We start from the raw sequence: 115,343 nt of genomic DNA, 5'->3' as shown, positions 1-115,343 counted from the left end.
CCTGACTACGTGCTGGCCTGCATCGGCGGCGGCTCGAACGCCATGGGCATCTTTTACCCGTATATCGACCAGAAAGACGTAAAACTGATCGGCGTGGAAGCGGCCGGCGAAGGCCTCGATACGGGCAAGCATTCGGCTTCGCTGACGGCAGGTTTCCCGGGCGTGCTGCACGGCAACCGCACCTATCTGCTGCAGGATGAAAACGGCCAGATCATCGAGACGCACTCCGTCTCGGCCGGCCTCGACTACCCGGGCGTGGGACCGGAACATGCGTGGCTGAAAGACTCGGGCCGCGCGCAATACGTGTCGATCACCGATGACGAAGCGCTGCAGGCTTTCCACGACTGCTGTCATATCGAAGGCATCATCCCGGCCCTGGAATCGTCGCACGCACTGGCCTACGCGGCCAAGCTGGCGGCCACCTTGCCGAAAGACCAGATTGTGCTGGCCAACCTGTCGGGCCGTGGCGACAAGGACATGCATACCGTGGCGGAACGCATGGGACTCAACTTTAGCTGATCGTTAGCTGTTGACTACCGGGGTCAGACCCGCCGGGTCTGACCCCAGCCTTCAATTTCCCTCAGAAAAGAGATATCCATGTCCCGTATCGCCACCACCTTCGCCACTTTAAAATCGAACAACAAGACCGGCCTGGTCACCTTCATCACCGCCGGCGACCCCGGCCCCGACGCCACCGTGCCGCTGATGCACGCGCTCGTCGAGGGCGGCGCCGATGTGCTGGAACTGGGCGTGCCGTTTTCCGACCCCATGGCCGAAGGCCCCGTCATCCAGCGCGCCTGCGAACGCGCCTTGAAATTCAACGTCGGCATCCACGACGTGTTCGGCTATGTGCGCCAGTTCCGCGAGACGAACCAGACGACGCCCGTGGTGCTGATGGGCTACGCGAATCCCATCGAGCGTATCGGTAGCGCAGCGTTCATTGCAGCGGCGCAAGCGGCCGGCGCCGACGGCGCCATCGTCGTCGATTATCCGCCGGAAGAGTGCGAGGAATTTGCCGGCGCCATGCGCGAAGCTGGCCTCGACCTGATTTTCCTGCTGGCGCCCACTTCGACCGAAGAGCGCATCGCGCAAGTGGCCAAGGTCGGCGGCGGCTTCAGCTATTATGTGTCGCTCAAGGGCGTCACGGGCGCCGGCAACATTGATACGGAACAGGTGGCCGAGCGCCTCGCGGCCATCCGCCAGCATGTAAAATTACCTATCGGCGTGGGCTTCGGCATCCGCGATGGTGCCACGGCCAAGGCCGTTGCTAAGGTGGCCGATGCCGTCGTCATCGGCAGCCGCATCATCCAGGAAATTGAAAATGCCCCGGAGGGCGGCGCCGTCGACGCCGTGCGCAACTTCACGGCAGGCATCCGCGCCGCACTGGACGCCTGAGCAAGCTTGCTGTTTACGCAAGATGCGTTGACGGCAAAGTTCGACAGCCCGGCGATAAACGGCTACACTTCGGCCACTGATTTGCCTGTAATTGTGCAATAGATAAAATTTCTGGTGGCGCCCTATGGGGGCGTCGCCGTTTACCGTCTGCCGGGGGCGTCCACCGACGCTACCCCTACAAGGGCCCAAGGAGAAAATATGAGTTGGTTGGAAAAACTGCTGCCACCGCGCATCCAGCGTTCTGATGCTGCCGCGCGCAAGACCATGCCGGAAGGCCTGTGGGTCAAGTGCCCGTCGTGCGAAGCCGTGCTGTATCGTACGGACCTGGAATCGAATTTGCACGTATGCCCGAAATGCGACCACCACATGCGCATCCGCGCGCGTGAACGCCTCGACAGCCTGCTCGACGCGGGCGGCCGCTATGAAATCGGCCAGGAAATCCTGCCCGTCGATACCTTGAAATTCAAGGACAGCAAGAAATACCCTGACCGCCTGAAGTCCGCCATGGAAGCGACGGGCGAGACGGATGCGATGGTCGTCATGGGCGGCGCCATCATGAGCCTGCCGGTGGTCGTGGCGTGCTTCGAATTCGAATTCATGGGCGGCTCCATGGGCTCCGTCGTGGGCGAGCGCTTCGTGCGCGGCGCGCAAATCGCGCTGGAACAGAAAGTGCCGTTCATTTGCATCACCGCCACCGGTGGCGCGCGCATGCAGGAAGGCTTGTTGTCCCTGATGCAGATGGCGAAAACCACGGCCATGCTGACCAAGCTGTCCGAAAAGAAATTGCCATTCATCAGCGTGCTGACCGACCCGACCATGGGCGGCGTGTCCGCCTCGTTCGCCTTCATGGGCGACGTCGTCATCGCTGAACCGAAAGCGCTGATCGGCTTTGCCGGTCCGCGCGTGATTGAAAACACCGTGCGCGAAAAACTGCCGGAAGGCTTCCAGCGCGCCGAGTTCCTCGTCACCAAGGGCGCCGTCGACATGATCGTCGACCGCCGCAAGATGCGCGAAGAAATCGCCCGTCTGCTGGCCTTGTTGCAAAACCAGGCTGTGGAAGTCCTGGCGTAACGCCAAAGTATCAGGCCGGGCGGTGTCCTGCGGACCCGCCCGGTTGCCACGCAACACCGTCTCCGCGCCTCGCGCACTGTCTCCTCATCAAGAAGTCTCCCATGCAAAACCTCCCCACCACCTTGCCGGACTGGCTCGCCATGCTGGAAACCCGCCATTCGGAAACCCAGATCAACATGGGCCTGGACCGCGTGCAAGCCGTCAAGGCGCGCATGCAGCTGGCGTTTACTTGCCCCGTGATCATGGTGGCGGGCACGAATGGCAAGGGTTCCACCTGTGCCATGCTGGAATCGGTACTGTTGCGTGCCGGCTACAAAGTGGGGTTGTACATCAAGCCGCATTTTCTCGATTTTAACGAGCGCGCCCGCGTGCTGGGCGAGATGGCCAGCGATGAGCAGATCGTCGCCAGCTTCAATGCCGTTGAAGCCGTGCGCGGCGATACGCCGCTCACGTATTTCGAATTCACCACCCTGGCGATTCTGCATTTGCTGTCGCAAGCGAAGCTGGACGTGGCCATCTTGGAAGTGGGCCTGGGCGGGCGCCTCGACGCCGTCAACGTGATCGACGCGGATGTCGCCATCGTCACCAGCGTCGATATCGATCACACGGATTACCTGGGTGACACGCGCGAAGCGATCGGCTTTGAAAAGGCCGGCATCTTCCGTCCGGGCAAGGCGGCCATCTGCAGCGACCCCGTGCCGCCGCAATCGTTGATCGACCATGCCGAAGCCATCGGCGCCGACCTGTGGCTGATGGGCCGCGATTTCAATTATTCGGGCGACAAGCAGCAGTGGAACTACGGCGGACGCGAGCAGCGCCGCAATTCGCTCGCGTATCCAAGCTTGCGTGGCGCCAACCAGATCCTCAATGCGACGGCCGTGCTGGCCGCGCTGGAAGTGCTGAAGCTGAAGCTGCCCGTGGGCGCGCAGGAAGTGCGCACGGGCCTCGTGACGGTGGAGCTGCCGGGCCGCTTCCAGGTCTTGCCTGGCCGCCCCAGCGTGATCCTCGATGTGGCGCACAATCCCCATGCCGCGTCGGCACTGAACCAGAACCTCGGCAACATGGGTTTCCACCCGTACACCTATGCCGTGTTCGGTTCCATGCAGGACAAGGATATCGATGGCGTACTGGCCGCGATGAGCGAACACGTCGACCATTGGTGTCTGACGGGCCTGCCGTCGCCGCGCGCGGCCACGGCTTCGGAGCTGGCCGCCAAGGTGCAGATCATGCTCGAAGATAAGCCCGACAGCAGCGAACATACTGTGTCTATTTTCGATGATCCGGCACAAGCTTTTGCAAATGCAATGAGCCGGGCCGGTGAGAATGATAGAATTGTGGTCTTTGGTTCTTTCCTCACCGTTGCCGGCGTGATGAAGGCCCGAAAATCCTCACTTCACTGAAACGCACTCGACTGAAAATCACGCATGGGCTTGTTCTCGAAACTGTTTAAAAACAAGCAAGAATCCTCTGGCGAAGACAGCGGCTTTTATGTCCCTGGCGAAGCACAGTCGCCGACCCGCAAGCGCGCAGCCAACACCGCCGGTGGCGGCGGATCGCGCCGTGGCGGCAAGGAAGCGCCGGACCCGGTCTTGCCTGAAAAAAAGCGCGCACGCCGCCGCCTGGTCGGGGCCATTGCCCTGGCCCTGGGCGTGGCTGTCGGCTTGCCGATGCTGCTCGACTCCGAGCCGAAGGCGCCGTTCAACGATATTGCCATCGACATTCCGTCGAAGGAAAAGGCCGTCGCGCCTGCGCCTGCGCCCGTGCCGGCCGTCCCGGCCCAGGCCGCATCGAATGGCCTGGACCAGTCCGAGGAAATCGTCGACGCGCCGTTGCCGCCTGCGGCCAAGCCGACCCCTGCACCGACACCGGCACCCGTGCTGGCGGCCGCCCAGCCTGCACCGGTCAAGCCGACCTATGTGGAACCGAAACCGGAACCCAAGCCTGAACCCAAGCCGGTCAAGGTGGAGCCGAAACCGGAACCGAAACACGAAACCAAGCCCGAGCCGAAACATGAGTCCAAGCCCGAATCCAAGCCTGAGCCCAAGCATGAAGTAAAGCCGGAAGCCAAGCCCGAGCCGAAGCCTGCCAAGCCGGCGCAATCGGCTGACGATGCCGCGCGCGCGCTGGCGATTCTGGAAGGCAAGCCGCAAGAGAAAGCACAGGACAAGGCGCACGATGCCGGCAGCGGCAAGTTCGTGGTGCAGGTGGCGGCCCTGGCGACGCAGGACAAGGTCGACGAATTGCAGGACAAGCTGCGCGATGCGGGCATCAAGTCGTACACGCAGAAAGTCTCGAGCCCGGCGGGCGAGCGCATCCGCGTGCGCGTGGGGCCGTTCGGCAGCCGCGAAGACGCTGAAAAGACCCGTGCCAAGCTGCAAAAGCTGGGCCTGGGCGGCAGCCTGGTACCGGCGTGATGTTGCAAGGCTGAGCGCGCGTGACGATCTTCGATTACCTGGTGCTGTTCGTGCTGGTGACGTCCGTGCTGATCAGCATGATGCGTGGCCTGGTCAAGGAAATACTGTCATTGGTCAGCTGGATCGTGGCGTTCGTCATTGCCAATGCGTATGGCGCTACCCTGGCGAAATTTCTGCCGGAAGCCGTGCCCGGCGAAGCCATCCGTTTGTTGCTGGCTTTCGTCGTGCTGTTCATCGGCGTGCGCATTTTGATGGGATTGCTGTCCATGACGGTCGACGCGCTCGTCAAGGTGACGGGCCTGAGCCTGGCCGACCGCACCCTGGGCACCCTGTTCGGTGTGGCGCGGGGCCTTGTGATCGTGCTGACCGCCGTCATCTTGTGTGGCATGACTTCCATACCGCAGCAGCCATTCTGGAAAAATGCGCAGCTCAGCCCGCTCGCGGAGCAGGGCGCGCGCGCCATCAAGCCTTATCTGCCTGCCGCTTACGCGCAGCATGTGAAATTTTGAATTTTTTTAAAATCAGTAGCACAGTTTAGGAGCACACCATGTGTGGCATCGTCGGCGTCGTTTCCCATCAACCTGTCAATCAATTGCTCTATGATGCATTGTTGCTCTTGCAACATCGCGGTCAGGACGCGGCAGGGATTGCGACCAATCACAGCAGTATGTTTTCCATGCACAAAGCCAACGGCCTCGTGCGAGACGTCTTCCGTACGCGCAACATGCGTTCGCTGCAAGGTACGACGGGCATCGGCCATTGCCGCTACCCGACGGCCGGTTCGTCGAGCGAAGAGGAAGCACAACCGTTCTATGTGAATGCGCCGTTCGGCATCACCCTGGCGCACAATGGCAACCTGACCAACTGGGAACAGTTGAAGCTGGAAATGTTCAAGAACGACCGCCGCCACATCAATACCGATTCCGATTCGGAAGTGCTGCTCAACGTGCTGGCGCATGAAATCCAGGAAGCGACGACGGGCCTGAACCTGGACCCGGAAGCCATCTTCAAGGCCGTTACCGTGCTGAACCGCCGCGTCAAGGGCGGTTACGCCGCCGTTGCGCAAATCGCCGGCGTGGGCTTGCTGGCCTTCCGCGACCCGCACGGCATCCGTCCGCTGTGCCTGGGCATCAATGAAACGGAGCAGGGTCCCGAATACCTGATCGCTTCCGAATCCGTAGCCCTGGAAGGCATGGGCTTCCGCTTCGTGCGTGACATCGGTCCCGGCGAAGCCGTCTTCATCGATGCCGACAAGAAATTGCACAGCGCCCAGTGCGCCGATAATGCCAGCCTGAACCCGTGCGTGTTCGAATTCGTCTATCTGGCCCGTCCCGACTCCGTCATCGACGGCGCTTCCGTGTACGCCACGCGCCTGAAAATGGGCGAATACCTGGCCGAGAAGATCCGCGCCGAATTGCCAGGCGTGCATATCGACGTGGTCATGCCGATTCCCGATTCCTCGCGTCCGGCCGCCATCCAGCTGGCCATGGCGTTGAACATCGAGTACCGCGAAGGCTTCATCAAGAACCGCTACATCGGCCGTACCTTCATCATGCCGGGCCAGGCGGCACGCAAGAAATCCGTGCGCCAGAAGCTCAACGCGATCCCGTCCGAATTCAAGGATAAAGTGGTGCTGCTGGTCGACGATTCCATCGTGCGCGGCACCACCAGCCGTGAAATCGTGCAGATGGCGCGTGAAGCGGGCGCGACGAAGGTCATCTTCGCCTCGGCCGCGCCACCGGTGATCTACCCGAACGTGTACGGCATCGACATGCCGACGCGCGACGAGCTGATCGCCTACGGCCGCACGACGGAAGAAGTGTGCCGCGAAATCACGGCCGACTACCTCGTGTACCAGGATATCGGCGCGCTGAAGCAGGCGATCGCCGACGTCAACCCGGCCCTGACGAACTTCGAGGCATCGTGCTTCGATGGCGTGTACGTGACGGGCGACGTGTCGCAGGAGTACCTGGACCGCCTGGAATATGCACGCCACCATCCGAAGGCGGCAGCGCCCGAAGATACGCCGCGTTCCCAGCTGAACCTGAACCTGGCGACAACGGAAGCATAAGTACCTGCCCGGCCGATGCCGGGCTTTTTTTGGGGTCGGACCCTCAGGTCGGACCCCGGCACTTGCCTTGGGTTAAGCGGCAAGACGAGTATTTGGAACTTCCACCATGACCAACAAAAAAACCTACGGCTTCACCACCACCATCCTGCACAACGACCGCCGCAAGGGCATCGAGCACGGCTCGCTGCACAAGCCCGTGCATACTTCCGTTGCCTTCGGTTACGCCGATGCGCGCCAGCTCGCGTCCGTGTTCCAGGGCAAGGAGCCGGGCTTCCGTTATGGCCGCCAGGGCAATCCGACCGTCTCCTCACTGGAAGACAAGGTCAACAAGATGGAAGACGGCGTGGCGACCCTGTGCTTCGCCACCGGCATGGGCGCCATCGGCGCCGTGGTGCAATCGTTGCTGCGCGCGGGTGACCATGTCGTGTCGTCGGCCTTTTTGTTTGGCAACACCAACAGCTTGTGGCAAACGGTGACGGGGCAGGGCATCGGCGTGTCGTTCGTCGACGCCACCGAGGTGGCCAATGTGGCCGCGGCCATTACGCCGGCCACGCGCATCGTGTTTGTGGAAACCATCGCCAATCCGCGCACGCAAATCGCCGACCTGAAGAAAATCGGCGACCTGTGCCGCGAGAAGGGCATCTTGTACATCGTCGACAACACGATGACGACGCCATACCTGTTCCGCCCGAAAGCTGTGGGCGCGGGTCTGGTGGTCAATGCCTTGACGAAATCCATCGGCGGCCACGGCAATGCGCTGGGCGGCAGCTTGACGGACACGGGCGTGTTCGACTGGACGCAGTATCCGAACATTTTCGAGAACTACAAGAAGGCGGCGCCCGCGCAGTGGGGCATCGCGCAAATCCGTGCCAAGGCCTTGCGCGACTTCGGCGCATCCTTGGGGCCGGAAGCGGCGCATCATATCGCTGTTGGCGCGGAAACCATGGCCTTGCGCATGGATCGCACCTGCTCGAACGCTTTGGCGCTGGCCACCATGTTGCAGGCGGATCCAAGAGTGGCGGCCGTGCATTATCCTGGCCTGGTGTCGCACCCGCAGCACGCACTGGCGACGGACATGTTCCGCAGCTATGGTTCGCTGTTCAGCTTTGAGCTGAAAGATGGCATCGACTGCTTCGATTTCCTCAATCGTCTCAATCTTGCGATTCCCGCCAGCAACCTCGGCGACACGCGCACCTTGGTCATTCCCGTCGCCCACACGATTTTCTACGAGATGGGTGCCGAGCGCCGCGCCAGCATGGGCATCGCCGAATCGCTGATCCGCGTGTCCGTCGGTATCGAGGATGAAGCAGACTTATTGGAAGATTTCAGCAGCGCACTGGACGCATAAGCAGCCGCGCACCATGTAAAAAGGGCCGCGACAGGGATGCTGTCGCGGCCCTTTTTTTCGTGCGGCAGTTTAATGCCAGCTGCGCATCAAGCCTACCGCCAAACCTTCCAGGGCGAATTCATCTTCCGGCGACACGGTAATGACCTTGAAGTCCGGATTTTCCGGCAGCAGTTCGATGACGGAGCCCGTCTTCTTGTAGCGCTTGACGGTGACTTCGTCGCCGATGCGGGCGACGACGATCTGGCCATTCTTGGCGCTGTCGACTTTTTTCACGGCCAATAAATCGCCATCCATGATGCCGGCGTCGCGCATGGACCAGCCGCGCACCTTCAGCAGGAAGTCGGGCTTGGCCGAGAACAGGGCCGGATCGACGTTGTAGCTCGCTTCCAGGTTTTCCTGCGCCAGGATGGGCGAACCTGCCGCCACCCGGCCGATCAGGGGAAGCGACATCAGCAGGGCTGCCGGCACTTTCGATGGCGGCGCTTCGGCGGCCGCACCGATCAGGCGGATGCCGCGCGAGGTGCCGGGCGAAATCTCGATCGCGCCCTTGCGGGCCAGGGCCTGCAAATGCTCTTCGGCCGCATTGGCCGATTTGAAACCCAGTTCATTGGCGATTTCGGCACGGGTGGGAGGAAAGCCCGTGTTTTCAATCGCGTCCTTGATCAGGTTCAGGATTTGTTCTTGTCGTGCTGTCAGCTTGATCATGAGCGGTGGGTGCATACTAAAATGCTGTCTATATGAACAGTCTGTATTTTTGTACAGTATCGCCCACTATGCAAGGGGATTTCCGTGTTTTGGGCGAATTTCGCAAGAAATACTTGTCCACGGTCGGAAAGCACGGTGGCGCACGGGCTTTTCGGGCGCTTGTGGAAGGAATGATTGAAACGTTTGCAAAAGACGGTTATAATCTTCGGCTGACCTTCCCACACCCGTCTTGACGCCGGGGTGGGCGATTATCAATCCGACCTGAAGGAGTTTGCATGCGTCATTATGAAATAGTCTTTATCGTCCATCCGGACCAAAGCGAGCAAGTGCCCGCGATGATCGAACGCTACAAAGCCAGCGTAACCACCCGCGGCGGTTCGGTTCACCGCGTGGAAGATTGGGGCCGCCGTCAAATGGCTTACTCGATCCAAAAGCTGCCTAAAGCACACTACATCTGCCTGAACATCGAATGCGACAACGAGACCCTGGTCGAGTTGGAAACAGCATTCAAATTCAATGATGCCGTGTTGCGTCACCTGACCGTTAAAATGAAGAAAGCTGAAACAGCTCCTTCGCCGATGATGAAATCGGTACAACGCGAAGACGCGGCCAAAAGCCACCGCACCGAAGCACCAGCAGCCGCTCCAGCCGCAGCAGCAGCTTAATTCTTGACCAGGATCGTGCGCTGAACCAGCTACAAGTAACCGCCATCATTGCCGAGCGCGAAATATTGCGCTATACCCCGGCAGGGCTGCCGATTGTGAATGCAGTATTGCAACACAGTTCGCAGCAGATGGAAGCAGGGATTGCCCGTTTGACCGAGTTTGATGTTGCCGCGCTAGCCGCTGGCGAAATCTCAGGCAGGTTCAGTCAGGCAAGCTTGGGCGGGGTGTATCAGTTCACGGGTTTCCTGGCCAGGAAGAGCCGCAACAGCAAGAGTTTGGTGTTTCACATCATTGATTTTAGTGCAGTCAATTCTGACTAGCGCATTTTAGATACAGGAGCCTGACATGGCATTCGGTAAAAAGTTCGACAAAAATAAGCTCAAGCTTAAAGAAAAACGCAAACAGCAAAACCCGTTGTTCAAACGCAAGAAGTTCTGCCGCTTCACCGCAGCTCACGTTGAGCAAGTCGACTACAAAGACGTCGACACGCTGAAAGACTTCGTCCAAGAAAACGGCAAGATCATGCCAGCACGCCTGACCGGTACCAAAGCGCACTACCAGCGCCAAGTTGACACCGCAATCAAGCGCGCTCGCTTCCTCGCGCTGCTGCCATACACCGATCTGCACCACGCTTAATCGGTCAGATATTCCTGGAGAAGAACTATGCAAATCATTCTGTTAGAAAAAGTTGTTAACGTCGGTAACCTCGGCGAAGTCGTCAAAGTCAAAGACGGTTACGCACGTAACTTCCTGATCCCGCAACGCCTGGCACGTCGTGCTACGGCAACCGCTGTGGCTGAATTCGAAGTCAAGCGCGCCGAACTGGAAAAAGCTGCTGCCGCCAAACTGGCCGCATCGCAAGCCCAGGGCGAAAAACTGAGCGGTCTGACCGTTCAAGTTGCTCAAAAAGCTGGTGTTGATGGCCGTCTGTTCGGTTCCGTCACCAACTTCGACATCGCTGAAGCGCTGACCAAGCAAGGTTTTGCTGTTGAAAAAGCACAAATCCGCATGCCTACCGGCCCGCTGAAGATCGTTGGCGAGCACAACGTTTCGGTTGCTCTGCACACCGACGTGGTCGTGGAAGTTGTTATCGCTGTCGTTCCAGACGCGAACGCGTAATTGTCTGCGGGCCTGGCCCGCAAGCATTGCCGCACTATGAAAAGCCGGGTTCGCCCGGCTTTTTTGTGGCCTTTTTTTCGCTCAATTTCAGCCCTTTATTTTTGCCAGCACGCCGAAGCGGGTATAATTCGCGCCATGAACGCCCCCTCTGATCCGCAACTGGATTCCCTCCGTATTCCGCCGCATTCGATCGAAGCAGAACAATCCGTCATCGGTGGTCTGCTGCGCGACAATGCCGCCTATGACCGCATCGCCGACTTCATGCATGCGGAGGATTTCTATCGCTATGACCATCGCATCATCTTCGAGCAAATCGTTAAGATGGTTAACGCTTCCAAGCCAGCCGATGTCATTACTGTTTTTGAAACCCTGACCCAGCTCGGCAAGGCCGATGACGTGGGCGGACTCGCTTACCTGAACGCCATGGCGCAAAACACGCCATCGGCCGCGAACATCCGGCGTTACGCCGAGATCGTGCGCGACCGCGGCGTGCTGCGTAAACTCATCACCGTCGCCGACGATATCTCCGGTACGGCCTTCAGCCCGCAAGGCAAGGAAGTCAAGCAGATGCTTGACGAGGCCGAATCGAAGATTTTCGCCATCGCCGAAGAAGGCGCGCGCGGCGCCCAGGGCTGGACCGCCATCCAGCCCCTGCTGACGCAGGTGGTCGAGCGTATCGACGAACTGTACAGCCGTGACAACCAGAGTGAAATCACGGGCGTGCCCACCGGTTTCATCGACCTCGACCGCATGACCTCGGGTCTGCAGCCGGGCGACCTGGTGATCGTGGCGGGCCGTCCTTCGATGGGCAAGACGGCGTTTTCCGTCAACATCGGTGAAAACGTGGCCATCGACAGCGGCTTGCCCGTGGCCGTGTTCTCGATGGAGATGGGCGGCGCCCAGCTGGCCATGCGTATGCTCGGCTCCGTCGGACAGCTCGACCAGCACCGTTTGCGTACCGGCCGCCTGAACGACGAAGACTGGCCGCGCCTGACGAATGCCATTCAGAAGATGAACGACGCGCAGTTGTACATCGATGAAACGCCGGCGCTCAATTCCATCGAATTGCGTGCCCGCTCGCGCCGCTTGTCGCGTCAATGCGGCAAGCTGGGCCTGATCATCGTCGATTACTTGCAACTGATGTCGGCCAATACGCCGGGCGACAACCGTGCCACGGAGATTTCCGAGATTTCGCGGGGCTTGAAAGGCCTGGCGAAAGAACTCGGTTGCCCCGTGATCGCGCTGTCCCAGCTGAACCGCTCGCTGGAACAACGCCCGAATAAACGTCCTGTCATGTCCGACTTGCGCGAATCGGGCGCTATTGAACAGGATGCCGACGTGATCCTGTTCATTTACCGCGACGAGGTGTATAACCCCGACTCGCCAGACAAGGGAACGGCCGAGATCATCATCGGTAAACAACGTAACGGTCCAATCGGCAGCATCCGCCTCACTTTCATGGGGCAATACACCAAATTTGGCAATTACAGTGGTGGCCTGGCGCTTTACCAAGGCGACTAAGACTCAGCAGCACTGGCATTCCATCGGCCGCCCCCGACAACGGGGCGGCTTTCTGTAGTAAATAACACGACTCAATGCTTAACGGAGAATGACATGTTTGGACGCTTGATGCCCACAGAGGGCAAGTTTTTTGAATTGTTTAACCAGCACGCGGAACTGTGCGTCAAGGGCGCCAAAGAGATGCTCGGCCTGATGACCAATTTCGACGACCTGGAAAACCGCGTGCATGCGATCGAAAGCATCGAGAAACAGGCGGACAAAGTCACCTACGCCACCGTGGAAATGCTGCACAAGACCTTCATCACGCCGATCGACCGCGATGACATCCATCAGCTGATCACGCGCCAGGACGACATCCTCGACCTGCTGGAAGATGCGGCGCAAACCGTCTCGCTGTACGACCTGAAGGCCGTCACGCCGGAAGCCAAGCGCCTGGCCGAACTGGTGCTGGCCTGTACCGAAAAAGTGCGCGACGCCGTCGCCATGCTGCACAACATGGACAACTCGCGCAAGATCGTCGCCATCTGCGAAGAGATCGATCGCCTGGAATCGGACGCCGATCACGTAATGCGCGCCGCCATGTCCAAGCTGTTCCGCGACGAACCGGACGTGCGCAATCTGATCAAGCTGAAAGCGATCTACGAAATTCTGGAAACCGTGACCGACCGTTGCGAAGATGTGTCCAATATTATCGAAGGCATCATCGTCGAAAACGCGTAAGCGTTGGGCCTGTCCTGAACCAGAATCAGAAAAGAAACTATAATGACCATACAAATCAGCATCTACGTGCTAGGCCTGTTGATCGTCCTGGCGCTGCTGTTTGACTTCATGAACGGCTTCCACGATGCCGCCAACGCGATTGCCACGGTGGTCTCGACGGGCGTATTGAAACCGCAGACCGCGGTTGCCATGGCTGCCACGTTCAACTTTGTCGCCATCTTCGTGTTCCACCAGCTGACCGTGGCCGCCACGGTGGGCAAGGGCACCATCGATCCGGCAGTGATCGACCAGTACGTGATCTTCGGCGCGCTGATGGGCGCCATCTTCTGGAATTTGTTTACCTGGTACTACGGCATTCCATCGTCGTCCTCGCACGCCCTGATCGGCGGCCTGGTGGGCGCCGCTGTCGCCAAGTCCGGCACGGGCGCGCTGGTCGCGGCCGGCCTGTGGAAAACCGTCGCCTTCATCGTCATCGCACCGGTACTGGGCTTCGTGTTCGGCTCCATCATGATGCTGCTCGTGTCGTGGATCTTCGTGCGCTCGACGCCGCGCAAGGTCGACAAGTGGTTCCGCCGGCTGCAGCTGGTCTCGGCGGCAGCCTACAGCCTGGGCCACGGCGGCAACGATGCACAAAAAACCATCGGCATCATCTGGATGCTGCTGATCGCCGCCGGCTACTCGAGCGCGGCCGATGCCATGCCGCCGATGTGGGTCATCATCTCGTGCTATACGGCCATCAGCTTCGGCACCTTGTTTGGTGGCTGGCGCATCGTCAAGACCATGGGCCAGAAGATCACCAAGCTCAAACCCGTCGGCGGCTTCTGCGCCGAAACGGGTGGCGCGATCACCCTGTTCGTCTCGACGGCGCTGGGCATTCCCGTGTCGACCACGCACACCATCACGGGCGCCATCGTCGGCGTCGGCTCGTCGCAGAAGATGTCGGCCGTGCGCTGGGGTGTGGCGGGCAATATCGTCTGGGCCTGGATCTTCACGATTCCCGCTTCGGCCTTCGTCGCAGCAGTCGCCTGGTGGATAGGCCACCACATCATGTAATGGATAGTCAACGCCAGTAAAAAGGGAGCCTTGCGGCTCCCTTTTTTTATGCGCCGGCCAGTTCCACCGTCAGTCCCTCGCAGGCGAGGAATACTTGCAAGTCGTCGAGCCGGCTGCTGTAACGGCCCATCACGTCGGCAAACACGGCTTCGAGCTGCTCGTCGCTGCGGGTCGGTTCGTGGTGGGTGCAGTACAGGCGCCGCGCGCCGCAGCGCAGGGCCAGGTCGAAGGCGGCGTCGAAGGTGCCGTGGCCCCAGCCCTGCTTGCCCGGGTATTCTTCACGCGTGTACGAGCAGTCCATGATCAGCGCGTCGACGTCGGCGACGAGCGCGTCGATGCCGGCCTGGCGCTGCGCATTGCGCGCCGCGCAGGCCGCATGTTCGGCGTGACCGGGCGGGTGCAGGTTGTAGAACGGTTCATGGTCGCCGCTGAAAAACAGCGAGGCGCCGCCGCAGTCGATGCGGTAGCCGAGGTTGACGACGGGATGGTTCATTTCCGCGCCGCGCACGTGCGCGCCGCCCACCTCGACGGCTTCGCCTGGCGCCAGAGTGCGGTACTCGATGCAGGCCGCCATGGCCGCTTCGCTGACGGGGAAATAACTGCCTTGCAGCTGCACCGCCATCACGTGCTCGATGCCGCGCCCGCTGATGCCGTCAAAGGCGCCATGCAGGCGCATGCGGTTGCCGGCCACGAACAGGGGCGAGAACATGGGCAAGCCGTGGATGTGGTCCCAGTGGCTGTGCGTGATGAAGACGTGCGCATCGACGGGCTGGCCCGGCGGCAGTTGCTGTGCCAGCGAAAAGATGCCGCTGCCCGCATCGAGAATGATCAGGCTATCGTTGTCGGTGCGCACTTCGATGCACGTGGTGTTGCCGCCATAGCGCGCCGTGCGCGGGCCGGGGGAGGGGATGGAGCCGCGCACGCCCCTGAACGTGAATTTCATTCAGTACCTTGTTACGGTGTAATTATTGTTGATTCTATTCTAATTAATGAGATTGGCGGCAACATTTATGCGTGTTGTGATACGGAAAGTAATTTCATTTTGTTGTGACTAAGTAATGTACAGTGCGCGGGACGGCCGTTACACTGGCGCTTGCCGACTTCCCCTTTTTTGCTTGCCCATTACCTGATTGCCACCAATATGCCTCAGTTGCACCCTGAGAAAATCGCCTACAGACTGGAGCAATTGACCGAACTCAGTGTCGCGCTCGGCCACGGCCTGGGCGGCGAGGGGCACGACATCGGCGCGCTGTTGCATCGCATCGTGCTGCTGGCAAAAAGCATGAGCGGCGCCGATGGCGCGACCCTGTACCGGCCCGCGCGCGAGGGCCGCCAGCTGGCGTTCGACATCAGCGTCAACGACAGCCTGGGCATCGCGCAAGGCGCCGACATGGGCTTGCCGGGCGTGCCCCTGTTCGATGGCGCGGGCCAGCCCAACCTGGCGTCCGTGGCGGCGTACGCGGCGAACATGCGCCGCAGCGTGAATATCGCCGACGTCTACCGCGACGAGGCCTTCAATTTTTCCGGCATGCGCGAGTTCGACCGCCACCACGGCTACCACACGCAATCGATCCTGACGGTGCCCATGAGCGACCATGAGGGCGACCTGATCGGCGTGCTGCAACTGGTCAATGCCAAGGATGGCGAGACGGGCCAGGTGCGCGCCTTTTCCTCCACCGACCAGCGCTTCATCGAGGCGCTGGCCGCGCAGGCGGGCGTGGCGCTGACGAATCAGCTGCTGATCTCGCAGCTGGAAGAGCTGCTCGAATCGCTCGTTACCCTGATCAATATCGGCATCGATGAAAAGTCGCCGTACACGGGACGGCACTGCCAGTTCGTGCCCGAACTGACGATGCTGCTGGCCGACGCCGCGCACGCCACGCAAACGGGGCCGCTGGCCGATTTCCGGCTCAGCGACAACGAGCGCAAGCAGTTGTGGCTGGCCGGCCTGCTGCACGACTGCGGCAAGATCACCACGCCCGTGCACGTGGTCGACAAGGCCACCAAGCTGGAGACCATTTTCGACCGCATCGCCCTGATTGACACGCGCTACGAAGTGCTGCTGCGCGACGCCGAGATCGCGGCCCTGCGCCAGCAGGCGGCGCAGCCGCTGCAAAAGGAGGCCATCGCCCGCGCACTGGAGCAGGAGCAGGCGGCGCTGCGCGAGGAACGCGACTTCATCCGCACGGTCAATATCGGCGGTGAAAGCATGGCGCAGGCCGACCAGGAGCGCGTGCGGCAGATCGCCAGGCGCCGCTGGCGATCTGCCGACGGCGAACTGCGCGATTTTCTCGACGCCGACGAGACGGAAAATCTGACCATTCGCGCCGGCACGCTGACGGCGGCGGAGCGGGCCATCGTCAACAACCATATCAGCGTGTCGATCCGCATGCTCGAAGCGCTGCCGTGGCCCAAGCACCTGCAAAAGGTGCCCGAATACGCGGGCGGCCACCACGAGCGCATGGATGGCAAGGGCTATCCACGGGGGCTGACGAAAGAGCAGATGTCGGTGCCTGCGAGGCTGATGGCCATCGCCGATATTTTCGAGGCGCTGACGGCGCGCGACCGGCCCTACAAGAAGGGCAAGTCGCTGTCCGAATCGCTGCGCATCCTCGGCAATTTCAGCTTGAACGGGCATATCGACCCTGAGCTGTTCGACGTTTTCATTCGCAGCAAGGTCTATCTGACCTTCGCTGAAAAGCACATGCATCCGAGCCAGATCGATGCCGTAGACGAGGCGGCCATTCCGGGCTATATCCCTTGAAGCTGTCGCAGGCCTGGCGCAAGCATGGGGCGCGGTCGCTGCTGGGAATACTGCTGACTCTGGCGGCGGCCGTGCTGTGCCTGGCCGGCAACGACACAGTCGCGCGGCTGGACGCCATGCTGGGCGACTGGCGCATGCGCGCGGAAACGCCGCAGCTGGACCGCCGCATCGTCATCGTCGACATCGATGAGCGAAGCCTGGCCAAGGTGGGCCGTTTTCCCTGGAGCCGCGACATCCAGGCGCGCCTGGTGCGCCAGCTCGCCGGCCATTACGGCGTGGCCGCGCTGGGCTTCGATATTGCGTTTCCCGAAGCGGACACCAGTTCCGGCTACGCCGTGCTGCAAGGACTGGCGCAGGGCGAACTGGCGGGCGTGGCCGGCTTGCCGGCGCAGCTGGAAAAACTGCGTCCGGCCATGGATTACGACGGCTTGTTCGCCGAGGCCATGCGCGGCCAGCCCGTGGTGCTCGGCTACAGCGTCTCGGAGCAGCAAAGAAAGGGCGTGCTGCCCAAGCCCGCCTTTACCGTCGCCGACCTGAATGGCCGCACGGTGACGGCCTATGTGGCGCGCGGCTACGAAGCCAATATCGCGCCCCTGCAGGCGGCCGCGCAAGGCGCTGGCATCTTCACGGCGCTGACCGATGCCGATGGCGTCGTGCGTTCCTCGACCCTGCTGCAGCGCATCGGCGACGGCTATTACCCGTCGCTGTCGCTGGCTACCGTCGCCGTCTACCTGCAGGCGCGCGCCATCGCCCCCCGTTTCACGGGCACGGCCGATACCCTGTCGGCGCGCGAGCTGGCCAGCGGCGGCCTCGAACACATCATGCTGTTCACGCCGCGCGGCGCGCTGGCGATCCCCGTGGGCGAAGCCTTGACGACGACGGTGCAGTACCGCGGCGCGGGTGGTCCCGATGGCGGCGGCTTCCGTTACGTGTCGGCGTCCGACGTGCTGGCCGGCACGGTGCCGCCGGCGCTGCTCAAGGGCGCCATTGTGCTGGTGGGCACGACGGCGCCCGGCTTGAACGATATCCGCGCCACGCCCGTGAATGCCGAATATCCGGGGGTGGAAGTGCACGCCAACCTGATCAAGTCCATGCTCGACGGGCGCTTCAAGGCGCGGCCCGACTATGCGCTGGCGCTCGAACTGGTGCAGATACTGCTGTTTGGCCTGCTGCTGGCGGGCGCCCTGGCCGTGCTGCCGCCGGCCGGCGTGATGCTGGCTACCCTCGGCGCGCTGGCGGCGGCCATCGGCATCAACCTGTATCTGTATGCCACGCACGACCTGGTGCTGGGCGGCGCCGTGCTGCTGTTGCTGATCGTTGCGCTGTTCATCGCCAACCTGGCGTGGGGTTACTTTTTCGAGGTGCGCAAGGGACGCGCGCTGGTGGCGCGCTTCGGCGAATACGTGGCGCCCGAGCTGGTGGCCGAGATGGCCGACGATCCGCGCCGCTACACGATGGAGGGCGAGAACCGCGAACTGACGGTGCTGTTTGCTGACGTGCGCGGTTTCACGGCCATTTCCGAGCAGCTGGCGCCGGCCGCGCTGCGCGAATATATCAACGAATACCTGACGGCCATGTCGGAAGATATACGCGACAGCCATGGCGGCACCCTGGACAAATACATCGGCGACGCCGTGATGGCATTCTGGGGCGCGCCCGTCGCCTTTGGTGATCACGCCAGCCGGGCCGTGGCCAGCGCCCTGCTGATGCAGGGCAGCGCGGCGCGGCTGAACCAGCAGTTTTGCGCGCGCGGCTGGCCGGCGCTGCGCATCGGCATCGGCATCAATACGGGACCCATGCATGTGGGCGACATGGGTTCGCGCATCCGCCGCGCCTATACCGTGATGGGCGACAGCGTCAACCTGGCCGCCCGCCTGGAAGGGGCCAGCAAGCTGTATGGCGTGGGCATCGTCGTGGGCGAGGCTACGCGCGCCGCCGCCCCGGACTTTCTATACCGCGAGCTCGACCGCGTCAGAGTGGTCGGCAAGCAGGAAGCGGTGGCCATCTTCGAGCCGCGCTGCCCGCTGGCCGGCGCCCCTGCCGCCGAGCTGGCGCAGCTCGAGCGCTGGCATGCTGTGCTGGCCAGTCTGCGCGCGAGCGACTGGGCGGCGGCCGGCGCGCAGCTGGCCCGCTTGCAGGCGGACTTTCCCGGCGATGGCTTGTACCGGCTGTATGCGGCGCGCCTGGAGCAGTACCAGAGCGCGCCGCCGCCCGCCGGCTGGGATGGCGTGACGGAATTGCATAGCAAATAGGCCGGCCATTGCGGCATTTTTCATCATTCTCGGCGCACGGTTTGTTGCGTTGCGATAAAAATCAGGGAGAAATGTTAGAAATTTCTGACTGGAAACTAAAAGCCGTCTAAAATTTGTCTTCAATCCATTGTCGGACATGCAGGCGCCTGCGGGCCGCGCGCTTGTCCGGTTACACAAGAAATCCTTCACATGACATATCGTTTGGTGCACCTGCTTGCGGGTTCCGCGCTGCTGTTCGCCGTCGGCGCCGCCGGCGCTGCTGTTTCCATGGATGACGCTACCCCTGCCGCGCAGGAAGACGGCGTGCCGCGCTTCGAAATCCGCCGCTTCGACGTCCAGGGCAATACCCTGCTCACGTCCGCGCAGGTGCAAGCCTTGCTGGCGCCCTTTACGGGCGTGCAGCGCGATTTTTCCGACATCGCCCGCGCCGTCGAGGCGCTGGAAGCGGCCTACCGCGAGCGCGGTTACAGCGCCGTGCAGGTGCAATTGCCCGAGCAGGAACTGGAACGCGGCGTGGTGCGCCTGAGCGTGCTGCAAACGCCGCTGGGCAAGGTCGCCATCAGCGGCAACACCTACGCCGATGAGGCCAACGTGCGGCGCGCCTTGCCGTCTCTGCGCGAAGGCGAGACGCCGAACCTGCCGGCCCTGTCGCAAAGCCTGAAGCTGGCCAATGAAAACCCGGCGCGCAAGATCGAAGTGCGGCTGCAGGCCGACGAGCCGGCGGGCGCCATCGACGCCATCGTCACGGTGGCCGATGAAAAGCCGTGGAAAGCCATGCTCAACGTGGACAATACGGGCAATGCGCAAACGGGCAAGACACACGTGGGCGTCGTGCTCCAGCATGCCAACCTGTTCGGGCTCGACCATGTGGCCAGCCTGCAGTACACGAGCAGCCTGGAAAAGCCCGACAAGGTGGGCGTGTATGGCGCCGGCTACCATTTGCCGCTGTATGCGCTGGGCGATTCGATGGACTTTTTCGCCAGCTATTCGAACGTCGATTCGGGCAGCGTCTCGGCCGGCATCTTCGACCTGGCCGTCAGCGGCCAGGGCAGCATGGCCGGCATCCGCTACAACCAGAACTTTGCCCGCAGCGGCGACTTCGAACCCAAGCTCGTGTACGGCATCGATTACAAGGCTTACCGCAACAGCGTGCAGCTGTTCGGCATGGAACTGGGCGCCGACGTCACCGTGCATCCGCTCAGCATCAGCTACATCGGCAACTGGACCTTGCCCACGGGCGAGACGAGCGTGGCGGTCACCTTCGCGCACAATATCCCTGGCGGCAAGCATGGTGCGCAAGCCGATTTCGACCGGGTGCGCGCGCATGCGAAGGCCGCCTACAGCACCTTGCGACTGAGCGCCAGCACGGGACGCGTGCTGGCCGGCGACTGGCAGTGGCGCGCGCTCGTCAATGCGCAAGTCACGCCGGACGCGCTGGTGCCGGGCGAGCAGTTCGGCGCCGGCGGCGCCGCGTCCGTGCGCGGCTTTGCCGAGCGCGAGGTATCGAACGATTCGGGTGTCAACCTGAACCTGGAGTGGTACACGCCGAACTGGTGCGGCCAGGCGCTCGGCTACCAATGCCGCGCGCTGGCGTTCTATGACACGGCCTGGCTGCGCCGCAACCATGGCTTGCCCGGCGAAAGCGCGTCGCAAGGCATCAGCAGCGGCGGCCTCGGCCTGCGTTTGCTGCTGAGCCGCTACGCCAATCTGCAACTCGATTACGCCCATGTCGTCAATGGCGGCGACACGGGACAGCGGGGCGCCAACCGCCTGCATTTCCGCCTCGCCTTGGCCTACTAGTATCAGGATGAACACCATGCACAACCACGTCCCGCACGCCTCCGCTTTCATCCTGACGCCGCCCTTTGCGCCGCCTTTGCGCCGCACGGCGCTGGCGTTGCTGCTGGCCGGCTGCTTCGGCGCCGCGCAGGCCAACCCCGCCTTGCCGCAGGTGGTCAACGGACAGGCCACGTTCAACCAGCAGGGCAATATCTTCTCGATCACGAACACGCCCAACACCATCATCAACTGGCAGAGCTTTTCCATCCATGCGGGCGAAATCACGCGCTTCATCCAGCAAAACGGCAATAGCGCCGTATTGAACCGCATCACGGGACAAGACCCCAGCAAGATCCTGGGCAGCCTGGAATCGAACGGCAAGGTCTTCCTGATCAACCCGAACGGCATCGTCTTCGGCCAGGGCGCGAAAGTGGACGTGAACGGGCTGGTCGCGTCCAGCCTGGGCATGACGAACGAGGATTTCCTGGCCGGCAAGCGCCAGTTCACGGCCGGCGGCGTGGCCGGCGGCGTCGGCAATGCGGGTACCATCAATGCGGGCAAGGGCGGGCAAGTGCTCCTGATCGCACCGAACGTGGAAAACACGGGCATCATCACGGCGCCAAATGGCGAAGTGATCCTGGCTGCCGGGCGCAGCGTGCAGCTGGCCGACCCCGGTAATCCGCAGCTGCGCGTGCTCGTCTCGGCACCAGGCGACCAGGCGCTGAACCTGGGCCAGATCATCGCCCAGGGCGGCAGCATCGGCATGGCCGGCGCGCTGGTCAGCCAGCGCGGCGTGCTCAACGCCAACAGCGCCGTCGTCGGCGAGAACGGCAGGATCGTGCTCAAGGCCAGCGGCAAGGCGCTGCTCGAGGCGGGCAGCGTCACCAGCGCCAGGGGCGCGGCGGGTAAAGGTGGCGACATCCAGGTGCTGGGCGAGCAGGTGGGTTTGCTGGGCAATGCGAAGGTCGATGCCAGCGGCACTGCGGGCGGCGGCACGGTCTTGCTGGGTGGCGACTACCAGGGCAAGAACGCGGCCGTGCAAAATGCGCGGCAAGTACTCGTCGGCAAGGACGCCAACATCAACGCCGATGCGATTGACAGCGGCAACGGCGGCAAGGTCATCGCCTGGGGCAATGAATCGGCGCAGGTGCACGGCAGCATTTCCGCACGCGGCGGCGCACAAGGCGGCGACGGCGGCTTCGTGGAAACGTCCGGCCATTACCTGGCCGTCGACGGCGTCCGCGTCAATACGGACGCGGCGCGCGGCAAGCGCGGCAACTGGCTGCTTGACCCGTACGACATCACCGTGGTCGCCGGCGCGGGCGGCCAGCTGACTGACGTCGACCAGTTCGCCGACTCTCCGTCCACCGGCAACACCAGCATTGGCGCCGACCTCATTTCTGACGCCAGCAGCAACGTCACCTTGCAGGCCCTGCACCGCATCAATTTCAACAGTGCCATCCACATCACGCAGCAAGGCGTGGGTTTGACGGCGCAGGCGGGCGAAATCATCAATGTCAATGCGCCCATCACCACCAGTGGCGGGCATATCACGCTGTCGGCCAACGATGCGGCCGCAGGCATGGCTTATGGCGTCGGCTCGAACGTCAACCTGAATGCGGCGCTTGACAGCGGCAATGGCAACGTACGGCTGTCCGGCGCCGGCGTCACTTTCGGCGTCGGCTCGGTCAATGTCGGCAATGGCAACCTGGTCTTGCGCGCGAATGTCGCCGGTGGTGCCATCGATTTGACGGGCAGCGGCGATCAGCTGCTGGGCAGTGGTGTCACCGGCCAGACGGTGCTGTTGGAGGCGGACAACATCAGCATCAACGGCGCCATCAATGTTGGCGGCGCTGCGGGCAATGCCGGGGTGACCATGCAGGCGTTCACGGCGGGACGGGAGATCGTGCTGGGCGACAAGCCCGGTAACGGCCTGCGCCTGACAAATGCCGAACTGAACCGCATCGCCGCCGGCAGCGTGCATATCGGCAGCGCCACTGGCGGCGACCTGACGGTGGAGCAGGCGGTCGATCTGGCGACGGTCGCGCCGGGCGGCGGCGTGAAAAACCTGGTGCTCGAAAGCGGCGGCAATGTGCTCGTATCGAACACGCTGGCGTTGCGCCAGGATGGCAGCGGCATTGCCGCCACGGCCGGTGGCTTGCTGTCGGTCGCCAGCGGCGGCGGCCTGTCCGCCGGGGCGGTCAATCTGGTTGCCGACAATATGAGCCTGGGCGGCGGCGCGCAATCGGTAGCGGCCACGGCGGGCGGCACCGTCAGCCTGAGCCGCCGGTCCAGCGTGGGCACCATCACGCTGGGTACGGGGGCGGCGGACAATGCCAGCAGCCTGGGCCTGAGCGAGGCGGAATTGAAAACCATCAGCGCCGGCACGGTGCAGGTGGGCAGCGACAGTTTTGCCGGAGTCGTGAATCTCATCGGCGGGCTGGACCTGGCGTCGCAAGGCGAATTGAACCAGCTTGTGCTGCGCACGGGCGGCAATATCAATCTGAACGCCCCCCTTAGCGTGGCCAGGGGCTTGACCCTTGCTTCCGGCGGCAACATCAGTGCGAGCGGCGCCGTCAGCGTAGGCGGCGACTTCCTGCTCGATGGCGGACGCTGGGTGCAGAACAGCGCCAGCCTGCCCATGTTTTCCGCGCGCGGCTTCGGCATTGCGCAGGGCAGCTTCCTGCGCGCGTCCGGCGGCGACGGCGGCGCGTCCTCGCCCTACCTGATCGCCGATATCTACGGCTTGCAAGGCATCGCCAGCCTGGGTCTGGGCAACAGCTATCGGCTGGCTGGCAATATCGACGCCAGCGGCACGGTCAACTGGAACGATGGCCAGGGCTTTGTGCCGATCGCTGGCGGCGGCAGCGGTTTTTCCGGCGTGTTCGATGGCGGCGGATTTACTCTCAGCAATTTGAAAATCGACCGCAGCCTGGCGTCCGGTTCGGCGGCAGGCCTGTTTGGCACCGTGCAGGGCGGCACCTTGCGCAACCTGACTCTGAGCGGCGGCAGCGTCACCGGCACGGCCAACGTGGGCGCGCTGGCGGGCAATGTCGTCAGCGGCACCGTCGATGGCGTGAACAGCAGCATGGCCGTCAGCGGCCAGCGCAATGTCGGCGGTCTGGTGGGCAGCAACGGCGGCGCCATCACCATGTCCAGCAGCAGCGGCGCCGTCACCGGCGTCAATGCCGACAATGGCGGCGCCATCGGCGGCCTGGCGGGATTGAATGCGTCCGGCGCTACCATCGCGACTTCGTACGCCAGCGGCGTGGTGACGGGCGCGCGCGAGATGATTGGCGGCCTGGTCGGCAACAACCAGGGTGCGCTGAGCCAGTCGTATGCCACCGGCAATGTCACTGGCGCGCGCAGCATCGGCGGCCTGGTGGGCCTGAACGGCGGCACTATCGACGATGCGTACGCCAGCGGCGCCGTGGGCCGGGCCGGCAGTGCCGACCCCATCCTGGTCAGGGAAAACATGGGCGGGCTCGTTGGTGAAAGCACGGGCAGCGTCAGCCATGTCTTCAGCAGCGGCGCCGTGACCGGTGACGGCTATGCGGCCGTGGGCGCGGTGGCCGGCCGCGTCTCCGCCGGTTCCCCGTTCAGCTATGGTTTTTTCAATTATGAAACGTCGCTGGTGCAGATCGATGGCGGCGGCTCCAGCGGCCGCAGCACGGCGCAGATGCAGCAGCAGGGCAGCTTCAACGACTACAATTTCAGCAGCGTGTGGCGCATCTACGAAGGCTATACGACGCCGATGCTGAAGGCTTTCCTGAAGCCGCTGCAAGTGAATCTCTCGGGCAATGCGGCAGGCAAGGTCTACGATGGCCAGCTGGCCGCCTTCCTCGGTTCGATCGGCTATGTGGGATTGCTTGACGGCGACACGGGCGTGAATGGCAACCTTGGCTACGGCAACGCGCGCAACGTGGGCAGCTACGCAGCGACGGGCCTGTGGTCGACCAAATACGACATCACCTTGGGCGGCACGACGACCTTTGCCATCACGCCGCGCGCGCTGGCGGTGAGCATCGGCGGCAATGGCAAGGTCTATGACGGCACCCTGGGCTACGACGGCGCCAGCTACGTGCTGGGCAATCTGGTGACGGGCGACAATATCAGCGTCAGCGGTAGCGCCGCTTTCCTCGACAAGAATGTGGGCGGCAGCAAGGCCGTGCACGCCAGCGGCCTGACCCTGGTCGGCAATGAACTGGGCAACTACAGCCTGGCCGCGACGACGGCGGACGGCACAGCGGCCATCACGGCGCGCGTCCTGAACTATGGCGTCTCGGGCGCGCAAAACCGCGTCTACGACGGCGGCTTGCAGGCGGTCCTGAATGGCTATTTCGAAGGCCTCGTGACGGGCGACCAGGTCGGCATGGCCGGCTTGCAGGGCAGTTTCCGCGACAAGAATGCGGGTACTGGCAAAGTAGTCGATTACCAGGTGGCAACGGGCCACCTGACGGGCGCCGATGCGGGCAACTACGTGCTCAATGGAAATGCGGGCAGCACCACGGCCGACATCACGGCGCGCACCCTGAACGTGAGTTTTAACGGCGTCAACAAGACGTATGACGGCACGACGGCTGCGCAAGTGAGCTTTGGCGACGACCGCGTGCAGGGCGATGTCCTGACGCTGGCGGGCAGCGCCGCGTTTGGCAACAAGAATGCAGGTACCGGCAAAGCCGTCACGGTGACGAACGTGGGCGTGAGCGGCACTGACGCGGGCAACTATGTGTTGAACGCCAATGCGGGCAGCACCACGGCCGACATCGCGGCGCGCACCCTGAACGTGAGCTTTAATGGCGTCAACAAGACGTATGACGGCACGACAGCGGCACAGGTCGGCTTTGGCGACGACCGCGTGCAGGGCGACGCCCTGACGCTGGCGGGCAATGCCGCCTTCGGCAACAAGAACGCGGGTACCGGCAAAACCGTCACGGTGACGAACGTGGGCGTGAGCGGTACTGACGCGGGCAACTATGTGTTGAACGCCAATGCGGGCAGCACGACGGCCGACATCGCGGCGCGTACCCTGAACGTGAGTTTTACTGGCAGCAACAAGACCTATGACGGCACGACTGGTGCGCAAGTGAGCTTCGGCGACGACCGCATCCAAGGCGATGCCTTGACCGTGGCGGGCAATGCGGCCTTCGGCAACAAGAGCGCGGGTACCGGCAAAGCTGTCACGGTGACGAACGTGGGCGTGAGCGGGACTGACGCGGGCAACTATGTGTTGAACGCCAATGCGGGCAGCACGACTGCCGACATCGCGGCGCGTACCCTGAACGTGAGTTTTACTGGCAGCAACAAGACCTATGATGGCACGACGGACGCACAGGTTGGCTTTGGCGATGACCGCGTGCAAGGTGACGTGCTGACGGTGGCGGGCAATGCGGCATTTGACAACAAGAACGCTGGTGCCGGCAAGGCCGTCAATGTAAGCAATGTGGGCGTGAGCGGCGCCGATGCTGGTAACTATGTTTTGGGTGCCAACAGCGGTAGCACCACGGCCGACATCGCGGCGCGTACCCTGAACGTGAGTTTTAACGGCATCAACAAGACCTACGACGGCACGACCGGTGCGCAAGTGAGCTTTGGCGACGACCGTGTGCAGGGCGATGCCCTGACGCTGGCGGGCAATGCCGCGTTTGGCAATAAGAACGCGGGTGCCGGCAAAACCGTCACGGTGACGAACGTGGGCGTGAGCGGCACTGACGCGGGCAACTATGTGTTGAACGCCAATGCGGGCAGCACCACGGCCGACATCACGGCGCGCACCCTGAACGTAAGTTTTAACGGTATCAACAAGACCTACGACGGCACGACGGCTGCGCAGGTGAGCTTTGGCGACGACCGCGTGCAGGGCGACGCCCTGACGCTGGCGGGCAATGCCGCGTTTGGCAACAAGAATGCAGGTACCGGCAAAGCCGTCACGGTGACGAATGTCGCGTTGAGCGGCGGCGATGCCGGCAACTACGTACTGGGCAGCAACGCTGGCAGCACCACGGCCGATATCGGCGCGCGCGCGCTGAACCTGTCCGGCGTGGCGGGCAACAAGGTTTACGATGGCACGACGGGTGCGCAGCTGAGTCTGGGCGATGACCGTGTCGCCGGCGACAGTTTGACGGCTTCGGCGGCGGCCACCTTTGCGGACAAGAACGTGGGCACGGCCAAGGCGGTGCAGCTCAGTGGCGTGGCATTGACGGGCGCCGATGCGGGCAATTACTTTATCGTCTTGCCGACGGGCTTGCTGGCCAGCATCACGCCCGCCAGCCTGACCCTGGCAGGCTTGAACGCCGCCGGCAAGGTATATGACGGCACGACGTCCGCCACTGTCAGCGCGTTGGCGAACGGCGTGCTGGGCCAGGACCTGGTCAGCGTGGTGGGCGGCAGCGGCAGCTTTGCCGACAAGAACGCGGGTGCCGGAAAACTGGTGACGGCCAGCGGTTTCCGCCTGGCGGGCGCCGATGCGGGCAACTACACCCTGGAAACGACGGGTGGCACGGCGCAGGCAACGATTGCGCAAAAACAATTGTCCACCTGGGTCGGCAGCGGCAATGGCTTGTGGAGCGATGCGGCCAACTGGGATGGCGGCGTCGTGCCGGAAGGCGCGAACGTGCTGGCTGTCGATTTTACAAACAGCAAGGGCATCGTCACCTACAGCGCGGCGGCCGGCAACACCATCCTGAAAAACCTGAACTCGGCGACGGGCTTGCTGTTGACGGGCGGTAGCCTGACCCTCGGCGAGAGCGCGCTGGACCGCTCCGTGCTGGGCGGCCTGGCCGGCCTGGAAATCAACGGTGGCAGCTTGCTGCTGAACGGCAGCCTGTCGGCGGACCGCTATGCGCAAGGTGGCGGCGTGCTGAGCGGTAATGGCAATCTGCTCGTGGCCAACAGTTTTAATCAGACTGCCGGCGCCATCCGGCTGGCAGGCCAGTTGGCCATCACGCAAGCGGCTGGCGACTTGCGCTTCGCCAGCCTGGCGGCGAACACTGTACAGCTGAGCGCCTTGGGCGGTGCCATCGGCCAGGATGGCGCGCTGCGCGCCGGTAGCCTGGTTGCGCAGGCACGCGATGGCATCGTGCTGGGCAATGCGGGCAACCAGGTAAGCAGTTTTACCGCCAGCAATAGCGCAGCGGGCGGCATTGCGCTGAACAATACCTCGGCGCCGGGCACCTTGACCTTGGGAACGCTCGTCACGGGCGCGGGCAATATCGCCATCGACAACACGGGCGGTGTCGCCGCTGGCAATATCAATGCGAATGGCGGCAACGTCAGCGTGACGGCGCACAGCCCCGTCACCGTCAACGGCAAGATCACGGGCAATGATATCGCGCTCAATGCCAGCACGGACGTGCTGCTCGGCGATGGCACGCAGTTGGCTGCCGCGCGCGATATCAGCCTGGTGGCTGGCGGAGACATCCGCGTCGGCGGCAATGCGAATATCGTCAGCGGCGGCAATTTCAGCGCCAGCGCGGGCGCCAGTGTGCGCTTTGCGGACACGGCAAGTTTTACCTTGCCGGCAGCGGGCAGCCTGAACGTGCTGGCGAAAACAGGCAGCATCACGGGTGACGCGGGCGTGCGCGTCAACCGCCAGCGCAGCGGCGTGACCCTGCTGGCGCCGAATGGCGCGGTGAGCATGGCGGATGCCATCTTCCTGCCAGCGACGACCATCGACAAACCCGTGATCGACGCCGCCACGAACGCCGCCATCGACGACGCCTTGCGCATCATCAAGCAGGCCGACCGTGCCAATGATGTGCTCGTGTCGACGCCGCCAGCCAAGCCGGACGACAAGAAGAAAGACAGCAAGGATGTTGCCGATGCCACAGATAAACCTACAGGATACAAATTCGATGATGCCGCTAAAAAAATGTACTGCAATTAAGGCCTTGCTGTGGCTGGCCCTGATGTGCGTGGGCGCACACGCCTGGGCGGGGCAGGTGGCCGGTACCGTCATGCAATTGAGTGGTCCGCTGATGGCCAAGAAGATAGACGGCAAGGTGAAAATCCTGGCCATCAAGTCCGAGGTCGAGCAGGGTGACACCTTGCTGACGGAAAAGGAAACCTATGCCTTGATCAAGCTGATCGACAATAGCGAAATCATCCTGAAACCGAATACCAGTTTTGTGATCGAGCAATTCAGCTACGCTGCCGAGCAGCCCGATGGCGACCATGCCATCTTCAGCTTGCTCAAGGGCGGCTTGCGCTCCGTCACCGGCCTGCTGGGCAAGCGCAACAAGGAGCGCTTCGAGATGAAGACGCCGGCGGCCACCATCGGCATCCGTGGCACCACCTTCATTGCCAGCTACGTGCCGCCGGCGGCACCTGGCGGGCCAGCGGCGCCCAAGGCTGGCCTGCCAGGTTTGTATGTGCAGGTGCTCGATGGCATGATTCATGTCACCAATCCTGCGGGCACGCTCAACTTTGCCCCGGGCCAGTTCGGTTTTACGCCCAACTTCCAGCAGCCGCCCACGCTGCTGCCCGTCAATCCTGGCATAAAGTTCACGCCACCAGCTGCCTTTGTGCCATCGTCCTCAAGCGGCGGCGGTTCTGCCGGCGGCAGCAAGCCTGCCGCCATCGACTGCGTGGTGCGCTAAGTTTTTCACGCAAGCCCGGGAAATCCATGAAAATAGGGCTTGACCTTCCCATCGTTGGATAGCAGATCCTGACCTTATTCGTTAATCTTTCGGACAGGATCTGCCATGAACCAGAGTGCACTCGCTCCCGCCACTTCCCCTCCCGCCGCCGCGCATGCGCAGGCGCTGGCCATCGAAGGCATGAGCTGCGCCTCGTGCGTGGGCCGCGTGGAAAAGGCCCTGGCCGCCGTGCCCGGCGTGACCCAGGCCAGCGTCAACCTGGCCACCGAAGTGGCCAAAATCAGTTCCGACACGCCGATTCCACTGGCCACCTTGCAGGCAGCCGTGGAAAAGGCCGGCTATAGCGTGGCGCAGCGCGAGATCGACCTGAACGTCGCCGGCATGACGTGCGCCTCTTGCGTGGGCCGGGTGGAAAAAGCCCTGCTGAAGGTGCCGGGCGTGCTGGGCGCCAGCGTCAACCTGGCGACGGAAAGCGCGCGCATCAAGGTGACGGGTGGCCTGGAAGCGGGCACCCTGATCGCCGCCATCGACAAGGCCGGCTATGCAGCCACCGTGCCCGCCGCCAGCCAGGCCAGCGCGCTCGCTGCCGCACCCAACCGCGACGGCATGAAAGTGGCGTTCGCGGCCGTGCTGGCTTTTCCCTTGATGCTGCCGATGCTGCTCGAATGGGCCGGCATCCATCTGATGTTGCCAGGCTGGCTGCAATTCGCGCTGGCCACGCCCGTGCAGTTCTACTTTGGCGCGCGCTTCTACAAGGCGGGCTGGAAGGCGGCCCGCTCCGGCAGCGGCAATATGGATCTGCTCGTCGCGCTGGGGACGAGCGCCGCGTATGGCTTGTCCGTCTACCAATGGCTGACGGCGGGCGAAATGCTGCCGCACCTGTACTTTGAAGCATCGGCCGTCGTCATCACTTTGGTGTTGTTGGGCAAATGGCTGGAAAGCCGCGCCAAGCGCCAGACGGCCTCGGCCATACGCGCGCTGCAAGTCTTGCGTCCGGAATCGGCCCGCGTGCGCCGCGACGGCGTGGAAATCGACTTGCCCGTGGAACAAGTAAAAGTGGGCGACCTGGTGGTCATCCGTCCCGGCGAGCGGGTGGCCGTCGATGGCGTGGTGGTGGAGGGCGCCAGCCAGATCAATGAGTCGCTGATCACGGGAGAAAGCTTGCCGGTCGATAAGCATCCGGGCGACAAGGTCACGGGCGGCGCCATCAATGCCGATGGTTTATTGCTGGTGCGCACGCAAGCGGTGGGTGGCGAGACGACCTTGTCGCGCATCATCCGCCTGGTGGAAGATGCCCAGGCGGCCAAGGCGCCGATCCAGCACCTGGTCGACAAGGTCAGCGCGATCTTTGTTCCCGTGGTGCTGGTGCTGGCGCTGCTGACCATGCTGGGCTGGTGGTTTGCTACGGGCGAGCTGGAGAATGCCATTATCAACGCCGTGGCCGTGCTGGTCATCGCCTGCCCTTGCGCGCTGGGCCTGGCCACGCCGACGGCCATCATGGCCGGCACGGGCGTGGCTGCCCGCTACGGCATCCTGATCAAGGATGCGGAAGCGCTGGAAGTGGCGCACGCCGTCAATACCGTCGTGTTCGACAAGACGGGCACCCTGACGGTGGGCAAACCTGCGCTGGCGGCCCTGCATGCGCACGGCATCGACGATGCACGGCTGTTGCAGCTGGCGGCCAGCATCCAGCGTGGGAGCGAGCACAGCCTGGCGACGGCCGTGCTGGACGCGGCGGCGGCGCGCCACATCGAACCGTTGCCAGCCACGGGACTGTCGGCCTTGCCAGGCCGCGGCCTGGCGGCCCACGTCGATGGCCTGGAATTGAAACTGGGCAGCACGCGGTTGATGCAGGAGTTGAACGTGGACATGGCGCCGCTGGCGGAACAGGCCTTGTCGCTGGAAAACACGGGCAACACGATCTCGTGGCTGGCTTCGGGCAAGGAACTGTTGGGTCTGTTCGCCTTTTCCGACCAGGTCAAGCCGAACGCGCAGGCGGCCATCGCCCAACTGCACAGCCTAGGCATCCAGACGGTGATGTTGACAGGAGATAATCAGGGTAGCGCGGACGCCGTCGGCAAGCTGCTGGGCATCGACACGGTGGCGGCGAAAATGCTGCCGGCCGATAAAACCGCTAAAATCGTCGCGCTGAAAGGCGAGGGCGCGAAAGTGGCCATGGTGGGCGACGGCATCAACGACGCGCCCGCGCTGGCGGCCGCCGACGTGGGCATCGCCATGTCGACGGGCACGGACGTGGCCATGCATGCGGCCGGCATCACCCTGATGCGCGGCGATCCGGCCCTGGTGGCGGATGCCATCGATATCTCGCGCCGCACGTACAGCAAGATACGGCAGAATCTGTTCTGGGCCTTCATTTATAACCTGATCGGCATTCCGCTGGCCGCCTTCGGCCTGCTCAACCCCATGGTGGCGGGCGCGGCGATGGCCTTCAGTTCGGTCAGCGTGATCAGCAATGCCCTGTTGCTGCGCCGCTGGAAAGCCCGCAGTGCGCATACCAAGGAGTCATAGGATGAATATCGGCCAGGCGGCAAGCGAAACGGGCGTATCGGCAAAAATGATACGCTACTATGAAAGCATTACTTTGTTAAAACCCAGCGCGCGCAGCGACGCCGGTTACCGCATCTACACGCCGAACGACTTGCACGCGCTGCGTTTCATCAAGCGCGGGCGGGGCCTGGGTTTTTCGCTCGAGCAGATCCGCGAACTGCTGTCGCTGTGGCAAAACGATCAGCGCGCCAGCGCGGACGTAAAAGGCATCGCCCTGGCCCACGTGGCGGACTTGAATCAGCGGATCGCCGAACTGACGGAAATGCGCGATACCCTGGCCCACCTGGCGCAATCGTGCCACGGCGACGACAAGCCTGATTGCCCCATCCTGCAAAGCCTGGGGCTGGCCGGCGACAAGGAAGCGAAAGCATGTTGCCCTTGATGTAAGCCAACGGAGGTGCATATGGCGTATGAACTGTACTACTGGCCCACGATACAGGGGCGTGGCGAATTCATCCGGCTGGCCCTGGAAGAGGCGGGCGCCGAGTACCACGACATCGCCCGTTTGCCTGAGCGCAAGGGACAAGGCGTTCCCGCGATGCTGGCCTGCCTCGACGGCGGCAGCACGCCACAGGCCGCCTACGCGCCGCCCGTGCTGCGCGATGGCGAGCTGCTGATCGGCCAGACGACGAATATCCTGTTCTACCTGGGCCGGCGCCTGGGGCTGGCGCCGCGCGCGGAAAGCGGCCGTTTGTGGCTGAACCAGCTGCAGCTGACGATGGCCGACTGGCTGACGGAAGTGCATGACACGCACCATCCGCTGTCGATGAATCAATATTACGAAGAGCAAAAGCAGGCGGCCATGCTGCGCAGCGCGGATTTCCGTGCCACGCGCTTAACCAAGTTTCTCGATTATTTCACGCAAGTGTTGCTGAACAGCCGCGGCCAGTATCTGGTGGGCGCCAGGCTCACGTATGGCGATCTGTCGCTGTTTCAGATGCTGGCCGGCTTGCGTTATGCCTTTCCGCAAGCCATGGCGCGTCTGGCGCCTGAATATCCCGCCTTGTCCGACCTGCACGATGTTGTGGCGGCGCGGCCAAACATCGCCCGCTACCTGAAATCGAAGCGCAGAATCGCCTTCAATGAGGACGGCATCTTCCGCCATTATCCCGAGCTGGACGGATAAAAAAACAGCCGGCGCAATGGCCGGCTGTCGTGACGCTGCTGTGGCTGTTATTGCGCGCTGGTGACGGGAAAGCCCGCCTCCACGATGGCCGCGCTGATGGCGCCCAGTTCGGCGGGCGATTCCACCGTGACGCGTTTGCTGGCCAGGTCGATCTGCACCTGGGCTTGCGGATCGATGGCTTGCACCGCTTTCGTGACCGAGCCGACGCAATGGCCGCAGCTCATGTTTTCAACTTGTAACTGATACATGGCAAGCACTCCTTCAATGGTTAAGTGTGTCCACTGTAAGCCTTACCCCGATGGTAAGGTCAAGGGGAAAGCTGCCCTACGGATCAATTCAGCAGGAAATCGACGGCTTGCATGGCCGGCGGCACCTTGTCGTCCTGCACGGATTCGCGCAAGCTGATGTCGATGGCGCGGCACATGGCCGACAGCGGCAGATCGTTGGCATCCTCGCCGAACGGTTCCTCGATCTCGTCACCGAGCGCGTCGAGGCCAAAGAAGGTGTAGGCGACGATGGCGACGACGAACGGCGTCATGAATCCGAGCGAATCGACGAGGCCGAAGGGCAGCAGGAAACAGTACAGGTAGGCTGTGCGGTGCAGCAGCAGCGAATACGAAAACGGAATCGGCGTGCTGCGGATGCGTTCGCACGAAGCACCGGCCGCCACCATGGCCGAGACCGTGTTATCGATCTGCGTGGCCAGGATGCTGTCGATACGGCCCTGCCGGACGCAGTCGGCCAGGTCGTGGCCCATCTGCAGCATCAGGTAGTCGGACGGGTTCGCCGCCTTGCAGGCCGCGTCCCATTCGGCCGGGCGCAGCAGCGGCTGCAAGTCGGTCGGCCCGCGCGTGTCGCGCAGCTGGTGGCGCAAGGCGTGGCAAAAGGCGATGGTGCGGTAAATCATGCGCACGCGCACGTCTTCCAGGCCCAGCCTGGCGTGGGCCGGCGTGTCGCCGCGTATCATCGTCTGGCACTGGCGCGAGAAATTACGGCTGCGCAAGACCAGTTCGCCCCACAGCTTGCGCGCTTCCCAGTAGCGGTCGTAGGCGGCCGTGTTGCGAAAGCCCAGGAAGATGGCCAGCGGCAAGCCGATCAGGGTAAACGGGATGGTCGTGAGGATCACCTTGTGGTCGAACAGGGTGCCGTGGCACCAGGTGACGAGCGTGGCGATCAGGGTGTTGACGATGAGCGTGATGCGGATGCGCGGCAGGACGGAACCGCGTACCACGAGGAACAGCCGCAGCGCCGATGGACGCTCGCGCACGATCATGTTGTGCTCCCGGTTTGGGAGCGGGCTGGCGGGGAACGGCGCGCCCGGTGATGGTTAAAAGGGGTAAGACGGAACGGCAATGGCCGGGAACAAAAAGCCCGCGATATATGCGGGCTGAGCTGGGTGTGCATGGGAAGCAGAGTAGGGGAGACGGCTTGAGTATAGGCCGCCGCTTCGCTTCAGGCCAATTCATAGTGATAATGGGCATTATTCATTTCATGAATGAATATTTCATTTGTAATTTAAATCATATAACTACTGAAATTACTGTTTCTTTTTCCGTCGGGGCCAGTCGCAATCGAGCAAGTCGCATGGGTTGCAGGAACAATGGTGGCAGTCCGGCGAGGGAATGTCGCAATCGCAAAATCCCGCCTGGGCCAGATGTCTGCCGCTGCGCCGTGCCTGCGGATGCAGCGCGAGGTGTTGGCGATGCCGTTCGCCGCAGGCGCGCAAGCGGCGTTGCAACAGGGGCAGGCCCGTGCGCAAGCCATGACGTTCAATCACCCGGTAGCCATAGGCGGAGCAGCTGTCGCGCCCCGTCAGCACGCGGTAGGCGCAGGAAAACCCCTTCCATGGGGACAGGTAGCGCTGGTAGGCGCGAATGGCCCACAGGGCCAGGCGTTTGCCGCAAGTGTCGAATGAGAAAATGCCAGCTCCTTTGCCGAGTGTCAAGACAGTGGTGCGAGCATACGACAAGTGTCCAAAAAATAATAGCGTCAGCGGCCTAGGCAGTCATGATTTTCCAGCCATACCAGCCGAACGCCGCCACCCACGCCAGCAAAACCGCCAGCCCCGGCAGCAACAGCCATTTTGCTGCCGTCTCTTCCCACGCCACATACGGCTTGCCGCCGCGCGCGATGGCCAGCAGCGCCTGGCCCCCGTTCAAGCCGGCAAACGGCAGCAGGTTGAACGCGCACAGTTTCAATGAGAACAGGGCGAACACGAGCGCAAAGCCGTGCGTGCGGGCAAAGCTTGCTCCATCCCCCAGCAATGCCTGCGCCGTCGACAACGGCGCCAGCGCGCCGTGGATGATTTGTCCGAAGGTAGCGACAAAGCGCTCCCAGCCCGAGGCTCCCAGGATGCCCAGCGACAAGGCCAGCAGCACTCCCACTCCGCTCAATGGCAGCAGCACCTGCTTCCACAGCGGCTGGAAGTTATAGGCGTCCAGGCAGCGATCATCGTCATACAAGGTTTCCTCGCGCGTATCCTTCAGCACCACATTGCCGCCCAGGGGCAGCAGCTTGACGTGCACTTCCCCCCAGGTCAGCAAAGTCGGGCCCACGCCATAGCTGACGCTGCGCACGGTGATGCCGAATGCGCGGGCGCACATGGCCATGATGGAAATGTGGATGAGCATGAAGAGAGCAGCAGCTAGAAAGAATTGAATGGCCGGTGACATTGCTGATATTTTGAAGGACAGGGGGCGACATTAGAACATGCCAAAAGAAATCAATACGCTCGATAGTCCGAAATTTACCCCTTGATGGATGTTGAAAATAACTTTAACCGTATCTGGTTGGCAACTATCTTTATTGACCTGACATAAATTCAGTACTATTCCGCCTGCTTTAAGCTCGTCTATGACCTTTAGGGAGTAAAGTTGTACGTGAAAATTCAGTAGTCCCAGATTAATGATGAAGTAGTGAGGCAATAATGAATGATTCGGATATAGTTTCTCCAGCTTTTGAATCAGATTTTCTGCAAGGCAGCCTGTCTGCAGACGCAAAGCTAGAGCGTGCTCGTACGGAGTTGCTGGACTTGACTGCACGTAACCGCTTGCTGAATATTCCACGCTCCTCTACCACTGCACGAACCATTGATGTGGTTGATGAGAAGTCGAGCGAGATATTTCGATTGATGGTATCCGAAAGTCGTCCATTTAACTTTTTGCCTGGGAGGGCTGCAAGCAAGATTGACCTTGATAATACGGACGCTAACGCTAACGGTGATGAAATCGCGGAATTGGCGCCAGCCCATGATGACAGTGTCGACGCGCGCGGTGTTTTGAACCGGCATGCCGATACGCGCCTGCAAACCAGACTCACTGCCAAGGGGCTGCAGAAGCGCCTGCTTGACATGTATCTCGATGCACGTACATTGGAGGAGGAGCAGGGCGTCAATATCTTGTTCTTGGCGCTCGGTACCTTGAAATGGCTCGATCCGTTGAATGCGAAGAATGTGCGATACGCGCCGCTGATCCTGATTCCCGTCAGCTTGGAAAGGGGCAACGCTGCAGAGCAATTCAAATTGAAATGGCGCCAGGAAGAGCATTCATCGAATCTGTCGCTTGAAGCCTTTCTGGAGCGCGTGCACCATTTAAAAATGCCCGCATATGAAGCTGGCGATGAATTCGATCCCATGGCCTACATCAACGCCGTCAGGGATGCTGTGCAGTCGAAAGAAGGCTGGGTAGTCGATGCCGACGATATCGTGCTCGGTTTCTTTTCATTTTCCAAATTCCTGATGTACCGCGACCTCGACCCCGCCATGTGGCCGGAAGGCGGGCTGACGAATCAGCCTTTGATGCGTGGATTGTTATCCGATGGTTTTGCTGCCGGTGCATCAACCATTCCTGAAGACGCCAACTTAGACGAATATATCGCGCCGGCCGAGTTGTTGCATATCGTCGATTGCGACAGTTCGCAAACGCTGGCCGTGCACGATGTGCGCGCTGGCCGTAACTTGGTGATCCAAGGACCGCCCGGTACTGGCAAATCTCAAACCATTGCTAATGTCATCGCGTCGGCGATTGCCGATGGCAAGACGGTACTGTTCGTAGCGGAGAAAATGGCCGCCCTCGAGGTGGTCAAGCGGCGACTGGACCAAGCTGGCGTTGGCGATGCCTGTATTGAATTGCACAGTAATAAAGCTAACAAGAAAATGTTTCTCGATGAGCTGCGCCGTACGTCTGAACTAGGCTCACCCAAGGGCGATGCGGCCACCACCTTGAACAACCGATTGCTGGTGGCGCGCGATCAACTCAACGCACACAGTGCACGCTTGCACCTGCGGCACTCGGTTGCCCAGCTCACGCCCTATCAAGTGATCGGCGAATTGAGCAAATTACGTCTGGAACATGTCAAGCCGGTGGACATCCGTTTGCAGCAGCCTGAAAGCTGGTCGCCCGACGAGGTGCAGCAGCGCTTGGCAGTGGTTGAAGAATTGGCGCAGCGCATCGTTGACATTGGTGAGCCGGGCGACCATCCATGGCGCGGCGTGGCGCTCAAGATGATACTTCCCAATGACGTGGAGCGCCTAGTGTCGCGTATCACGGCCATGCGTGCGCGCTGCAAGGAGCTTGCTGAACAACAGGCAGAGCTGGCCATGTCGCTCGATACGGTGGCACCGGCGGTGCTGCGCGACTTTTCCTATCTGGTGGCGCTGGCGCGCGACGTTGCTGCGGCGCCCATGCTGGCCAACGAAGCCCTGCGAGCGCCAGAATGGAGCGAGCAGTCGAATGCCCTGATGGCTTTGATCGACGATGGCATCCAATTGCAACGTTTGCAGGCTGCTCTTGCGGGCGAAATCCATGCCGACGCGTGGGAGATTGAAGTGCTTGACTTGCGCCAGCAACTGGCCGGCTTGCCGCAGTACGCGAACGCACAGGCCTTCGAACGGGCGGTGGCCTTGCAAACGCTGTTTAGTAGGCTCGATGGCGAAGTTGCTTTGCTAAGCCGATTGCTCGGTGTCGATGCCGGCAGCCAAATGGCAAGCTACAGTGAGATCAACCGTTTGGTATTGACGGCACAGAAAGTGGCGACGGCACCTGATGTCAGCCCCGAGGTGTTTGTTTCGACAGTATGGGATCAAGGCGTGGAACAGGCTGCCGATCTGGCGCAATGCGTGGTGGCGCTGGAAGGCTTACAGGCGCGGCTGGAAGGAAAAATTAGCAGCGATGCCTGGCAGCTTGATCTGTCTGGGGCGCGCCAGACGCTGGCCGTCCACGGTGACAGCCTGCTGCGTTTCGTCAGCAGCGAGTGGCGCGCGGCTAGCAAGCAGGTCAAGGGCCTGTTGCGCAATCCGGACACAGCGCTGCCCGAACAGCTGGAAATTCTCGACCATCTGGGCGAAGCGAGAAAACTGCTGGAGCGGATTGAGTTAAGCAATACATTTGGCAGCGGTGCGTTTGGTGCCGACTGGAAGGGTGGCCAATCGCGCGCGGCGCCTTTGCTGGCGCTGGTGGAATGGATGCGCAGCTTGCGTGGTTTGGGAGCGCAGCCGCGAATTATTGCCAGCAAGTTGCCGGACCGCTCGGAAATTAGCCGTCGGGCTGCACTGCTGGAGAGCCTGCTGCAGGAAATCCGGCCTCTGTTAGACGCGATGTGGTTCAACGGCTGGAAAGACGAACCCGCTTTTCGTGAATGGGCTAGCGTGGAGGCCTCCGCCCTTGAGACTGTGGTCGGGCAAGTGTCTCGGCTTGCGTTTTGTCAGACCGGCTGCCAGGCTGTGATGCCACATGTACCGCTTGACCTTTCAGACAAGATTGCGCGCCTTGACTTGTTGATCGAAGCGCAGCAACTACGCCGAGATATTGATGCGGGTAGCGAACTGGGCCGAGCTGCGTTTGGGGCGCATTGGCAGGGTTCATTGTCCGACTGGGAGAGTTTGCGCATCAGCACGGTGTGGATGGCGTCCAAGTCTAGACTGCGCCATATGGTTGCGCGCCACGATAATCGCGCCGCGCCGCTACATCGTGCGTTAGAGCTTGAAGCTGCGCAGGACAAGTTCGTGAGTGAACTCGACGAACTCTATAGCGAGTTATGTACCAATAACGACAAGCTGTTTCAGGTGCCGGCTATCTTGGATTTGCCCGCCTTTGCCTTGCTTGGACGTATGGCGGTGTGGATTGAATTTTCCGAAGAGTTGTCGAAGTGGGTGATCTACCGCGACCGCTGTTCCAAGGCACGCCAGTTGGGTATCGGTGAAATTGTCACGCAACTGGAAGCTGGCACGCTGATTCCTAGGGATGCCATGCGCACGTTCACAATGGCGTATTTCGAAGCGCTTTTTGCTGATCAAGTACGCAGCGACGAGGCGCTGGCCCATTTTGACGGGCACCTCCATAGCCGCCTGGCGGCAGATTTTACGCAGATGGACCGCCAGCGCATTGCAGCATCCAGTCTGGAAGTGGTGCAAGCACACCACCGTCGCATCCCGCAGGGAGGCGGTGCGATCGGCCCCTTGGGTGTGCTGCGCGGCGAAATGGCCAAACGTAAGGGGCATATGCCGATACGCCGCTTGATGCAGCGCGCTGCACCCGCAATCCAGGCGCTCAAGCCGGTATTTATGATGAGTCCGCTATCGGTAGCCCAGTTCCTGCCTCCCGGGCAACTCAGTTTTGATTTGCTGGTGATGGACGAGGCCAGCCAGATCCAGCCTGTGGATGCGCTGGGGGCCATTGCACGCTCGCGTCAAGTGGTTGTGGTGGGTGACGAGCGGCAATTGCCACCAACCAAGTTCTTTTCCAAGATGACCAGCGCCGAGCCCGATGAAGACGGTGACGATGATGCACAAGTCTCCGATATTGAGAGCATCCTGGGGCTGTTTACTGCACGTGGCTTGCCGCAACGCATGCTGCGCTGGCATTACCGTAGCCGACATCAGTCCTTAATCGCTGTATCGAACAGCCAGTTCTATGAAAACAAGCTGTTTATCGTGCCCAGTCCCTACACCCAAGAGGCGGGCATGGGCTTACAGTTTCATCACGTAGCTAACGGCGTATTTGATTCCGGTAACACTGGCACCAATGCGGAAGAGGCTAGGGTCATTGCCGGGGCTATTATCGATCATGCGCGCAACTCACCGGAACATTCGTTGGGTGTGGCGACTTTTTCGGTCAAGCAGCGGCGAGCCATCCAGGATGAACTGGAGTTATTACGCCGCGAGCATCAGGACGTGGAGCCCTTTTTTCAGCAGCATGCCAGCGAGCCGTTTTTCATCAAGAACCTGGAAAACGTGCAGGGCGACGAACGGGATGTGATTTTTATCTCGGTTGGCTACGGTCGCAACAAGCTTGGCTACATGGCCATGCGCTTCGGCCCACTGAGTGCAGAAGGTGGTGAGCGGCGCCTCAATGTGCTGATCAGTCGTGCCAAGCGCCGCTGCGAAGTGTTTGCCTCGATTACCGATGAAGATATCGATCTCGAACGTGCCAAGGGGCGGGGTGTAGTGGCCTTCAAGCTGTTCTTGCATTTCGCGCGCACGGGCAGGCTGGGCTTGTCGCGTGTATCCGGGCGCGAATATGACAGTCCGTTTGAAATACAGGTGGCCGATGCCGTTAAGGCTTGCGGTTACGAGGTACATCCGCAAGTCGGCATCGCCGGGTTTTTTATCGATCTGGGTATTGCCGACGCCCAGCATCCGGGTCGCTATCTGCTGGGCATCGAATGCGATGGCGAGTCTTACCATAGCTCGCGCTCGGCGCGTGATCGCGATCGCTTGCGACAAGCCGTGCTGGAAGACCATGGTTGGATCATTCACCGTATTTGGGGACTCGACTGGTTCCAGAGACCCAATAATGAGTTGCAGCGCCTGCTGATGGCCATTGATGCCGCAAAGACCGAGCTGGCAGCGCGCGCTGAACTTCATGGGAGGCAGGAGCGCAAGCCGGGCGTGTCGGTAGTGACCGTGGAGCGAGAAGATCATGCCGAGATTGGCTTGGAAAGGAATGGGCAAAACAGGCCGGCGGCCTATGTCGAAGCGATCCCTGCCAAACCTGCCTATGCCGATGAGCTGCATGAGATGCCGGTAGCGGCCTTGAGCGACTTGGTCAAGCAGATCGTTAGCCTGGAAGGTCCCGTGCATGTTGATGAAGTCGTTGTGCGTCTGCGCGCTGCGTGGGGCTTGAAACGTACCGGCGCGCGCATCCAGGCAGCGGTGGAACGCGCCATCCATGCTGCCATACGCTTCGATGGCATGATCATGACGGAGCGCTTTTTGAGCATGGCCGATACCATTATCAGCATCCGTGACCGCGGCGCCGTTGTTTCCGACACCCTTCGAAAACCCGACATGTTGCCGCCGCAGGAAATCGACGTGGCGATCCTTGATACGCTACAGAAAAACTATGGCGCAGGATTAGTTGAAATTGCTCAGTACGTGGCACGCCTATTTGGTTTTAAGGCCACCAGCCCGCAGTTGCGCGACACCATCCGTGCTCGCATCGATGATCTGCTGCTGCGCGGCTTGCTGCAGAAAAATGGTGAGGTGTTCGAGCTCAGCCAGCAAGACAGCATATAAGCCTGTCAGCAAGAAAAAAGCCCCGGTCGCATCGCTGCAGCCGGGGCTTCGAATAACTGGGCGGCTGGCGCCGCCCGCCACAATTTACAGCACTTCGCTGGCGTGGTCGGCCAGGCGCGAACGCTCGCCGCGGGCCAGGGTGACGTGGCCGCTGTGGGTCCAGCCCTTGAAGCGGTCGACCACATAGGTCAGGCCGCTCGAGCCTTCCGTCAGGTAGGGCGTGTCGATCTGTGCGATGTTGCCCAGGCACAGGATCTTCGTGCCGGGACCGGCGCGCGTGACGAGGGTCTTGACTTGTTTCGGCGTCAAGTTCTGCGCTTCATCGATGATGAGGAACTTGTTGACGAACGTGCGGCCGCGCATGAAGTTGAGCGACTTGATCTTGATGCGCGAGCGGATCAGGTCTTGCGTTGCCGCACGGCCCCATTCGCCGCCATCGGAGTCGGACTTGTTCAGCACTTCCAGGTTGTCGTCGAAAGCGCCCATCCATGGCGACATCTTTTCTTCTTCCGTGCCTGGCAGGAAGCCGATGTCTTCGCCCACCGGCACCGTGACGCGGGTGACGATGATCTCGTTGTAGAGCTTGGTTTCCAGCACTTGCGCCAGGCCGGCGGCCAGGGCCAGCAGGGTCTTGCCGGTACCGGCCTGGCCCAGCAGGGTGACGAAGTCGCATTCCGGATTCATCAGCAAGTTCAGCGCGAAATTCTGTTCGCGGTTGCGCGCCGTCACGCCCCACACATTGTTCTTTGTGTGGCTGAAGTCGCGCAGGGTTTGCAGCACGGCCGTCTTGCCGTTGATCTGTTTCACCTGGCCATAGAACGGCGTTTCGCCGTTTTTCGGTTCCAGATAGATAAACTGGTTGACCAGCAAGGAAGGAATGAACGGGCCCGTCACGCGGTAGAACGTGGAGCTGTAGCCGTTCTTGCTTTCCTGCCACGATTCCATGTCCTTGCCATGCTTGTTCCAGAAGTCGTCCGGCAATTGCACGATGCCCGAATACAGCAAGTCCGTGTCTTCCAGCACATGGTCGTTGAAGTAATCTTCGGCCGGCAAGCCCAGGGCGCGCGCCTTGATGCGCATGTTGATGTCTTTCGACACCAAGACGACAGGGCGGCCTTCCTGTTCCGATTCCAGCGAGCGCACGACGGCGAGGATCTGGTTGTCGGCCTTGCCCACTGGCAAGCCAGCCGGCAAATCGGCGCTTTGCAAACGCGTCTGGAAGAACAGGCGGCCCTTGGCATCCTTGTTGCCCAGCTTGGACAGCAGGATGCCGTGTTCGATGGCGTCGTCGTCCGTGTTGCTGATCAGGGCGTCCAAGGTGCGCGAGACCTGGCGTGCATTGCGCGCCACTTCCGTCATGCCCTTTTTATGGTTGTCCAGCTCTTCCAGGGTCATCATCGGCAGGTACACGTCGTGTTCCTCGAAGCGGAACAGCGACGATGGATCATGCATCAGCACGTTCGTGTCGAGCACGAACAGCTTGCTGATGCCGCGCTGGTCGGCGGCGCGGCTGGCGGACGACTTGAGCTGCACTTCCACAGGCTTGTGCTTGGCCGGATGCGGTTGCTCGGCTTGCTTGAGGGGCTTGATCGGCGTGACCTTGCCTTTTGCGGCCGGCTTGGCTTTCGCTGCGGGCGCAGCAACGGCGGCAGGCGTGGCCGCAACAGGCGCAGGTGCAGGCGCTGCTGGCTTGGCGACCATCAGGGCCGCCACTTGCTTGATCTTCGTGGCCGCATTGCGGACCGGTTTGGCAACTTCGGTGATCGCCGTTTCAATGATCGGTGCAGCCACTTTCTTGGCTGCCGGGGTTTTGGTGGCCGGGCGCGCTGCGCCTGCGGTTGGGTAATCTTGGGTGGCCAGGATGGTGGCTGGCTTGCTCGGTAATTTTGGCAGTGGCATCAGGATCTCAATCAAAAAATTTCTGGAATGAATCTCCCATGGGCAGCCAGCTTCTGGCGGCACTTCTCATGGGGGGATGCGAGGGGAACAACAATGCTACAGGACGAGAAACTGCCGGAAGGCCGGCAGCATGGCCGGTCATGGACGCCATCGGCGGGCTGCTGGCCCGCCTGGCGGAGTGGATGGAGGCGCTTCGTTGACTCAAAATGGCGATAGGTACCGTGAACTGAACTGCGGTTGAACCAGGCTCGCTGGAAGCCGACAACACGCATTGGATCAACATGGACGATCAATTCAGATGCGCTACGAATTCCAGCACTTCTTCCACGTGAGTTGCGACCTTCACGCCTCTCCATTCTTTCACCAATCGGCCCTGGGCGTCAATCACAAACGTACTGCGCTCGACGCCGCGGACCGTCTTGCCGTACATCTGTTTCATCTTCATGACGTTAAACAGCAGGCAAACGGCTTCGTCCGGGTCGGAAATGAGCTCGAATGGCAGCTCGAGCTTGGCCTTGAAGCTTTCGTGCGAGCGCAGGGAATCGCGGCTGATGCCATAGATTTCCACGCCGGCGGCGACGAATTGCGGATACGCATCGCGGAAAGCGATGTTTTCCGTGGTGCAGCCAGGGGTGTTGTCCTTCGGATAGAAAAACAGCACGGTGGCCTTGGCCGGGCGGCCCAGCAACTGAAAGGTTTTGCCGCTGGTCATGGCGGCGCTAAAGTCGGGTATGCTAACGAGGGATTGGCTATCAGCCACAGGTTCTCTCCTGAACGGTGATCATCAGCGCTGGTTTTTAATCTGGCAACGCATCCAGGTGCAACAATACAGCATTCAGGCCGCTTTGCCCTGCACAATCAGGCGTCCCGAACGCCCTGGCAACTCATCCCAGGTGATGGGGCAAACGGGCAAGTCCGACTCTTTTATCTTTTCATAATAATCGCCCATCGCTGCAAACTGGTAGCCCTGGGCTTTCCAGCCAGCCAGCAGTTGTTCGAAAATGGGGGCAAGTTTCTGTCCTTCAAGTTCCGCATGCAAGGTATACACGTGATCGCGGGGATTATCCGCTGTCAGCGACAATATATGCGCGGCAACATTGCCGGTGGTGATCAGTTTGCCGTCGATTTCACAGCCCAGCAATTCATCCAGGGTGGGCAGCGTGGTGGGCAGTTGCACGCATTGCAGGATGGTGTTGCCGTTGCGCACGCGGTGCGGGCCTTGCGACGGCTGCGCCATGGCGCCGCGCGCGTCGAGCATGGCGCGGCCATCGGAGGCAAAGCGATAGCCGGCCGTGTCGTGCTCGACAAAGGCGCTGACGTTCATTTGCCAGCCGGCCGCGCCGTGCGTGTGCGGCTTGGCGCCAAACACCTGTTCGTAGCGGTTGGCGGCCTTGCGCATCATGTTGATGGTCCAGGCAGCGTTGCGCTTGGCCACGTTGTCTTGCCACAGGGTGTGATCCCAGGTGTGGATGCCGCACTCGAAACCGGCATCGCGCACGGCGCGCAATTGCGCCGCGCATTGCTTGCCGATATCGGGTCCCGGCAGCAAGGTGCCGTACATCAATGTTTTCAAGCCGTAGTGCTCGACTACCGACGTGCGCGACACCTTGCTGAAAAAGCCGGGCCGCAAGGCGCGCCGCAAAGCCCAGCCCGTGTGGTCTGGACCCAGCGAGAACAGAAAGGTGGCCTTGGCCTGGTGCGCGGTCAGCATGCGCACCAGATTGCCCATGCCTTCACGGGTGCCGCGATAGGTATCGACGTCGATTTTCAGGGTCAGGAACGGCTTGCTCAACATTAATCCATCAGGGCTTTGGCTTGGGCTACCTGGCTGCGGTAGGCATCGAAAATATTGCGCAGGGAATCGGCCATGGTGGTGGTCGGTGCCCAGCCCAGCTCTTCGCAGGTATTCGTGATTTTCGGCACGCGGTTTTGCACGTCCTGGTAGCCGGCACCGTAGTAGGCGCCCGAGGTCGTTTCCACGATGTTCACGTGTTTCGCACCTTCGGCGTATTCCGGGTACTCGGCGGCCAGGGTCAGCATCATGCCGGCCAGGTCGCGGATCGAATAGTTATTGGTCGGATTGCCAATGTTGTAGATCTTGCCGCTGGCGATGCCGTTCTTGTTGGCGATGATGCGCATCAGTGCATCGATGCCGTCGTCGATGTAGGTGAACGCGCGTTTTTGCGCGCCGCCGTCGACCAGCGAGATGTTTTCGCCGCGCACGATATGGCCGAAGAATTGCGTCACCACGCGCGATGAGCCTTCTTTTGGCGTGTGGATCGAGTCCAGGCCCGCACCGATCCAGTTGAATGGACGGAACAGGGTGAAGTTCAAGCCTTCCATGCCGTAGCCCCAGATCACGCGGTCCATCAGCTGCTTGGCGTTCGAATAGATCCAGCGCGGCTTGTTGATCGGGCCGCAGATCAGTTCCGAATTTTCCGGATCGAATTCCTCGTCATGGCACATGCCATACACTTCCGAGGTCGACGGGAAGACCAGGTGCTTGCCGTACTTGGCGGCCGAGCGGACGATAGGCAGGTTGGCTTCGAAGTCCAGTTCGAAGACGCGCAACGGCTGCTTGACGTAGGTCGAAGGCGTGGCGATGGCCACCAGCGGCAGGATCACGTCGCATTTCTTGACGTGGTACTCGACCCATTCCTTGTTGATCGTGATGTCGCCTTCAAAGAAGTGCATGCGCGACTTGTAGTTGTCATCTTCCAGCAATTCCGTGATGCGGTCCGTGTTCATGTCCATGCCGTAGACATGCCAGTCGGTGGTTTCCAGGATGCGCTTGGACAGGTGGTGGCCGATGAAGCCGTTGACGCCTAAGATGAGGACTTTTTTCATGTGAGATTCTCTTGTGTGATATCAGTGTGTGCTGACGCGGGTGGTCAGACTTGCTTGCAATTGCTGAGCCGAAACCGGCTCCCCGGCAGCCCTCAGCGCGGAAATGGCCAGCATGTGGCCGTCTCCGCAGACGCCAAAGATGCAATTATCCACTACCGCCAAGCCCGGTGGCAAACTTCCTGCTGAATGCTTGCTTAAACGGGCTGTTTCGATGGTGTAAATAACATTGTTGACTTCGGTGAACGCGCCGGGATAGGGCGGCGCGACGGCCCGGTGCAGGTTGTACACCTGCTGCGCCGGTAACTTCCAGTCGATGCGGCCGTCTTCCGGCGTGCGTCCGCCGAAGTAGCCGCCCTGGCGCAAATCGTTGAGCTGGCGCGGCGCCGTGCCGTCCAGCAAGGCCGGCAGCACGTTCCACAAGGTTTGCTCCGCCGCCACGGTGACCTTGCCGAAGACTTCGAAAGCCGTGTCGTCGGGCAGGATGGGCACGGCCGTTTGCGCGACGATGGCGCCGGCGTCCGGCTTGACCGTCATTTCATGCAGGGTGGCGCCCGTTTGCGGGGCGCCATGCAGCACGGCCCAGTTGACCGGTGCGCGGCCGCGGAACCGCGGCAGCAGCGAACCGTGCATATTGTAGGCAGGCGCGACTTCCAGAATGCTGGCCGGCAGCATGTGGCGGTAGTAAAAGCTGAACAGCATGTCCGGTGTTGCCGCCTGCACCTGCGCCAGCAGCTCGGGCGCGCGCGCGTCCGATGGCGTGATGTAGGGGATGCCTTCAGCCTGGCACAGGCTGGCGACGGATTCGAACCACAGGTTTTCCGTGGGGCTGTCTTCGTGCGTGACGACGAGGGCGATATCGACGCCGCCGGCCAGCAGCACCTTGATGCAGCGAACGCCCACATTGTGGTAGCCGAAGACGACGGCGCGCGGGGCGCCCATCAGCGGCCCACCTGGCGTTTTTCCAGGCGCACATATGATGGCGCCTCGGCTTCCGCCTGGACCATGCCGTCCTGCAAGATGGTTTGCACCACGTAGCGGGGACGGGCACGTACTTGCTGGAAGATGCGCCCCACGTATTCGCCCACGAGGCCGATGCCGAACAGGATCACGCCCATCAGGAAGAAGGCGATGGCGAACAGGGTAAACACGCCCTGCGCCTCGGCGCCGAACAGGAAGCGGCGCGCCAGCAGATAGATCACCAGCCCGGCCGAACTGAGCGACAGCAGCATGCCCAGCATCGAGAAAATTTGCAGGGGGATCAGCGAAAAGCCCGTGACCAGGTCGAAATTGAGACGGATCAGGCTGTACAGCGAATATTTCGATTCGCCGGCTGCCCGTTCCTCGTGCTCGACGGTGATTTCCGTGGGCTTGCGGGCAAACGTGTAGGCCAGGGCGGGGACGAAGGTGTTGACTTCGGCGCACTGGTTGACCAGGTCGATCACGTTGCGGCCGTAGGCGCGCAGCATATTGCCCTGGTCCGTGATCTTGATGTTGGTGATGCGCTCGCGCAGCCGGTTCATCATCTTCGAGGCCAGGGTGCGCCAGGCGGAATCTTGCCGCTTGCGCCGGATCGAACCCACGTAATCGTAGCCTTCGCGCATCTTTGCCACGAGGTTGCCGATTTCTTCGGGCGGATTCTGCAGGTCGGCGTCGAGCGTGACCATGATCTGCCCGCGCGACGCTTCAAAACCGGCCAGGATGGCCATGTGCTGGCCATAATTACCGTTGAACAGGACGACGCGCGTAACGTCGGGGCGCTGGCGGAACTGTTCCGCCAGGATGGCCACCGAATTGTCGCGGCTGCCATCGTTGATGAAGATGATCTCGTAGCTTGTCTGCAGGGCATCGAGGGCCGGATACAGGCGCGCGAACAGGCTGGCCAGGCCATCCTGCTCGTTGTAGATCGGAATGATAACGGACAGTTCAGGTTTCATCGGCGCGCTGCTCATTTGATGAGAATGGATTTGACGGTGGCGACGGCGCGTTCCACGTCCTGTGTCGTCATGGCGTAGAACATCGGCAAGGTCACGGTCAGGCGGCCGATCTTTTCCGAGACAGGGAACATGCCCTCGGTAAAGCCGCGTTCGCGGTACATGGTAAACAGGTGGATCGGTGCGTAATGATAGCCCGTTCCCACGTTTTGTTGTGCCATTTGCTGCATGAACGCGGCGCGCGTGCCGGGGCCGTTATCGGGCAGGATAATCTGGAACAGGTGCCAGTTGCTGTTTTCAAAGTCCTGCACGGGCAGCTGGGCGCCGCTCAGTGCTTCGAAGTCGCTGCCGAATTGCTCAAAGTAATGGCGCGCCAGCGCGCGGCGGTGGGCTGTGATGGCGTCGATATTGGCGAACTGGCCCAGGCCGATGGCGGCCATGATGTCGCTCATGTTGTATTTGCCGCCCAGCACATCGACATCGATGCCATCGACGCCGCTGCGCGTCACGCCCTGCAGCCGGTATTTCTCGGCCAGCTTCGCTTCTTCCAGGTTGTTCAGGACGAGGCAGCCGCCTTCGCCCGTGGTGATGTTCTTGTTGGCCTGGAAGCTGAACGAGACGAAGTCGCCAAACGCGCCGATGCGCTTGCCCTTCCACGTGGAGCCGAACGCTTGCGCCGCGTCTTCCACGACCCGCAGATTGTATTTTTCAGCAATCGCGTACAGGCGGTCCATGTCGACGGGCAAGCCGGACAGGTAGACGGGGATGATGGCTTTCGTACGCGGGGTGATGGCCGCTTCCAGTTTGTCGAGGTCGATATTGCGCGTGACGGGGTCGATGTCGGCAAACACGGGCGTGGCGCCCACTTCGATGATGACGTTGGCCGTCGCTACCCACGACACGGGCGTGGTGATGACTTCGTCGCCGGGGCCGATGCCGGCGATGCGTAGCGCGATTTCCATGGTGCACGTGCCCGAATTGAAGGTGCGCACGGGACGCCCGCCGAAATACTCGGACAGCTGGGCTTCGAAAGCCTGCACTTTCGGGCCGCTGGTGATCCAGCCCGAGCGCAGCACTTCGCCGACGGCGGCGATGGTCGCTTCGTCGATGGTGGGTTTGGAAAATGGCAAAAAGGGCAGGGTAGAGGTCATGGGGTGCGGCTCTTGGGTCGGTATGGTGTCAGGGTATCGGTGTCGCCAAGGCTGCCGTGCGCTCAAACGCGGCCGGCAGGCATGGCTATTTTATATCGTCAGTATGGCGGCGCAGCCAGTTCAGCAGTGAAAAGTTCCTGCCGCTGCGGGGGCGGGGCAAGCTGGCCGGGGGCGCGATCCGTGCTGCCTCGCGCCCCAGTTAAACACTATTTGTTGGCAATGACCATGCGGCGCGCATCTTCGGCGATAACACGCATGGGCACGCCACGTTGTTGCAATTCCTTGTAACGGTTCAGGCTGATAATGGCCATGTCGCGCACGCCGGCATTAGCATCGTTCGTCCATTGCGTGATGAAAGTCTCGATGCTCGGGATGGACAGTTCCGGCTGCTGTTTCAGGCCAAACGTAAACTCATCCCAGTAATCGACGAGGATCACGGGCCGTTGCAGGTAATACGTCAGCGACTGTTCATAGATGCCGACCGAATAGAGCTTGGTATCGGCCGTCAGTTCGGCCTGGATCTGCGGCAGCATGTCGGTGCCCGCGCGGTTCTGGCCATACAGTTCGGAGCCGGCCAGGATGCAGTGCGTGGCCAGGAAGCCGGCGCCGGCAATCGTCAGCACCGTCATGTCGCGGCGCAGCTGGCGTGCATGCAGCAAGGCCAGGGCGCCGCCGGCCAGGGCGAAGAAACCGGCCGCCATCAGCCAGGGCTGGTAGCCTTTGAGCGCGACCAGGGCATCCGCGTCGCGTGCGCTGGCCTTGCTGAAGGCGATCGGTCCGCCGATCAGGATGGCCGCGCCCAGTACGCACAGCAGGCCGGCGGCCAACAGGCGCTGGCGGCGCGATGCCGATTCCAGGTAGAGCGCCACCAGCAAGGCCAGCGCGGGGAAGATGGGCACGATATAGCCGGGCAGTTTCGAGGTCGAATAGCTGAAGAAGAAGAAAATGAAGACGGCCCAGATCAGCAGCATCAGGCGGGGCTGGAAGGCGCCTTCCTGGCGCTTGAAAGCGGCGGCCAGGCTTTGCGGCAGCACGCCTATCCATGGCAGGATGCCGGGAATGAGCAGCACGAGGAAGTAGTACCAGGCGCCTTCGCGCTTGTGGCCCTTCATCAGGAAACGCTGGAAATGCTCGTGGATGAAGAAGAAATGCGGCTGTTCCGGATTGCGCAGGGCGACCAGCACGAACCACGGCGTGGCGATGGCAAAGAACACCAGCAAGCCCTTGACCAGATGCAAACGGGTCCAGATGCGCCAGTCGCGCGCGCACAGCGAATACAGCACCAGCACGGCGCCCGGCAGCACGATGCCGATCAGGCCCTTGGCCAGCACGGCCAGCGCCATGGCGGCCCAGCAGGCCAGCATCCAATTGCGCCGCTCGATCGCCGTGGCGTCGTCGCGCTGGGCGATCAGCAAGCTGCCCATGGTGAGGGTCATCATGCCCGACAGGCCCATGTCCAGCGAATTGATCTGGCCTGAAGCGAGCCAGAACAGGCTCGACGCCAGCACCAGGCCCGCATACAGGCCCACGCGCGGGCCGAACACTTTCTTGCCCGCGTAGGCTGTCATGCACACGCCGATGATGCCGCACAGGCCAGTCCACAGGCGTGCCTGCCACTCGCCCAGGCCGAAGGCGGCGAAGGTCAGCGCATTCATCCACGTTTGCAGCGGCGGTTTTTCAAAGTACTTGATGCCGTTCAGGCGCGTGGTGATCCAGTCGCCCGTGACGAACATTTCGCGCGCCATCTCGGCGTAGCGGCCCTCGTCGGGCGGCACCAGGGTGCGCACGCCCAGCGCATACAGGGTGACGACGATGAAGATGCCCAGCAGGGACCACATCAGCACTCGCGACGAGTGCAGTTCGTTGACATTGATTTTCATGCGGCCTTGCCTGCGGCCGGGGCCAGGATCAGGGCCAGCGTGACTTTGCGGCCTTCGCCCATGAGGATATTGTAGGTGCGGCAGGCGGCCTGGCTATCCATGCATTCGACGCCGATGCGGCGCATGGTCAGCGCGGCCGTCAGTTTCGGATGCACGAAGCGCTGGCGTTCGCCCGTGCCGAGGATGACCACGTCGGGAGAGTCGGCCAGGATTTGCGCGAAATGCGCCTCGGTCAATTCTTCGAAACTGGTGACTTCCCACGCGCGTGGCGGCGTTTCCGGCATGACGATCAGGCTGTAGTTGTACGGCTGGGCATTGATCTCGACGCCGTTTTCGTCATAGCCGGTGACAGTCTGGTATTGTTGGGTGCTGCTGGCGTGGAGTTTCATGGCGATATCGGGGCTGGTCGTGTCGGTTGATCGGTACGCGCGCGGCCAAACTGGGCGCCGCGGCCAAGGGCGTAAGCATGCCATAAATGACAGAAAAGAGCGACTGAAAAGCAACATCCTTTCCAGATTGCAATGTTCGGCGCCACAGTGGCGGTGCATGCTTGCGCCATGGTAATGCTGCAAGATTAAGGGAAGATGAAGATGGCGCCCGCCCGATTGTCGTCCGGATGCGCCAACGTGGCAGAATCGGCGTCAAATGCTGCGGTTCGCCATGTTTAATTTGATAAAATGCCCTGTTTTCGGCGAGAATGGTTGTTTTCGCCTTGCAGTCTTTCGCATCGCAGTTTCACGGGTTCATAGTTCTGGCGCGGCGGCCACGCTGCAAGTTCTGGTCACCGCGCCGCATCACGACAGGGATTTATTTTGCGACCGATTCAGAAATCGAATAAATTGGCGGACGTCTGCTACGACATCCGCGGCCCGGTCCTGGAAAAATCCAGGCAAATGGAAGAAGAAGGCCACAAGATCACCAAGCTCAATATCGGCAACCTGGCCGTATTCGGCTTCGATCCGCCCGACGAGATCGTGCGCGACATGATGCTCAATCTGCAGAATGCGGCCGGCTATACGGATTCGAAAGGCATGTTCGCGCCGCGCAAGGCCGTCATGCACTACACGCAGGGCAAGAATATCGCCGGCGTGACCATCGATGACATTTACCTGGGCAATGGCGCTTCCGAACTGATCGTCATGTCGATGAACGCCCTGCTCAACAGTGGCGACGAAGTGCTGGTGCCGGCACCCGATTACCCGCTGTGGACGGCGGCCGTCAGCCTGTCGGGCGGTAATCCCGTGCACTATGTGTGCGACGAGCAGAACGAGTGGTATCCCGACATCGAGGACATGCGCCGCAAGATCACGCCGCAAACGAAAGCCATTGTCGTCATCAACCCGAACAACCCCACGGGCGCGCTGTACCCGGTGTCCGTGCTGCTGCAGATCGTCGAACTGGCGCGCCAGCACCAATTGATCATTTTCGCCGACGAGATCTACGACAAGGTGCTGTACGACGAAGCCGAGCACGTGTCGATCGCCTCGCTGGCCGACGACGTGCTGTTCATCACCATGAACGGCCTGTCGAAGAATTACCGCTCCTGCGGCTACCGCTCCGGCTGGATGGTGGTCTCGGGCGAAAAGCGCCACGCAAAAGATTACATCGAGGGCCTCAACATGCTGGCCTCGATGCGGCTATGCGCCAACGCGCCGGGGCAGTTTGCCATCCAGACGGCGCTTGGCGGCTACCAGAGCATACAAGACCTGGTGGGGCCCGGCGGGCGTCTGTTGAAACAGCGCGATCTGGCGCACAAGCTGCTGACCGATATTCCGGGCGTCACCTGTGTCAAGCCGAAGGCCGCGCTGTACATGTTCCCGCGCCTGGATCCGGAGATCTACCCGATCGCCGACGACCAGCAGTTTGCCTATGAATTACTGGCCGAAGCGAAGGTCCTGATCGTGCAGGGCACGGGCTTCAACTGGATCGCGCCCGATCATTTCCGCGTCGTCTTCCTGCCCAACTCCGATGACTTGACCGAGGCCATGGGGCGCATTGCGCGCTTCCTCGAAGGTTACCGCAAGCGTCACGGCCGGGGCTGAACCAGCCAGCAGCAATCTCGATCAACCATACCGATCAACCTGGCGCCGCCCAAGGGGGCGCCACTTATGAGCAGTCAAGCACAACTATGAAATCCATCAAGATCGGCCTGCTGGGCCTGGGCAATGTCGGTTACGGCACGTTCAGCGTCCTGAAACGCAACCAGGAAGAAATCAAGCGCCGCGCTGGCCGCGGCATTGAAGTCGTCGCCGTCGCCGTGCGCGACGTGGCGCGCGCCGAAGCGCTCGTCGCCGGCGGCTGCAAGGTCGTCAATGACCCGCACCTGATCGTCAACGATCCCGAGATCGACATCGTCGTCGAACTGATCGGCGGCTACGACCTGTCGAAAACCCTGGTGATGCAAGCCATTGCCAACGGCAAGCACGTGGTCACGGCCAACAAGGCCCTGCTGGCCGTGCACGGCAACGAAATCTTTGCCGCCGCCCAGGACAAGGGCGTGATGGTGGCCTTCGAAGCGGCCGTCGCCGGCGGCATCCCCATCATCAAGGCGCTGCGCGAAGGCTTGACGGCCAACCGCATCGAATGGATCGCCGGCATCATCAACGGCACCACCAATTTCATCCTGTCCGAAATGCGCGACAAGGGCCTCGATTTCGCCACCGTGCTGAAACAGGCGCAGGAACTCGGTTACGCGGAAGCCGACCCCACCTTCGACATCGAAGGCGTCGACGCCGCGCACAAGGCCACCATCATGTCGGCCATCGCCTTCGGCATCCCGGTGCAGTTCGACAAGGCCTACGTGGAAGGCATCAGCAACCTCAGTGCCGTCGACATCCGCTACGCCGAGCAACTGGGCTACCGCATCAAGCTGCTGGGCATCACCAAGCGCGCCATCGTCAACGGCGTGGAAGGCATCGAGCTGCGCGTGCATCCGACCCTGATCCCGGCCAAGCGCCTGATCGCCAACGTGGAAGGTGCCATGAACGCGGTGCTCGTGCATGGCGACGCCGTCGGCGCCAGCCTGTACTCGGGCCGCGGCGCGGGCGCCGAGCCGACCGCTTCGTCGGTGATCGCCGACCTGGTCGACATCACGCGCCTGGCCACGGCCGACCCGGAACACCGCGTACCGCACCTGGCGTTCCAGCCGAACGCGATGACCGATATCGCCATCTTGCCGATGTCGGAAATCACCACCAGCTACTATCTGCGCATGCACGTGGCCGACCAGCCGGGCGTGCTGGCCGACCTGACGCGCATCCTGGCCGAACGCGGCATCTCGATCGACGCCATGCTGCAAAAAGAACCGGCCGAGGGCGAGACGCATACGGACATCATCATGCTGACGCACCAGACGCAGGAAAAGAACGTCACGGCCGCCATCGAGAAGATGGAAGCGTTGAGCAGCGTGGTGGGCACGGTCACCAAGATCCGCCTGGAAAACCTCAGCTGAGCGTTTTCAGCGAGCCATGCAAAACGGCGCCCGCGGGCGCCGTTTTTTTATGCGTGATGTTGTCGGATTACGGCGCCCACGTCCATGTGGTCATGGCCAGTAGGTCGGATTAGTGCGGCAAGGCCGGACGTAATCCGACAACATTGTTGGCGTGACCGATGGTGCTGTCGGATTACGGCCCTTCGGACCTGATCCGGCCTACGCCTACGCCGATCAAGGCGCGGCGACGGGGCCCACGTCCATGCCGTCATAGCTGGCCAGCTGGTTGTCCTGCGCAAACGCCATCAGTTCGCCATTGCGCGCATGCAGGCTGTCGACGCCATGCACTTCGGCTTTTTCCACGTGCAGCACCCACACGGGCGGAGCCGCCGGATCGTCGAGTTCCGGCTGGTACAGTTCCACGGGCCGGTAGCCCTGCAGCGCCAGCAGGGTGGCGGCCTGCTCCAGCGGTTCGGAGGTGGGGTTGGTGAAGTAATAGCCCCACAGCAGCGGCTGGGACAAATCCCACGGCGCATTCTCGGCGATATTGGCAAACAGTTCGGTTACGTCGTCTTTGGTCATCATGGCTGCGGGCTTTCATTAAAATCTCAGGGCGCGATCTTAGCACCGACTGGCGCCGGGGCGAAATACACGCCGACTTTCAATCCATGCCCATTCGCCGCCGTCGCCAGTTCCAGCCGTGCGCCGTGCAGGGCCGCAATGTCGCGCACGATGGCCAGGCCCAGGCCGGCGCCGCCCGGATTGCTTTCGAGCGCCGCGCCGACCCGGTAGAACGGGGTGAACACGCGTTCACGCTCGGCTGGCGGGATGCCGGCGCCGCTGTCTTCCACTTCCAGCAGCGTTTCGTTTCCAGCGCCGCCCGCGCGCACGCGCAGTATCACGCTGCCACCCGGTGGCGTGTAGCGCAGGGCATTGTCGACCAGATTGGCGACAAGTTCATGCAGCAGCAGGGCCTGGCCATGCACGGGCGCTTCGTCGGGCGCTTCCAGCGACAGGTCGATATTTTTGGCGACGGCGGCCATGGCCATTTCCAGCCCTACCTGCTGCGCCATGTCGCGCAGCGCGACGGTGTCCATGGCCAGACTCTCGCCGCCATGCTCGATGCGCGCGAGGGTCAGCAGGCGGTTGGCCAGCAGCACGGTCGAATCGGTGGTGACGGCGATCGAGCGCACGATGTCGCGCAGGGCGGCGATGTCCGGCGGCGCGCCCGCCTGGCGGTCGCATTCGCGCATGGCCAGTTCGGCCTGGGTTTTCAGCACCGTCAACGGCGTGCGCAGCTGGTGCGAGGCATCGGCGATGAAGCGGCGCTGGCTGGCGATCAGCTGCTGCAGGCGTGACATGGCGCCGTTCATGGCGCTCACCAGCGGGCGCATTTCCTTGTGCACCAGCGTGGGATCGACGTCGGACAGGTCGGACAGGGTGCGCGTCTCGACTTCCGTTTTCAGGCGCATCAGCGGGCGCAGCACCAGGCGCACGGCAAACCACACGAGGGCGCCCATCACCAGTATCATCGCCGCCTGCCAGCTCAGGGTATCGAACAGGATCTGGTTCGACAGGCCGCGCCGCGCGTCCAGCGTTTCGGCCACCTGGATCAGGGTGATGCCGCGCATCGAGTCGTCATACACGGGCTGCAGCAGGGCGGCAATGCGGATCGGCTTGCCGTGATAGTCGGCGTGGTAGAAGCGCACCAGGGCCGGATAATTTTGCGAGCGGGGCACGTTTTTCGGCACGGGCGGCAAGTCGCCATAGCCCGATACCAGCTCGCCGTTGATGCCCGTGACCTTGTAGTAGATGCGGCCCAGGGTGTCGGTCTCGAAGCTGTCGAGCGCCACGTAAGGCACTTCGGCCACCACCTTGCCGTTGACGATGGAGACTCTTTCGGCCAGCGCCCGCGTCGACGCCAGCAAGGAACGGTCATAGGCCATGTCGGCCGCGTCGAGCGCGTTGCGGTACACAAAAACGGCATCGAGCAGCACCAGCATCACCAGCGGGATGAGCAGCCAGCGCAGCAGCTGGCTGCGCAGGCTGCCCAGCGGCCGGCCCTGCGCCCAGCGCCGGCGCAGGCGCTCGAACAGGGGCAGGCTTGGGGCGCGCTCGGTCATTTCGATGCGGCCGGCGCCATCGCGCTGCGCGGCTGCAGCAGGTAGCCGATGCCGCGCAGGGTGGTGATGACGGCACCGTCGGGCGAACCGGTTTCGACGCCGCTCTCGAGTTTCTTGCGCACGCGGTGGATATACAGTTCGATGGCGTCCAGGTTGGCGTCGTCGGCCAGCGCGAAGACTTCGTCGAACAGCTTTTCCTTCGACACGGCGCGCCCGGAGCGCGTGATCAGCGCTTCGAGCACGGCGTGTTCGCGCGGCGTCAGGGGGAAAGGGGCGCCGGCATAGCTGAACATGCGCGTGACGGTGTCGAAACTGAGGGCGCCGCACGTGTGCACGAGCGCTTCGTTGCCCTGGCTGCGGCGCAGCAGGGCTTTCACGCGTGCTTCCAGTTCGGCCAGTTCGAACGGCTTGGCCATGTAGTCGTCGGCGCCCAGGTTCAGGCCCTGCACTTTTTCATCGAGGCCGCCGCGCGCCGTGAGTATCATGACGGGAGTCTTGCCGCGCGTGCCGCCGCGCGCGCGCAGGCGGCGCAGCACGTCCAGGCCATCCATCTTCGGCAGGGTCAGGTCGAGCAGCACCAATGAATATTCCTGCGTATGCAGCAGGGCGTCGGCATCGGCGCCGTTGTGGGCGGTCTCCACCGTCAGGTGCGCGTCGCGCAGGGCCTTTGCCAGCCAGTGCGACAGCTCCAGATGGTCTTCCACTAATAATATGCGCATGGTCTCCGCCATTCGTTTGAATTGGTGCAGTGTAAGCCTGTCGGCACGCCGCCGACAGGGGCCGCAATGAATTTGTTGGTATTGCCTGTGGCTGGCCGGCGACACCTGTCAGTCTGAAAGCCAATTGAAAGGATCGCGATCATATAGTGTGATCCTGATTCATGAAATTGATCAGGCATATCACTAATAACTATATCTAAGGGAGATACTCTACATGAAGAAAACTGCATTCTCGCTGGCCGCCATGGCGGTACTCGCCGCAGCCGGCAGCGCCCACGCCCAGTCGAACGTCACCCTGTACGGCCGTCTTGACGCCGGCATCAGCAACACCAGCAACGCCGGTCCGAACAAAAGCTCGATGACGCAAGTCAGTTCCGGCGGCATGAACACGTCGCGCTGGGGCATCCTGGGCAGCGAAGACCTGGGCGGCGGCTTGAAAGCCGTTTTCAATCTGGAAGGCGGCATCCTCGTCGACACGGGCGCGGCCGACGGCGCGCTGTTCAAGCGCCAGGCCAACGTGGGCCTGGAAGGCGCGTTTGGCCGCGTCGTACTGGGACGTTCGTTCACCACCGTGTATGACTTCGTGCTGCCATTCGACCCGATGGCCTATGCGCCGTTCTACTCGTGGGCCACTTCGGCCAACGCGACGGGCCCGAGCAAATACGGCATGACGACGGCCTTCGACAATATGGTCAAGTACTCGGGCAAGACGGGCGGCTTCAGCTACGGCGCATCGTACGGCTTCGGCGAACAGTCGACGGGCAGCTCGGACAGCGCCAAGCTGTCGACGGCCGTCACCTATAAAACGGGTCCGGTCAGCCTGCTGGCCACGTATGAACAGGTGAACGGCAACACCATCGCCGGCGGCGCGCGCGACAAGACCACCGTCTACCACCTGGGCGCCATGTACGACGACGGCCCGTGGAAAGTGCAGGCGGCGGCGCGCGACTACAAGCTCGATCCGGCTGCCTCGGGCAAGGCCGACGTGCGCGGCACCATGTACTGGGGCGGCGTCAGCTACAAGACCACACCGGTCATCACCCTGACGGGCGTGATCTACTACCAGGACGTGAAGAACGTGGCCGCCAACCTCGATGCCGATCCGATCATGTACGTGGCGCGCGTGCGCTATGCCCTGTCCAAGCGCACCGACCTGTACGTGGCCGGCGCCTATGCCAAGGCCAAGCACAACCAGCTGGTCAGCCTGTCGCGTGACGACGCCGGTTTCGGCGACACGCAGCGTGGCCTGATCGCCGGCATCCAGCACCGCTTCTAAGGCATGACCATGCTGCGCACCGTGTTCCTGTCGCTGCTGTTGTTGTCCGCGCCGCTGCCGGCGCTGGCAACGGCCGCCGCGCCTGAAGTCGACTGCGTGGTGCCGTCCAAGCCGGGCGGCGCCATGGACCTGACCTGCAAGCTGGCGCAGAAAGGGCTGCTGCAGCCCGATCCGGCGGTGGCGGCGCCGTTCGCGTCCTCGGTGCGCATCAGCTATCTGCCGGGCGGCATCGGTGCGGTGGCGTGGCGTTCGATGGGTTCGCAGCGCCGGCGTGCCGAAGCCAACACCTTGGTGGTGTTTTCGGGCGGCTCGCTGCTGAACCTGGCGCAAGGAAAGTTCGGCAACGCCAAGACGGGCGACGTGCGCTGGGTGGCGGCGCTGGGCGCCGACTACGGCATGATCGCCGTGCGCAGCGACTCGCCCTACAAGAGCCTGGCCGACCTGATCGCCGCGCTCAAGCGCCACCCCGACAAGGTGCTGATCGGCGTGTCCGGCACCATCGGCAGCCAGGACTGGCTGAAGATGGCGCTGGTGGCGCGCAAGGCCGGCATCGACCCGAAAGTGCTGCGCTTCGTGGCGCTGGAAGGTGGCGGCGAGATCTTCACGGCGATGCAGGCCGATTACGTGCAGGTGATGTCGGGCGATACGTCGGAGGCGACCCTGAACGCGGGAGACAGCCATGCGCGCGTGCTGGCGGTGCTGTCGGAAAAGCGCCTGCCCGGCGTGCTGGCCAGCGTGCCGACGGCGCGCGAGCAGGGCGTCGACGTGGTCTGGCCCATTATCCGCGGCCTGTGGATGGGACCACAGGTGCCGGAAGCCGATTACCAGCGCTGGGTGGCCACGTTCGACCGTGCCATGGCCACGCCGCAGTTTGCCCAGTGGCGCACGCAATCGGGCATGTATCCGTTCGCGCTGACGGGCGACAAATTGACGCAGTACGTGAACCAGGCAGTCGAACGCTACTCCAGGCAGGCGGCCGAACTGGGCCTGATGCGCTGAATCGAATAGCAAACCATACAACAATCACAGACGGAGACAAACCATGCAAACCAAGACCATTCTCGCCATCGCCCTGGCAGCCGCTTTCGCGGGTAGCACCGGCGCCGCTTTTGCCCAGGTGCCGGCAGGTTATCCGGCCGACTACCAGAAGATCATCGACGCGGCCAAGAAGGAAGGCAAGGTGGTGATCTACAGCGCCACCGACAGCAAGGCCGCCGCGCCGCTGATCAAGGATTTCAGCGCCCTGTATCCGGGCATCTCGGTCGAATACAATGACATGAATTCCACGGAAGTGTACAACCGCTTCATTTCCGAAGTGGCCGCCGGCGGCAATACGGCCGACGTGATGTGGTCGTCGGCGATGGACTTGCAGATGCGCCTGGCCTCGGACGGCTACGCCCTGAAATACAAATCGGTCGAAGCATCCAAGATCCCCGGCTGGGCCATGTGGGACGACCAGGCTTACGGCACCACGTTCGAGCCTGCCGCCATCGTCTACAACAAGCGTTTGCTCGACCCGAAGGAAGTGCCGAAGAACCACGACGACTTCGTCAAGCTGATCGCCACGCCGAAATTCAAGGACAAGGTCACCACCTACGACATCGAAAAGTCGGGCGTGGGCTTCATGTTCATGTCGCAGGATGCGAAGGAATATCCGCAGTTCCTGGCGCTGCAAAACGCGTTCGGCACGGCCAAGGTGCGCGTGCAGTCGTCGACGGGCACCATGATGGAGCGTATTTCGTCGGGCGAAAACCTGATCGGCTATAACGTGCTGGGCTCCTACGCCCTGGTGCGCGCCAAGACCGACCCGTCGATCGGCGTGGTGCTGCCCAAGGATTACACGCTGATCCTGTCGCGCGTGCAGTTCATCAACAAGAACGCGAAGAACGTCAACGCCAGCAAGCTGTGGCTCGACTACATCCTGTCGCACCGCGGCCAGACCATCATCGCGAACGGCGCCAAGCTGTACGCGATTCGCGCCGACGTCACGGGCGAGACCACCTCGGCGGACCTGATCAAGGAAATCGGCGCGGCCAACATCAAGCCGGTGCCGGTGCACCCGATCATCCTGCAATTCCTGGGGCCAGCCAAGCGCATGGCCTTCTTGAAGCAATGGAAAGAAACAGCCGGCAAGAAGTAACGCCGTCCTGGCCGTCCGCAGGCCCGTGCCCGCGGACGGATGCCGTACCCTTCATTCATTGGATTCATCATGCAAACTGCTATCTTGCCGCTGCCTGCACGGTCGCGCTCTCCCTTGTCGCGCCTGAACTGGCCGCGCGGCGTGGTCGTGGCGATCACCATGGTCGCCATTTTCCTGCCGCTGTTCCTGATTTTTTACCAGAGCTTTTTGAACGCGCCGTTTTTCATGCCGGTGCGCGAATTCGGCTTTGACTCCTACCGTTTCATCTTCGATGATCCCGATTTCTCGATGGCCTTCAAGAATGGCCTGATGCTTGCCTGCGGCCTGACCGTGATTGCCGTGCCGCTGGGCGGCATGCTGGCCTTCCTGATGGTGCGCACCGACTTACCGGGTCGCGGCTGGGTGGCGCCCATGCTGCTGGTGCCGATCTTTGTCTCGCCGATGGTGATGGGCTTTGGCTACGTCGTGTCGATGGGGCCCGTGGGCTTCTACTCGGTCTGGGCCAAGGAGCTGTTCGGCTTCGTGCCCTGGAATATTTATTCCTTCACCAGCATCGTCATCATCGCCGGCCTGACGCACGTGCCGCACGTCTACCTGTATGCCTCGTCGGCCCTGAAAAGCCTGGGTTCGGACGTGGAAGAAGCGGCCCGCGTGGCCGGCGCTTCACCGGTGCAGGTCATGCTGAACGTGTCGCTGCCGATGATCATGCCGGCGCTGGCGTATGCGGGCGTGCTGGTGTTCTTCCTCGGCTTCGAAGTATTCGGCCTGGTGCTGGTGCTCGGCGATCCGGAAGGCCACCTGGTGCTGCCGACCTATCTGTACAAGCTGACCAACAAACTGGGTACGCCGTCGTACCACCTGATGGCCGCCGTCGCCGTCTGTCTGGTGATGGTGACCATGCCGCTGGTGATGATACAGCGCTGGCTGCTCAAGTCCGCCAACAAATATGTGTCGATCAAGGGCAAGGGCGCGCGTAGCAAGGCCATGCCGCTGGGCCGCTGGAAGTGGCTGGCGTTTGCCTTGCTGGCTGGCTGGCTGATCTTCACCATCATCCTGCCGCTGACGGGCATCGTGCTGCGCTCCTTCGTGCAGTACTGGGGCGAGGGCGTGCACCTGGCCGACGTGCTGACCTTGCAGCATTTCCGCGATATTTTCGACCAGCCCTCGCTGGTGCGCGGCATCGTCAACACGATCCTGATCGGCGTCGTCGGCGGCGCGCTGGCCGTGGGCTGCTACAGCTTCATCGCGCTGGCCATGCACCGCAAGCAGGACGGCATCACGCGCCTGCTCGATTACAGCGTGCTGGTGCCGCGCGCCGTGCCGGGTTTGCTCGCAGGCCTGTCATTCCTGTGGGTGTTCCTGTTCGTGCCGGCCTGGCTCGACGGCATATTGAAAGGCATGGACAACGGCGTGGCCCTGTGGCTGAGCGGTCATGTGATCCCCGTGCTGCGCGAAGTGCGCTCGACGATCTTCGCCCTGTGGCTTGCGTATTCGGTGGTGTGGATGGCCTACGGCATGCGTTTGATTTCCACCGCGCTGCTGCAAGTGGGCCCGGAACTGGAAGAGGCGGCGCGCGCCGTCGGCGCCAACCGTGGCCAGGTGACGCGCGACGTAACGCTGCCGCTGATCAAATACGGTTTGCTGGGCGCCTGGCTGATGGTGTTCCTGATCTTCGAGCGCGAATATTCGACGGGCGTGTACCTGCTCTCGCCGGGCACGGAAGTGATCGGCGCCATGCTGGTATCGCTGTGGGCCGGCGGCTCGACCGACCTGGTGGCGGCGCTGTCCTTCATCAATATCACCCTGGTGGCCATCGGCCTGGGCATCGCGCTGCGCTTCGGCGTCAAGTTACACAACTGAGTTGCATAACTAAGAATAGACTGAGACCACATCATGAATGAATTGACCGTCAATGAGCTGTACCTGGACTACGGCACCGGCGCCTCCGCCAACCAGATCCTGAAGGGTGTCTCGATGCACCTGAAAAAAGGCGAAGTGGTCGCCCTGCTGGGGCCTTCGGGCAGCGGCAAGACCACCTTGCTGCGCGCCGTCGCCGGGCTGGAAAGCCCGAAGGCGGGCACGATCGAGATCGGCGAGCGCAATGTCTTCGATGGCGCGAAGCATTTCGAAATGCCGGCCGAGCACCGCAACCTGGGGCTGGTGTTCCAGTCGTACGCGCTGTGGCCGCATAAGACCGTGTTCGACAACGTTGCCTACGGCCTCAAATTGCGCAAGATGGGCAGCACGGAAATCGCCGCGCGCATCAAGGAAGTATTGACGCAGCTGGGCCTGGGGCACCTGGGCGAGCGCTATCCGCACCAGCTGTCCGGCGGCCAGCAGCAGCGCGTGGCGATCGCCCGTGCGCTGGTGTACAACCCGCCCGTGATCCTGCTCGACGAACCGCTGTCGAACCTGGACGCCAAGCTGCGCGAGGAAGCGCGCGCCTTCCTGCGCGAACTGATCGTGCGCCTGGGCCTGTCCGCGCTGATGGTGACGCATGACCAGGGCGAGGCGATGGCCATTTCCGACCGCATTCTGCTGCTCAATAACGGCAAGATCGAGCAGCAGGGCACGCCGCAAAGCATGTATGAAACGCCGGACACCCTGTTCACGGCCGAATTCATGGGCAGTAACAACCGCCTGCCCGGCAAGGTGGTACAGCGCGAAGGCAACCAGGTGCGCCTGCTGGTCGATGGCGCCTCCATGCAGGGCGTGGCGCGCGGTGCCAACGTGGGTACGGAAGTGACCACCATGATCCGTGTCGAGGAAGTGAAGATCAGCGCCACGCAGGTGGACAACGCCATCGAGCTGCCGCTACTGACCTGCATGTACCTGGGCGACCGCTGGGAATGCCTGTTCGAGCGCGGCGGCGCCGAGAACATCAGCCTGCGCGCCTATTCGCGCCACAAGCTCGAAGCGGGCAAGTACTGGCTGCACATGCCGGCCGATAAGCTCTGGGTGTTTTAACGGTACCGCGGTGGCCACCTTGGCGCGCAGTCTGTGCCGCGCTGGCCACCGGTTTTGCATCGCCCCCGTATTTCACGGCGCCCGTGCCGGCCTTTCTCATTCTCCATACGCGGTGATCGCCGGCGCCTTGCCGTTCACGCTGGCGCCATGCCACCGCCTTCTTTGCCATGGCCGTGGATGGCACTGCTGGCCGCTCCATTCTTTTCTCTGCTGACAAGACAACGCCGCCTGAGTTGAATCGGCCGGCTGAAACTCGCATAAAGCAAACGCTCTGTATTGCCCTTGCCGCGCGCCCTTTAATCCTCGCTGCCGCCATGCGCGGGTAATATGGGGGCGCCGTTGCGCCATGCCGCATGTGTTATCTAAAAACAACGCTCTTATGTGTCGCATGCCCGGCTTGTCTTGATCATGGATAAAAAACACCCGTTCCGAGAATGCCGATGGTTTGCCGGAAAAGGCTGATTTTTCCATCGGAAGAGAATGGATGTGAGTGTTACAAATAGTAACTAGGGCGGGGTATTCTTTAAAAGACGGGTTTTGTATTTACATTTAAAAAGTTGCCGCATGGCCATTTATTTTAGTTATTTTTACTTCCATCGTTTATAATTTGAAAAGAACGCCGGCGAGGCTTTTTGCGCAGTTTTGACGTGAGTTCGCCCTTTTTTTGAGCTCAGGAAAATGCATATGCGCACCGATGGTGTCCGTTTTTCAATTGTCAGACATGCCGCATGGGCACCGGGCTTGGAAACGCCGCAGCAATGGCAGGCGTGGGCGCAAAGCGCCTTGCCCGTCGCGCCGATTGCCGCTGCCGGCGAGCCGGGCGTGCGTGCGATGGCGCCGATGCTGCGCCGCCGCGCCGGTCAGCTGGGCAAGATGGCGCTCGAAGTGGCGTACACCTGCCTCGGCGAACAGCGCGATATTCCGCTCGTCTTTTGTTCCCGCCACGGCGAGGTGGCGCGCGCCGTCGAACTGTTGTCGGCGCTGGCCCAGGGCGAACCCCTGTCGCCGACGGCGTTCGGCATGGCCGTGCACAATGCCAGCGCAGGCCTGTTTTCCATCGCCCGCGCCGATACGGCGAATCAGCTGGCCATCGCCGCCGGTGCGGCCAGCCTCGAAGCCGCGGTGATCGAGGCGTGCGGCTTGCTGGCCGATGGCGCGGCGCAGGTATTGCTGGTGCTGGCGGAGTGTCCCTTGCCAGTGCCATTTGAAGCTTTTGAAGACTGTCACGAGCAATCGCATGCGTTTGCCTGGCTGCTGCAGGCCGAGGCTGCCCCGGGCACCGCTTTCAGCCTGACGTGGCGTCCCCGCAGCGGTGATGATGCGTTGGCGGCTGCCCCCGGCGCCATGCCGGGCAGCCTGGCCGTGTTGCGATTCATGCTCGGCGAGGCCCGCACGTTCGTGCACGCGGCCAACCGCCAGGCATGGTGCTGGAGCCGCCATGCATAAGCTGGAGGCTGTTCGCGCCGGCATATCGATAGGCTGGCGCACGATCGCGACCGCGCTCAGTTTCGCCGCCTTCGGCCTCGGTGGCTTGCTGTTGCGCGTGCTGGTGTTCCCCGTGCTGCAGGTGCTGGTGTGGCGCCGCGACACGCGCATCGCCTGCGCGCGCGCGATCATCCGCTGGAGTTTTCGCCTGTATATCGGCCTGATGCGTTTTCTCGGCGTGCTGCGCTATGACTTGCGCGGTCTCGACAAGCTGGAACGCGGCGGCTTGCTGATCCTGGCCAATCATCCGACCCTGATCGACACGATTTTCCTGATGGCGTATGTCAAGCAGGCCGATTGCATCGTCAAGTCCGATTTGTGGAATAACCCGTTTACGGGCGGCCCCGTGCGCGCGGCCGGCTATATCAATAACACGGGCGGCGCCGAACTGGTGGACGCCTGCCTGGCATCGCTGGAGCGCGGCAATAACCTGATCATTTTCCCGGAAGGCACGCGCACGCCATGCAGCGGCGAAGTCGTGCTGAAGCGGGGCGCGGCGAATATCGCCGTGCGCGGCCGCCGCGACGTGACGCCGGTGCTGATACGTTGCCTGCCCAGGACCCTGGGCAAGGGCGAGCCATGGTGGCGCGTGCCGGCCCGCCGTGCGCATTTCGAGATCGCCGTGCAGGACGACCTGGCGATCGGCGAGTTTACCGGCGGTGGCGCCAGCGACGTGATGGCGGCGCGCACCTTGACCACTCATCTGCAACATTACTTTAGCGGGAAACAGGAACAACATGCTTGAACAAGAAGTGAAGGAACTGATCATCGAGGCGCTGCAACTGGAAGACGTGAGCGCTGCCGATATCGATACGGATGCACCCCTGTTTGTCGAGGGCCTGGGACTCGATTCGATCGATGCGCTGGAACTGGGCGTCGCCCTACAAAAAAAATATGGCATTTCCCTGTCGGCCGATTCGGCCGATACGCGCCGCCACTTTGCCTCGGTACGGGCGCTGGCGGCGATGGTTGACACTCACAGAAAGAAGTAAGGAGCAGCAAATGGTAGATATGAGCGCAATGAGCCGCGATGAACTGTACGCATGGGTGGTGCAGCTGCTGGCCGAAATGTTCGAGCTCGATCCGGCGGCGCTGACGCCGCAATCGAATCTGTACGCCGAACTCGATATCGACAGCATCGACGCGGTCGACCTGGCGGTCAAGCTGAAGCAGTTGACGGGCAAGCGCCTGCAGCCGGAAGTATTCAAGACCATCCGCACGATCGACGATGTGGTCGAAGCGCTGCGCGCGATGTCGGTGTCGGAACAGGCGGCATAACGCGTGCTGCTCAATGCCGTCGCGTTGCTGCTGACCGTACTGTATCCGCTGGCGATCTGGTTCGGTCACGGCCAGGTCGAGCCGCGCTGGCTGGCGCTGCTGCTGTTACTGGCTGCCGCCTGCCGCCTGCCCGCACTGAAGCTGCAGCGCGCCGCGCGCTGGTCGGTGGCCGCCGCACTGCTGCTGGCCGCCATCGCCCTGTGGAGCAATCTGCTGCTGCCGCTGAAACTGTATCCGGTACTGGTCAACGTCGTCTTGCTGGCCACCTTCGGCTACAGCCTGTGGGCGCCGCCGTCGGTGGTGGAACGCCTGGCGCGCTTGCGCGAGAAGGATTTTCCACCCGCCGCCGTGCGCTATACGCGCCGCGTGACGCAAGTCTGGTGCGGTTTTTTCATCGTCAATGGCGGTATCGCGCTGGGTACGGCACTGTGGGCCAGCGAAGCCGTCTGGTCGCTGTACACGGGCGTCATCGCCTACATCCTGATGGCCCTGTTATTTGGCGGCGAGTATCTCGTCCGCCTGCGTTTTAAGCGTTTGCACCATGCCTGAATCCTCGTTGCCGCAAGCTCCCGTGCCTGACGCACATCCGCCGATTTCCCCGCTGGCGCGCCTTGCGCTGTCCATGCATGGCCGCCCGCCGGCCATGCCCGTCGGCTGGCGCGATGGCGCGGTGCTCGATCATGCGCACTTTGCGGCGCGTATGTCCGCCTGGGCCGGCTTGCTGGAAGGCCAGGCAGGACGCCATTTCGCTTTGTACCTGGACGACAGCATCGAGTTTGGCGCCGCCTTGCTGGGCGCCTGGCAGGCGGGCAAGACCGTCTGGCTGACGGCCGATACGCTGCCGGCCAGCTGCGCTTCGCTGGCTGCGTCCGTCGATGGTTTCCTGGGGCAGTTCCCGGCTGCGCATGCGCCGCTGCCGCTGCCAGCGGACAGCCTGGCCGAGCGTGCGTGGACGCAGCTTGCGGACGATTTCCCGGCGCTGGTGGTGTACACCTCGGGTAGCACGGGCGCGGCGCAAGCGATCCCGAAAAAACTCTCGCAGCTGGCCAGCGAGGTGGCCACGCTGGAGCGGCTGTTTGGCGAACACGCCGATGGCGCGGCCGTCGTCGCCACCGTCTCGCACCAGCATATCTACGGCTTGCTGTTCAAGGTCTTGTGGCCGCTGGCCGCCGGGCGTGCCGTGCATGCGCACAGCGTGGATTATCCGGAACAGCTGGCCGCCTTGCTGGCGCGCGGTCCGTGCGTGCTGGCCGCCAGCCCCGCGCACCTGAAACGCCTGCCGCAACACATCGACTGGTCCGGCGCGCGGGCGCAACTGCGCGCCGTGTTTTCCTCGGGCGGGCCGCTGGCCCTGGACAGCGCGCTGGCGGCGGGGCATTTGCTGGGCCGCGTGCCGCGCGAAATCTATGGCAGTTCGGAGACCGGCGGCGTCGCCTGGCGCCAGCGCGTGCCGGAGCACCCTGACGACGAGAGCTGGCAGGGTTTTCCTGGCGTGAACTGGCGCCTGATGGACGACGGCGCGCTGGAAGTGCGTTCGGCGCACCTGGCCGACGATGGCTGGCTATGTCTGGCCGACCGCGCGCGCGTAACGGCGCCAGGGCGCTTCCAGCTGCTGGGACGCAGCGACCGCATCGTGAAGATCGAAGAAAAACGCATTTCCCTCAATGCCATCGAAGCGGCATTGCTGGCCACGCCGCTGGTGCTGGACGCGCGCGTGCTGCTGTGCGATGCGCCGGCCGGCGAGCGCCAGAAGGTGGCCGCCTTTATCGTCTGCAGCGCCGCCGGCCGCGCGCTGCTCGACGCCGAAGGCAAGCTGGCCTTGAACCGCCAACTGCAAACGGCGCTGGGCGGCGAGGTCGACGCCGTTGCCGTGCCGCGCCGCTGGCGCTACCTGGAACAACTGCCCATCAATGCGCAGGGCAAGACGACCCAGGCGCTGTTGCTGGCATTGCTCGAGAAACCCCGCTTGCCGCATGCGCGGCTGATCGAGCGTTCGGCCGAAGGCGAAACGCCACGGCTGCTGTTCGAACTGCACGTCCCGGCGAATCTGTTCTATTTCGAGGGCCATTTCACGGGCGCACCCTTGCTGCCCGGCGTGGTGCAAGTGGAGTGGGCGCTGCACTTCGCGCGCCAGCACCTGGATCTGCCCGCGCGGTTCCGCGCCATGCATGCGCTGAAATTCCAGCAGCCGGTCCTGCCGGACCGGCCCGTGCGGCTGGCGCTCGAATACGATGCGCCCAAGGCCAGCCTGCAATTTCGTTATCTGTCGGACGCCGGCCAGCATGCCAGCGGCCGCATCCTGTTCCACCCGAATGCCGCTGCCGTTCCCGATGGCGGCGCCGATACACCCACTCCAGCAGCGAGCGCATGTTAGATAAAAAATTTTCACCCGAACGCCAGACCGCCTTTGCCGCCCGTTTCGAGGCGCAAAAAATCGCTTTCGGTCCCGTCGTCTTTCAATGCGTGCGCTATGCCTGGAAGCGCGGCATGCTGCAGGCCCTGGCCGACACGGGCCACAGCGGCCTGACGATTGCCGACATGGCCGCCAGCGGCCGCTGGACGGAGTATGCGCTGAAGGTGGCGCTCGAATCGTGCCTGTCTGCCGGCGTCGTCTCGCTGCGCGATGGCGCGTATGTGCTCGATAAAGTCGGTTTTTGCATGCTGACGGACAGCATCACCCAGGTCAACCTGGACTTCATGCATGACGTCTGCTACCAGGGCTTGTTCGACCTGGACCGCTCGCTCGACGCCGAGCAGCCGCTGGGACTGGCCGCGCTGGGCGACTGGCCCACCCTGTACCAGGGCCTGTCGGCCCTGTCGGAGCCGGCCAAGGGCAGCTGGTTCGCCTTCGATCACCATTATTCGGATACATCGTTCCCCGAGATATTCCCGGACGTCTTCGCCACGGCGCCGCGCCGCATCATGGACATCGGCGCCAATACGGGCAAGTTCGCCAGTGCGGCGCTGGCCTACCATGCGGGCGTGGAACTGCACCTGGTCGACCTGGAGCGCCAGCTGGCGGTGGCCGACCGGACTCTCACCGATGCCGGCGTGCGCGAGCGGGCCCATTTGCACGCCTGCGACCTGCTCGACGACGCGGCGCCGCTGCCGGCCGGCATGGACCTGATCTGGATGAGCCAATTTCTCAGCTGTTTCAGCGAGCCGGCCATCGCCAGCATCCTGCGCCGCGTGGCGCAGGCGCTGGGGCCGAACGGGCAAGTGCTGATCATGGATACCTTCTGGGACCGCCAGCAGTACGATATCGCCGCCTACTGCCTGATCAACACCTCGCCGTACTTCACGGCCATGGCCAGCGGTAACAGCAAGATTTACCAGAGCACCGACTATATCCGCCTGGCGCAAGCGGCCGGACTGGAATTGCTGACCACGCGCGACGGTATCGGCTATTGCCATTCGCTGCTGCGCTTTGGCCGCGCCGGAGCACACAGTGACTGAAGTGCGTTTTCAACCGTGCATCGTGATCCCCGTGTTCAATCATGAACACGCGATCGGCGCCGTGGTGCAGCGCCTGCTACCGCATGGCGTGCCGCTGATCCTCGTCGACGACGGCAGCGCCTCTGCCGGCGCACGCACCCTGGACGCGCTGGCCGCCGCGCATCCGTCGCGCGTGACCCTGCTGCGCCATGCGCACAACCAGGGCAAGGGTGGGGCGGTACTGACGGGCTGCCGCCACGCGCATGCGCACGGCTACAGCCATGCGTTGCAGATCGATGCGGACGGCCAGCATGAAACGGACGACGTGCCGCGCTTCCTGGCGCAGGCGCAAACCACGCCGGCGGCGGTGGTGATCGGCTATCCCGTGTACGACGCCTCGGTACCCAGGGCGCGCTACTACGGCCGTTATGCGACGCATATCTGGGTATGGATCAATACCCTGTCGCTGCAGATCCGCGACTCCATGTGCGGTTTCCGCGTCTATCCGCTGGCGCCCCTGGCGGCGCTGGCGCAGCGTGGTGTGCTGGGGCAGCGCATGAATTTCGACACCGATGTGCTGGTGCGCCTGTACTGGGATGGCTTGTCGATGGCGAATCTGCCCACGCGCGTCGGTTACCCCAGCGACGGCGTCTCGCACTTTGAACTGTGGCGCGACAATGTGCTCATTTCGCGCATGCACGCGCGTCTGTTTTTCGGCATGCTGTGGCGCGCACCGCGCCTGCTGGCCCGCCACTGGCGCGCGCGATGACGGCAGCACCGCAGCAGCCGCGCGGACACTGGTCCGGCTTCAATGAAGTCAGCTTCGTGGCCGGCATGCGCCTGCTGTTCTGGATCTGCCGCGTCTTTGGCCGCTGGCCTTTCCGCATCGTGCTGTACCCGGTGCTGGCCTGGTACGTGCTGACCAAGCCGCGTGCGCGCCGCGTGTCGCGCAGCTACCTGCGCCGCGTCGCGGCCAGCGGCGGCCCGGCAAACCTGGGCGTGCTGCGGCACTTTGCCACGTTTGCCGAAACCATCCTCGACAAGATGCTGCTATGGGGCGGCTTGTACGACACGCGCAGCGTGAGCCTGCATGGCGTCGATGGCGACGATGGCGTCAACCGCTGCCTGGACGAGGGGCGCGGCGCCTTGCTGATCTGCGCCCACCTGGGCAACCTGGATTTGTGCCGCGTGCTCTCGCAGCGCAATACGCGCTTGAAGCTGACGGTGCTCGTGCACACGCGCCATGCGCAAGCGTTCAACCGCATGCTCGAGACGCTCAATCCGGACAGCCAGCTCAATCTGATGCAGGTAACGGAAATCACGCCTGCCACGGCCATGCTGCTGGCGGAAAAGGTGGCGCAAGGCGAGTTCGTGGTGATCGCCGGCGACCGCGTTCCCGTCTCGCCGCAGCCGCGCGTGGCGGTGGCGCCTTTCCTGGGTCAGCCGGCCGCTTTCCCGATCGGCCCGTATGTGCTGGCCAGCGTGCTGCAATGCCCCGTGTATCTGCTGTTTTCCATGCGCATCGGCCAGCGCTCCGAAATACATTTCGAACTGTTCCGCGAGTCGCTGCACCTGCCGCGCAAGGCACGCGAGGCGATGCTGGCCGAACTGGCGGCCGCCTATGCGGCGCGCCTGCAACACCACTGCCTGCGCGCGCCGCTCGAATGGTTCAACTTCTACGATTTTTGGCAACTCCCCGATACTTCAAGACTGGATACTCCCGATGCAACTCGCTGACCTGAAAAACACCCGGCGCGCCGTCCGCTTCGACCGCGAGCGCCTGCGGATCGAAGACATTACCGATATCGCGCATGGCCGGGCCAGCGCCGAACTGTCCAGCGACCCCGTCTTTCTGGCGGCGATCGCGCGCGGCGCCGATTTCCTCGACCGTCTGCTGCGCGAGGACGGCACCATCTATGGCGTGACCACGGGCTACGGCGATTCGTGCACGGTGACCGTGCCGCCGGAGCTGGTGGCCGAACTGCCGCACCACCTGTACACCTATCACGGCTGCGGCCTGGGCGAATTCTTCACGCCGGCGCAGACGCGCGCCATCATGGCCACGCGCCTGGCGTCGCTCTCCAAGGGGTTTTCCGGCGTCAGCGTGGAGCTGCTGGCGCAGATCGCGCGCCTGCTCGATGCGGGCCTGCTGCCGCTGATCCCGTCGGAAGGCTCGGTCGGCGCCAGCGGCGACCTGACGCCGCTGTCCTACCTGGCGGCCGTATTGTGCGGCGAGCGCGAAGTGTGGCGCGACGGCGTGCAGGTGCCGGCGCAGCAGGCGCTGCGCGAAGCGGGCATCACGCCGCTGCGCCTGCGTCCGAAGGAAGGCCTGGCGATCATGAACGGCACAGCCGTCATGACGGCGCTGGCCTGCCTGGCGTATGAGCGCGCCGAATACCTGACGCGCCTGACGACGCGCATCACGGCCATGGCCTCGTTTGCCCTCGACGGTAACGCGCACCACTTCGATGAAACCCTGTTCTCCGTCAAGCCCCATCCCGGCATGCAGCAAGTGGCGGCCTGGCTGCGCGCCGATCTGCCCACCGATTCCTGGGAGCGCAACGGCAAGCGGCTGCAGGACCGCTACTCGATCCGCTGCGCGCCGCACGTGATCGGCGTGCTGGCCGACGCCTTGCCTTGGCTGCGTTCGTCGATCGAGAATGAACTCAATAGCGCCAACGACAATCCGATCATCGACGCCGAAGGCGAGCGCGTGCTGCATGGCGGCCATTTCTACGGCGGCCATATCGCCTTCGCCATGGACAGCATGAAGAATACGGTGGCCAACCTGGCCGACCTGCTGGACCGCCAGATGGCCTTGCTGGTCGACAGCCGCTACAACCAGGGCTTGCCGGCCAACCTGTCGGGCGCCACGGGCCCGCGCGCGGCCATCAACCACGGCCTGAAGGCATTGCAGATCAGCGCCTCCGCCTGGACGGCCGAAGCGCTGAAGCTGACCATGCCGGCCTCCGTGTTTTCGCGCTCGACAGAGTGCCACAACCAGGACAAGGTCAGCATGGGCACCATCGCCGCGCGCGACTGCCTGCGCGTGCTGGAACTGTGCGAGCAGGTGGCTGCGGCCCTGCTGATTACCGTGCGCCAGGGCGTCTGGCTGCGCTGCAAGGTCAATCCCGACGTGCCACCGCAAGCGGCGCTGGCGGCGATGATGGAAGCGCTGGCCGCCGATATCGCACCCGTCGAGGAAGACCGCCGGCTCGACCCGGAACTGCGCGTGCTGCTCGAACGCATGCGCGCCCAGGCATGGCCACTGTACGGAGCCGGGAATGACTGAGACGCATAAAGTGCGCGGCAAGAAGGCCACGCCCAGCCGCTGGCATGCCGAAGTGGAGATGCAGGTGCAGTTCTTCGACCTCGACCCGATGGAGATCGTCTGGCACGGCCGCTACGTGAAATACCTCGAAGTGGTGCGCTGCGCGCTGCTCGACAGCATCGGCTACAACTACGTCGACATGAAGGCTTCCGGCTATGCCTGGCCCGTGATCGACATGCACTTGCGCTATGTGGCGCCAGCCACCTTTGGCCAGCGCCTGACTTTGCGCGCCGACCTCGTGGAGTGGGAAGACCGCTTGAAGATCGAGTACCTGGTCAGCGACAGCGCGACGGGCAAGCGCCTGAACCGCGCCAGCACGACGCAGGTGGCCGTCGATATCGCCAGCGGCGAGATGTGCTTTGCCTCGCCGCCCATCTTGTTTGAAAAATTGGGATTGAAGGCCGTATGAAAAAACAATTCAAAATCCTGCTGGCGGGCCTGTGCCTGCTGGCGATGGCGCCGCTGCACGCGGCCGCGCCGGTAGCGAAGATCGAGGCCATGCTGGCCAAGCCGCAGCAGCTGTGCGGCCGCTTCGACCAGAGCAAGCAGCTGGCCGGCATGAAAAAGGCGCTGGCGTCGAATGGCCGCTTTTGCGTGGTGGCCGGAAAAGGCGTGCTGTGGCGCACCTTGCAGCCGTTTCCGAATACCCTGCGCCTGACGCGCGACGAGATCGTGCATTTTCAGGGCGAGCGCGTGGCCATGCGCCTCGACGCGAAGACGGAACCGGTGGTCAAGATGATCAACAGCGTGCTGTTTTCGCTGCTGGCCGGCGACCTGGCGCAACTCGATACGCTGTTTGAAGTGGACGGCAGCATCGATGGCGGCACCTGGCAGGTGGCGCTGAAGGCGCGCCAGCCAGCGCTGGCCAAGGCCATCGGCAGCATCCGCCTCGATGGCGGCGCCTTCGTGAAAAACATCAGCATCAGCGAAGCGAGCGGCGACCGCACGAGCATCGTGTTCTCGGCGATTGAAACGGGACCGTCCGCCATCACGGCGCAAGAGGCGGCCCTGTTTTGAACGCATTGACGAAGCGCGGCCGCAACGCCGGGCGCCTGCTGGCCATCGCCTGGGCGCTGGTGGTGGCGCTGCTGCTCGCGCATAACGCCTATCTGTGGCTGGGCAAGCGCATCGCGCCCGAAACCGACATTCTTGCCTTGCTGCCGGTGCAGGAGCGCGACCCGGTGCTGCAGGCGTCATTTACGCACATGGTCGACGCGGCGCAGCAGCGCGTGGCGGTGCTGGTCGGCGCGGCCGAATGGAACGATGCGAAGCGCGCGGCCGACGCCTACGGCGCCGTGCTGGCGCGCCATGCTGGCCTGTTCCAGTCCACGCCGCTCGACGAGCAGACGCAGAACGACTGGCTGGCGCTGTTCCAGCAGCATCGCTTGACCTTGCTGACGGCGCCGCAGGAAATGCAGCTGCGCCAGGAAACGCCCGCGTTCTGGCGCGATTCGGCGTTGAGTCAGCTGTATAGCCCATTCGGCGGGCCGAAACTGGGCGCCTGGCAGGACGATCCCTTTGGCCTGTTTGGCGGCTGGGTGCAGGAACGTGCCCAGGAAACGCCCGTGCGTCCGCGCGACGGCCATCTGTTCGTCGCCGACGCCGAGCGCCAGTATGTGCTGCTGCCGCTGACCTTGAGCCTGCCCGCCTTTTCGCTGGGCGCGCAGGAAAGCGCGCTGCCCGTGCTGGCGCAAGCCGAGGCGGCGGCGCGGCAGGCCGTGCCCGGCGTGGACATCATCAGCGCCGGCGTGATCCTGCATGCGGCGGCCGCCAGCAGCCAGGCGGCGGGCGAAATGTCGACCATCGGCCTGGGCTCCCTGGCCGGCATCATCTTGCTGACGTGGTTCACCTTCCGCTCGTTCAAGCCGATCTCGCTGATCCTGCTGTCGATCGGCATCGGCTGCCTCGGTTCCCTGTCCGTGTGCTGGCTGCTGTTTGGCAAAATACACTTGATGACATTGGTCTTTGGCGCCAGCCTGATCGGCGTGGCGCAAGACTACGGCATTTATTTCCTGTGCAACCGCCTGGGCGCCGATCCGGCGCTCGATTCGCGCGCCTTGCTGCGCCGTCTGCTGCCGGGCCTGTGCCTGACCCTGCTCGCCGCCGTCATCGGCTACATGGGCCTGGCGCTGACGCCATTCCCCGGCCTGCGCCACATGGCCGTGTTTTCCGCCCTGGGCCTGGTGTTTGCCTGGCTGACGGTGGTGTTCTGGTTCCCCGCGCTGATCGGTGGCGGCACCTTGAAGAGCGGCGCGCTGGTCAAGCAGTATGGCGCGGCGCGCGCGCGCTGGCCGCTGTTGCGGGCCAACCGCGCCACCCTGGTTGGCGGCGTGCTGTTTGCCCTGTTTGCGCTCATCGGCATCAGCCGCCTGGGTGTCAACGACGATATCCGCTTGCTGCAAACGCCACCCGCGCACCTGATACGCGACCAGATCAAATTGAGCAAATTGCTCGATGGACCTACGCCGGTGCAGTTCTACCTGGTGCGCGGCGATAGCGCGGAAGCCGTGCTGCAGCGCGAGGAAGCGTTGAAACAGCGGCTGCTGCCGCTGATCGCGCAACAGCACATCAGCGGTGTCCAGGCCATGTCGAACTGGGTGCCGTCGCTGCAGACGCAGGCGGCGCGCCGGGCCTTGCTCGACACGGCCATCCTGCAGCCGGGCGCCGCGCTAGACCTGCTGGCGCAGTCCGTCGACGAAGGCCCGGAATGGGCCGGCAAGGTGCGCGCGCAACTGGCGCAAGCGGGGGCGCCGCTGTCGATCGACGCCTTCCTGAAGGTGCCGGCCAGCGAGCCGTGGCGCCATCTGTGGCTGGGCAAGGTCGAAGGCGGCTATGCCTCCATCGTCGCCTTGCGCGGCATGCAGTATGCGGCCATTCCCCTGCTGGCGAAGGCGGGCGAGGGCATGCCCGGCGTGCAGTGGGTCGACAAGGTCAGTGAAATATCCTCGGTGCTGGGCCGCTACCGCGTCTACATGGGCGCCGTGGTGCTGGGCGCCTACCTGGTGGTCTTCGGCTTGCTGCTGCCCCGTTACGGGCGCCGCACCTGGCGTGTGCTGGCGCCCACGGCGCTGGCCAGCGTGGCGGCCCTGGCCTTGCTCGGCTATTTGAACTTGCCGCTGCAGCTGTTCCACGTGCTGGCGCTGATGCTGCTGCTGGGCGTCGGCGTCGACTACGGCATCTTCATGCAGGAGCATCCCGACCGCCGCAACGATACGCCATGGCTGGCCGTGGGCCTGTCGGCGGCGAATACCATTTTGTCTTTCGGCTTGCTGGCGCTGAGCAAGACGGCCGCATTGCAGGCGTTTGGCCTGACCATGCTGATCGGCACGGCCCTGGTGTGGCTGCTGTCGCCGTGCTTTGCCGAAGCCGACCACCGTAGCGCGGCCGATGCCGCAGGAGAGTTCTGATGTTTTTGCACTGTCAACGATGGGCGCCCGCATTGCTGCTGGCGCTGGCCGGCTGCGCCAGCACGCCGCCTTCGGCACCCGCACGCCTGGGCCTGAAACTGGCGCCGCAGGCGCTGGGCGCCACGGTCAGCGTGCAGCAGCACCTGGTCGTCGAACGGGCCGGGCGCATCGACGAACTCGATGCGGCGCTGGAAGTGGAGCCGTCGCATCTCGACCTGGTGGGACTGGCGTTCGGCCAGCGCGTGCTGTCGCTGCATTACGACGGCAAGGAGATGACGTCATGGCGCCACCTGATGCTGCCGGCGCAGGTACGCGCCGAGGACGTGCTGGAAGACATGCAGCTGACCCTGTGGCCGCGCGAAGCGATTGCGCAAGCGCTGCCGGCAGGCTGGCGCATCGAGGACAGCGGCTTGCGCCGCACCCTGTTCCTGCATGACGAGGCGGTGACGGTGATCGACTACAGCGGCATGCCGCGCTGGAGCGGCACGGTCGTACTCGACAACCTGCGCTACCGCTATCGCCTGACGATACAGAACGCCCCGGAAGGAAGTTGAATGACTGGCCTGACTGTGTACCTGAACGACTGCGGCATCGTCTGCGCGCTGGGCGCGGACCGCGAAGCAGTGCGCGCGCGCCTGTTTGCCGCGCACAGCGGCGTGATGCCCGTCGATACCTACACGCCGGGGCGCATGCTGCCGCTGGGCGTGGTCGATGCGGCCTTGCCATCGGTGGCGCAGCACGGCATCGCCGCGCGCAGCCGCAACAACCGGATGGCGCTGGCGGCGCTGGCGCAGATCCGTCCCGCCGTGGAACAGGCCATCGCCCGCTACGGCGCGGACCGCGTGGCCGTGGTGATCGGCACCAGCACGTCGGGCATCGCCGAGACGGAAGGCGCGATCGGCCAGCATGTGGCGGGCGACGGCTTGCCGAAAGCCTTTCATTATGGGCAGCAGGAGATGGCGTCGCCGGCATTGATGCTGGCCGAGGAACTGGGCATCGACGGCCCGGCCCTCGTGCATTCGAGCGCCTGTTCGTCGAGCGCCAAGGCCATGGCCAGCGCGGCGCGCCTGATCCGCATGGGCCTGTGTGACGCCGTGCTGACGGGCGGTGTCGATACCCTGTGCGGCTTTACCGTGGCCGGATTTTCCGCGCTGGCGTCCGTCAGTGCGCGGCGCTGCAATCCGCTGGGCGCTAACCGCGACGGCATCAATATCGGCGAGGGTGCGGCCCTGTTCCTGATGACGGCGCAAGCGGCCAGCGTGGCCTTGCGCGGCTGGGGTGAATCGTCCGATGGCCACCACATGTCGGCGCCCGATCCCGCAGGCGGCGGCGCGCGGCTGGCCATTGCCCAGGCACTGGCGCGCGCGGGCATCGCGGCGTCGCAAGTCGACTACGTGAACCTGCACGGTACGGCCACGCCGCAGAACGATGCGATGGAAGCGCGCGTGGTGTCCGACCTGTTCGGCGCCACGGCGATGGTCAGCTCCACCAAGCCGTTGACAGGCCATGCGCTGGGCGCGGCGGCCGCCATCGAGGCGGCGCTGTGCTGGCTGGCGATGCAGGACGATAACGCCGAGGGCTTGCTGCCGCCGCACCTGTGGGATGGCGTGCCTGATGAATCCCTGCCGCCGCTGCGCTTGGCCTTGCCCGGTGCGCGCCTGGGGCGTCCGCTCGACTGGGCGCTGAGCAATTCGTTTGCCTTCGGCGGCTCGAACGCCGCCCTGCTGTTCGGGAGGGGAGCATGAGTTTTCCCCCTATCCGCGAACTGGTGCCCCATTCCGGCGCCATGGTGCTGCTCGACCGGGTGTTGTCGGCCGATGCGGAAAACCTGTGCGCCGAAGTCGCCATCCATGCCGGCAGCGTGTTTTATGACGCGCCGTCGGCAGGGGTGGGCAGCTGGGTCGGCATCGAATACATGGCGCAGGCGATCGCCGCGCACGCGGGCTACCTGGCGCGGCTGGCCGGCGCGCCCGTGAAGATCGGTTTTTTGCTGGGGGCGCGGCGCTACGAAGCGCAGCTGCCCCTGTTTGTCGGTGGCAGCGTGCTGCAGGTGCATGTGCAGCAGGCCTTGCAGGGCGAGAATGGACTGGGCGCGTTCGAGTGCCGTATCGAGATGGCGGGCGCCGTGCTGGCGCAAGCGACGATTACGGTATTCCAGCCCGAGGATGCAAAGCAATTTCTGCAGGAGAGTATGAATGGAGCGCAGCATGAGTAAAAGTGTATTGGTGACGGGGTCGTCGCGCGGCATCGGCAAGGCCATCGCCTTGCGGCTGGCGCGCGACGGTTTTGACGTGGTGCTGCATTGCCGCAGCGCGCGCGGCGAAGCCGACGCGGTGGCGCAGCAGGTGCAGGCCATGGGACGCGCGGCGCGCGTGCTGCAATTCGATATCGGCGACCGTGCCGCGGCAGCTGCCGCGCTGGAAGCGGACATCGCTGAACATGGCTGCTATTACGGCGTCGTGTGCAACGCCGGCGTGGCGCGCGATAATGCGTTTCCCGCCATGTCGGGCGAGGACTGGGACATCGTCCTGCAGACCAACCTCGATGGTTTCTACAATGTGCTCAATCCGCTGGTGATGCCGATGGTACAGCGCCGCAAACCGGGGCGCATCGTCACCATGGCGTCCGTTTCGGGCCTGATCGGCAACCGGGGGCAAGTCAATTACAGCGCCGCCAAGGCCGGCATCATCGGCGCGACCAAGGCGCTGGCGCTGGAACTGGCCAAGCGTGCCATCACGGTCAACTGTGTGGCGCCGGGCCTGATCGAGACGGACATGATCAGCGAGGTGCCGCTCGACGAAGCGCTGAAGATGATCCCCGCGCGCAGAGTCGGCACGCCGGAAGAAGTGGCCGCCGCCGTCAGTTTCCTCGTCGGCGAGGAAGCGGGCTATATCACGCGCCAGGTCATTTCCGTGAATGGAGGCATGGCATGAGCCGCCGCGTAGTCGTGACCGGCATGGCCGGCATCAGCCCGATCGGCAATGACTGGCCGGCCATCCGCCAGCGCCTGGGCGAGTACCGCAACGCCGTCGTGCGCATGGACGAATGGGCCGATTACGAAGGCTTGAATACGCAACTGGGCGCGCCGGCCGCGCCGTTCGCGCTGACGGACCGCTATAACCGCAAGGCCGTGCGCAGCATGGGACGCATCGCGCTGATGGCCACGCGCGCCAGCGAACTGGCGCTGGAACACGCGGGCCTGGCCGGGCACCCCGTGGTCAAGAGCGGGCAGATGGGCATTTCCTTCGGTTCGTCCGCCGGCACGCCCAGCGCCATCGGCGACTTTGGCCGCATGATGGAAGAGCGCACCACCAAGGGCATCAACGCCACTACCTACATCAAGATGATGGCGCACACGGCGCCCGTCAACATCGGCGTATTCTTCGGCGTCACGGGCAGGGTGATTACCACCTCGAGCGCCTGCACCTCGGGCAGCCAGGGCATCGGCTATGCCTACGAGGCGATCGCCGGTGGCAAGCAGCTGGCGATGATCGCCGGCGGCGCCGAGGAGCTGTGCGCCACCGAGGCGGCCGTCTTCGACACCCTGTTCGCCACGAGCACGCGCAACGACGATGGCCACACGACGCCGCGCCCGTTCGACGCCAGTCGCGATGGCCTCGTCATCGGCGAAGGCGCCGGTTGCCTGATCCTCGAAGAATTCGACCATGCGCAGGCGCGCGGCGCCACCATCCATGCTGAACTGGTGGGCTTCGGCACGAACAGCGACGGCTGCCACGTGACCCAGCCGAACGCCGCCACCATGCGCCAGGCGATGCTGCTGGCGCTGGCCGACGCGGGACTGCAGCCATCCGATATCGGCTACATCAATGCGCATGGCACGGGCACGCAGCAGGGCGATATCGCCGAGTCGCAAGCGACGTTCGAAGTGTTTGGCGACCGCACGCCTATCAGTTCGCTGAAAAGCTACATGGGCCATACCCTGGGTGCCTGCGGCGCGCTGGAAGCGTGGATCAGCATCGAGATGATGCGCGAAGGCTGGTTTGCGCCCACCATCAATCTGCAGCAGGTCGACCCGCAATGCGCACCGCTCGACTACATCGCCGACGAAGGCCGGGCCATCGAATGCGAGTACGTGATGTCGAATAATTTTGCCTTTGGCGGCATCAACACGTCGCTGATCTTCAAGCGTTACCGGCCGTGAAGTTAGCTTGCGCTGGCGCAAGCGGCAAGTGTGGTTCCCTTTGTACTATCTTTAACTTATCGAGGAAAACAGCATGAAAAAAATGATGATCCTGGCGGCGCTGAGTGCGGCGCTGACGGTTGCCTTGCCGGCACAGGCAGGCGATACCAAACACATGATGTCGATCGCCAATGCGATGTCCGCCAACGACGCCCAGGCCCGCCTTGGCGACACCGTGAAATTCTATTTTGGCGACCAGGCAACGCCTCCGATTGCCACGCGCATCAGCAGCGACAAGACCAGCCAGAAAACCAATGGCGTTGGCAAGTCGGCAGAAACCTCGTGCAACTGGGCCTTCCTGTCGGCCATGCTGGCGCTGCAAAAGCGCGCCCAGTCGGTGGGCGCCGATGCCGTCGTCAATATCGTCAGCAATTACAAAAACATCGAAAATTCCAGCGCCACGGAATTCGAGTGCCATGAAGGCACGATGATGACGGGCGTGGCCTTGAAGGGCGAGTTCGTGAAGTTGAAGGCAGGCAAGTAAGTAGCAGTAGCAGGAAGCAGCAGGGAAGTCCACCCCATCGGTAACCGGCGCAATCAGAGCAGCGATCGCGTCCGGAAGCCATTCCAATAAAAAGTAGAAAGAGAATATGCAAAAAGTATCGAAAACTGTCATCCTGGCCGGCGCACTGCTGGCATTGACCATGTTGCAAGGCTGCGCCACGCGCATCAAGGCATCGTCGACGACCAATCCGCCGCCGAGCGAGGCTTTCTCGTCGTTTGGCCGCATTGAAGTCAAGCCGACAGTCTTTGCCGAAGGCTACAAGGGCAACCAGGCCGGCATGGCGAAAATCGACGAGAATATCCGCAAGGACCTGGCTGAATCGCTGACCAGCTGGAATGCCGCCCCGGCCAATGGCCGCGTGCTGACCATCGAGCCTATCGTTGAAGAAATCCAGTTCAAGAGCGGCGCCAAACGCGTACTGCTGGGACCATTGGCTGGCAGCTCGGGCGTGCGCATGCGCGTCATGATCCGCGACAACAAGGGTGCCGTGGTCGCAACGCCAGAGTTCTTCCAGCGCGCGGACGCGATGGCGGCCGGATTCACGTTTGGCGTGCACGATAACCTGATGCTGACCCGCATCGCCAACCTGACCAGCGCTTACATCAAGGCCAACTATGTACGTGCCGAAGGCGGCCCGACGGGCGCCGACAATAAAGCGGTCGAAGCAGCAATGACGAACTAGGACGGACGCGGCGCGCAAGCGCCTGCAGACCTGCTGAGAATGGCAGCGACGGGCAACCGCGCTGCCATTTTTTTGCCGTATGCATGCTGGCAATTTGTGGCAGACTGCGCCTTTGCCTATCCCGACCTTGTCATGCCACCAGCCTTGCCCAGTAGCGGCGCCAGCATCTGGCTGCTCGATTCCCGCAGCATTGATCTTGCGCAGATCAGCCAGTATGAAACGTGGCTCGGTGCCGCGGAAGCGGCCCGCTACGCACGCTTTGTGCGGCCGTTGCGCCAGCGCCAGTTCCTGCTGGGGCGCGCGCTGCTGCGCGTAGCGATGGGGAAACTGCTGGAAGTGGCGCCGGAATCCATCGCGCTGGAAGAGAGGCCGGGCCAGGCGCCGCGGCTGCTGTCGCCCGCGGAGGGGCCGCACTTCAGTATTTCGCACAGCGGCCACTGGGTCGCGTGTGCGTTGAGCGGTACTACGCGGCTGGGACTCGATATTGAGCTGCGCGCCCCGCGGCGCGACGTGCTGGCGCTGGCCCGCCAGGCGTTTGGCGCAGATGTGGCCGCCGAACTGGAAAGCATGCCGCTTGAAGCGCGGCTGGCGGCGTTTTACCAGCGCTGGAGCGAGGCGGAGGCGCGCTACAAGCTGGGCATGGACGCGGGCGCTTGCGCGACCTTGGCGCATGTCGAGCTGTCCATCGTGCTGTGCAGCGCGGCGCCGCTGGCGCAGGCGCCCGCCTTGATATTGCAGGGTCTGGCGCCAGACTAATTCCCCCGTACGACGATCTCCTGCGCCTTCGGCTCGCGCTGGCGCATGAAGCGCACGATGGAGTCGACGGTGACGACGTCGATCTGGCGCGTCATGCGGCGCTCGAACGGGTGATCGTCGAATGCGATATTCGCGCGGAACATGCGCGCGCCCAGGCGCGTGGCGGCGGGGATGCTCAGCGTTTGCGGCGCGTAGCTGGCGCTGCGCAGCCAACCTTGCGCTTCGGCGCGCGTTTCGATCTTGCCAGGCTCGTTGCTGGCAGCGGCCAGGGTTTCCAGCACCCACTGGTTCGAGTTCTGGTACTTGGTGGAAAACGGGTAGGCCAGCATATTGTAGTGCGGCTCATGCAAGCGCTTGGGCGTGTTCGATGTCAGCAGGCGCACCAGTTGCTGCTGCGTATCCTGGCCGGGAACCAGGATCAGCGTTTCATACATGAACACATCATCCATGAAGAAATTGCCCAAGCCTTCGTTGTACAGCGACGATTGCGCCGTGCCGCATTCATTGAGTTCATGCACCACCAGCCAGCGGCCTTTCGGGTGGTCGCGCCAGGCCAGCGCCATGTGCGAATAGCGCAAGTTGTATTTCGACAGGTCTTGCCCGGCGCGCGCCACCAGCGCCACTTGCGCGCCCGAGGCGTCGAGCGCCTGCAGGGTCTTTTGCGCCAGGTCCATCGATTTGACGAGGGTGGTCGCATCCGTTTGCTTTTCCTCGCACGAGCGTCCCGCATGGGCGGTACCGGCCAGGGCCAGGCTGATGAGAATCACGGTCAGGCGTTTCATGGGGTTCACGCTTTCGAATGGTGGAGGATGGCCTGGCCGGCGGCATTCGGCACATAGGCGATGGCCTTGCCCGACAGCACCAGCATGTGTCCCGTCGAGACGGCCACCACTTTGATCACCGTGCCGGCCGCCAGCGACAGGCCTTGCGCAGCCTTCTGGCTCAGCTTGACGGAGACTGTGGCGGCGGAGGACGCGCCCCTTGCCGCGCTTTTGAGCACGAGGACGCTGCCGTCGGCCGCGTCTTCCACCTTGTCGATGACGATTTCACCGGCGGCGGCCAGCACCGACATGGAGCCGACCAATACGATGGCTGAGGCCATGCTGGCGTTGTCGGAGGCGTTGGTGGTATCGGAGTTGGCGGCCTGGGCCAGCGGCGCCATGGTGGCGGCGCACAGCAGGGCGGTGGCGAGCAGATGTTTCATGGAATGTCCGTTCTTTATTGGTGGTTACACTTTGGAGTGGTGCAGCAGCGCCTTGCCCAGTTCGTTCGGGATGAAGGCGATGGCCTTGCCGGAGAGCACCAGCATGTGGCCGGTGGACATCGCCACCACATTGACCACGGTGCCGGCCGCCAGCGACAGGCCCCTGGCCGCTTGCCCGCTCATCTGGATGGACGCGCCACCCGCTTCGGAGGCGCCCTTGAGCACGATGACGATGCCTTCGCCCACCGTTTCCACGCTGGCGACGACCACCTGGCCGGAGGCGACCAGCATCGACATGGAACCGGCGACGACCACGGCGGAACCTTCGCTGAGGTTTTGCGAGCCTTTCGACAGATTCTCGGAGGCGGCGGCGTGGACCAGGCCGGGAGCGGCCACGGAGAGCGTCAACAGCGACAGGGACAGGCAGAGGGGCAGCAGGCGTTTCATGTGTTTCTCCTTCAAGTGTGCCAAGTGGCAACGCCATCATTGTAGACTGTGGGCAATTGGTCAATGAATACGCTACTCGTAGCGGGCAGGCATACCGCAGGTAGCATATTGCGCTACTTTTCTGCCGCCAGAATCGATGCTATTTTTATAAAGGAAGTGCATGCCGCAAACCCACGCCTTGATCGAAGCCTTGAAACGCCTGTTGAAAGCGCGCTCCGTCACGTATGCCGAGCTGGCCCAGCGCATCGGCGTGTCCGAAGCCAGCGTCAAGCGGATGTTTTCGCAGAAGCAATTTACCCTGCAACGGCTGGACCAGATCCTGGTCGCCATCGGCAGCGATTTCCAGCAGCTGGCGCTGGCCGTGCAATCAGCCCAGGCCGCGCCGACCCTGATCACGGGACTGACCTATGCGCAGGAAAAGGAAATCATCGAAGACACCCGGCTGTTCGTGGTGGCCGTCTCCGCCCTGAACTTGCTGCCGCTGGAACAGATCGTCGCCATCTATGACATCAGCGAAGCGCAAGCCGTGAAATACCTGCTGCGTCTCGACAAGATCGGTTTCCTGGAACTGCTGCCGAATAACCGGGTCAAACTGCTGGTGGCCCGCACGTTTGCGTGGATACCGAACGGTCCCATCCACACGTATTTCAAAAAGGAAGCCTATGGCGACTACTTGAATTCGCAGTTCGATGGCGAGACGGAATTGCTGCGCCTGGTGAACGTGATGCTGTCGAAGAAATCCACGGCCGCCTTGCTGGAACGCCTGAAGCAAGTGGCCGTGGAATTTTCGCAGCAACACCAGGAAGACGCGCGCCTGCCTGGCAATGAGCGCCTGGCCATCAGCTTCATGCTGGCGGCACGTCCCTGGATGCCGCAGACGTTCAAGGCGCTGCTGCGGCAGTAAGCTGGCGAGTGCAGCGCTCAAGCGGCGGATATTGTGGCTAAGGTTGCTGCTTGTCTGTGCTGCCTTGTTCCTCTTTCATCTGCGACAGCAAACGCCAGGCGAAAAAGCCCAGCACGGCCACGCCCAGCAGAAGTGCGGCCCACAGGGCGGCCAGGCGCAAGCCTGCGCCGTCCGGCGTCTTCTCGATGGGAGCGTCGCTGGTCAGCGCCACCACCCTGGCTGCCGTGGCGACAGGCAGCGCCAGCAATTCCTCCTGCGTGAAGCCGGGCGCGACCTGCGACAGCGGCAACGCTGCCGGCGTTGCACCATTTCTGCCGAAGGCCAGTTGATACGGCCCCTTGCCGCTGGCCAGGAACACCAGGCTTGCCGGTGTCCATCCCAGGCGCAAGACGGAGTTGATGTTCGGGTTCGTGCCGCTGTGATATTGCGGCCGGAGCACCCATTGCTCCGTTTGCACGACGGGCATGGCCAAGTCGCCGGAGACCCGTTCCTTGCCATCCATGCTGATACGGTAGAACGTCGTGTGGAGCAGTGGTTCGAATTCGGCGGCCTGCGTGGCGCGCGCTCGCGGGCCCAGATGCAGGCGCTGGCGCTGGCGCGGCGCTTCGCTTGCCGGGTGATACACGCCCAGAGTAACGGGCATGGACGTGTTGCCCTCAGCCAGCTGCAAGCCGATGCTGTCGGCGGGAATGGCGATCGGCGTGGCATACAGGCGCTCGTCGACGCTCTTGCCTGTCGTCCCCTTCAGCGTGATGGTTGCGCGCGGCAGGGCAAGGGCCGTGACACTGACCTGCTGCGCGGCGATGCCGGCGAAAGTGATGGGATCGCCGTACTGCCAGCTCAGCCGCGCATAGCGGAAGGCACGCGGCGCGAATTCGATGCGGTCGTTGGCCAGGGTTTGCGTGTCGCTGTTGCGCAGCCAATTCAGGGTGGTGGTGGCGATGGCATCCCATTGTTTCAGGTCGTCGCTTACTTCCAGCAGTACTTGCGCATTGTAGTTATCGGTTCCTGGCGGCAAGGTAAATTGCAGGGCGCCGATGCGGCTATCTTTGGCGGGCGGGCCCGCATCGAGGATCAACCCTTGCAAGCCCGGCGCCGCATCGAGCGTACTGCCGCCACGCGCCGTGACGGACAGCAGGCGGCCGTCATTGCCGGTCCGGATATCCACGTTGTCCAGTTCGTAGTAACCGATGTTCTTGCCGGTGACGGGAAAGATGCGCATGGCAAGCGTGTCGCGCTGCGTGCGCGATTGCGCGGGCGGGGCCGTCAGAGCGAAGACCAGCGGCTTGCCGGTACTGTCGAACAGGCGCACGTCGGCCAGGCTGGCCGAGCGCGCATGCAGGTACACGTCGGTGGGGACGCTTATGCGGCTCAGGCCGGCACCGGGCTGCGGCGTCAACGCGATGCTCCAGCGATAGTCCTGTGGCCTGTCCTGGCCAGGCGCGGCCAGCGCGGCGCCTGCCATCAACACGATGCCGAACATGAGTGTGCTTGTTTTCATGCTGCTCCCGGTTGCGGTTCGGCTGACGCTGGCGCGGCAGCCTTGGGGAAGGGCGCCAGGTAGCCGATCAAGACCATCAGCAAGCCGACACCCACGAAAGATACGATGCGTTCGATACCGCCCACGTTGGACAGGTCGATCAGGAACAGTTTCACAACTACCAGCCCCAGCAGCACGGCGCCCATGCTCCATTGCTGGCGCCGCTGCTGGCGGGCCGCGTGGCGCATCAGCAGCAGGGCCGTGACGCTCCACACGAGCGACAGCATCGCTTGCACGAACTGCGAGGCCAGCATGGCGTCAAAGGTATAGGGCACGCCCAAGTAGTGCGACACCGTGCGCAGCAGCATCAGGTTGAACCACACATACAGCAAGCACGCGGCCATGACGGGCAAGCGCGCCTGCCACAGGGCGGGCAGCGGCAACTGCTTCGCCGGCAGCATACGGTAGCTGGCAATGGCCAGCAGCACGGCAAAGCCCGTGCTCAAGTCCAGCGGATTGAGCAGCGGCAAGTAGGGCAGCGGCGCCATGGCGCCGTCGTCGAAGATGTTCCAGGCGGCGATCAGCAGCAGCGACCAGAGCGCACCCAGCGGTATCAGGGTGCGCTGGTACCACTCGGCAATCGGCGCCACCGGCCAGACGCCGGCACGGCAGCGGCGGATCAGCCAGGCCAGTACCAGCATCATGGCCCAGGCCGGCAAGTAGCGGGCCCAGGCGGGGCTGACGCTGTCTTCATGCTGTGCCAGCCAGGCGCCAACCTGTATGGCGCCCACGGGCCACAGCATCAGCCAGGGCGCGGCCGTACGCAACGTATGCAGCAGGCGCAGCGCACGCACGTCGAGTTGCCAGCCGGCTTTCGGCCAGGCCTGCAGCAGGTATTCGTCGGCCGCCAGCGCGCCGGCCAGGGCCAGCCAGCTCAAGCCCGTCAGCAGATAGTCGCGCAGGTACAGTGCCAGCAGCAGGTTGGCGCTCCACAGGCCCAGGCCGAGCCAGGCGGCCACGGTGAACCAGCGCAGCTGCGGCCAATCGAGGCGCCGCGCCACAATGGCGAACACGGGTGTCGTGACGGACACGGCGATCAGGTACAGCGCCAGCCAGTGCTCGCCCGCGTACGGCTGCATGCTCAGGTCGCCATCGATCAGGCGCAGCAGCCAGCTGGTGAACGGCACGAGGATGGCGGCAAACCACAGCAAGCCGCTCCAGACCAGCAGGGGACGCGCTGCCAGCGCCAGTAGCTCGTCGCCGCCGCGTGCGCGCAGCGCAAGGAAGCGGGCGCTGGCAAAGGCGGCGGCGCCCAGCAGCAGGGCGCTGAGGAAGGAGCCGTCGAACAGGTTGGCCGGATGCTGGTCCCAGGCCCAGCTGGCGCGGCTGAGCATGACCATGCCGGCCAGTACCTGTACGGCCAGCAGCAGGGCGCGCGGCGCATGCCATTGTTCGCGCCGCGCCAGCGCCGCCAGCAGGACCGCCACTGCCAGCGCGCTGACGGTGAGCAGGTTCAGTTGCGTGGCGGCATCCGTGCGCAGCAGGATTTCGCTCCAGATGCCGCCCAGCAGCCAGGCCGTGGCGGCCGTCAGGAACAGCACGGACAGGCTGCTCATGAATTCAGGATGTAAGTGGCTGGCGTGGCGGCGGAAATTGTAGGCCATCACCAGCGCGGCGGCCGCCAGCAGCGCGCAGCCGAGCCAGATGTTGGCTTGCAGGGCCGCTGCCGTATTGAGTCCCTGCATGGCGCCGAGGAAGGCCAGCCAGGCGGCCCCCTGCACCAGCAGGCCGAAGACCCAGGCCAGGGTCTGGCGCTGGCGCAAGCCGACCCAGACGATGCCCGCGCCTTCCAGCGCCCAGGCGGCGGACGTCCAGCGGCCATCGAGGGCAAACGGGATGGCCAAGGTGCCGAAGACGATGCCCAGCGCGAGGAAGGCTTCGGCCAGCAGTTTGAAACCTGCGCGGCGCCACAAGGTCACGGCCAGTCCCGTGTAGGTCAAGCCGGCGAGCAGCGCGGAAAACGCCAGACCGAACTCGAAGTGCCGGACCAGGCCGTATTGCAGGCCCATGGCCGCCAGCGGCGTGCCGAACACGAGGGTGCCGTCCACATAGTGTTTCAAGCGCGGCGCCTGGCGCGCGCAGTAGGCAATCGCGATACCGATATAGAACAGCACGAACAGGATCAGGAACAGCTGCGTTGACAGGTAGTGCTCGGGCGTGTAGCGCAGCAAGCCCCAGGTGGTGGCGACGACAAAGGTAAAGCCAAAGCTCAGTACATTCAGGACGCGCCAGGCGCGTTTCAGGGCGATGGCGAAGACGCCCGCATTGAGCAGCGCGTAATAGCTGAACAGGCCGATATGGTTGCCGCTGCCCGTCGAGACGAGCAGGGGCACGGCAAAGCCGCCGACGATGCCGAAAACGGCCAGCCAGACGGCGTTTTGCAGCACGGCCAGCAAGCACGTGAACGCCGTCAGCACGAACAGCACGGCAAACGCCAGGCCAGCCGGGATCAGTTCATACAGGCGGAAGGCGCCAAACGTCACCAGCATCAAGATCGCCAGCGACGTGCCCTGCAGCGGCAAGCTGATGCCGGGGCGTTTGATGCGGATGCGCCAGGCCCAGGCCAGCAGGGCGATGTCGGCCAGCGCGATGCCTGCCAGGCGCAGCTCGATGGGCACGGTCACCTGCGCCGACACGTATTTGAGCAGGAAGCTGACGCCGAGGAACAGAATCATCAAGCCCAGCTTGGCAACCAGGTTACCCGTGAACAGCCAGTTCTTCGCCTTGGCAACGAGGCCGTCCGGGTGCGCGATCCAAGACGGAGTGTTGGGGGCAGCAGGGGCAGCGGGGGCGGGTTTGGCGGGAGCCTGTGGCGTGGGTGGCGAAGGCTTCGGCGGCACGGGCGCGGCCGGCGCGACCTTTGCCAGCTCGACCGGCTCGATCACGGCCGCCTTCGACACCTGCACCTGCACCGGTGCAGGCACGGAAACGGGCGTCGGCACTGCGACTGGCGCAACGGCAGCGGGCACGGCAGGCGCGGCAGCTGGCGCTTCGTCCTGGCCTTCCAAGGTTAGCAGGCGCTGCTGTATGCCGTCGACTTCCTTGCGCAGGCGCGCCGTCAGCAATTCCAGATCCGCCACTTTTCTGCGGTATTGCAGCACCAGCACGAAGCCGGTGATCAGCACGCCAAGGATGAACAGCGTTATCAATCCAAACATGGGTCAGCTTTCCTGGAGGGGCGGGGCGAAGACTCCGCAGTATGCGCACATTACCTTATTATCAAGAAATGGGCGTTTTTTGTTGTGTAGGGGAAAGGCGTCAGGTGCGGGGCCAGCATGGCGCGATGCGGCGCTTTCCGTATTGACGCTAAGCAAGATGGCGACATTCAGATTGTCGTGCGCAAGATAGTGCTGTATTTTAGCAATTCCTTAATTGCCGGTTCCCCATGCCATGAGTCAAAGCAGCCAGTTTTCCTTATTGTCGCAGCGCCGTTTCGGGCCCTTCTTCTGGACCCAGTTCTTTGGCGCCTTCAACGACAATCTGTTCAAGACGGCCCTGATGGTGATCCTCGCCTACGATGCGCTGAGCTGGACCACGCTCGACCCGTCCACCATCACCAATTTGATCCCCGGCCTGTTCATCCTGCCCTACGTCGTGTTTTCGGCCACGGCGGGCCAGTTGGCCGACAAGTTTGAAAAGGCGGGCCTGGCCCGCTTCGTGAAATGGATGGAACTGGCCATCATGGCGGTCGCCGCTGCCGGCTGGATGACGCACACCTTGTGGCTGCTGGTAGCCGCCGTCGTCGGCATGGGCGTACATTCGACCCTGTTCGGCCCCGTCAAGTATGCCTACCTGCCGCAGCAACTGAAACCCGAGGAACTGGTCGGCGGCAATGGCCTGATCGAGATGGGCACGTTTGTCGGCATCTTGCTGGGTGAAATCCTCGGCGCCGTGCTGATCGTGCACAAGCCGCTGGGCGTGGAACTGGTGGCCGGCGCGACGATTGCCGTGGCCGTGTTCGGCCTGATCGCCAGCTACCGCGTGCCGCGCACGCCCGCGCCGGAGCCGGACTTGAAGGTGAGCCTGAATTTTGTCGCCGAATCGTTCCGCAACTTGAACTTTTCGCGCAAGAACCGTCCCGTCTTCCTGGCCATGCTGGGCAACTCCTGGTTCTGGTTTTACGGCGCGCTGATCCTGGCCCAGTTCCCCGTCTACTCGAAGGACTTCCTGCATGGCGACCATAGCGTGTTCGTGCTGCTGCTGACCGTGTTTTCCGTCGGCATCGGCACGGGCTCCCTGCTGTGCGAGCGCCTGTCCGGCCACAAGATCGAAATCGGCCTGGTGCCGTTCGGCTCCATTGGCCTGTCGCTGTTCGGCATCGACCTGTATTTCGCCAGCAATGCGTATGCGAATACGCAAGTGGTCGATGCGCTGGCGTTTGTCAGCCAGGCGGGTGTGCCGCGCATCCTGATCGACATCGTCATGATCGGCGTTTTCGGCGGCTTTTTCATCGTGCCCCTGTTCGCCCTGATCCAGACGCGCTGCGACCCGAAACACATTTCGCGCACCATCGCCGGCATGAATATCCTCAACGCGCTGTTCATGGTGGCGGCCGCCGGCGTGGCCATCGTGCTGCTGGGCAAGGGCTTTACCATCCCCGAACTGTTCCTCGTCACGGCCATTTTGAATGCGCTGGTGGCCGCCTACATCTTTTCCTTGGTGCCGGAATTCCTCATGCGCTTCCTGGCGTGGATACTCATCCAGACCGTGCACAGGGTCAAGGTGGTCGATGGCGAGCGCATTCCCACGGAAGGGGCGGCCGTGCTGGTGTGCAACCATGTGAGCTATGTGGATGCCATCGTCATCATGGCGGCCAGCCCCCGTCCCATCCGCTTCGTCATGGATCACCGCATCTTCAAGATGCCACTGATGGGCTGGATTTTCCGCACGGCCAAGGCGATCCCCATCGCGCCCGCCAAGGAAGATCCTTTCCTGATGGAAAAGGCTTTCATCGATATTGCGCAAGCGCTGCATGAGGGCGAACTCGTATGCATCTTCCCCGAAGGCAAACTAACGCGCACGGGCCAGATCAGCGAATTCAAGGGCGGCATCGCCAAGATCGTCGAGCGCAGCAAGGTGCCCGTGATTCCGCTGGCGCTGCGCGGCTTGTGGGGGCATCTGTTGAGCCACCGCAATGGCCATTTGTTCGAGCGCGCCTTCAAGGCGGGCTTGCGCTCGCGTTTGTCGCTGGCAGTGGGCGTGCCCGTGGCGCCCGAGGCTGCCACGCCGGAGTTGCTACAACAGAAGGTGCAGGAATTGCGCGGCAAGTGGAAGTAAGCGCTACTGCGTCTGCGTAGCGGCCGCCCGCTGCGCCAGGTGCTGTTCCAGCAGGGCGGCGATGGCGTCGAAATCCACCGGTTTCGTCAGGTGATGGTCGAAGCCGGCTTGCTCGGTCTGTGCGCGGGCTTCACCCTGGCCCCAGCCCGTCAGGGCGATCATCAGCACGTCGCGCCCCTGCGCGCGCTGGCGAATCTGGCGCGCCGCTTCGTAGCCATCCATGTCCGGCATCCCCAGATCCATCACGACCAGTTGCGGCCACGCCAGCTCGACGGCCGCCAGTGCTTGCGCGCCGCCATACGCGACCGTGGCCGCATAGCCCTCGAGCTGGAACAGGCTTTGCAGGGAATCGGCCGCGTCGCGGTTATCGTCCACCACCAGCACTTGCACGGGCTGGCCCGTGCTCACGGGCGCGTCGTTCCTGGAGGCCGGCATGGCGGCCGGGGCGCCGCCGTCGCTGGCCGGCAAGGTGACGATGAAGCGGCTGCCGCGCCCGGGGCCGTCGCTGTAGGCTTCGATGCTGCCGCCATGCATTTCGGCAAATTGGCGCGCCAGGCTCAATCCGATGCCCAGGCCACTTTTTATCTGGCCTGCCACCGTGCGCCCCTGTTCGAACATGGAAAAGATGCGCGCGATGGTATCCGGGTCGATGCCGATGCCATTGTCTTCGACCATCACCTGTAACTGGCCCTGCGCCAGGCGCGCCGTCATGTGGATGTGTCCGCCGTCCTGCGTGAACTTCACGGCATTCGAGACGATATTGGAAAAGATCTGCACCACCCTGGCATAGTCGGCGTGCAAGGTCACGGCATGCTGCGGCAATTCCAGCGTGAGGCCGATGTGCCGACTGCTGGCCGCAGGCTGGCACAGTTCGATGACATGCTCGAGCACTTGCTGCAGCTCAAACTCCTTGCGCTGCAGCACTACCTTGCCGCTGGTGATGCGTGCCACATCGAGCAAGTCATCCACCAGCCGCGTCAGGTGCCTCAGCTGGCGCTCGATCACGTCGCTCACCTTGCCGACCTGCTCCGATGCGGGAAACAGGTGCTTGAGCAGGGCCACCGACGACTTGATGGGCGCCAGCGGATTGCGCAGTTCATGCCCGAGGCTGGCAATGAATTCATCCTTGCGCCGCTGCGTCTCGCGCACCTGGTACTGGCGCTGGCGCGCGCGCAGCATGGCGTGGGCCGAGGTGATCAGGGTCAGGATGTGCACGGGGCGTTCCAGCAGGGTCAGGTTGCCCAGGGTGGCAATGGCTTGCCGCAAGGGCAGGGAATCGAGCCGCGCGTGCGTCAGCACGGTGATCGGCAAGTCGGACCAGTCCGGCTGCTGGCGGGTATAGGTGTCGAGCACGGCGTAGACGCCCGCGTGCAAGGCCTCGTCCACCGTCAGCACGCCGCCGGCGCCCAGCGCCAGCTGCTCGGCCAGTTCGCCGGGCGAGCGGCAGGCGTGGCTGGCGATGGCGCTGCCCGCTAATACCGTGCCGGCCAGGGCGGCATCCTGGCCGGCAGGCGCATAGATCAGGATGCGCAGCTCCATGGCATTCCTAGGGGAAAGGCGTGCCGCCGATGGTGGGCAAGCCCGACAGGATGCCGTGAAAACCGGCCAGGGCCGGGCCGATGCGCACGCCCTGCGGGCTGATGTCGAAGCGGCGGATGCTGCGCTCGTGCGCGCTGCCGCGCTTCTTGAAGACGGAAATGGCTTGCCGCACTTCGCCTTCCGTTTCGTAGTAGCGCAGCATGATGACGCTGTCGGCCAGGTAGCTGGCGTCGGCCGCCGTCGTCATCGAGGTGCCCAGCATGTTTTGCTGCACGCCGACGAGCAGGGTGGCCACCCCGTGCTGGCTCAGGTAATTGAGCAGTTCGTGCAGGTAGGTGCTCTGGAAGCGTTCATCGGGCACCGCATGCATGTAGCCGTTCAGGCTATCGATGACGATCACCCTCGCGCCCCGCTGCGCCGCGTCGACCACGGCCTGGGCGAATTCGCCCGGTGTCAGCTCGGCCGGATCAATCTGCTGAGCGCTCAGCAAACCCGTGTCGAGTGCCGCCTGCAGGCGCATGCCCACGCTGTCGGCCCGGGTCAGCAGCTTGCTGCGCGCTTCCTCGAACAGGAACATGGCGCACGGTTCGCCGCGCTCCGTGGCCGCATGCACGAATTGCGCCGCCAGGGTGGACTTGCCGCTGCCGGCGGGGCCGGAAATGAGCGTGCTCATGCCTTCTTCGAGGCCGCCGCCTATCATGGCGTCGAGCTCGGGCACGCCGCTCGACAGGCGCCGATGGCCGCCATCGCGGCGCGTGTCGGCCGCCACCAGGCGCGGAAAGACGACCAGGCCCTCATGGGCGATCTTGTAGTCGTGCGTGCCGCTGCGAAACGGCACGCCCCGGTATTTCACCACGCGCACACGGCGCCGGTCAGTGCCGTAGTCCTGGTTTTGCAGTTCCAGCGAGATCACGCAGTGGGCCACGCTACGCACTTGCAAGCCGTCGTCGAGCGCGGAACGGTCATCGATCAGCATGGTGGTGCAGTGCCGGCTGGCCATGTATTGTTTCAGGGCCACGACCTGGCGCCGGTAGCGCAGCGGGTTTTCCGCCAGCAGTTGCAGTTCGGACAGCGAATCGAGCACGAGGCGGGCCGGGCGGTGCTTTTCGATGGCGGCCAGGATGCGCTGGTTGGTCGAGGCCAGTTCGATTTCCGACGGGTGGAAGATGGTGTACTGGCGCTCGGGGTCGAGCATGTCGTCGCTGGGCGCCACTTCTTCGATGGCGATGCCGGCCAGGTCCCAGCCGTGCGACAGGGCGGCGGCGCGCAGCTCGATCTCGGATTCGGCCAGCGCGATATACAGCACGGGCACGCCGCTGCGCACCCCTTCGGCCAGAAACTGCAGCGCCAAGGTGGTCTTGCCTGTGCCGGGCACGCCTTCGACCAAATACAGGCGCTCGGGCAGCAGGCCGCCCGTGAGAATGGCGTCGAGGCCGGGCACGCCCGTCGACAGCAGCGCGTCCAGGCCGCCCGCGCCATCGTGTTGCGCCAATCCATGAGCTTGTGCCGTCATCATCGCACCCCGCTTCGCCACGCCGTGGCCAATATAGTAGCGCGTCTGCCGCGGCATGTCTTTTCGATACCATTGGTAAATAATTATTCCGTCGCGCCTGCCGCGTGGGGCGGTGTTGCGTCCGCGTTGGTCAGTTCAGCAAAGAAATCTTGACCCTGCTACAGTATTCACTCAATCCACCTTTTCCGCATTGCCATTTTTGCCACCGTACGCCAGCTTCGTAGCTGACTTTGCTGGCGCGCCGCTGCTGTAGCTGTCTTTACTTTGTTGCCTCATTGATAATTTAATCCGCTTGATGGTTACTATGTTTCAATTGTAACGATGCTTGACGATTTTAGAATGATCGTTCATTCTTTGATCTGCGTTAATAAATTTAGTCATTTCTAACGACACTAGCCAGCTTCTTTTTCAGAAAGTCCAAGATGCAACCAACCTTTTCCCTGACGTCGCCGCGTACGAGCGGCGCTATTGCCGTTCTGTGCGCCACTGTAATCATGGCCGGCTGCAGTAAAAAACAGGAAGCACCTCACGCGCAGCAAGCGCCACAGGTGGTCGTGTTTACTGTTAATCCGGCCGCGTTGCCGATGAGCGCCGAATTGCCCGGCCGTACGAATGCCTACCAGGTCGCCGATGTGCGCCCGCAAGTCGGTGGCTTGATCCAGAAGCGCCTGTTTGTCGAAGGTAGCGATGTGAAAGCGGGCACGGCCCTGTATCAGATCGACTCGGCCACGTACCAGGCGGCCGCCAATTCGGCCAAGGCCGCGCTGTCGAAAGCCAAGGCCAATCTGCTGACGGCCGGTCCGAAAGCGTCGCGCTACAAGGAACTGGTCGCCATCGAAGGCGTGAGCCGCCAGGAATACGATGATGCCGTCGCTGCGTTCGAGCAAGCGAAGGCAGACGTCGAGTCCGCCACTGCGGCGCTGGAATCGGCCAACATCAACCTGCGCTACAGCACCGTGACGGCGCCGATCAGCGGCCGCACCAGCCGCTCGACCGTGACGGCCGGCGCGCTGGTGACGGCCGGCCAGGCCGAGGCGCTGACGACCGTGCAGCAACTCGACCCGATCTATGTCGACGTGACGCAGTCGAGCACCGACCTGCTGCGCCTGAAGCGCCAGATGGCCGATGGTTCGCTGAAAAAAGTGGGCGAAGGCCAGGCCAAGGTCGATTTGATTCTGCCGGACGGCAGCAAGTACGGCGAATCGGGCAAGCTGCAGTTTTCCGGCGTGACGGTTGATCCGACCACGGGCAATGTGATCCTGCGCGCGCTGTTCCCGAACCCGAAAGGCGAATTGCTGCCAGGTATGTACGTGCGTGCGCAGCTGGAAACGGGCGTCGATGAGAAAGCCATTACCGTGCCGCAAGTGGGCGTGACGCGCAACCAGAAGGGCCAGGCCACGGCCATGATCCTGAACAAGGAAAACAAGGTCGAGCAGCGCGTGCTGACCACCAGCGGCACCGTCGGCACCAACTGGCTGGTGACGTCCGGCCTGGCCGCAGGCGACCGCGTGATCGTGGAAGGCTTGCAAAAAGTCAAGCCAGGCGCCCCAGCTGTTGCCGTACCGGCCAAGGCCGAAGCCGCTCCTGCGCCCGCCGCTGCCGCTTCTGCCGCAGCATCGGCTGCCAGCGCCCACTAATTCAGGAGAATATTAATGGCCCGTTTTTTCATTGACCGCCCGATTTTTGCCTGGGTGGTCGCGATCGTCATCATGCTTGCCGGCGTGATTTCGATCCTCAGCCTGCCGATCGCGCAGTACCCGAGCATCGCTCCGCCGTCGATTTCGATCAGCGGCTCCTACCCTGGCGCCTCCGCCAAGACCGTGGAAGATGCGGTCACCCAGGTCATCGAACAAAAGATGAAGGGTATCGACGGCTTGCGCTACATGTCTTCGTCGAGCGATGCGACTGGCGGCATCAGCATCACGCTGACGTTTACCAGCGGCACCAATCCCGACATCGCCCAGGTGCAGGTACAGAACAAGCTGCAGCTGGCCACGCCGCTGCTGCCGACAGCTGTCACGCAACAGGGTCTGGTCGTCTCGAAAGCGACGAAAAACTTCCTGATGGTGTTCGGCTTCATTTCCGAAAACGGCAAGATGGACCAGACCGACTTGAGCGACTATGTGGCCGCCAACGTCGTCGATCCGCTCAGCCGCGTACCGGGCGTGGGCGACGTGACGCTGTTCGGTTCGCAGTACGCGATGCGTATCTGGCTCGACCCGGCCAAGCTGCAAAGCTTCAACCTGACCCCGGCGGACGTGATCACGGCCGTGCAGGCGCAGAATGCGGAAGTGTCGGCCGGTGAACTGGGCGGCACGCCGTCCGTCAAGGGCCAGCAGCTGAACGCCACCGTCTCGGCGCAAAGCCGCTTGCAAACGGTGGAGCAGTTCGGCGCCATCTTGCTGAAAACCACCACCGAGGGCGCCATGGTGCACCTGAAGGACGTGGCCAGCATGGAACTGGGCCGCGAGAACTACAACACCGTGGCCCGCTACAACGGCCATGCGGCGACCGGCGTGGCGATCAAGCTGGCGACGGGCGCCAACGCGCTCGATACGGCTAACGCGGCGAAAGCCATGCTGGGCAACCTGAGCAAGCAATTCCCTGAAGGCATGAGCTACCAGGTGGCGTTCGACACGACCCCGTTCGTGAAACTGTCGATCGAAGAAGTGGTGAAAACCCTGGTCGAAGCCGTCATCCTGGTATTCCTGGTGATGTATCTGTTCCTGCAAAACTTCCGCGCCACCCTGATCCCGACCATGGCCGTGCCGGTCGTGCTGCTCGGTACCTTCGGCATCCTGAATGCGTTCGGTTACTCGATCAATACCTTGACCATGTTCGCCATGGTGCTGGCCATCGGCCTGCTGGTCGATGATGCGATCGTGGTGGTGGAAAACGTCGAGCGCGTGATGAGCGAAGAGGGCTTGTCGCCGCTGGAAGCGACGCGCAAGTCCATGACGCAGATCACGGGCGCGCTGGTCGGTATCGCCATGGTGCTGTCGGCCGTGTTCGTGCCGATGGCCTTCTTCGGCGGTTCGACAGGCGTGATTTACCGCCAGTTCTCGATCACGATCGTCTCGTCGATGGTGCTGTCCGTCGTCGTCGCGCTGGTGTTTACGCCAGCCCTGTGCGCGACGTTGCTGAAACCGGTCGAAAAAGGCCATCACGCGACGAACAAGGGTTTCTTCGGCTGGTTCAACCGCAGCTTCGATAGCAGCAGCAACAAATACCAGGGCATGGTCGGCAGCATGATCCGCCACCGCGCCCGCTCGATGCTGTTGTACGTCATCCTGCTGGCCGGCCTGGTATTCGTCTTCATGCGCCTGCCGACCTCCTTCCTGCCGGAAGAAGACCAGGGCATCCTGTTTACGCAGATTCAATTGCCGACGGGCGCCACGCAAGAGCGCACCCTGAAAGTGATCGAGCAGGTCGAAGACCACTTCATGAACAGCGAGAAAGACAACGTCGCTTCCGTGTTTGCCGTGGCAGGTTTCAGCTTCGGCGGTAACGGCCAGAATACGGGTATCGCCTTCGTGCGCCTGAAAGACTGGTCGCTGCGCAAGGACGTGGCGCAAAAAGCGCCGGCAGTGGCCGGCCGCGCCATGGGCAAGCTGTTGCAGATCAAGGATGCGATGGTGTTTACGTTCGCCCCGCCTGCCGTGCTGGAACTGGGTAACGCCACCGGTTTCGACATGCAGCTGCAGGATATCGGCGGTGTCGGCCATGACGCCCTGATGGCGGCGCGTAACCAGTTGCTGGGCATGGCCTCGCAAAATCCGGCCATGGTCGGTGTGCGCCCGAACGGCCAGGAAGATACGCCGCAGTACAAGATCGACATCGACCAGCAGAAAGCTACCGCGCTGGGCCTGCAGATCTCGGAAATCAACCGCGTGCTGAGCGTGGGCTGGGGTAGTTCGTATGTGAATGACTTCCTCGACCGCGGCCGTGTGAAGAAAGTGTTCATGCAAGGTAATGCCGAATCGCGCATGCTGCCGGAAGACTTGAATAAATGGTTCGTGCGCAATGGCGCTGGCCAGATGGTGCCGTTCTCGGCCTTCGCCACGGGCAAGTGGATCTACGCTTCGCCACGCCTGGAACGCTACAACGGCTTGCCGTCGGTAGAGATCCTCGGTACGCCGGCGCCGGGCCAGAGCACGGGCGCCGCCATGAACGCGATGGAAGAGATGGTCGCCAAGCTGCCGCCTGGCATCGGCATGAGCTGGACCGGCGTGTCGCTGGAAGAGCGCGAATCCGGTTCGCAGACGCCGCAGCTGTACGCGCTGTCGCTGCTGATCGTGTTCCTGTGCCTGGCCGCGCTGTATGAAAGCTGGTCGATTCCATTCTCCGTGCTGCTGGTCGTGCCGCTGGGCGTGATCGGTGCCGTGCTGGGCACGTGGTTCTTCGGCCTGTCGAACGACGTGTACTTCCAGGTGGGCTTGCTCACGGTGGTGGGCCTGTCGGCGAAGAATGCGATTCTGATCGTCGAATTCGCCAAGGAAATGCAGGAATCGGGCATGTCGTTGCTGGACGCGACCTTGCATGCGGTGCGTCTGCGTCTGCGTCCGATTCTGATGACCTCGATCGCCTTCGGCCTGGGCGTGTTGCCACTGGCCATTTCCAGCGGCGCCGGTTCCGGCAGCCAGAACGCCATCGGTATCGGCGTGCTGGGCGGTATGTTGACGGCAACGTTCCTCGGTATCTTCTTCGTGCCGGTGTTCTTCGTGCTGGTGCGCGGCTTCTTCTCGAAGTCGGACGCGCCGACCACGCCGGCGACGCCTGGTTCGCCAGCCGTCACGCTTTCTAAGGATGCGCATTAATATGAAAAAAACGCTACTCTCCATGGCGGCACTGGCCTTGCTGGCCGGTTGCAGCCTGGCTCCCACGTACGAGCGTCCGGCAGCGCCGGCGCCCACGGCGTGGCCGACCGGTCCTTCCTACAAGGCCGACACGGCCGCCGCCGACGCCAAGCCGGTGGTGGACGTCGCCTGGCGCGAGTTCTTTGCCGATGCGCGCTTGCGCCAGGTACTGGAACTGGCGCTGGCCAACAACCGCGACCTGCGCGTCTCGATCCTGAACATCGAGAAGGCGCGCGCCACCTACGGCATCGAACGCGCCGCCCTGATCCCGACCCTGTCGGCCTCGGGCGGCCAGTCGGCCACGCGCATTTCGAAAAACCAGAGCGCCACGGGCGAAGCGTCCATCAATCGCCAATACACGGCGAACCTGGGCGTGTCGGCGTACGAGCTGGACTTCTTCGGCCGCGTGCGCAGCCTGTCCGACAGCGCGCTGGAACAATACCTGAGCACGGAAGAAGCACGCCGTGCACAGCAGATCAGCCTGGTGGCCGAAGTGGCCAGCACCTATCTGAACCTGGTGGCCGACCAGCAGCGCCTGCGCGTGGCGCAGGACACCCTGAAGAGCCAGCAGTCGTCGTATGACCTGGCCGTGCGCCGCTTCAGTGCGGGCGCCACGTCGGGCCTGGACAAGTACGATGCCCAGACCAGCGTGGAATCGGCCCGTTCCGACGTGGCCGTCTACACGAGCCAGGTGGCGCTCGACCAGAACGCGCTGGTGCTGCTGGTGGGCGGCCCCGTGCCGGCCGACCTGCTGCCGCAAGCCGAGTTCGGCGCCGTGACGGCGTTGGCGGACATTCCGTCCGGCCTGCCGTCGGACGTGCTGCAACGCCGTCCCGACGTGCTGGCGGCCGAGCGCACCTTGCGCGCGGCCAACGCCAACATCGGCGCGGCGCGCGCGGCTTTCTTCCCGCGCATTTCGCTGACGGCGACGGCGGGTTCGGTCAGCGACAACCTGTCCGGCCTGTTCAAGGGCGGCAGCGGCACGTGGAGTTTCCTGCCGCAGATCAGCTTGCCGATATTCGATGGCGGCGTGAACCGCGCCAACCTCGATATCGCCAAGGTGCAGCGTGAAATCTCCGTGGCGCAATACGAAAAGGCGATCCAGGTCGCCTTCCGTGAAGTGTCCGATGCGCTGGCCCAGCGCGGCACCATCGACGAGCGCCTGCAGTCGCAGGTCTCGCTGGTCGAGGCGTCGACGAAGAGCTACACCATCCACGATGCGCGTTACAAGCAGGGCGCCGAGTCCTATCTGAACGCCCTGGTGGCCCAGCGCGCGCTGTACACGGCTCAGCAAAGCCTGATCACGGCGCGCCTGGCCAAATCGACCAACCTGGTGACCTTGTACAAGGTGCTGGGCGGCGGTTGGCAGCCTGAGCAGACAGCCGTCGCGGCGGCTGGCGGCACCCAATAACTACGGGGACGCCGACGCCGGCCTTGCCCTTGTCCGCAGGGGCAGGGCCGGCGCGCTACTGGAAAATCATGAACCAAGTTGAAAAGAAGCATCCGGACCCGGAGCGCGCCAACACGCGGCGCAAGCAGGTGCTCGATGCGGCCGAAAGCTGTTTCAGCCGCCGCGGCTTTCACGGCGCCAGCATGGCCGAGATATCGAAAGCGGCCGGCATGAGCGCGGGCCACATCTATAATTATTTTGACAGCAAGGATGCGATCATCGCCGCCTTCGTCATGAAGAACACCGAGCGGGTGTCGAACCTGATGCAGGATCTGGCGCAGCGCGAAGACCCGTTGCAGTCCGTGATCGACAATGCGGGCGAGCACGTGCTGGAAAGCCTTGATCCGAAAACGTGGGTGATGCCGCTGGAAATTTTTGCCGAGGCCTCGCGCAATCCCGCCATTGCCGAAATGCTGCATTGTGCCGACCGGCGTTCGCGCGCCCTGTTCCTGACGATCATCCGCGACGCGCGCATCAAGCGCGGCCTGCCGGCCGACGAAGAGATGCTCGAAGGGCGCTTGAATGCCATGATCGCCATGTACCAGGGCTTGCCCGTGCGCGTGGTGCACAATCCCGACGTCAAGGTCGAACCGCTGATCGCCGGTTTCCGCATCGTCCTGACGGCGCTGCTGCTGAGCGAATAGGGCGCCTGGCCGGGCCATGCAAAAAAGTTTGCGCAGTTCGATATGAATCATGCGCAAAGCATGGCAAAAACCTAAAAGCGTCTGCTATAATTCCCACCTCGTCGGGGCGTAGCGCAGCCTGGTAGCGTACATGCATGGGGTGCATGGGGTCGGAAGTTCGAATCTTCTCGCCCCGACCATTAGATTCAAGGACTTACGGCGCAAGCTGTATCAAAACCCGGCACTGTGTATTGGACATTGGTCTGATATCGGTGCCGGGTTTTTCCGTTTATAGGACGTATGATTTGTGCAGCGTTGCATGCTCATGGCTGCGATCGGCTGCCAGAAGCGGTCATTGCCAGAATTTGATTGATTATTATTTTTAGGCCTGTCTACATTTAATGTTTGGAATGTTCAAAAAGCGGCAAGCGCCGCCGCCCTCGCCTACGCACGATTCTGAAGACAGTCACTGTTTGGTTTTCATCCCTGCGCTTGTGACCGTTCTTCTCCACGCTGAAAAAACGTTGGGCAGGCCATTGACAGAGCCTGAAGCCATCGCTATCCGTGACAACGCGGTTTGCATGGCGATGCCCGTTTCGCAAGCTGAAATAATGGAGGCGAAACGCGGCTACCCGGACATCGTTGCAGAGGCTGTTTGGCCTGAGTGGCAATCGGCGCGCCTGCAACTCGGTCAATCGTGATTGTTGAGGCTCGTTACTCAGTAATCGCATAACGGTTGTTCACCTTTAGGCTGCCAATTAAGTCAGCCGGCATCTCATCCAGACTTAAAAACAAGTGCTTCCAGCGTCCGCGACGGTGCGGGAACAGCCATCCAGCGTTGACAGATGATGGCGGCTATTTGTGAAAATCGGGCTTTACTCGAGCCAGGGCAATGCCATCGGAACCCCGGAAGCCTCCGCAATCGCTTCCTTGATGTAAATACCCGTCGTTTTGCCTGACGTGGTTACCATGCGCTTTTAATGTCGCTGCGGTTCTCGCCGCGCGAGGCCGCATCCTTGGCCGCCAACGCCCGGATATCACGCAATACCACATCATCGTTCATTCCAATTCGCTCCTTCGCACGGTACCACATCGAACCGAGGCCGGAGTGGGTGTAGCCGCGTAGATGCGCAACTGCGTGGCGCCGTTCAGCGGCTGGTCGATCAGCCCGGGCACTTCGGAGTCATAGCGGCGGCGCCGGATGCGCGAGCCCATGCATGCTTGGTCAGGTTGATGGCGCCGGCCAGTACGTCCTCGCTGGCCTTGATCGTCCCTTGCACGGCCATGGCCACGCCGTCAGCGGCGCGAGCCACGGTGGGCGTCGACCAGGTGCGCGTGCTGCCGGCGCGCCGGGTGGCCCAGTTCAGCCATTCGGTGGTGAGTGTCGGCCCGAGCCGCACGCGCGCCTTGGCCCCGTTGACCTCGGCAATGGTGCCCAAGCGGATCAGGTTTTGCAGCAAGCGGAGGAGCTCGGACAGGTCGGCGTTCATGCAGTGCATGTTGCCGAAGTCCGCGTGCGGATGCACGCGGGGGCGGTTGATAAGCGGCTTAGCGACTATGGCAGTCCGTGAGGCATAAACTTATATTTCCCAAGTCGGGGACGATGTGGCGGGTGGCCGTTTCCGCACCCTATAGCGGACCATGGAGCAGTTGAGGTTTGACTTAACGTTGATGTCTAGCGAGGTTGAAAATCATGGGTGTTGATGCTTGTAGAGAAACCAAGTTAATACTGCCATGACAACTAGAGACAATAGCGCACTGGTCAACAGTATTCCTAGTATTCGTTTTTGGTGATGCTTTCCAATCACTACACCCAAGAGACAACCCCATGCTATTGGCAAGATCGCATAGATGACGATTGACACGACTTTTAGTAAGTTGGAGCATGATTCGCGACAAACGTTGGTCTTTGCGACGACCTCAAACGCATGAGGCACCATATCGAAGGCTATGCCAACCAAGAACCCGAGGACAATAAAAGCAATCTTTTTCACCATCATTTGACCTCGAAGAAAAGGATTAATTTCGAGTTCCGAAGATCGGAGTAAATCGGTATCCAAGGGTTATTGATTCCCAGCGTGAACCGTGCAAATGTCTCCAGCGTTCCGGTTAGGCCGTTATTCGTGAGCCGTGACCCGTTCCATAGATCGATGTGCCCACCGCTTGCGCTTGCAGGTGCTTCCCCGCTGCGAGTCCAGTAAGCATGAAACATTATGATGCCAGTACGCCCCTTGACCTTCGATTCCCAATCCTTGCCGGTGATGTTCTCGGGCTTTTTGGGCAAGCCACAAAACGGCTGTAGCTTGAGCCATTCGCTAAGTTCGTATGCCCGCGCGGCAGCGGGGGAGCCGTTCAACATGACGCGCCCCAATACTTTCGTGCCTGGCATCGGCTTTACGGTTTTTTGCGAGAAGGAAAGCATCTTGATTCCCGCCTTGTGAAAAGTCGCGCTCATGCGTAGGGCGCACTGATTACTATAGTCCCCCTTGTCACCTTCCCCTGGCTTGTATGGTGCACCACTAACATAGTTTTCCCAAAGGTCGGCGAATTTGACGACGGGCACGTCAATCTTGCACACGGAGTCCTTCGTGGTGTTCGTCTTAATCTTTGCTTGTTGTTTGAGCTCCGCTGCCATCAGCCGACCTCTTCCATTTTAGCCAGGGCAACGTCATCCAGTAAACGGTGTATTCCTCTTCGTTATATGTTTCCACGCGCGGGAGCATGCCTTCCATCGTTGCGCGGCCAGAGAAGCGACGTCCGTCCTTGGTCTCGACAAAATACGGAATGCCACCGATTTCGCTGGCGTGAAGCTGTGGTTGTTCGTCATAGCTTTCGGCGATCTCCGAGGCCGCAGTAGACGAATGTGGAGGTAAAGCCCCCGGCGCTAATTGCGCGGCAGCCGCCGCAGTCGCATTCGAATGCTCAGCGGCTTGCCATGTGCCTGTACTCCATTCCACTGTATCGGTGAATTGGGAAGCGATAAGAACTGCGCCGCACGAGGTTTTCATTCCCGCAACCGCCACACCTCTGCCATAGAACGACGTGGTTGTTACTCCTTCGGCAATTGGAAATATGCCTTTGCACTTTGGACAGTGTACCTTGTGGCCCAAATATGAGATCGGCTTGCCCATGCACAGGTCACGCGGGGATCCTTCCAATACTGTGCCGCCATGATTCGTGGTGTCGCCCTGTCAGATTATCTCAGGCATGTAATGCTTTCTAGAGAGAATGATGTTTGTTTAATTATATTAAGTTCAACGCCAGATTGCCTCTCGTTAAGAATATCCGTATCGCCGCCTGGAATAGCGGGAGGCCGGAACCGCCAAGAATTCCGTCGGGAAACGTCATAAGCGAGGTTTACGGTTGTATCAGCAACCCGACGTGGTTTGCCTTGCGTATTTTCACTGTCTACACGTGCCCGATAGGCTTCTGCCACTATGGCATCGGAAAACCTCTGTTTTCCGACAGACCGCTCTTTGCGGTGGGTATCATGCGACTCTAACTCATTTGATAACTAATGTCAGTTGAAGTTTGCAGTGACGCATCATGGTTTTGCTCCATGTGACGCAGCAGAGATTCGCGTATCGACGTCCGATCCGGCTCGCTCAAGCCCAATAGCGGCCGCTCGGGGTACTTGTAGACTGCGCCCTTCTTGCTAACGCGGTCTTGCCGGCCAAACTGATGCACATGCGCCACGCGCGCCACCCAGCCAAAGAAGCCGACCTCGATCTGGTCGCCGGTCGCCTTTGCTTTCAGATGTTTGGCGGTGCGAATCTTGGCAAACATTGCCGCCTTTTGCCGCTTGATTCGTCCATTCTTCCCCTTGAATTCCTTGCGCCGCTTGCGCGCCGGATAGGCCGTGCCGTCCGGCGCCTGCTGCGCTTTGATGCGTTGCGCCTGGCTGCGGCGCAGATCGATTGCCACCTTGTGATTGATGGCGTGGCGCTGGGCGTGCCCCATTCGGCGAGCAGCGTCTCGCCGGCATACAGCTTCCAGAACTCGTCCGCGTAGGCCGGCATGTGCTGTATCTCGGCCAGGTGCTGGATGTCCAGGCAGCCCGCCTCGCCGGTCTTGACGGCCACGCGCTCGGTCAGGTCCAGCTTGATGGAAATATCGACCGTTTCGTGGTTATTAAAATCGACCTCGAAGGCGATGCCGTGCTTGCGCGTTTCCTCGTTGGCCATCAGGTCGAGCTGGTGGACTTTCGGCCAGGCGATCAGGGCCACCACATTGCCCTCGTCGGCGAAGACCAGCAGACGGTCATGGTTGCGCTGCAGGTCGGGGATGGCGGCGGCCATACGCGCCAAGGAAGTTTCGACACGGTGCGCATCACAGCACCGCCCCGCCCCAGTCCTCACATCGATAAAAAAGCTTGACCTTCCAAGTGTGTCAGGTCGGATAAAGGCAATGGGAGTTGTTTCAGCTCAACAAAACCATGTCGACTCCAGTCGCGAAAGGCACAATGATGAAAGTCACACCAATAACCCTGATTACCGCGGTGCTGGGTACCGCGTTTGCCGTCAGCGGATGCAAGCAGACGGCATCGCCTGCCGCTGCGGCCAAGCCGCCCGGCGTTCCCGTTGCCGAAGTGATCGTTCGCCAGGCAACACCGTATGTCGAGTTCAACGGCTCGCTGACCGCCGTCAAGCGGGTTGAGTTGCGCCCGCAGGTGGCCGGCTACCTGCAGGACGTGAACGTGCCGGAAGGCCGCTTTGTCGAGAAGGGCAGCAAGCTCTTCGTGATCGATCCGCGCGTGTTCCAGGCTGCGGTGCATGCCGCCACGGCGCGCCTGCGCGAGGCTGAAGCGGCATCGATGCTGGCGCAGGCCGAGCATGCACGGGCCGAACAGCTGTTCGCCACGAAGATCGTCGCGCGCGACCGTCTCGATGTGGCGACGGCGGCGCTGCATGCGGGCAAGGCACAGGTCGACGCCGCGAAGGCCGCGCTCGACGCCGCGCAGCTGGAGCTCGGTTTCACGCGCGTCACGGCACCGATCAGCGGACGTGTCGGCCAAGTTCTCGTCACCGAGGGCAACTACGTGGCCAGCGGCGTGACGCCCCTGACGACGATCGTTTCCATCGATCCCCTGCACGTCTATTTCGATGTCGATGAACGCACCTATTTGCGCTCGCTCGCCGCCGGCCGGGCCAGCGCCACCGCGCGTGGGGCGCAGGCGGCCAAGGTGATGGTGGCGCTGGCCACGGACAAGACATATGAACGTCCCGGCCGTGTCGATTTCCTGGCCAACGCCGCTGACCGCGGGACGGGAACGGTGCGTGTCCGCGCCGTGGTCGACAACCCCGATGGCAAACTGACGCCCGGCCTGTTTGCCAAGGTCAGGCTGGAGACGGGGGCGCAGCAAGCCAGGGTGCTGGTGTCCGACCAATCGATAGGCACGGACCAGGGGCGCCGCTATGTGCTCGTGGTCGGCAAAGGCGACAAGACGGAGTTCCGTCCCGTCGAGCTTGGCCCGATGGTCGACGGTTTGCGCGTGATCGAGCAGGGGCTGCAGCCCGGCGAGCGCATCGTCGTCAAGGGCCTCGTGCGCCCTGGCATGCAGGTGACGCCACAGTCGGCCGCGATTGACGGCACGCCCATCGCCGTGCCGAAAACCTCGGGAGCCGCGTAATGTCTTTCCCACGTTTCTTCATCGACCGCCCGATCTTTGCCATCGTTCTTTCGGTTCTGATGGTGCTCGCCGGCATCGTTGCTTTCTTCCAGATGCCGCTCAGCGAGTATCCTGCGGTGACGCCGCCGACCGTGCAGGTGAGCGCAGCCTATCCTGGCGCCAATCCCAAAGTGATCGCCGAAACAGTGGCGGCGCCGCTCGAGCAGGCCATCACCGGGGTCGAGGGCATGCAGTACATGTCGTCGCAATCGGCAACCGACGGCCGCATGACCTTGACCGTCACTTTCGCGCAGGGGACGAATGCCGACATGGCGCAGGTCCAGGTGCAGAACCGGGTCGCGCGCGCGCTGCCGCGTTTGCCTGAAGAAGTGCAGCGCCAGGGCGTCGTCACGCAGAAAACCTCGCCGGATATCCTGATGGTGGTGCACCTGCTGTCGCCCGACAAGCGCTACGATCCCCTGTACATATCGAATTACGCCTACCTCCAGGTGCGCGACGAGCTGTCCCGCATTCCCGGCATCAGCGACGTCCTCGTCTGGGGCGCGGGCGAATACAGCATGCGGCTGTGGCTCGATCCGAACCTGATCGCCGCACGCGGCCTGACGGCCGGCGAGGTGATTGCCGCCGTGCGCGAACAGAACGTGCAGGTGGCCGCCGGTTCCGTCGGCCAGTCTCCCGATTCCAGCGCCGCCTTCCAGGTGACGGTCAACACGCTCGGACGCTTGACCGACGAGGAACAGTTCGGCGACATCATCATCCGCACGGGCGCCGAAGGCCAGGTGACGCGTTTGCGCGACGTGGCCCGCATCGAAATGGGCGCCGACGCGTATGCGCTGCGCAGTCTGCTGGACGGCGAGCCGGCCGTCGCCTTGCAAATCATTCAAAGCCCAGGCGCCAATGCGCTCGACGTTGCGCAGGCGGTACGCGATACCATGCAGCGGCTGGAGGAAAATTTCCCGGCAGGACTGAGTTCGCGCATCGCCTATGACCCGACGGTCTTTGTGCGTGCCTCGCTGGAATCGGTGGCAACAACCTTGCTCGAGGCGATCATTCTCGTCGTCATCGTGGTGGTGCTGTTCCTGCGCAACTGGCGCGCGTCGCTGATTCCTCTCATGGCGGTACCGGTATCACTGATCGGCACCTTCGCCGTCATGCATCTGATGGGCTTTTCGCTCAACACGCTATCCCTGTTCGGCCTGGTGCTGTCGATCGGCATCGTCGTCGACGACGCCATCGTGGTGGTCGAGAACGTCGAGCGCCACATCGAAAATGGCGAAGAGCCCAGGCAAGCGGCAAGGCGCGCCATGGACGAGGTCACGGGTCCCATCATCGCGATCACCTCGGTGCTTGCCGCCGTGTTCATTCCGACCGCCTTCCTGAGCGGCTTGCAGGGCGAGTTCTACCGCCAGTTCGCGCTGACGATCGCCATCTCGACCATCTTGTCGGCCGTCAATTCGCTCACGCTCAGCCCGGCGCTTGCCGGCATTCTGCTCAAGCCAGGCAAGGTCAAGGCCGGGGCCGAGGCCGTGCATGATCCGCGCAGCCTGCGTGGCCGCGCCGAGCGCCTGTTGCAGATGCTGGGCCGGCCGTTCCAGCGCGCGCCGGACGCTTATGGCAACACGGTGCGCAAAGTCGTCAGGGTCAGCGGCGTGGCCTTGCTCGTGTACGGCGGCCTGCTCGCGCTGACCTTCTTCGGCTTCAAGGCCGTGCCGCCGGGCTTCGTGCCGATGCAGGACAAATACTATCTGGTGGCGATCGCTCAGCTGCCCAACTCGTCATCGCTGGACCGGACCGACGCGGTCGCCAAGGAAATGTCGAAGATTGCGCTGGCCGAGCCTGGCGTTGAAAGCGTCGTCGCCTTCCCCGGCTTGTCGATCAACGGCTTCGTCAACGTGCCGAACGCGGCCGTTATGTTCGTCATGCTCGACCCGTTCAAGGCGCGCACGACGCCCGACCTCACCGCGAATGCGATCGCCGGGCGCCTGCAGGCGAAGTTCGCTGGCATTCCCGACGGTTTCCTCGGCGTGTTCCCGCCGCCGCCGGTCCCCGGCCTTGGCGCGACCGGCGGTTTCAAGATGCTGGTCGAGGACCGTGGCAGCGCCGGGCTCGATGCCCTGGTGCAGCAGACGCATATCCTGATGACCAAGGCCAGCGAGTCGGGACAGGTGGCCGGCCTCATGACCAGCCTGGACGTCAATGCCCCGCAGCTCGAGGTCGCCATCGACCGTACCCAGGTCAAGAGCCAGGGAGTGCGCCTGGCCGACGTGTTCGAGTCGTTGCAGATCTATCTCGGTTCCCTCTACGTCAACGACTTCAACCGCTTCGGCCGGACCTACAAGGTGACGGCCCAGGCCGATGCGGAGCATCGCATGCAGGCCGAGGCCATCGGGCGCTTGCAGGTACGTAACGCGGCCGGCGACATGCTGCCCTTGTCATCGTTTGTCACCGTCACGCCCAGTTCCGGTCCGGACCGCGTGGTTCACTACAATGGCTATCCCTCGGCCGATATCTCGGGCGGCGCGATGCCAGGCGTCAGTTCGGGGCAGGCGGTAGCCGTCATGGAACGGCTGGCGAAGGAGGTGCTGCCTGAAGGCATGAGCTTTGAATGGACCGACCTTACCTACCAGCAAAAGCTGGCCGGCGATTCGGCGCTGTTCATCTTCCCGCTGTGTGTGCTGCTCGCCTATCTGATCCTGGCCGCGCAGTACAACAGCTGGCTGCTGCCACTGGCCGTCCTGCTGATCGTACCGATGTGCTTGCTGAGCGCGATCATCGGCGTGTGGCTGGCGGGTGGCGACAACAATATCTTCGTGCAGATCGGACTGATCGTGCTCGTCGGACTGGCGGCCAAGAACGCCATCCTCATTGTCGAGTTCGCACGTAGCCTGGAAATGGAAGGGGCGAGCGCGCTCGATGCGGTCATCGAGGCTTGCCGGTTGCGGCTGCGGCCCATCCTGATGACCTCGCTTGCCTTCATCGCTGGCGTCGTGCCGCTGGTCTTTGCCAGTGGCGCCGGCTCCGAGATGCGCCAAGCCATGGGGATCGCGGTGTTCGCCGGCATGCTGGGCGTGACACTGTTCGGATTGTTCCTCACGCCCGTGTTTTATGTGGTGATGCGCGCCCTGGCGGCCCGCTTCGAGCGCCACACGCCAATTCCCAAGACAAGCATGGACAGGAGCACGACATGAATCGCCCGTATCAAACAATTTTAGTCTCATTGAGTGGGCTCGCGTTGCTGGCCGGCTGCGCGGTCGGCCCCGATTATGCGACGCCTTTGCCGCCGCCGCTGTCCGCATCGCAGTTTTCCGGCAGCGCAGGCCAGGCCTACGCCGGTCTTGTGCCGGGAGCGGTCGAGGTGGAGTGGTGGCGCAGCTTCGACGACCCGGAGCTGGTCACCCTGATCCAGCGGGCGCTGGCGGCCAACCACGACGTCGGCATCGCTGCCGCCCGGCTCGCGGAGGCAAAAGCCTTGCTGCGCGAAGACCGGCAGGGCTTCCTGCCGCAAGGTGGCGCCGCGCTCGGGTATGAGAAGCGCCGCCTGAGCAAGGCCGAAACGCTGCCCGGCCAGCCGCGCCAGAGCGAAAGCTATCGCGGCACCGTCGATGCGTCCTGGGAGATCGACCTGTTCGGCCGCGTGCGGCGGTCCGTGGAGGCGGGCCAAGCGCAGGCGGGCTCGCGCGAGGCCTTGCTGCGCGGCGTGCAGGCGGGTGTTGCCGCCACGGTGGCGGCGACCTGGTTCGAGCTGGGCGGCATCGAAGCTGAACTCGCTGTCGTCGCCAGCATCACTCAAAGCCAGCGCGACAGCCTGGCGCTGGTCGAGCGCATGGTGAGCGCAGGCTCTGCCAGCGAACTCGACCGGCTCCGTGCCGAGGCCTTGCTGCGCTCGGTGGAGGTGGCCGCGCCCGAACTGGAGCGCCGCCGCGCGGCCTCCGTCAACGCGCTGGCCGTCCTGCTTGGCGAAGTGCCGCAGACGTTCAGCCTTCCCGCCGCCACGCCGGCAAGTGAAGCGCTGACGGTGCGGACGATTGCCGTGGGCGATCCTGCCGGGCTGCTCGCGCGCCGCGCCGATATTGCGGCGGCCGAGCGCAATCTTGCCGCAGCGACGGCCCGCATCGGGGTGGAGACGGCTGGCCTGTATCCCGAGGTCCAGGTAACGGGTTCCATCGGACTCGTCGCGGGCAGTCTCGATGCGATGGGCGACGCTGGCATGCAATCGAGCTTCCTTGGCCCCGTCATCCGCTGGAATCTGCTCGATACGGGGCGCGTGCGCGCCCGCATCGCCGCCAGCGAGGCACGCGCCCGGGAAGCCCTGCTCGTCTACGACCGGACCGTCTTGCGCGCACTCCAGGAAACGGACGATGCTTTCAAAGCCCACGGCACGGCAGGCAGCACGCTAGGCTTGCGAATGCTTGAAGCGGCGGCAAACCGCGAGGCTGCGCATCTTGCCAAGCTACAGTTTTCCGCAGGCGCAGGCCTCTACCTGGACGTGCTCGAAGCGGAACGGGCCGACTTCGCCAGCCGGCGTGCGCTGGCCATCGCGCGCACCAACCAGCGGCTTGCCGTTGTCAGCATCTACAAGGCGCTGGGCGGCGGCTGGGAGATCTGCGCGCAGGCAAGCTACGACTGTGACGGCGCCGGGGCGCTTCCCCGGACGAAGCAACTCGCCGGCAGGCCTTGACCTGCCTGTGCGCGAGCAGCCGCTAGGCTTCGTAGACTATCCTGTAGAGATTGCCTTTGCGCTGGATGCGCGCGAAGCCGAGTTCGCCAAGGTGCATGCCGGCGATGAGGATGTTGTCGGCGCTGACCACATCGAGCAGTGTCGAGCGTGTTTCGGCCGACAGCAGGGGATCCTGGTCGAAGGCAATAGATACCTCGGGACGCGCAATCTGGATTTGGGGGAAGTGCACGATATCCCCCCAAATCAACAGACTGCGGCCACCGGATTCGATGCGATAACCGGAATGCCCTGCGGTATGCCCGGGAAGCGGCATCGCACTAATGCCCGGGAGAACTTCGTTTTCAGTGAACAAGCGCATCTTTTCCCGGTACTCGTCAAACACCTTCCGGGCAAACAGAAAGTTGCCGCGAGCGCGCTCACTCGCCCGGCTGAGATTGCCATCGTCCTCCCAGAAAGCAACCTCGTGCTGGTGGACCACCAGCTGCGCGTCGGGAAAGGCGGCTTCTCCTGACGCATCAAGCAGCCCGCCGACATGATCGGGATGCGCATGCGTCAGCAGTATCGTATCGATGTCCGAGGCTTGTACGCCAGCCAGCGCAAGATTGACTTTCAGCTTGCCGCCCCAGTGCTTGAATCCGCCTGCACCCGCATCAATCAGGATTGTGCGGCCACGGCCGCGCACCAGGTAGCAGTTGATATGGATGGAAGAGGGATCGTTCACCCCCGCGTCTTGCTGCAATTTTGACGCATCCATCGAACCGATATTGGAGAGCAAATCCAGACTGGCGGACAGGTATCCGTCACTGATGGCCGTGATCGAAAACTCGCCTATCTGCTGGCTGGGAAATGGTATGTGATCCACTGCCGTATTCCTTTCTGATAATCAATTGCGTGCATGAATGGCCAGGGTCGCATAGCCAAAACAGCGGATGCGTGCAGCAAGGCCGGTATTTTCTTTGATGATGCCCTCCAGCCTTTCCATGAACACATCCATGACGGCTTTCGTCCTGAACGGTACAAGCCGGTATTGGATTTCTGCATAGGCCGGATTCCCCCGGCCATGATGGACACCGACATAGATGATGTGCACGTTCACCAGCGCAGCTTCAAGCATCCCTGTGCAGAGTTCGGTACATTGGTCGGTGAGTGCCGCCAGATTTGCATCCGGCGGCATCTTTTCCGTTGGCATGAAAATCGTCACGTTGGGCATGTGGGCTCTAGCGCGAAATGTGCGCAGCGATGTCGCTGCCGCTCGTCAACTGACCGGTCATGGGCGCATACAGATGGACGCCCTCCGGCAGCTGATGCATGCCGGGGCCAGTGGCGCGCCCCATCTTCGCCACCCATCGATATTCAGGAAACCTTTCCAACGCGACAGCCTGCATCCGACAGGGAGCGAGGCCCATGTCGATAAGCGGCTCCGGGCCGACCGTACTCGTCACCAGATAGTCGTCTGCGCCGATGGCCGGTGCGCGCTCAAGGCCGGCATACAGATTGCGGTGCCAGTCGGTGATGTGCTGCTGCCAGCGCGCGAAATTGCCGCCGCCTTTCTGGCGATACTCCTGTCCCTGAAGCACATCGAGACTGTCGATCGTATGCATGGCGAGGTAGACAGGGCAACCGGCGCTCAAGGCCTTGAAGCGCTGCGAGGTATGGAAGCCGCTTACCGAAATGAGGGCGGGCAGTTTTTCCAGGCTATAGAAATGATTCCACTGCGCTTCGCTGGCGGGATCGGCAAAGCTGCATTCGACTGTATATATCATGAGATCGCTCGTGACCGGACGCTTTGCGCACCGGCCTTCCTTGTTGATGTTCAGTCATTGTGTACCCTGAATTTATCCCTATAAATCGATTTTTTGGTATCCTTCCATGATTAAACATCAAGGTGAGCCGTTAACTTGGCTCTGAGTCAGGAACTCTCATGCGCCGCAAGATCCCCAGCAACGCCGCACTGATGGCCTTCGAGGCCGCTGCCCGCCATGGCAGTTTCGCCCGGGCGGCGGCGGAGTTGTCGCTGACGGAAGGGGCCATCAGCCGGCAGATTGGCCGGCTGGAAGTCTTTCTTGGCGTTACCTTGTTTGAACGAGTCGGCAATCGTGTCCGGCTATTGCCGAACGGGGAGCGTTATGCGGCGCAAGTGCGCGAGTCGCTCGACCGGCTGGAGCGAGACAGCCAGTATCTGATGGGACAGCCCATCGATGGCGCAAGCCTCGACATTGCCGTCATCCCGACGTTCGCCATGCGGTGGCTGATTCCCCGTTTGCCACAATTCCAGCAGCAGCATCCGAACATCACTGTGCATCTCACCGAACGCATGCACCCCTTCGTTCTTGCCGGCAGCGGCTTCGATGCCGCCATCCATTTCGAGCATCCGGCCTGGACAGGAATGCGTACGTATCCGTTGCTGCATGAGGTGCTGGTGCCAGTTTGTCATCCTGCACTTCTGAAAGAGGGCAAAGGATCAACCGCACTGGATACGCTGCCGCGTCTGCATCGGCGGCAGAATCCGGATGCCTGGGAACGTTATTCCCGGGAAACCGGAGTCGCGCTGAACAATCCT

94 protein-coding genes, 1 tRNA gene and 2 pseudogenes (2 of these 97 only partly in view) are annotated in these 115,343 nt (G+C 62.8%); 63 read left to right on the top strand and 34 right to left on the bottom strand.

From position 1 onward, the window contains the following. The 8 genes from trpB to KO538_RS03910 form a co-directional block, all read left to right on the top strand. A protein-coding gene (gene trpB / locus KO538_RS03945) for a tryptophan synthase subunit beta (protein WP_219327507.1) crosses the window boundary here: on the top strand, positions 1-519 show its 3' end. 732 nt of this gene lie to the left of the window's left edge; 519 of the gene's 1,251 nt are visible here — the last part of the coding sequence; its start codon lies beyond the left edge, outside the window; the stop codon is at positions 517-519. Positions 520-597: 78 nt separating this feature from the next. Beyond that, the gene (gene trpA, locus KO538_RS03940; protein WP_219327506.1) at positions 598-1,395 is read left to right on the top strand and encodes a tryptophan synthase subunit alpha; all 798 of its coding nucleotides are present in this window, start codon (positions 598-600) and stop codon (positions 1,393-1,395) included. 198 nt (positions 1,396-1,593) lie between these two features. After that, entirely contained in the window at positions 1,594-2,466 is an 873-nt protein-coding gene (accD, locus tag KO538_RS03935) for an acetyl-CoA carboxylase, carboxyltransferase subunit beta (RefSeq protein ID WP_010400390.1), read from the top strand. A 101-nt stretch (positions 2,467-2,567) separates the two neighbouring features. Next, the gene (folC, locus tag KO538_RS03930) at positions 2,568-3,866 is read left to right on the top strand and encodes a bifunctional tetrahydrofolate synthase/dihydrofolate synthase (RefSeq protein ID WP_034750518.1); all 1,299 of its coding nucleotides are present in this window, start codon (positions 2,568-2,570) and stop codon (positions 3,864-3,866) included. Between the two features lie 24 nt (positions 3,867-3,890). After that, entirely contained in the window at positions 3,891-4,880 is a 990-nt protein-coding gene (locus KO538_RS03925; RefSeq protein WP_072452464.1) for an SPOR domain-containing protein, read from the top strand. 20 nt (positions 4,881-4,900) lie between these two features. Further along, positions 4,901-5,389 carry a CvpA family protein gene (locus KO538_RS03920; RefSeq protein WP_046685790.1) on the top strand — a complete coding sequence of 163 codons (489 nt, stop codon included), beginning with the start codon at positions 4,901-4,903 and terminating at the stop codon, positions 5,387-5,389. A gap of 38 nt (positions 5,390-5,427) precedes the next feature. Continuing rightward, positions 5,428-6,951, top strand: a complete 1,524-nt coding sequence (gene purF, locus KO538_RS03915; protein ID WP_034750508.1) for an amidophosphoribosyltransferase — start codon at positions 5,428-5,430, stop codon at positions 6,949-6,951. Positions 6,952-7,057: 106 nt separating this feature from the next. Continuing rightward, on the top strand, positions 7,058-8,299 hold the full coding sequence (locus KO538_RS03910; RefSeq protein WP_219327505.1) for a cystathionine gamma-synthase family protein: 1,242 nt from the start codon (positions 7,058-7,060) through the stop codon (positions 8,297-8,299). Between the two features lie 69 nt (positions 8,300-8,368). Here KO538_RS03910 and lexA read toward each other — a convergent pair whose 3' ends face one another. Next, positions 8,369-9,004: a transcriptional repressor LexA gene (gene lexA / locus KO538_RS03905; RefSeq protein WP_034750502.1), complete on the bottom strand. Its 636-nt coding sequence runs from the start codon at positions 9,002-9,004 to the stop codon at positions 8,369-8,371. A gap of 275 nt (positions 9,005-9,279) precedes the next feature. On the opposite strand from lexA, the gene rpsF reads away from it, so the two are divergent. From rpsF to KO538_RS03870, 7 genes are all read left to right on the top strand, one after another. Beyond that, positions 9,280-9,669: a 30S ribosomal protein S6 gene (gene rpsF, locus KO538_RS03900; protein ID WP_034750499.1), complete on the top strand. Its 390-nt coding sequence runs from the start codon at positions 9,280-9,282 to the stop codon at positions 9,667-9,669. Positions 9,670-9,689: 20 nt separating this feature from the next. Next, entirely contained in the window at positions 9,690-9,989 is a 300-nt protein-coding gene (priB, locus tag KO538_RS03895) for a primosomal replication protein N (RefSeq protein ID WP_034783455.1), read from the top strand. A 25-nt stretch (positions 9,990-10,014) separates the two neighbouring features. Next, positions 10,015-10,305 carry a 30S ribosomal protein S18 gene (rpsR, locus tag KO538_RS03890; protein ID WP_010400024.1) on the top strand — a complete coding sequence of 97 codons (291 nt, stop codon included), beginning with the start codon at positions 10,015-10,017 and terminating at the stop codon, positions 10,303-10,305. 27 nt (positions 10,306-10,332) lie between these two features. Further along, positions 10,333-10,788 (top strand): 50S ribosomal protein L9, encoded by a 456-nt coding sequence (rplI, locus tag KO538_RS03885; RefSeq protein WP_034783456.1) that lies wholly within the window; start codon positions 10,333-10,335, stop codon positions 10,786-10,788. Between the two features lie 135 nt (positions 10,789-10,923). Continuing rightward, entirely contained in the window at positions 10,924-12,309 is a 1,386-nt protein-coding gene (locus tag KO538_RS03880) for a replicative DNA helicase (protein WP_034750488.1), read from the top strand. 93 nt (positions 12,310-12,402) lie between these two features. Beyond that, positions 12,403-13,029, top strand: a complete 627-nt coding sequence (locus KO538_RS03875) for a DUF47 domain-containing protein (RefSeq protein WP_010400015.1) — start codon at positions 12,403-12,405, stop codon at positions 13,027-13,029. 39 nt (positions 13,030-13,068) lie between these two features. After that, positions 13,069-14,082: an inorganic phosphate transporter gene (locus KO538_RS03870; RefSeq protein WP_072452470.1), complete on the top strand. Its 1,014-nt coding sequence runs from the start codon at positions 13,069-13,071 to the stop codon at positions 14,080-14,082. Positions 14,083-14,128: 46 nt separating this feature from the next. Here the strand turns inward: KO538_RS03870 and KO538_RS03865 are convergent, their stop codons facing one another. Then, on the bottom strand, positions 14,129-15,025 hold the full coding sequence (locus tag KO538_RS03865; RefSeq protein ID WP_072452471.1) for an MBL fold metallo-hydrolase: 897 nt from the start codon (positions 15,023-15,025) through the stop codon (positions 14,129-14,131). A gap of 198 nt (positions 15,026-15,223) precedes the next feature. Here KO538_RS03865 and KO538_RS03860 point away from each other — a divergent pair, with 198 nt between their 5' ends. The 8 genes from KO538_RS03860 (at position 15,224) to KO538_RS03825 (ending at position 33,168) form a co-directional block, all read left to right on the top strand. Continuing rightward, positions 15,224-16,846 (top strand): HD family phosphohydrolase, encoded by a 1,623-nt coding sequence (locus KO538_RS03860; RefSeq protein WP_219327504.1) that lies wholly within the window; start codon positions 15,224-15,226, stop codon positions 16,844-16,846. After that, positions 16,843-19,098, top strand: a complete 2,256-nt coding sequence (locus tag KO538_RS03855; protein WP_219327503.1) for a CHASE2 domain-containing protein — start codon at positions 16,843-16,845, stop codon at positions 19,096-19,098. The genes KO538_RS03860 and KO538_RS03855 overlap by 4 nt, the downstream gene beginning before the upstream one ends. Positions 19,099-19,287: 189 nt before the next feature. After that, positions 19,288-20,898: a ShlB/FhaC/HecB family hemolysin secretion/activation protein gene (locus KO538_RS03850; RefSeq protein ID WP_219327502.1), complete on the top strand. Its 1,611-nt coding sequence runs from the start codon at positions 19,288-19,290 to the stop codon at positions 20,896-20,898. 16 nt (positions 20,899-20,914) lie between these two features. Then, entirely contained in the window at positions 20,915-28,762 is a 7,848-nt protein-coding gene (locus KO538_RS03845) for a YDG domain-containing protein (RefSeq protein ID WP_219327501.1), read from the top strand. Continuing rightward, positions 28,731-29,474 carry a FecR family protein gene (locus KO538_RS03840; protein ID WP_257620146.1) on the top strand — a complete coding sequence of 248 codons (744 nt, stop codon included), beginning with the start codon at positions 28,731-28,733 and terminating at the stop codon, positions 29,472-29,474. The genes KO538_RS03845 and KO538_RS03840 overlap by 32 nt, the downstream gene beginning before the upstream one ends. Positions 29,475-29,579: 105 nt before the next feature. Beyond that, positions 29,580-32,003 (top strand): heavy metal translocating P-type ATPase, encoded by a 2,424-nt coding sequence (locus KO538_RS03835; protein ID WP_219327500.1) that lies wholly within the window; start codon positions 29,580-29,582, stop codon positions 32,001-32,003. 1 nt (position 32,004) lies between these two features. Continuing rightward, the gene (cueR, locus tag KO538_RS03830) at positions 32,005-32,424 is read left to right on the top strand and encodes a Cu(I)-responsive transcriptional regulator (protein ID WP_034750463.1); all 420 of its coding nucleotides are present in this window, start codon (positions 32,005-32,007) and stop codon (positions 32,422-32,424) included. Between the two features lie 21 nt (positions 32,425-32,445). Next, positions 32,446-33,168, top strand: a complete 723-nt coding sequence (locus KO538_RS03825) for a glutathione S-transferase (protein WP_219327499.1) — start codon at positions 32,446-32,448, stop codon at positions 33,166-33,168. 47 nt (positions 33,169-33,215) lie between these two features. Here the strand turns inward: KO538_RS03825 and KO538_RS03820 are convergent, their stop codons facing one another. From KO538_RS03820 to KO538_RS03805, 4 genes are all read right to left on the bottom strand, one after another. Beyond that, entirely contained in the window at positions 33,216-33,416 is a 201-nt protein-coding gene (locus KO538_RS03820) for a heavy-metal-associated domain-containing protein (RefSeq protein WP_034750458.1), read from the bottom strand. Positions 33,417-33,499: 83 nt separating this feature from the next. Further along, positions 33,500-34,441, bottom strand: a complete 942-nt coding sequence (locus KO538_RS03815) for a bestrophin family protein (RefSeq protein WP_219327498.1) — start codon at positions 34,439-34,441, stop codon at positions 33,500-33,502. 264 nt (positions 34,442-34,705) lie between these two features. Further along, on the bottom strand, positions 34,706-35,113 hold the full coding sequence (yidD, locus tag KO538_RS03810; RefSeq protein WP_257620145.1) for a membrane protein insertion efficiency factor YidD: 408 nt from the start codon (positions 35,111-35,113) through the stop codon (positions 34,706-34,708). A gap of 52 nt (positions 35,114-35,165) precedes the next feature. Beyond that, positions 35,166-35,798 carry a site-2 protease family protein gene (locus KO538_RS03805; RefSeq protein ID WP_219327497.1) on the bottom strand — a complete coding sequence of 211 codons (633 nt, stop codon included), beginning with the start codon at positions 35,796-35,798 and terminating at the stop codon, positions 35,166-35,168. Positions 35,799-36,094: 296 nt separating this feature from the next. Here KO538_RS03805 and KO538_RS03800 point away from each other — a divergent pair, with 296 nt between their 5' ends. Further along, positions 36,095-41,680, top strand: a complete 5,586-nt coding sequence (locus tag KO538_RS03800; RefSeq protein WP_219327496.1) for a DUF3320 domain-containing protein — start codon at positions 36,095-36,097, stop codon at positions 41,678-41,680. A gap of 84 nt (positions 41,681-41,764) precedes the next feature. Here KO538_RS03800 and KO538_RS03795 read toward each other — a convergent pair whose 3' ends face one another. From KO538_RS03795 to KO538_RS03755, 9 genes are all read right to left on the bottom strand, one after another. Beyond that, positions 41,765-43,579 carry a PhoH family protein gene (locus KO538_RS03795; protein ID WP_219327495.1) on the bottom strand — a complete coding sequence of 605 codons (1,815 nt, stop codon included), beginning with the start codon at positions 43,577-43,579 and terminating at the stop codon, positions 41,765-41,767. 289 nt (positions 43,580-43,868) lie between these two features. Continuing rightward, entirely contained in the window at positions 43,869-44,339 is a 471-nt protein-coding gene (locus tag KO538_RS03790) for a peroxiredoxin (RefSeq protein ID WP_034750445.1), read from the bottom strand. 75 nt (positions 44,340-44,414) lie between these two features. Next, complete coding sequence (locus KO538_RS03785) at positions 44,415-45,374, bottom strand: polysaccharide deacetylase family protein (protein WP_219327494.1); 960 nt, start codon at positions 45,372-45,374, stop codon at positions 44,415-44,417. Further along, a complete protein-coding gene (locus KO538_RS03780) occupies positions 45,374-46,426 on the bottom strand; it encodes a bifunctional UDP-4-keto-pentose/UDP-xylose synthase (protein ID WP_034750441.1) in 1,053 nt (350 codons plus the stop codon). Before KO538_RS03780 ends, KO538_RS03785 begins: the two co-directional genes overlap by 1 nt. A 21-nt stretch (positions 46,427-46,447) precedes the next feature. Beyond that, positions 46,448-47,365: a formyltransferase gene (locus KO538_RS03775; protein WP_219327493.1), complete on the bottom strand. Its 918-nt coding sequence runs from the start codon at positions 47,363-47,365 to the stop codon at positions 46,448-46,450. After that, positions 47,365-48,360, bottom strand: coding sequence for a glycosyltransferase (locus KO538_RS03770; protein ID WP_092711297.1), 996 nt, complete (start codon positions 48,358-48,360; stop codon positions 47,365-47,367). The genes KO538_RS03775 and KO538_RS03770 overlap by 1 nt, the downstream gene beginning before the upstream one ends. 11 nt (positions 48,361-48,371) lie before the next feature. Beyond that, positions 48,372-49,508, bottom strand: coding sequence for a DegT/DnrJ/EryC1/StrS aminotransferase family protein (locus KO538_RS03765; protein ID WP_219327492.1), 1,137 nt, complete (start codon positions 49,506-49,508; stop codon positions 48,372-48,374). 206 nt (positions 49,509-49,714) lie between these two features. Then, positions 49,715-51,388: a glycosyltransferase family 39 protein gene (locus tag KO538_RS03760; protein WP_219327491.1), complete on the bottom strand. Its 1,674-nt coding sequence runs from the start codon at positions 51,386-51,388 to the stop codon at positions 49,715-49,717. After that, positions 51,385-51,777: an Mth938-like domain-containing protein gene (locus KO538_RS03755; RefSeq protein WP_070305185.1), complete on the bottom strand. Its 393-nt coding sequence runs from the start codon at positions 51,775-51,777 to the stop codon at positions 51,385-51,387. Before KO538_RS03755 ends, KO538_RS03760 begins: the two co-directional genes overlap by 4 nt. A gap of 423 nt (positions 51,778-52,200) precedes the next feature. On the opposite strand from KO538_RS03755, the gene KO538_RS03750 reads away from it, so the two are divergent. Further along, positions 52,201-53,430: a pyridoxal phosphate-dependent aminotransferase gene (locus tag KO538_RS03750; protein WP_034750427.1), complete on the top strand. Its 1,230-nt coding sequence runs from the start codon at positions 52,201-52,203 to the stop codon at positions 53,428-53,430. A gap of 86 nt (positions 53,431-53,516) precedes the next feature. After that, positions 53,517-54,839 (top strand): homoserine dehydrogenase, encoded by a 1,323-nt coding sequence (locus KO538_RS03745; protein WP_219327490.1) that lies wholly within the window; start codon positions 53,517-53,519, stop codon positions 54,837-54,839. A gap of 213 nt (positions 54,840-55,052) precedes the next feature. On the opposite strand, the gene KO538_RS03740 is transcribed toward KO538_RS03745, so the two are convergent. Genes KO538_RS03740 through KO538_RS03730 form a run of 3 tightly spaced genes read right to left on the bottom strand, consistent with a single transcriptional unit; the run spans position 55,053 to position 57,660 of the window. Beyond that, entirely contained in the window at positions 55,053-55,403 is a 351-nt protein-coding gene (locus KO538_RS03740) for a ribonuclease E inhibitor RraB (RefSeq protein ID WP_051991073.1), read from the bottom strand. A 23-nt stretch (positions 55,404-55,426) separates the two neighbouring features. After that, positions 55,427-56,941, bottom strand: a complete 1,515-nt coding sequence (locus KO538_RS03735; protein WP_257620143.1) for a sensor histidine kinase — start codon at positions 56,939-56,941, stop codon at positions 55,427-55,429. Continuing rightward, positions 56,938-57,660, bottom strand: a complete 723-nt coding sequence (locus KO538_RS03730; RefSeq protein ID WP_034750889.1) for a response regulator — start codon at positions 57,658-57,660, stop codon at positions 56,938-56,940. The genes KO538_RS03735 and KO538_RS03730 overlap by 4 nt, the downstream gene beginning before the upstream one ends. A 214-nt stretch (positions 57,661-57,874) precedes the next feature. Between KO538_RS03730 and KO538_RS03725 the strand changes: the two genes are divergently transcribed. From KO538_RS03725 to KO538_RS03705, 5 genes are all read left to right on the top strand, one after another. Beyond that, positions 57,875-58,936 carry a porin gene (locus tag KO538_RS03725; RefSeq protein WP_128142349.1) on the top strand — a complete coding sequence of 354 codons (1,062 nt, stop codon included), beginning with the start codon at positions 57,875-57,877 and terminating at the stop codon, positions 58,934-58,936. A 3-nt stretch (positions 58,937-58,939) separates the two neighbouring features. Continuing rightward, positions 58,940-59,935 carry a tripartite tricarboxylate transporter substrate binding protein gene (locus tag KO538_RS03720; protein ID WP_219327489.1) on the top strand — a complete coding sequence of 332 codons (996 nt, stop codon included), beginning with the start codon at positions 58,940-58,942 and terminating at the stop codon, positions 59,933-59,935. Between the two features lie 43 nt (positions 59,936-59,978). Further along, positions 59,979-61,076, top strand: coding sequence for an ABC transporter substrate-binding protein (locus tag KO538_RS03715; protein WP_070305193.1), 1,098 nt, complete (start codon positions 59,979-59,981; stop codon positions 61,074-61,076). A gap of 69 nt (positions 61,077-61,145) precedes the next feature. Beyond that, a complete protein-coding gene (locus KO538_RS03710) occupies positions 61,146-62,936 on the top strand; it encodes an iron ABC transporter permease (protein WP_219327488.1) in 1,791 nt (596 codons plus the stop codon). Between the two features lie 33 nt (positions 62,937-62,969). Continuing rightward, positions 62,970-64,043 (top strand): ABC transporter ATP-binding protein, encoded by a 1,074-nt coding sequence (locus KO538_RS03705; protein WP_070305197.1) that lies wholly within the window; start codon positions 62,970-62,972, stop codon positions 64,041-64,043. Positions 64,044-64,139: 96 nt separating this feature from the next. On the opposite strand, the gene KO538_RS03700 is transcribed toward KO538_RS03705, so the two are convergent. Beyond that, entirely contained in the window at positions 64,140-64,514 is a 375-nt protein-coding gene (locus tag KO538_RS03700; protein ID WP_219327487.1) for a hypothetical protein, read from the bottom strand. 213 nt (positions 64,515-64,727) lie between these two features. Between KO538_RS03700 and KO538_RS03695 the strand changes: the two genes are divergently transcribed. The 21 genes from KO538_RS03695 to KO538_RS03595 all read left to right on the top strand — a co-directional run bounded on the left by KO538_RS03695 (position 64,728) and on the right by KO538_RS03595 (position 83,123). After that, positions 64,728-65,489, top strand: a complete 762-nt coding sequence (locus KO538_RS03695; RefSeq protein WP_070305199.1) for a beta-ketoacyl synthase chain length factor — start codon at positions 64,728-64,730, stop codon at positions 65,487-65,489. Next, positions 65,482-66,273 (top strand): 1-acyl-sn-glycerol-3-phosphate acyltransferase, encoded by a 792-nt coding sequence (locus tag KO538_RS03690; RefSeq protein ID WP_070305201.1) that lies wholly within the window; start codon positions 65,482-65,484, stop codon positions 66,271-66,273. The genes KO538_RS03695 and KO538_RS03690 overlap by 8 nt, the downstream gene beginning before the upstream one ends. Continuing rightward, on the top strand, positions 66,266-66,520 hold the full coding sequence (locus tag KO538_RS03685) for a phosphopantetheine-binding protein (protein ID WP_034750401.1): 255 nt from the start codon (positions 66,266-66,268) through the stop codon (positions 66,518-66,520). Before KO538_RS03690 ends, KO538_RS03685 begins: the two co-directional genes overlap by 8 nt. A gap of 19 nt (positions 66,521-66,539) precedes the next feature. Beyond that, a complete protein-coding gene (locus tag KO538_RS03680) occupies positions 66,540-66,806 on the top strand; it encodes an acyl carrier protein (protein ID WP_374106831.1) in 267 nt (88 codons plus the stop codon). Between the two features lie 3 nt (positions 66,807-66,809). Continuing rightward, positions 66,810-67,355, top strand: coding sequence for a hypothetical protein (locus tag KO538_RS03675; protein WP_070305203.1), 546 nt, complete (start codon positions 66,810-66,812; stop codon positions 67,353-67,355). Beyond that, entirely contained in the window at positions 67,348-69,180 is a 1,833-nt protein-coding gene (locus KO538_RS03670) for an AMP-binding protein (RefSeq protein WP_219327486.1), read from the top strand. Before KO538_RS03675 ends, KO538_RS03670 begins: the two co-directional genes overlap by 8 nt. Next, positions 69,174-70,262 (top strand): class I SAM-dependent methyltransferase, encoded by a 1,089-nt coding sequence (locus KO538_RS03665; RefSeq protein ID WP_070305207.1) that lies wholly within the window; start codon positions 69,174-69,176, stop codon positions 70,260-70,262. Before KO538_RS03670 ends, KO538_RS03665 begins: the two co-directional genes overlap by 7 nt. Then, positions 70,255-71,010, top strand: coding sequence for a glycosyltransferase family 2 protein (locus KO538_RS03660; protein ID WP_235194198.1), 756 nt, complete (start codon positions 70,255-70,257; stop codon positions 71,008-71,010). The genes KO538_RS03665 and KO538_RS03660 overlap by 8 nt, the downstream gene beginning before the upstream one ends. Continuing rightward, positions 71,007-71,978, top strand: coding sequence for an acyltransferase (locus KO538_RS03655; protein WP_070305263.1), 972 nt, complete (start codon positions 71,007-71,009; stop codon positions 71,976-71,978). Before KO538_RS03660 ends, KO538_RS03655 begins: the two co-directional genes overlap by 4 nt. Continuing rightward, positions 71,965-73,533, top strand: a complete 1,569-nt coding sequence (gene hutH / locus KO538_RS03650) for a histidine ammonia-lyase (RefSeq protein WP_070305209.1) — start codon at positions 71,965-71,967, stop codon at positions 73,531-73,533. The genes KO538_RS03655 and hutH overlap by 14 nt, the downstream gene beginning before the upstream one ends. Then, entirely contained in the window at positions 73,526-73,981 is a 456-nt protein-coding gene (locus KO538_RS03645) for a thioesterase family protein (RefSeq protein WP_034750379.1), read from the top strand. The genes hutH and KO538_RS03645 overlap by 8 nt, the downstream gene beginning before the upstream one ends. Beyond that, on the top strand, positions 73,978-74,589 hold the full coding sequence (locus tag KO538_RS03640) for an outer membrane lipoprotein carrier protein LolA (RefSeq protein WP_034750377.1): 612 nt from the start codon (positions 73,978-73,980) through the stop codon (positions 74,587-74,589). The genes KO538_RS03645 and KO538_RS03640 overlap by 4 nt, the downstream gene beginning before the upstream one ends. 5 nt (positions 74,590-74,594) lie before the next feature. Further along, positions 74,595-76,979, top strand: coding sequence for an MMPL family transporter (locus KO538_RS03635; protein ID WP_070305210.1), 2,385 nt, complete (start codon positions 74,595-74,597; stop codon positions 76,977-76,979). Continuing rightward, positions 76,979-77,533, top strand: coding sequence for a DUF3261 domain-containing protein (locus KO538_RS03630; RefSeq protein WP_070305212.1), 555 nt, complete (start codon positions 76,979-76,981; stop codon positions 77,531-77,533). Before KO538_RS03635 ends, KO538_RS03630 begins: the two co-directional genes overlap by 1 nt. Next, positions 77,534-78,724, top strand: coding sequence for a beta-ketoacyl-ACP synthase (locus tag KO538_RS03625; protein WP_175444611.1), 1,191 nt, complete (start codon positions 77,534-77,536; stop codon positions 78,722-78,724). It abuts the gene before it with no gap. Further along, positions 78,721-79,194 carry a hotdog family protein gene (locus KO538_RS03620; RefSeq protein WP_070305265.1) on the top strand — a complete coding sequence of 158 codons (474 nt, stop codon included), beginning with the start codon at positions 78,721-78,723 and terminating at the stop codon, positions 79,192-79,194. The genes KO538_RS03625 and KO538_RS03620 overlap by 4 nt, the downstream gene beginning before the upstream one ends. Continuing rightward, the gene (gene fabG / locus KO538_RS03615; RefSeq protein WP_374106824.1) at positions 79,187-79,912 is read left to right on the top strand and encodes a 3-oxoacyl-ACP reductase FabG; all 726 of its coding nucleotides are present in this window, start codon (positions 79,187-79,189) and stop codon (positions 79,910-79,912) included. The genes KO538_RS03620 and fabG overlap by 8 nt, the downstream gene beginning before the upstream one ends. Next, positions 79,909-81,141, top strand: a complete 1,233-nt coding sequence (locus KO538_RS03610) for a beta-ketoacyl-ACP synthase (RefSeq protein WP_070305214.1) — start codon at positions 79,909-79,911, stop codon at positions 81,139-81,141. Before fabG ends, KO538_RS03610 begins: the two co-directional genes overlap by 4 nt. Before the next feature lie 73 nt (positions 81,142-81,214). Then, on the top strand, positions 81,215-81,664 hold the full coding sequence (locus KO538_RS03605; RefSeq protein WP_070305216.1) for an excinuclease ATPase subunit: 450 nt from the start codon (positions 81,215-81,217) through the stop codon (positions 81,662-81,664). Positions 81,665-81,770: 106 nt separating this feature from the next. Next, positions 81,771-82,367, top strand: a complete 597-nt coding sequence (locus tag KO538_RS03600) for a hypothetical protein (RefSeq protein WP_034750355.1) — start codon at positions 81,771-81,773, stop codon at positions 82,365-82,367. Positions 82,368-82,499: 132 nt separating this feature from the next. After that, a complete protein-coding gene (locus KO538_RS03595) occupies positions 82,500-83,123 on the top strand; it encodes a 4'-phosphopantetheinyl transferase superfamily protein (protein WP_070305266.1) in 624 nt (207 codons plus the stop codon). Here the strand turns inward: KO538_RS03595 and KO538_RS03590 are convergent. Genes KO538_RS03590 through KO538_RS03580 form a run of 3 tightly spaced genes read right to left on the bottom strand, consistent with a single transcriptional unit; the run spans position 83,120 to position 84,774 of the window. Further along, complete coding sequence (locus KO538_RS03590; protein WP_070305218.1) at positions 83,120-83,905, bottom strand: DUF2145 domain-containing protein; 786 nt, start codon at positions 83,903-83,905, stop codon at positions 83,120-83,122. The genes KO538_RS03595 and KO538_RS03590 overlap by 4 nt on opposite strands. Before the next feature lie 5 nt (positions 83,906-83,910). Next, positions 83,911-84,327, bottom strand: a complete 417-nt coding sequence (locus tag KO538_RS03585; RefSeq protein ID WP_070305220.1) for a hypothetical protein — start codon at positions 84,325-84,327, stop codon at positions 83,911-83,913. Positions 84,328-84,351: 24 nt separating this feature from the next. Beyond that, positions 84,352-84,774, bottom strand: coding sequence for a hypothetical protein (locus KO538_RS03580; RefSeq protein WP_051991071.1), 423 nt, complete (start codon positions 84,772-84,774; stop codon positions 84,352-84,354). Between the two features lie 160 nt (positions 84,775-84,934). Between KO538_RS03580 and KO538_RS03575 the strand changes: the two genes are divergently transcribed. Further along, entirely contained in the window at positions 84,935-85,678 is a 744-nt protein-coding gene (locus tag KO538_RS03575; protein WP_034750344.1) for a helix-turn-helix transcriptional regulator, read from the top strand. 37 nt (positions 85,679-85,715) lie between these two features. Here the strand turns inward: KO538_RS03575 and KO538_RS03570 are convergent, their stop codons facing one another. Then, the gene (locus KO538_RS03570; RefSeq protein ID WP_219327485.1) at positions 85,716-87,179 is read right to left on the bottom strand and encodes a DUF3999 family protein; all 1,464 of its coding nucleotides are present in this window, start codon (positions 87,177-87,179) and stop codon (positions 85,716-85,718) included. Then, positions 87,176-90,376, bottom strand: a complete 3,201-nt coding sequence (locus tag KO538_RS03565; RefSeq protein ID WP_219327484.1) for a DUF2339 domain-containing protein — start codon at positions 90,374-90,376, stop codon at positions 87,176-87,178. The genes KO538_RS03570 and KO538_RS03565 overlap by 4 nt, the downstream gene beginning before the upstream one ends. Before the next feature lie 232 nt (positions 90,377-90,608). Here KO538_RS03565 and KO538_RS03560 point away from each other — a divergent pair, with 232 nt between their 5' ends. Next, the gene (locus KO538_RS03560) at positions 90,609-92,495 is read left to right on the top strand and encodes an MFS transporter (RefSeq protein WP_034752172.1); all 1,887 of its coding nucleotides are present in this window, start codon (positions 90,609-90,611) and stop codon (positions 92,493-92,495) included. A gap of 3 nt (positions 92,496-92,498) precedes the next feature. Here the strand turns inward: KO538_RS03560 and KO538_RS03555 are convergent, their stop codons facing one another. Further along, positions 92,499-94,034 carry an ATP-binding protein gene (locus KO538_RS03555; RefSeq protein WP_219327483.1) on the bottom strand — a complete coding sequence of 512 codons (1,536 nt, stop codon included), beginning with the start codon at positions 94,032-94,034 and terminating at the stop codon, positions 92,499-92,501. A 7-nt stretch (positions 94,035-94,041) separates the two neighbouring features. Further along, a complete protein-coding gene (locus KO538_RS03550) occupies positions 94,042-95,547 on the bottom strand; it encodes an ATPase domain-containing protein (RefSeq protein ID WP_051991276.1) in 1,506 nt (501 codons plus the stop codon). 422 nt (positions 95,548-95,969) lie between these two features. Here KO538_RS03550 and KO538_RS03545 point away from each other — a divergent pair, with 422 nt between their 5' ends. The 5 genes from KO538_RS03545 to KO538_RS03525 all read left to right on the top strand — a co-directional run bounded on the left by KO538_RS03545 (position 95,970) and on the right by KO538_RS03525 (position 102,676). Continuing rightward, entirely contained in the window at positions 95,970-97,184 is a 1,215-nt protein-coding gene (locus tag KO538_RS03545; protein WP_051991274.1) for an efflux RND transporter periplasmic adaptor subunit, read from the top strand. A gap of 15 nt (positions 97,185-97,199) precedes the next feature. Then, a complete protein-coding gene (locus KO538_RS03540) occupies positions 97,200-100,364 on the top strand; it encodes an efflux RND transporter permease subunit (RefSeq protein WP_219327482.1) in 3,165 nt (1,054 codons plus the stop codon). A 1-nt stretch (position 100,365) separates the two neighbouring features. Continuing rightward, the gene (adeC, locus tag KO538_RS03535) at positions 100,366-101,814 is read left to right on the top strand and encodes an AdeC/AdeK/OprM family multidrug efflux complex outer membrane factor (RefSeq protein ID WP_219327481.1); all 1,449 of its coding nucleotides are present in this window, start codon (positions 100,366-100,368) and stop codon (positions 101,812-101,814) included. Between the two features lie 68 nt (positions 101,815-101,882). Next, positions 101,883-102,497, top strand: a complete 615-nt coding sequence (locus KO538_RS03530) for a TetR/AcrR family transcriptional regulator (RefSeq protein ID WP_034752166.1) — start codon at positions 101,883-101,885, stop codon at positions 102,495-102,497. 102 nt (positions 102,498-102,599) lie between these two features. Then, positions 102,600-102,676: transfer RNA gene (locus KO538_RS03525), tRNA-Pro, on the top strand. 963 nt (positions 102,677-103,639) lie between these two features. Here the strand turns inward: KO538_RS03525 and KO538_RS29735 are convergent. The 5 genes and pseudogenes from KO538_RS29735 to KO538_RS29280 form a co-directional block, all read right to left on the bottom strand. Further along, positions 103,640-103,966 carry a phage baseplate assembly protein V gene (locus KO538_RS29735; protein WP_219327480.1) on the bottom strand — a complete coding sequence of 109 codons (327 nt, stop codon included), beginning with the start codon at positions 103,964-103,966 and terminating at the stop codon, positions 103,640-103,642. 506 nt (positions 103,967-104,472) lie between these two features. Continuing rightward, positions 104,473-105,111: a T6SS effector amidase Tae4 family protein gene (locus tag KO538_RS03515; RefSeq protein WP_081367942.1), complete on the bottom strand. Its 639-nt coding sequence runs from the start codon at positions 105,109-105,111 to the stop codon at positions 104,473-104,475. After that, positions 105,077-105,655 (bottom strand): annotated as a pseudogene (locus tag KO538_RS03510) (PAAR domain-containing protein); the annotation flags it as partial. The gene KO538_RS03515 and the pseudogene KO538_RS03510, both read right to left, overlap by 35 nt. A gap of 319 nt (positions 105,656-105,974) precedes the next feature. Then, on the bottom strand, positions 105,975-106,436 hold the full coding sequence (locus KO538_RS03505) for a phage virion morphogenesis protein (protein ID WP_219327479.1): 462 nt from the start codon (positions 106,434-106,436) through the stop codon (positions 105,975-105,977). A 128-nt stretch (positions 106,437-106,564) separates the two neighbouring features. Further along, positions 106,565-106,660, bottom strand: a pseudogene (locus KO538_RS29280) (phage tail protein); the annotation flags it as partial. A gap of 278 nt (positions 106,661-106,938) precedes the next feature. Between KO538_RS29280 and KO538_RS03495 the strand changes: the two are divergent. From KO538_RS03495 to KO538_RS03485, 3 genes are read left to right on the top strand one after another with little or no spacing between them, the layout of a single operon-like run. Then, complete coding sequence (locus tag KO538_RS03495) at positions 106,939-108,105, top strand: efflux RND transporter periplasmic adaptor subunit (RefSeq protein ID WP_307788851.1); 1,167 nt, start codon at positions 106,939-106,941, stop codon at positions 108,103-108,105. Next, complete coding sequence (locus tag KO538_RS03490) at positions 108,105-111,293, top strand: efflux RND transporter permease subunit (protein WP_219327478.1); 3,189 nt, start codon at positions 108,105-108,107, stop codon at positions 111,291-111,293. Before KO538_RS03495 ends, KO538_RS03490 begins: the two co-directional genes overlap by 1 nt. Next, positions 111,290-112,783, top strand: coding sequence for an efflux transporter outer membrane subunit (locus KO538_RS03485; protein ID WP_219327477.1), 1,494 nt, complete (start codon positions 111,290-111,292; stop codon positions 112,781-112,783). The genes KO538_RS03490 and KO538_RS03485 overlap by 4 nt, the downstream gene beginning before the upstream one ends. A gap of 22 nt (positions 112,784-112,805) precedes the next feature. Here the strand turns inward: KO538_RS03485 and KO538_RS03480 are convergent, their stop codons facing one another. From KO538_RS03480 to KO538_RS03470, 3 genes are read right to left on the bottom strand one after another with little or no spacing between them, the layout of a single operon-like run. Next, positions 112,806-113,645: an MBL fold metallo-hydrolase gene (locus KO538_RS03480; protein ID WP_219327476.1), complete on the bottom strand. Its 840-nt coding sequence runs from the start codon at positions 113,643-113,645 to the stop codon at positions 112,806-112,808. Positions 113,646-113,666: 21 nt separating this feature from the next. After that, positions 113,667-113,993: a hypothetical protein gene (locus KO538_RS03475; protein ID WP_219327475.1), complete on the bottom strand. Its 327-nt coding sequence runs from the start codon at positions 113,991-113,993 to the stop codon at positions 113,667-113,669. A gap of 7 nt (positions 113,994-114,000) precedes the next feature. Further along, positions 114,001-114,546 (bottom strand): sugar ABC transporter, encoded by a 546-nt coding sequence (locus KO538_RS03470; RefSeq protein WP_219327474.1) that lies wholly within the window; start codon positions 114,544-114,546, stop codon positions 114,001-114,003. Positions 114,547-114,704: 158 nt separating this feature from the next. On the opposite strand from KO538_RS03470, the gene KO538_RS03465 reads away from it, so the two are divergent. Then, on the top strand, positions 114,705-115,343 hold the 5' portion of the coding sequence (locus tag KO538_RS03465) for a LysR substrate-binding domain-containing protein (RefSeq protein ID WP_070305253.1). Its footprint extends 270 nt past the window's final position; only the first 639 of its 909 coding nucleotides appear in the window; the start codon lies at positions 114,705-114,707; its stop codon lies off the right edge, out of view.

Source organism: Janthinobacterium sp. NKUCC08_JDC, from assembly GCF_019345575.1.
Taxonomy (GTDB): domain Bacteria; phylum Pseudomonadota; class Gammaproteobacteria; order Burkholderiales; family Burkholderiaceae_D; genus Janthinobacterium; species Janthinobacterium aestuarii.
This window is presented reverse-complemented; position numbering and strand designations above follow the sequence as displayed.

Coding starts and splice junctions, on each gene's coding strand:
- KO538_RS03565 (WP_219327484.1), bottom strand. CDS start 90,376: ATGTTTGGATTGATAACGCTGTTCATCCTTGGCGTGCTGATCACCGGC.
- KO538_RS03865 (WP_072452471.1), bottom strand. CDS start 15,025: ATGAAATTCACGTTCAGGGGCGTGCGCGGCTCCATCCCCTCCCCCGGC.
- KO538_RS03780 (WP_034750441.1), bottom strand. CDS start 46,426: ATGAAAAAAGTCCTCATCTTAGGCGTCAACGGCTTCATCGGCCACCAC.
- KO538_RS03700 (WP_219327487.1), bottom strand. CDS start 64,514: ATGGAAAAATCAGCCTTTTCCGGCAAACCATCGGCATTCTCGGAACGG.
- cueR (WP_034750463.1), top strand. CDS start 32,005: ATGAATATCGGCCAGGCGGCAAGCGAAACGGGCGTATCGGCAAAAATG.
- KO538_RS03760 (WP_219327491.1), bottom strand. CDS start 51,388: ATGAAAATCAATGTCAACGAACTGCACTCGTCGCGAGTGCTGATGTGG.
- KO538_RS03740 (WP_051991073.1), bottom strand. CDS start 55,403: ATGATGACCAAAGACGACGTAACCGAACTGTTTGCCAATATCGCCGAG.
- KO538_RS03540 (WP_219327482.1), top strand. CDS start 97,200: ATGGCCCGTTTTTTCATTGACCGCCCGATTTTTGCCTGGGTGGTCGCG.
- KO538_RS03645 (WP_034750379.1), top strand. CDS start 73,526: ATGACTGAGACGCATAAAGTGCGCGGCAAGAAGGCCACGCCCAGCCGC.
- KO538_RS03875 (WP_010400015.1), top strand. CDS start 12,403: ATGTTTGGACGCTTGATGCCCACAGAGGGCAAGTTTTTTGAATTGTTT.
- KO538_RS03625 (WP_175444611.1), top strand. CDS start 77,534: ATGACTGGCCTGACTGTGTACCTGAACGACTGCGGCATCGTCTGCGCG.
- KO538_RS03655 (WP_070305263.1), top strand. CDS start 71,007: ATGACGGCAGCACCGCAGCAGCCGCGCGGACACTGGTCCGGCTTCAAT.
- KO538_RS03695 (WP_070305199.1), top strand. CDS start 64,728: ATGCGCACCGATGGTGTCCGTTTTTCAATTGTCAGACATGCCGCATGG.
- KO538_RS03515 (WP_081367942.1), bottom strand. CDS start 105,111: ATGGCAGCGGAGCTCAAACAACAAGCAAAGATTAAGACGAACACCACG.
- KO538_RS03670 (WP_219327486.1), top strand. CDS start 67,348: ATGCCTGAATCCTCGTTGCCGCAAGCTCCCGTGCCTGACGCACATCCG.
- trpA (WP_219327506.1), top strand. CDS start 598: ATGTCCCGTATCGCCACCACCTTCGCCACTTTAAAATCGAACAACAAG.
- KO538_RS03545 (WP_051991274.1), top strand. CDS start 95,970: ATGCAACCAACCTTTTCCCTGACGTCGCCGCGTACGAGCGGCGCTATT.
- KO538_RS03765 (WP_219327492.1), bottom strand. CDS start 49,508: ATGACCTCTACCCTGCCCTTTTTGCCATTTTCCAAACCCACCATCGAC.
- KO538_RS03580 (WP_051991071.1), bottom strand. CDS start 84,774: ATGAAACGCCTGCTGCCCCTCTGCCTGTCCCTGTCGCTGTTGACGCTC.
- KO538_RS03530 (WP_034752166.1), top strand. CDS start 101,883: ATGAACCAAGTTGAAAAGAAGCATCCGGACCCGGAGCGCGCCAACACG.
- KO538_RS03710 (WP_219327488.1), top strand. CDS start 61,146: ATGCAAACTGCTATCTTGCCGCTGCCTGCACGGTCGCGCTCTCCCTTG.
- KO538_RS03755 (WP_070305185.1), bottom strand. CDS start 51,777: ATGAAACTCCACGCCAGCAGCACCCAACAATACCAGACTGTCACCGGC.
- KO538_RS03610 (WP_070305214.1), top strand. CDS start 79,909: ATGAGCCGCCGCGTAGTCGTGACCGGCATGGCCGGCATCAGCCCGATC.
- KO538_RS03735 (WP_257620143.1), bottom strand. CDS start 56,941: ATGACCGAGCGCGCCCCAAGCCTGCCCCTGTTCGAGCGCCTGCGCCGG.
- KO538_RS29735 (WP_219327480.1), bottom strand. CDS start 103,966: ATGAACGCCGACCTGTCCGAGCTCCTCCGCTTGCTGCAAAACCTGATC.
- KO538_RS03925 (WP_072452464.1), top strand. CDS start 3,891: ATGGGCTTGTTCTCGAAACTGTTTAAAAACAAGCAAGAATCCTCTGGC.
- lexA (WP_034750502.1), bottom strand. CDS start 9,004: ATGATCAAGCTGACAGCACGACAAGAACAAATCCTGAACCTGATCAAG.
- KO538_RS03595 (WP_070305266.1), top strand. CDS start 82,500: ATGCCACCAGCCTTGCCCAGTAGCGGCGCCAGCATCTGGCTGCTCGAT.
- KO538_RS03470 (WP_219327474.1), bottom strand. CDS start 114,546: ATGATATATACAGTCGAATGCAGCTTTGCCGATCCCGCCAGCGAAGCG.
- KO538_RS03680 (WP_374106831.1), top strand. CDS start 66,540: ATGAGCGCAATGAGCCGCGATGAACTGTACGCATGGGTGGTGCAGCTG.
- KO538_RS03605 (WP_070305216.1), top strand. CDS start 81,215: ATGAAAAAAATGATGATCCTGGCGGCGCTGAGTGCGGCGCTGACGGTT.
- KO538_RS03800 (WP_219327496.1), top strand. CDS start 36,095: ATGAATGATTCGGATATAGTTTCTCCAGCTTTTGAATCAGATTTTCTG.
- hutH (WP_070305209.1), top strand. CDS start 71,965: ATGCAACTCGCTGACCTGAAAAACACCCGGCGCGCCGTCCGCTTCGAC.
- KO538_RS03745 (WP_219327490.1), top strand. CDS start 53,517: ATGAAATCCATCAAGATCGGCCTGCTGGGCCTGGGCAATGTCGGTTAC.
- KO538_RS03485 (WP_219327477.1), top strand. CDS start 111,290: ATGAATCGCCCGTATCAAACAATTTTAGTCTCATTGAGTGGGCTCGCG.
- KO538_RS03860 (WP_219327504.1), top strand. CDS start 15,224: ATGCCTCAGTTGCACCCTGAGAAAATCGCCTACAGACTGGAGCAATTG.
- KO538_RS03725 (WP_128142349.1), top strand. CDS start 57,875: ATGAAGAAAACTGCATTCTCGCTGGCCGCCATGGCGGTACTCGCCGCA.
- KO538_RS03820 (WP_034750458.1), bottom strand. CDS start 33,416: ATGTATCAGTTACAAGTTGAAAACATGAGCTGCGGCCATTGCGTCGGC.
- KO538_RS03570 (WP_219327485.1), bottom strand. CDS start 87,179: ATGAAAACAAGCACACTCATGTTCGGCATCGTGTTGATGGCAGGCGCC.
- KO538_RS03495 (WP_307788851.1), top strand. CDS start 106,939: ATGATGAAAGTCACACCAATAACCCTGATTACCGCGGTGCTGGGTACC.
- KO538_RS03490 (WP_219327478.1), top strand. CDS start 108,105: ATGTCTTTCCCACGTTTCTTCATCGACCGCCCGATCTTTGCCATCGTT.
- KO538_RS03815 (WP_219327498.1), bottom strand. CDS start 34,441: ATGATCGTGCGCGAGCGTCCATCGGCGCTGCGGCTGTTCCTCGTGGTA.
- KO538_RS03910 (WP_219327505.1), top strand. CDS start 7,058: ATGACCAACAAAAAAACCTACGGCTTCACCACCACCATCCTGCACAAC.
- KO538_RS03575 (WP_034750344.1), top strand. CDS start 84,935: ATGCCGCAAACCCACGCCTTGATCGAAGCCTTGAAACGCCTGTTGAAA.
- KO538_RS03850 (WP_219327502.1), top strand. CDS start 19,288: ATGACATATCGTTTGGTGCACCTGCTTGCGGGTTCCGCGCTGCTGTTC.
- KO538_RS03880 (WP_034750488.1), top strand. CDS start 10,924: ATGAACGCCCCCTCTGATCCGCAACTGGATTCCCTCCGTATTCCGCCG.
- rplI (WP_034783456.1), top strand. CDS start 10,333: ATGCAAATCATTCTGTTAGAAAAAGTTGTTAACGTCGGTAACCTCGGC.
- KO538_RS03775 (WP_219327493.1), bottom strand. CDS start 47,365: ATGGGCGCCCCGCGCGCCGTCGTCTTCGGCTACCACAATGTGGGCGTT.
- KO538_RS03720 (WP_219327489.1), top strand. CDS start 58,940: ATGACCATGCTGCGCACCGTGTTCCTGTCGCTGCTGTTGTTGTCCGCG.
- KO538_RS03665 (WP_070305207.1), top strand. CDS start 69,174: ATGTTAGATAAAAAATTTTCACCCGAACGCCAGACCGCCTTTGCCGCC.
- KO538_RS03555 (WP_219327483.1), bottom strand. CDS start 94,034: ATGGAGCTGCGCATCCTGATCTATGCGCCTGCCGGCCAGGATGCCGCC.
- KO538_RS03505 (WP_219327479.1), bottom strand. CDS start 106,436: ATGGGGCACGCCCAGCGCCACGCCATCAATCACAAGGTGGCAATCGAT.
- KO538_RS03630 (WP_070305212.1), top strand. CDS start 76,979: ATGTTTTTGCACTGTCAACGATGGGCGCCCGCATTGCTGCTGGCGCTG.
- KO538_RS03705 (WP_070305197.1), top strand. CDS start 62,970: ATGAATGAATTGACCGTCAATGAGCTGTACCTGGACTACGGCACCGGC.
- KO538_RS03600 (WP_034750355.1), top strand. CDS start 81,771: ATGCAAAAAGTATCGAAAACTGTCATCCTGGCCGGCGCACTGCTGGCA.
- KO538_RS03690 (WP_070305201.1), top strand. CDS start 65,482: ATGCATAAGCTGGAGGCTGTTCGCGCCGGCATATCGATAGGCTGGCGC.
- KO538_RS03475 (WP_219327475.1), bottom strand. CDS start 113,993: ATGCCCAACGTGACGATTTTCATGCCAACGGAAAAGATGCCGCCGGAT.
- KO538_RS03590 (WP_070305218.1), bottom strand. CDS start 83,905: ATGAAACGCCTGACCGTGATTCTCATCAGCCTGGCCCTGGCCGGTACC.
- KO538_RS03685 (WP_034750401.1), top strand. CDS start 66,266: ATGCTTGAACAAGAAGTGAAGGAACTGATCATCGAGGCGCTGCAACTG.
- KO538_RS03795 (WP_219327495.1), bottom strand. CDS start 43,579: ATGCCACTGCCAAAATTACCGAGCAAGCCAGCCACCATCCTGGCCACC.
- fabG (WP_374106824.1), top strand. CDS start 79,187: ATGAGTAAAAGTGTATTGGTGACGGGGTCGTCGCGCGGCATCGGCAAG.
- folC (WP_034750518.1), top strand. CDS start 2,568: ATGCAAAACCTCCCCACCACCTTGCCGGACTGGCTCGCCATGCTGGAA.
- KO538_RS03550 (WP_051991276.1), bottom strand. CDS start 95,547: ATGACGGCACAAGCTCATGGATTGGCGCAACACGATGGCGCGGGCGGC.
- KO538_RS03845 (WP_219327501.1), top strand. CDS start 20,915: ATGCACAACCACGTCCCGCACGCCTCCGCTTTCATCCTGACGCCGCCC.
- KO538_RS03585 (WP_070305220.1), bottom strand. CDS start 84,327: ATGAAACATCTGCTCGCCACCGCCCTGCTGTGCGCCGCCACCATGGCG.
- KO538_RS03640 (WP_034750377.1), top strand. CDS start 73,978: ATGAAAAAACAATTCAAAATCCTGCTGGCGGGCCTGTGCCTGCTGGCG.
- KO538_RS03805 (WP_219327497.1), bottom strand. CDS start 35,798: ATGCTCATCCACATTTCCATCATGGCCATGTGCGCCCGCGCATTCGGC.
- KO538_RS03785 (WP_219327494.1), bottom strand. CDS start 45,374: ATGTTGAGCAAGCCGTTCCTGACCCTGAAAATCGACGTCGATACCTAT.
- KO538_RS03730 (WP_034750889.1), bottom strand. CDS start 57,660: ATGCGCATATTATTAGTGGAAGACCATCTGGAGCTGTCGCACTGGCTG.
- accD (WP_010400390.1), top strand. CDS start 1,594: ATGAGTTGGTTGGAAAAACTGCTGCCACCGCGCATCCAGCGTTCTGAT.
- purF (WP_034750508.1), top strand. CDS start 5,428: ATGTGTGGCATCGTCGGCGTCGTTTCCCATCAACCTGTCAATCAATTG.
- KO538_RS03620 (WP_070305265.1), top strand. CDS start 78,721: ATGAGTTTTCCCCCTATCCGCGAACTGGTGCCCCATTCCGGCGCCATG.
- KO538_RS03835 (WP_219327500.1), top strand. CDS start 29,580: ATGAACCAGAGTGCACTCGCTCCCGCCACTTCCCCTCCCGCCGCCGCG.
- KO538_RS03560 (WP_034752172.1), top strand. CDS start 90,609: ATGAGTCAAAGCAGCCAGTTTTCCTTATTGTCGCAGCGCCGTTTCGGG.
- rpsF (WP_034750499.1), top strand. CDS start 9,280: ATGCGTCATTATGAAATAGTCTTTATCGTCCATCCGGACCAAAGCGAG.
- KO538_RS03770 (WP_092711297.1), bottom strand. CDS start 48,360: ATGAAACCTGAACTGTCCGTTATCATTCCGATCTACAACGAGCAGGAT.
- adeC (WP_219327481.1), top strand. CDS start 100,366: ATGAAAAAAACGCTACTCTCCATGGCGGCACTGGCCTTGCTGGCCGGT.
- KO538_RS03840 (WP_257620146.1), top strand. CDS start 28,731: ATGATGCCGCTAAAAAAATGTACTGCAATTAAGGCCTTGCTGTGGCTG.
- KO538_RS03825 (WP_219327499.1), top strand. CDS start 32,446: ATGGCGTATGAACTGTACTACTGGCCCACGATACAGGGGCGTGGCGAA.
- rpsR (WP_010400024.1), top strand. CDS start 10,015: ATGGCATTCGGTAAAAAGTTCGACAAAAATAAGCTCAAGCTTAAAGAA.
- KO538_RS03715 (WP_070305193.1), top strand. CDS start 59,979: ATGCAAACCAAGACCATTCTCGCCATCGCCCTGGCAGCCGCTTTCGCG.